The sequence below is a fragment of the Nitrobacter sp. genome (assembly GCF_051535215.1).
Classification (GTDB): Bacteria; Pseudomonadota; Alphaproteobacteria; order Rhizobiales; family Xanthobacteraceae; genus Nitrobacter.
The window spans coordinates 75,691-156,698 of the sequence record NZ_JBPPLY010000007.1 but is presented as its reverse complement, the minus strand read 5'-3'; the positions used below and the strand labels follow the sequence as shown (position 1 = coordinate 156,698).

At 62.0% G+C, this 81,008-nt stretch carries 73 protein-coding genes and 2 tRNA genes (1 of these 75 running past the window's edge); 34 read left to right on the top strand and 41 right to left on the bottom strand.

What is annotated here, in order from left to right:
- Positions 1-225: 225 nt before the first annotated feature.
- On the top strand, positions 226-765 hold the full coding sequence (locus ACS3WB_RS09800; protein WP_412771912.1) for an adenine phosphoribosyltransferase: 540 nt from the start codon (positions 226-228) through the stop codon (positions 763-765).
- Between the two features lie 39 nt (positions 766-804).
- Here the strand turns inward: ACS3WB_RS09800 and ACS3WB_RS09795 are convergent, their stop codons facing one another.
- From ACS3WB_RS09795 to ACS3WB_RS09780, 4 genes are all read right to left on the bottom strand, one after another.
- On the bottom strand, positions 805-1,473 hold the full coding sequence (locus ACS3WB_RS09795) for a hypothetical protein (RefSeq protein ID WP_438275366.1): 669 nt from the start codon (positions 1,471-1,473) through the stop codon (positions 805-807).
- A 162-nt stretch (positions 1,474-1,635) separates the two neighbouring features.
- The gene (locus ACS3WB_RS09790; protein WP_438275365.1) at positions 1,636-2,391 is read right to left on the bottom strand and encodes a hypothetical protein; all 756 of its coding nucleotides are present in this window, start codon (positions 2,389-2,391) and stop codon (positions 1,636-1,638) included.
- A 209-nt stretch (positions 2,392-2,600) separates the two neighbouring features.
- Positions 2,601-3,749, bottom strand: coding sequence for a M48 family metallopeptidase (locus ACS3WB_RS09785; RefSeq protein WP_438275364.1), 1,149 nt, complete (start codon positions 3,747-3,749; stop codon positions 2,601-2,603).
- A gap of 186 nt (positions 3,750-3,935) precedes the next feature.
- Entirely contained in the window at positions 3,936-4,496 is a 561-nt protein-coding gene (locus ACS3WB_RS09780; protein WP_438275363.1) for a LemA family protein, read from the bottom strand.
- A gap of 266 nt (positions 4,497-4,762) precedes the next feature.
- Between ACS3WB_RS09780 and ACS3WB_RS09775 the strand changes: the two genes are divergently transcribed.
- Positions 4,763-5,116 (top strand): YbaN family protein, encoded by a 354-nt coding sequence (locus ACS3WB_RS09775; protein ID WP_438275378.1) that lies wholly within the window; start codon positions 4,763-4,765, stop codon positions 5,114-5,116.
- A gap of 9 nt (positions 5,117-5,125) precedes the next feature.
- On the opposite strand, the gene ACS3WB_RS09770 is transcribed toward ACS3WB_RS09775, so the two are convergent.
- From ACS3WB_RS09770 to ACS3WB_RS09740, 7 genes are all read right to left on the bottom strand, one after another.
- Complete coding sequence (locus ACS3WB_RS09770) at positions 5,126-6,172, bottom strand: small ribosomal subunit Rsm22 family protein (RefSeq protein WP_438275362.1); 1,047 nt, start codon at positions 6,170-6,172, stop codon at positions 5,126-5,128.
- Positions 6,173-6,468: 296 nt separating this feature from the next.
- The gene (locus ACS3WB_RS09765; protein WP_438275361.1) at positions 6,469-8,940 is read right to left on the bottom strand and encodes a TonB-dependent siderophore receptor; all 2,472 of its coding nucleotides are present in this window, start codon (positions 8,938-8,940) and stop codon (positions 6,469-6,471) included.
- Between the two features lie 101 nt (positions 8,941-9,041).
- Complete coding sequence (locus ACS3WB_RS09760) at positions 9,042-9,998, bottom strand: FecR family protein (RefSeq protein WP_438275360.1); 957 nt, start codon at positions 9,996-9,998, stop codon at positions 9,042-9,044.
- A 144-nt stretch (positions 9,999-10,142) separates the two neighbouring features.
- A complete protein-coding gene (locus tag ACS3WB_RS09755; RefSeq protein ID WP_438275359.1) occupies positions 10,143-10,646 on the bottom strand; it encodes an RNA polymerase sigma factor in 504 nt (167 codons plus the stop codon).
- 189 nt (positions 10,647-10,835) lie between these two features.
- Positions 10,836-14,342 (bottom strand): chromosome segregation protein SMC, encoded by a 3,507-nt coding sequence (gene smc / locus ACS3WB_RS09750; protein WP_438275358.1) that lies wholly within the window; start codon positions 14,340-14,342, stop codon positions 10,836-10,838.
- 309 nt (positions 14,343-14,651) lie between these two features.
- Positions 14,652-15,314 carry a DsbA family protein gene (locus ACS3WB_RS09745; protein WP_438275357.1) on the bottom strand — a complete coding sequence of 221 codons (663 nt, stop codon included), beginning with the start codon at positions 15,312-15,314 and terminating at the stop codon, positions 14,652-14,654.
- 108 nt (positions 15,315-15,422) lie between these two features.
- Positions 15,423-15,902: a DUF721 domain-containing protein gene (locus ACS3WB_RS09740; RefSeq protein WP_438275356.1), complete on the bottom strand. Its 480-nt coding sequence runs from the start codon at positions 15,900-15,902 to the stop codon at positions 15,423-15,425.
- 197 nt (positions 15,903-16,099) lie between these two features.
- Here ACS3WB_RS09740 and mutY point away from each other — a divergent pair, with 197 nt between their 5' ends.
- The gene (gene mutY / locus ACS3WB_RS09735; RefSeq protein WP_438275355.1) at positions 16,100-17,197 is read left to right on the top strand and encodes an A/G-specific adenine glycosylase; all 1,098 of its coding nucleotides are present in this window, start codon (positions 16,100-16,102) and stop codon (positions 17,195-17,197) included.
- Between the two features lie 123 nt (positions 17,198-17,320).
- On the opposite strand, the gene ACS3WB_RS09730 is transcribed toward mutY, so the two are convergent.
- Together ACS3WB_RS09730 and ACS3WB_RS09725 are read right to left on the bottom strand one after the other, a co-directional pair.
- On the bottom strand, positions 17,321-18,007 hold the full coding sequence (locus ACS3WB_RS09730) for a glutathione S-transferase family protein (RefSeq protein WP_438275354.1): 687 nt from the start codon (positions 18,005-18,007) through the stop codon (positions 17,321-17,323).
- A 186-nt stretch (positions 18,008-18,193) separates the two neighbouring features.
- Positions 18,194-19,324, bottom strand: a complete 1,131-nt coding sequence (locus ACS3WB_RS09725) for a site-specific DNA-methyltransferase (RefSeq protein WP_438275353.1) — start codon at positions 19,322-19,324, stop codon at positions 18,194-18,196.
- 587 nt (positions 19,325-19,911) lie between these two features.
- Between ACS3WB_RS09725 and ypfJ the strand changes: the two genes are divergently transcribed.
- From ypfJ to ACS3WB_RS09700, 5 genes are all read left to right on the top strand, one after another.
- The gene (gene ypfJ, locus ACS3WB_RS09720; RefSeq protein ID WP_438275352.1) at positions 19,912-20,832 is read left to right on the top strand and encodes a KPN_02809 family neutral zinc metallopeptidase; all 921 of its coding nucleotides are present in this window, start codon (positions 19,912-19,914) and stop codon (positions 20,830-20,832) included.
- A gap of 152 nt (positions 20,833-20,984) precedes the next feature.
- Complete coding sequence (gene moaB, locus ACS3WB_RS09715; RefSeq protein WP_438275351.1) at positions 20,985-21,548, top strand: molybdenum cofactor biosynthesis protein B; 564 nt, start codon at positions 20,985-20,987, stop codon at positions 21,546-21,548.
- A 70-nt stretch (positions 21,549-21,618) separates the two neighbouring features.
- A complete protein-coding gene (locus ACS3WB_RS09710; RefSeq protein ID WP_438275350.1) occupies positions 21,619-22,779 on the top strand; it encodes a PA0069 family radical SAM protein in 1,161 nt (386 codons plus the stop codon).
- Between the two features lie 112 nt (positions 22,780-22,891).
- Positions 22,892-23,623: a ribonuclease HII gene (locus ACS3WB_RS09705; protein ID WP_438275349.1), complete on the top strand. Its 732-nt coding sequence runs from the start codon at positions 22,892-22,894 to the stop codon at positions 23,621-23,623.
- 139 nt (positions 23,624-23,762) lie between these two features.
- The gene (locus tag ACS3WB_RS09700) at positions 23,763-25,271 is read left to right on the top strand and encodes a glycosyltransferase family 39 protein (protein WP_438275377.1); all 1,509 of its coding nucleotides are present in this window, start codon (positions 23,763-23,765) and stop codon (positions 25,269-25,271) included.
- A 112-nt stretch (positions 25,272-25,383) separates the two neighbouring features.
- Here ACS3WB_RS09700 and ACS3WB_RS09695 read toward each other — a convergent pair whose 3' ends face one another.
- The gene (locus ACS3WB_RS09695; protein WP_438275348.1) at positions 25,384-26,205 is read right to left on the bottom strand and encodes a uracil-DNA glycosylase; all 822 of its coding nucleotides are present in this window, start codon (positions 26,203-26,205) and stop codon (positions 25,384-25,386) included.
- Position 26,206: 1 nt separating this feature from the next.
- Here ACS3WB_RS09695 and ACS3WB_RS09690 point away from each other — a divergent pair, with 1 nt between their 5' ends.
- The 4 genes from ACS3WB_RS09690 to ACS3WB_RS09675 all read left to right on the top strand — a co-directional run bounded on the left by ACS3WB_RS09690 (position 26,207) and on the right by ACS3WB_RS09675 (position 30,991).
- Entirely contained in the window at positions 26,207-26,389 is a 183-nt protein-coding gene (locus ACS3WB_RS09690; RefSeq protein ID WP_438275347.1) for a hypothetical protein, read from the top strand.
- A gap of 3 nt (positions 26,390-26,392) precedes the next feature.
- Positions 26,393-28,054: an electron transfer flavoprotein-ubiquinone oxidoreductase gene (locus tag ACS3WB_RS09685; RefSeq protein ID WP_438275346.1), complete on the top strand. Its 1,662-nt coding sequence runs from the start codon at positions 26,393-26,395 to the stop codon at positions 28,052-28,054.
- Positions 28,055-28,240: 186 nt separating this feature from the next.
- The gene (locus ACS3WB_RS09680; protein WP_438275345.1) at positions 28,241-30,022 is read left to right on the top strand and encodes a tetratricopeptide repeat protein; all 1,782 of its coding nucleotides are present in this window, start codon (positions 28,241-28,243) and stop codon (positions 30,020-30,022) included.
- A 51-nt stretch (positions 30,023-30,073) separates the two neighbouring features.
- Complete coding sequence (locus tag ACS3WB_RS09675; protein ID WP_438275344.1) at positions 30,074-30,991, top strand: 4-(cytidine 5'-diphospho)-2-C-methyl-D-erythritol kinase; 918 nt, start codon at positions 30,074-30,076, stop codon at positions 30,989-30,991.
- Between the two features lie 206 nt (positions 30,992-31,197).
- Here ACS3WB_RS09675 and ACS3WB_RS09670 read toward each other — a convergent pair whose 3' ends face one another.
- From ACS3WB_RS09670 to ACS3WB_RS09660, 3 genes are all read right to left on the bottom strand, one after another.
- On the bottom strand, positions 31,198-31,527 hold the full coding sequence (locus tag ACS3WB_RS09670) for a cytochrome c (protein ID WP_438275343.1): 330 nt from the start codon (positions 31,525-31,527) through the stop codon (positions 31,198-31,200).
- Between the two features lie 12 nt (positions 31,528-31,539).
- Complete coding sequence (locus ACS3WB_RS09665) at positions 31,540-32,748, bottom strand: molybdopterin-dependent oxidoreductase (RefSeq protein WP_438275342.1); 1,209 nt, start codon at positions 32,746-32,748, stop codon at positions 31,540-31,542.
- 215 nt (positions 32,749-32,963) lie between these two features.
- Positions 32,964-33,212: a hypothetical protein gene (locus ACS3WB_RS09660; RefSeq protein ID WP_438275341.1), complete on the bottom strand. Its 249-nt coding sequence runs from the start codon at positions 33,210-33,212 to the stop codon at positions 32,964-32,966.
- Positions 33,213-33,582: 370 nt separating this feature from the next.
- On the opposite strand from ACS3WB_RS09660, the gene ACS3WB_RS09655 reads away from it, so the two are divergent.
- Positions 33,583-35,199, top strand: coding sequence for a glycosyltransferase family 39 protein (locus ACS3WB_RS09655; protein ID WP_438275340.1), 1,617 nt, complete (start codon positions 33,583-33,585; stop codon positions 35,197-35,199).
- 1 nt (position 35,200) lies between these two features.
- Here ACS3WB_RS09655 and ACS3WB_RS09650 read toward each other — a convergent pair whose 3' ends face one another.
- The 3 genes from ACS3WB_RS09650 to ACS3WB_RS09640 all read right to left on the bottom strand — a co-directional run bounded on the left by ACS3WB_RS09650 (position 35,201) and on the right by ACS3WB_RS09640 (position 38,940).
- A complete protein-coding gene (locus tag ACS3WB_RS09650; RefSeq protein WP_438275339.1) occupies positions 35,201-36,253 on the bottom strand; it encodes a YcjF family protein in 1,053 nt (350 codons plus the stop codon).
- A complete protein-coding gene (locus ACS3WB_RS09645; RefSeq protein ID WP_438275338.1) occupies positions 36,250-37,719 on the bottom strand; it encodes a YcjX family protein in 1,470 nt (489 codons plus the stop codon). The genes ACS3WB_RS09650 and ACS3WB_RS09645 overlap by 4 nt, the downstream gene beginning before the upstream one ends.
- Before the next feature lie 366 nt (positions 37,720-38,085).
- The gene (locus tag ACS3WB_RS09640) at positions 38,086-38,940 is read right to left on the bottom strand and encodes an FAS1-like dehydratase domain-containing protein (protein WP_438275337.1); all 855 of its coding nucleotides are present in this window, start codon (positions 38,938-38,940) and stop codon (positions 38,086-38,088) included.
- A 189-nt stretch (positions 38,941-39,129) separates the two neighbouring features.
- On the opposite strand from ACS3WB_RS09640, the gene ACS3WB_RS09635 reads away from it, so the two are divergent.
- Positions 39,130-40,611 carry a methyl-accepting chemotaxis protein gene (locus ACS3WB_RS09635; protein ID WP_438275336.1) on the top strand — a complete coding sequence of 494 codons (1,482 nt, stop codon included), beginning with the start codon at positions 39,130-39,132 and terminating at the stop codon, positions 40,609-40,611.
- Positions 40,612-40,724: 113 nt separating this feature from the next.
- Positions 40,725-41,900, top strand: a complete 1,176-nt coding sequence (locus tag ACS3WB_RS09630; RefSeq protein ID WP_438275335.1) for an isovaleryl-CoA dehydrogenase — start codon at positions 40,725-40,727, stop codon at positions 41,898-41,900.
- A 126-nt stretch (positions 41,901-42,026) separates the two neighbouring features.
- Here ACS3WB_RS09630 and ACS3WB_RS09625 read toward each other — a convergent pair whose 3' ends face one another.
- Together ACS3WB_RS09625 and ACS3WB_RS09620 are read right to left on the bottom strand one after the other, a co-directional pair.
- Positions 42,027-42,836, bottom strand: a complete 810-nt coding sequence (locus ACS3WB_RS09625) for a DUF2927 domain-containing protein (RefSeq protein ID WP_438275334.1) — start codon at positions 42,834-42,836, stop codon at positions 42,027-42,029.
- Positions 42,837-43,013: 177 nt separating this feature from the next.
- Complete coding sequence (locus ACS3WB_RS09620) at positions 43,014-43,577, bottom strand: L,D-transpeptidase (protein WP_438275333.1); 564 nt, start codon at positions 43,575-43,577, stop codon at positions 43,014-43,016.
- A 222-nt stretch (positions 43,578-43,799) separates the two neighbouring features.
- Between ACS3WB_RS09620 and ACS3WB_RS09615 the strand changes: the two genes are divergently transcribed.
- The 3 genes from ACS3WB_RS09615 to ACS3WB_RS09605 all read left to right on the top strand — a co-directional run bounded on the left by ACS3WB_RS09615 (position 43,800) and on the right by ACS3WB_RS09605 (position 46,484).
- Positions 43,800-45,347, top strand: coding sequence for an acetolactate synthase large subunit (locus ACS3WB_RS09615; protein WP_438275332.1), 1,548 nt, complete (start codon positions 43,800-43,802; stop codon positions 45,345-45,347).
- Positions 45,348-45,467: 120 nt separating this feature from the next.
- Positions 45,468-46,181, top strand: a complete 714-nt coding sequence (locus tag ACS3WB_RS09610) for a metallophosphoesterase (protein ID WP_438275331.1) — start codon at positions 45,468-45,470, stop codon at positions 46,179-46,181.
- 45 nt (positions 46,182-46,226) lie between these two features.
- Positions 46,227-46,484 carry a hypothetical protein gene (locus tag ACS3WB_RS09605; protein ID WP_292610866.1) on the top strand — a complete coding sequence of 86 codons (258 nt, stop codon included), beginning with the start codon at positions 46,227-46,229 and terminating at the stop codon, positions 46,482-46,484.
- A gap of 70 nt (positions 46,485-46,554) precedes the next feature.
- Here ACS3WB_RS09605 and ACS3WB_RS09600 read toward each other — a convergent pair.
- The 4 genes from ACS3WB_RS09600 to ACS3WB_RS09585 form a co-directional block, all read right to left on the bottom strand.
- Positions 46,555-46,629: transfer RNA gene (locus tag ACS3WB_RS09600), tRNA-Val, on the bottom strand.
- A 204-nt stretch (positions 46,630-46,833) separates the two neighbouring features.
- Positions 46,834-47,352, bottom strand: a complete 519-nt coding sequence (locus ACS3WB_RS09595; RefSeq protein ID WP_438275330.1) for an AAA family ATPase — start codon at positions 47,350-47,352, stop codon at positions 46,834-46,836.
- Positions 47,353-47,421: 69 nt separating this feature from the next.
- The gene (locus tag ACS3WB_RS09590) at positions 47,422-48,687 is read right to left on the bottom strand and encodes a hypothetical protein (protein WP_438275329.1); all 1,266 of its coding nucleotides are present in this window, start codon (positions 48,685-48,687) and stop codon (positions 47,422-47,424) included.
- Positions 48,688-48,832: 145 nt separating this feature from the next.
- Positions 48,833-49,462: a DUF1134 domain-containing protein gene (locus ACS3WB_RS09585; protein ID WP_438275328.1), complete on the bottom strand. Its 630-nt coding sequence runs from the start codon at positions 49,460-49,462 to the stop codon at positions 48,833-48,835.
- Between the two features lie 113 nt (positions 49,463-49,575).
- Between ACS3WB_RS09585 and ACS3WB_RS09580 the strand changes: the two genes are divergently transcribed.
- A complete protein-coding gene (locus ACS3WB_RS09580) occupies positions 49,576-50,082 on the top strand; it encodes a YHS domain-containing (seleno)protein (RefSeq protein ID WP_438275327.1) in 507 nt (168 codons plus the stop codon).
- A 22-nt stretch (positions 50,083-50,104) separates the two neighbouring features.
- On the opposite strand, the gene ACS3WB_RS09575 is transcribed toward ACS3WB_RS09580, so the two are convergent.
- Positions 50,105-50,881 carry a 3'(2'),5'-bisphosphate nucleotidase CysQ family protein gene (locus ACS3WB_RS09575; RefSeq protein WP_438275376.1) on the bottom strand — a complete coding sequence of 259 codons (777 nt, stop codon included), beginning with the start codon at positions 50,879-50,881 and terminating at the stop codon, positions 50,105-50,107.
- Between the two features lie 204 nt (positions 50,882-51,085).
- Between ACS3WB_RS09575 and chpT the strand changes: the two genes are divergently transcribed.
- From chpT to ACS3WB_RS09545, 6 genes are all read left to right on the top strand, one after another.
- On the top strand, positions 51,086-51,733 hold the full coding sequence (gene chpT / locus ACS3WB_RS09570) for a histidine phosphotransferase ChpT (RefSeq protein WP_438275326.1): 648 nt from the start codon (positions 51,086-51,088) through the stop codon (positions 51,731-51,733).
- Between the two features lie 313 nt (positions 51,734-52,046).
- Positions 52,047-54,758: a hybrid sensor histidine kinase/response regulator gene (locus ACS3WB_RS09565; RefSeq protein ID WP_438275325.1), complete on the top strand. Its 2,712-nt coding sequence runs from the start codon at positions 52,047-52,049 to the stop codon at positions 54,756-54,758.
- An 11-nt stretch (positions 54,759-54,769) separates the two neighbouring features.
- Positions 54,770-55,240, top strand: a complete 471-nt coding sequence (locus ACS3WB_RS09560) for a chemotaxis protein CheW (protein WP_438275324.1) — start codon at positions 54,770-54,772, stop codon at positions 55,238-55,240.
- Between the two features lie 68 nt (positions 55,241-55,308).
- Positions 55,309-55,674 carry a response regulator gene (locus ACS3WB_RS09555; protein ID WP_292612902.1) on the top strand — a complete coding sequence of 122 codons (366 nt, stop codon included), beginning with the start codon at positions 55,309-55,311 and terminating at the stop codon, positions 55,672-55,674.
- Between the two features lie 69 nt (positions 55,675-55,743).
- Positions 55,744-56,892 (top strand): protein-glutamate methylesterase/protein-glutamine glutaminase, encoded by a 1,149-nt coding sequence (locus ACS3WB_RS09550; protein ID WP_438275323.1) that lies wholly within the window; start codon positions 55,744-55,746, stop codon positions 56,890-56,892.
- The gene (locus ACS3WB_RS09545; protein WP_438275322.1) at positions 56,889-57,755 is read left to right on the top strand and encodes a CheR family methyltransferase; all 867 of its coding nucleotides are present in this window, start codon (positions 56,889-56,891) and stop codon (positions 57,753-57,755) included. Before ACS3WB_RS09550 ends, ACS3WB_RS09545 begins: the two co-directional genes overlap by 4 nt.
- Positions 57,756-57,889: 134 nt before the next feature.
- Here ACS3WB_RS09545 and ACS3WB_RS09540 read toward each other — a convergent pair whose 3' ends face one another.
- From ACS3WB_RS09540 to ACS3WB_RS09520, 5 genes are all read right to left on the bottom strand, one after another.
- The gene (locus tag ACS3WB_RS09540) at positions 57,890-59,047 is read right to left on the bottom strand and encodes a glutathionylspermidine synthase family protein (RefSeq protein ID WP_438275321.1); all 1,158 of its coding nucleotides are present in this window, start codon (positions 59,045-59,047) and stop codon (positions 57,890-57,892) included.
- A 27-nt stretch (positions 59,048-59,074) separates the two neighbouring features.
- Positions 59,075-59,473 carry a hypothetical protein gene (locus ACS3WB_RS09535; protein ID WP_438275320.1) on the bottom strand — a complete coding sequence of 133 codons (399 nt, stop codon included), beginning with the start codon at positions 59,471-59,473 and terminating at the stop codon, positions 59,075-59,077.
- A gap of 2 nt (positions 59,474-59,475) precedes the next feature.
- Positions 59,476-59,880, bottom strand: a complete 405-nt coding sequence (locus ACS3WB_RS09530; protein ID WP_438275319.1) for a DUF350 domain-containing protein — start codon at positions 59,878-59,880, stop codon at positions 59,476-59,478.
- A gap of 282 nt (positions 59,881-60,162) precedes the next feature.
- Complete coding sequence (ctrA, locus tag ACS3WB_RS09525; RefSeq protein WP_412772022.1) at positions 60,163-60,864, bottom strand: response regulator transcription factor CtrA; 702 nt, start codon at positions 60,862-60,864, stop codon at positions 60,163-60,165.
- The gene (locus tag ACS3WB_RS09520; protein ID WP_438275318.1) at positions 60,849-61,016 is read right to left on the bottom strand and encodes a hypothetical protein; all 168 of its coding nucleotides are present in this window, start codon (positions 61,014-61,016) and stop codon (positions 60,849-60,851) included. The genes ctrA and ACS3WB_RS09520 overlap by 16 nt, the downstream gene beginning before the upstream one ends.
- A gap of 216 nt (positions 61,017-61,232) precedes the next feature.
- Between ACS3WB_RS09520 and fliI the strand changes: the two genes are divergently transcribed.
- Together fliI and fliJ are read left to right on the top strand one after the other, a co-directional pair.
- A complete protein-coding gene (gene fliI / locus ACS3WB_RS09515) occupies positions 61,233-62,558 on the top strand; it encodes a flagellar protein export ATPase FliI (protein WP_438275317.1) in 1,326 nt (441 codons plus the stop codon).
- 105 nt (positions 62,559-62,663) lie between these two features.
- Positions 62,664-63,086, top strand: coding sequence for a flagellar export protein FliJ (fliJ, locus tag ACS3WB_RS09510; RefSeq protein ID WP_438275316.1), 423 nt, complete (start codon positions 62,664-62,666; stop codon positions 63,084-63,086).
- 279 nt (positions 63,087-63,365) lie between these two features.
- On the opposite strand, the gene ACS3WB_RS09505 is transcribed toward fliJ, so the two are convergent.
- A complete protein-coding gene (locus ACS3WB_RS09505; RefSeq protein ID WP_438275315.1) occupies positions 63,366-63,566 on the bottom strand; it encodes a hypothetical protein in 201 nt (66 codons plus the stop codon).
- A 322-nt stretch (positions 63,567-63,888) separates the two neighbouring features.
- Entirely contained in the window at positions 63,889-66,123 is a 2,235-nt protein-coding gene (gene flhA / locus ACS3WB_RS09500; protein ID WP_438275314.1) for a flagellar biosynthesis protein FlhA, read from the bottom strand.
- A gap of 336 nt (positions 66,124-66,459) precedes the next feature.
- Between flhA and ACS3WB_RS09495 the strand changes: the two genes are divergently transcribed.
- The 5 genes from ACS3WB_RS09495 (at position 66,460) to ACS3WB_RS09475 (ending at position 74,125) form a co-directional block, all read left to right on the top strand.
- Positions 66,460-68,553 (top strand): TonB-dependent receptor plug domain-containing protein, encoded by a 2,094-nt coding sequence (locus ACS3WB_RS09495; protein WP_438275313.1) that lies wholly within the window; start codon positions 66,460-66,462, stop codon positions 68,551-68,553.
- Positions 68,554-68,742: 189 nt separating this feature from the next.
- Positions 68,743-68,818: transfer RNA gene (locus ACS3WB_RS09490), tRNA-Ile, on the top strand.
- Positions 68,819-70,220: 1,402 nt separating this feature from the next.
- On the top strand, positions 70,221-71,222 hold the full coding sequence (gene pseB / locus ACS3WB_RS09485; protein ID WP_438275312.1) for a UDP-N-acetylglucosamine 4,6-dehydratase (inverting): 1,002 nt from the start codon (positions 70,221-70,223) through the stop codon (positions 71,220-71,222).
- A complete protein-coding gene (gene pseC, locus ACS3WB_RS09480) occupies positions 71,219-72,376 on the top strand; it encodes a UDP-4-amino-4,6-dideoxy-N-acetyl-beta-L-altrosamine transaminase (protein WP_438275311.1) in 1,158 nt (385 codons plus the stop codon). The genes pseB and pseC overlap by 4 nt, the downstream gene beginning before the upstream one ends.
- Positions 72,377-72,508: 132 nt before the next feature.
- Positions 72,509-74,125 (top strand): hypothetical protein, encoded by a 1,617-nt coding sequence (locus ACS3WB_RS09475; RefSeq protein ID WP_438275310.1) that lies wholly within the window; start codon positions 72,509-72,511, stop codon positions 74,123-74,125.
- Positions 74,126-74,175: 50 nt separating this feature from the next.
- Here the strand turns inward: ACS3WB_RS09475 and pseI are convergent, their stop codons facing one another.
- The 5 genes from pseI to ACS3WB_RS09450 form a co-directional block, all read right to left on the bottom strand.
- The gene (gene pseI, locus ACS3WB_RS09470) at positions 74,176-75,228 is read right to left on the bottom strand and encodes a pseudaminic acid synthase (protein ID WP_438275309.1); all 1,053 of its coding nucleotides are present in this window, start codon (positions 75,226-75,228) and stop codon (positions 74,176-74,178) included.
- A 147-nt stretch (positions 75,229-75,375) separates the two neighbouring features.
- Positions 75,376-76,074, bottom strand: coding sequence for an NUDIX domain-containing protein (locus tag ACS3WB_RS09465; protein WP_438275308.1), 699 nt, complete (start codon positions 76,072-76,074; stop codon positions 75,376-75,378).
- Positions 76,075-76,154: 80 nt separating this feature from the next.
- Positions 76,155-76,817, bottom strand: a complete 663-nt coding sequence (locus tag ACS3WB_RS09460; protein WP_438275307.1) for an HAD family hydrolase — start codon at positions 76,815-76,817, stop codon at positions 76,155-76,157.
- A complete protein-coding gene (locus tag ACS3WB_RS09455) occupies positions 76,817-77,635 on the bottom strand; it encodes a class I SAM-dependent methyltransferase (protein WP_438275306.1) in 819 nt (272 codons plus the stop codon). Before ACS3WB_RS09455 ends, ACS3WB_RS09460 begins: the two co-directional genes overlap by 1 nt.
- A gap of 145 nt (positions 77,636-77,780) precedes the next feature.
- A complete protein-coding gene (locus tag ACS3WB_RS09450; RefSeq protein ID WP_438275375.1) occupies positions 77,781-77,990 on the bottom strand; it encodes a DegT/DnrJ/EryC1/StrS family aminotransferase in 210 nt (69 codons plus the stop codon).
- 114 nt (positions 77,991-78,104) lie between these two features.
- On the opposite strand from ACS3WB_RS09450, the gene ACS3WB_RS09445 reads away from it, so the two are divergent.
- On the top strand, positions 78,105-78,725 hold the full coding sequence (locus ACS3WB_RS09445) for a pseudaminic acid biosynthesis-associated methylase (RefSeq protein ID WP_438275305.1): 621 nt from the start codon (positions 78,105-78,107) through the stop codon (positions 78,723-78,725).
- Positions 78,726-78,731: 6 nt separating this feature from the next.
- Positions 78,732-79,457: a cytidylyltransferase domain-containing protein gene (locus ACS3WB_RS09440; RefSeq protein WP_438275304.1), complete on the top strand. Its 726-nt coding sequence runs from the start codon at positions 78,732-78,734 to the stop codon at positions 79,455-79,457.
- Positions 79,458-79,651: 194 nt separating this feature from the next.
- Here the strand turns inward: ACS3WB_RS09440 and ACS3WB_RS09435 are convergent, their stop codons facing one another.
- Together ACS3WB_RS09435 and ACS3WB_RS09430 are read right to left on the bottom strand one after the other, a co-directional pair.
- Positions 79,652-80,947 (bottom strand): c-type cytochrome, encoded by a 1,296-nt coding sequence (locus ACS3WB_RS09435; RefSeq protein ID WP_438275303.1) that lies wholly within the window; start codon positions 80,945-80,947, stop codon positions 79,652-79,654.
- Positions 80,913-81,008 carry the 3' portion of an SCO family protein gene (locus ACS3WB_RS09430; RefSeq protein ID WP_438275302.1) on the bottom strand. The gene runs 501 nt beyond the window's last position, so 96 of the gene's 597 nt are visible here — the last part of the coding sequence; the start codon falls outside the window, past its right edge — the gene reads right to left on this strand; its stop codon occupies positions 80,913-80,915. The genes ACS3WB_RS09435 and ACS3WB_RS09430 overlap by 35 nt, the downstream gene beginning before the upstream one ends.

The following is an 81,008-nucleotide window of genomic DNA, read 5'->3' as shown; positions in this document are numbered from 1 at the left end:
CCTGCAAGGCGAGCTTGGCACCATCCTCGACTGGATCGACCGCACCGGAAAACCAGGTTACAAACCCACGCCCGACGCCGCATCAACCCGATTGTCGGCATCGGTCAAAGCTCGGGCTTGACCCGCGTATCCCTCTTACTCAAAAGACGATGGATTGCCCGGATCGAGTCCGGCGATGACCACGGCAGATCAATCTCCCTCCCTTGTTTCTCCGAGAGTAATTCCATGACCTTCGAAGACGATCTGCAGGCTTCCGTCCGCACCATTCCGGATTATCCGAAGCCCGGGATCATGTTCCGCGACATCACCACGCTGCTCGGCGACGCACGCGCGTTCCGCCGTGCGGTCGATCTGCTCGTGCATCCCTGGGCTGGCTCGAAGATCGACAAGGTCGCCGGCATCGAGGCGCGCGGTTTCATTCTCGGCGGCGCGGTGGCGCATCAGGTTTCGGCGGGCTTCGTGCCGATCCGCAAGAAGGGCAAGCTGCCGCATCAGACCGTGCGGATGGCCTACGCGCTCGAATACGGCACCGACGAAATGGAAATGCACGTCGATGCCATCGCGAAGGACGAGCGCGTCATTCTGGTCGACGATCTGATCGCCACCGGCGGTACGGCGGAGGGTGCGGTGAAGCTGCTGCGCCAGATCGGCGCCAATGTGGTGGCGGCCTGCTTCATTATCGACCTGCCGGACCTCGGCGGCGCCGCCAAGCTGCGGGCGATGGACGTTCCGGTTCGGACGCTGATGGCGTTCGGCGGGCATTGAGCCAAAAAAACCAGCTCGCCGTTTCGTCTGCCCGGGACGTCACTCCCGCTGCTGCGCCAGCCGCTGCTCGATTTCGCGGAAACTGAAATAATTGCTGCGGACCCACTGATGCAGTTCGGTGGAGGTATCCTTCTCGGTTCGCAGATAGCTGGTGAAGGAAAAAGTGAGCCGTTCGATGTAGCTCTTGAGAAACGCCGGAAGCACCGCGACGCGCATCACCTGACTGTGCATGAAAGTCTCGGGCAGGTCTCCGCGCAGGACGTATTCATTGTCGATAACGACGAGCGCGTCGGGCGCCAGCATTGCCCGCAGAGTGTGATAGCTGCGTGAGGACACACGATCGCTGTCGGCCACGAACAGGACGACCGGCGCCACGTTGCTCCGGACGGATTCCTTGATAAAACCGATTTCCGCGATCATCCCGAAGAATTCGTCGAACGCGTGATAGCCAAGGTCGATCACCTTGGCGAGGCCGTCATCGACGATCAGCCGGTCCATCAGCGCCATCTTGCCGTAAGTGTCGTCGATCTCGGCGGTCTCGGTGAGGCGCGGCAGGTAGTCGACCAGCGACGGCTCCCTCAGGTTGACGTCGAACGCGAGAACGTCGCCACGCTGCAAGCGCAGAAACTCGCTGAGCTGCCGCGCGATCAGCGTCTTGCCGACTTGCGGCCGTGGCGAGCAAATGATGTAGACGGGCGTGCGGGGCATGACCGATATATCGGAGAGAGCATCCCGATCTAGCAGGATGTCGAAAAACTCTCCACCGTCATTCTCGATGCGCGCGCCTGCGCGTCGAGATCTGCGCTATGAGGTCTGCGCTGTCGGCACGACGCGTGGTTTCCGTCGCCCCGCTCGCTTCAAAACGACCGGTTACTTGGCCGAGGCGCGGCTGGCTTTCTCCTTCGAGGTAACGATGTCGGTAAGCTTGATGCGGTCGAATTCGCTCCAGACATTCGCGAGCCAGTGACGGACGTAGCCGCGCAGGACGAATGAATAATTCGCGGACTCGTTCTTTTGTCCCTTGTTGGCCACGAATTTGAGGAACGGCACCGAGGATACTTCGACCTGCTCGTAGGCCATCTCGTTAAGCTTCGGGATGGTGATCTCGGTCGCGTCCTTGATCTTGCGGAAGTAGGCGTTGTAGGTGGCCTGGTCCCACTCGAAGAAGTTCGTGTTGTTGATGAAATTCTTGACCAGGAAATATTTCGCGCCGGACATGAAGTTCGCGGTCTCCGCGATCTCGTCGAGCGAGGCGATCGAGGGACCGAGGATATGGAACACTGCGAAGGTGATCTGCCCGGACTTCGCTGCATCGAGGAACCCGATATCGCGAAGCGAGGCCAGCGCCGGCGACATCAGTCCGGCGCGGACGTCGATCACCGTGACGCTGGCTTTGGCGGTGTTCAGCGTGTCGAAAATCTTCATCTGGTCCGCGGTCGTCGTCATGTCGACGATCTCGGTGATGTCGGGGTGAAAGCGCTTCAGCGTGCCGCGTGGCGATTCGGTGTCGAACGCCCGGGTTGGCACGTTGTTGGCGTTGAAATAATCGAGCACGGTGCGCGAAACCGTGGTCTTGCCGACCCCGCCCTTGTCCGCGCCCACCACAATCACTGCTGGCTTGGCCATGAGACCCCTTTGAGCAAGCTGAAAGCCGAAAACCGCGCAATGGTCGCGCGGACGGCATGTCCCCGATGTTTGCTTGGGGGGCGACCATGGCAGAAACGAGGGAGAATTCAATTCGATATGTTAAATCTGGCGAAATTCATCATGGCGCCCGGAAATAGTGGCCCCTTGGGCAATTTTGCGAGCGTGAATCGGCTTCGGAAACGGCAGGATCAGGAATGATTGCCCCAGGGTCCGGGAGCAGGGGGCGTTGCTGATGCTGGCGGCGCGGGTTCGCCCCACGGCCCCGGCGGCAGTTCCTGCTTGCCGACCGGATCGGTCGCATCGCGCTCCTGAGGATGACGAATCGGGCCGGGATCGCGTCCACCGGCATATGTCACCAGCGCACGCACCCGCGTCTCGATCGATGGATGGGTGGCGAACAGGTCGGCGAAGCCTTCGCGCGGGTTGTCGACACACATTTCCATCACCGCGGAGGTTGCGCCCGGCAGTTCGCCGCGGTTCTCGATCTTGCGCAGCGCCGAAATCATGGCGTCGGGATCCTTGGTCAATTCGACCGAGCCGGCATCGGCCATGAGTTCCCGGGAGCGGGAGAGCGCCAGCCGGACCACCTGCGACAGGAACCAGGCCAGCGCGATCAGGGCCACGGCGACGATCAGGGCGATAATAGCGCCGCCGCCCTTGCTGTCGCTGTTGCCGCCGGATGATGAGGACGAGCGGGACGAGCGCCAGCTTCCGCCGCCGATCCGCGCGCCGCTGTCGAGGAAGATGCGGAAGAACAATTCAGCAAGGAAGCTGACGCCGCCGGCAATGATGACAGCGACCACCATCAACTGCACGTCGCCGTTGCGGATGTGGGTCAGTTCGTGGCCCAACACCGCCTCCATCTCCCGATCGTTGAGTTCCTTCATCAGGCCGGTGGTGACGGTGATGGCGTATTGGCGGCGGTTCAACCCAGTGGCGAAGGCGTTGACTGCGTCGCTGTCCATCACCTTCAGCTTGGGCATCGGGATGCCGCGCGAGATGCACAGATTTTCCAAAAGGTTATAGAGCCGCGGCTGTTCCTTGCGGCTGACGTCACGGCCGCCGGTGACCGCGTCGATCATCGACTGATGGAAGAAATAGGCAATGCCGATCCATAGCGCCGAACCCGTCGTGGCCCATGGAAACGCGACGATCAGGTCATGCCAGGCCCGGGTGAAATAGAACGCCGCGGCGTGGTCCGTGCCGCGGCGGACGACTTCGGCGATCAGCGCGCCGGAGAACACCATCACGTAAATCAGCAAGAACAGACCGGCGAGCAAGAACATCGAACGGATCTTGTTCGATGCGATGTGGGTGTAGAGACCGTAAGCTGCCATGGCATGTTCGCCTAGAAGTCGTCATTCCGGGGCAAGCCCGGCGAAGGATGCCTCACGTTCGCGCCGATGGCATGAACCCGGAATCCAGAGCTTTGCGATCGGGACTGGATTTCGGGTTCGTCGCGGCGCGACGCCCCGGAATGACGCTGATAAACAAGCATCATTCCGGACTCCGCGGAATCGTGATCAGAACTTCACCTGCGGCGTCTGCTCCACCGTGGTGCGGCTGGCGCCGAGGTCGAAGAATTCCTTGCGGGTGAAACCGAATGTGCCGGCGAACAGCGCCGCCGGCATCTGCTGAATGCCGGTGTTGTATTCCTGGACCGCGTTGTTGAAGAAACGACGGCTGGCCGCGATCTTGTTCTCGAGGTCGGACAGCTCGCTGGCGAGCTGCTGGAAGCTGGCGTTGGCCTTGAGGTCGGGATAGGCCTCCGACAGCGCGATCAGACGGCCGAGCGCGCCGCTCAACTGGTTCTCGGCGGCGCCGACCTGTGCAGGACCCTGCGCCGACATCGCCACGTTGCGCGCCTTGATGACATCGTCCAGCGTTCCGCGTTCATGTGCGGCATAACCTTTCACGGTTTCGACAAGGTTTGGCACCAGATCGTGCCGCTGCTTGAGCTGCACGTCGATGTCGGCGAAGGCCTGGCCGACGCGCTGGCTGAGTGCGACCAGCCGGTTATAGGCGACAAGCGCGAACAGGGCGATGGCGACAATGACGCCGAGAATGATCCAGCCGGACGACATGGTTAGACTCCTAAATAAGACGGGCGAAGGCGGCTATCGTAGACGAAATGACCTGCGAACAGCAGGAACCGCCGGGAAGGGCACCTTTTGGTGTGGAAAATCCTTAGAAAAGTTCAAGTTGTCGCGTACTTTGTTCTGTGGAAGCATGAATTTGCAGGAATTTTGATGTGGCGGATCAGAATGGCGAGGGAATGATCGCGAACGAACAGTCTTTCGATACCGATACGGCGAGTGCCGTCGATCGGCACGCGGCCACGCCGCGGATGATGCGCTATGTGTTTCTGGTGCTGGGTATCGGGTTCGTCGCGCTCGGTTTTATCGGCGCGTTCCTGCCGGTGCTGCCGACGACGCCGTTCCTGATCCTGGCCGCCGCCTGTTTCGCGCGTTCCTCGCCCCGGCTGGAAAACTGGCTGTTGCAGCATCGGCAATTTGGTCCGTTGTTGCGCGGCTGGCGCGAGCGCGGTGCGATCCCGGTAAAAGCCAAACTGATGGCGCTGGGCGGCATGGCGATCGGTTTTGCCGGATTCTGGTTCGGCAGCCATCCGGGACCGTGGCTCACGGCGGCGGTGGTGCTCATCATGCTCACCGGGCTGACTTACGTGTTCACGCGGCCATCATAGTCTCGGACGCTACGGCTCGGTGCGATCAACTGTGTCGCCCCAACTGATCCTGCGCACGCGCGCATAGGCGGCCTTGTCGCGGCGGGGAATTGTCACGAATCCGGCGCACGCGTCGGGCTGGCACAGTTTGATCCGCATTCCGGCCTTGGTGACCAGCGGCGGCGTCAGCACCCGCGAGGGACGTTGCCGGGGGGGCGTTCGGGCCAGCGCGACGTAGCTGAATTTCTCATCCTCGAAAGGAAGCTCCGCGCTCTTGATCTGCTTGTGCGCGCGGGATCGCGGCAGCCGCTGCGCGAAGTGACACCAGTCCGGGGTGGGTTTCTGTTTTGAGATATTGTCTTCAGGCGAAACGGTGCCTGCTTCGCCTGAAGACGCCACGAGCGGACATTCTCGGTCGTGCGGGCAGGGCGCGACGACGTGCGCGCCTTGCGCGATCAGCCGGCGGCGCAGATCGATAATGCGTCGATAACCGGCGGGCGTGCCGGGTTCGACGACCAGCAGCGTATCGCTTGTTGCGGCCCATATCAGATCGGCGAATGCGGTTTGCCGCTCGGCATTCATTTCGCCGATGACATAACTCGCGACGACGAGATCGGCGCTTACGGACTTCTCGCGAAGTCCGGTCAACGCATCGCTTTGCACATAGTGGAGACGGCGCAGCCGCGACTCATCGGCGGCGAGATCGAGTGCAAGCGACCGCAGCGCGGGATTGGCGTCGATCGCCGCAAACGCGTCGAGGGATTCGAATGCCTGCGCCGCCGCCCATGTCGCGGTCCCCGGACCAGCGCCGAGGTCGAGCAAACTGGTTGGTGAAAATTCCGGACGGATCTCGCGCAGCGCATTCAGGCTGGCGACGACGGCCGCATAGGTCGCGGGCATCCGCGCCAGCGCATAGGCGAGTGCGTCGGACTCGTTTCGGATCGCATTGGAGCCGCCGCCGCTGCGATAGGTTTGCGAGATCACCGTCGCGCGAACCGCGGCGTCGCTGCGGGAGAGGCCCTGCGCCTTTTGTTCGAGTGCGGCGCGCAGCGCGGCGGGAAGGGAGGGCGAAATCATGTTGAGGCGGACGCCGATGCGACAAAACCCGTCATGGCCGGCAGGTTTCGCCTAAACTGACGCCTGCCGGCGGAGTTCTGATACCCGCTATCGGGCGGCCTCGCCAGAGCGGGCTTGCTTCAGCAGGTTGAAGAATCCTGTCCAGTCATCCCGGACGCTGCGCCAGGGGCGATCCGGAATCCGGCAATTAAATAACACATTCAGTCTGGCTGGATTCCGGGTTCGGATCGCTGCGTCCGCAACGGTTCCGGGTCTGCGAGGCTTCGCTTGGCGCTGCATCGCGTCCGGGACACGGGCTACCAGCGATACGTCACTGTTCCGAGAACAGTTCGAGTCCGGCCGACGGCACACGTGGCTATACTCGAACACGCCGGGATATAATATTGATCGAACAGGTTGGTGGCGTTGACGGAGAAACGCCAGTTGTTGATATCGTAACGGATCATGGCGTCCACCAGCGTATAGGCGGGCACGTAGAAGGTGTTGAGATCGTCGCCGGCGCTTTCGCCGACATAGCGCACTCCCGCGCCAAACCCGAACCCGCTTAGCGCTCCTTCGCGAATGGTGTAGTCGGCCCAGAGAGACGCCATGTTCTGAGGGGCTCGCGGAAGACGTTTTCCGAGAGTCTCGTCGATGCTTGAGCTCTTCGTGATCTTTACGTCGTTGTAGGTATAGGCAGCAGTCAGATCGATGTTGTTTGTCAGGCTGGCGACTGCTTCAAGCTCAAGCCCGCGCGATGTCACCTCGCCGATCTGTATACTCTCAAATGGATGCGCTGGATCCGGATCCGGTGCGAGAACGTTCTGGCGTCGCAAATCAAAGATGGCGGCTGTGAACCGCACGTTGGTACCTTGAGGCTGATACTTGATCCCCGCCTCATACAACCTGCCTGTCTCGGGCTTGAATAGCGTCCCTTCAAATGTCGTGCCACTAACCGGCTCAAAGGATTGCGCGTAACCCACATAGGGCACCAGTCCGAAATCGAACTCATAGCCAAGGCCGGCTCTCTTGGTGAAGGCGCGGTCGTCCTGCTGTTGCGCGGGTACATTCAACAAGTTGTTGTGTGCTTTGGATGTCGCCCAGTCGTGGCGTCCGCCCAGTGTCAGGATCCAGTGGTCGAGCTTGATCTGGTCCTGTAGGTAAAGGCCCGCTTGCTGCAGGGCTATAGTCTGATCCCAATCGAAAACAGTTGGAGGCAGGGGCTGACCATAGACCGGCGCGTAAACATCGATTGGCGGGACTGAACCGAAGTAGTCCTTCTCGCGATAGCTTGTCCGTCGGTAGTTGACCCCGACCAATAGCGTCTGCTTCAGAGGTCCCGTTGTCGCTTTCAGCTCAGCTTGATTATCGAGCTCAAACTGATTCTCGAGGCGCGGAGAGTTGAATTGAATACGATTAGCCGTTCTGAGGTCAGCCTGAAGCCCTCTGGCGCTCACAGTGTTACGACTATTGTCGCCATAATCATATCGAAGGTTTTGCCGAAAGGTCCAACCAACGTCAGTGCGGTGTTCGGCGCTGTATCCGACGGAGGCTAGTTCGTTGGTATTGATAAGATCGGGCGTTGGCTCGCCAAGGAAGCGTGACAGTGGAATCCGCCCGTTCGGATTGGGCAAGATTGTTCCTTGCGCAGGCAAATTGCCATTATATCGATAGCGGTCTTTCTGATAGTTTCCGTAGAACATGATATCCGTCGCGTCAGTGGGACGCCATGTCACGGCTCCTGAGAAAAATACGCGGTCATCTGGCGAGAAATCGATCTGAGAGTTCGCGTCCCGGATCAGGCCAGTGAAACGATAGAGCAACGTCTTGTCGTCGTTCGCCGGCCCGCCGAAATCGAACGCGCCGACCTTGCGATCGAATGACCCGCCTTGAAGCATTATTTCGCGGACAGGCTGTTCGGTCGGACGTTTGGTGGCGAGGTTGACGATGCCGCTTGGCTGTCCCTGCCCATAGAGGACCGAAGCCGCTCCCCGCATTACTTCGATGCGCTCAAGCCCATAAGGTTCATAAGCGCCATTGGGTGTACGAAGACCATTCAGATAAAATGCGCCTTTCCCACTGTTCCTGTCCCACGCGTCGAAGCCTCGAATTTTGATAATGCTATCACTCGGCATGATGCCGCTGACTTCCGCAGTCACTCCCGGCGTATACGTCAAGGCATCGACGAGGACGGACGGTTTCCGGGCTTCGATCTGATCTCGCGTGATAACGGAAATCGATTGCGGCACCTCGATGATCGGCGTGTCGGTCTTCGTTCCGGTCGCGCTGCGGCTGGCGACAAAGCCGTTGACCGGACCCCACGCGGTCTCGCCCTGCACGTCGATGGTATCAAGCGAGATCGCGCCGGCGGGCGCGGCTCCCACACTGCCGTCCGCATTCGGCCGCTGGATCGCAACGGTGGAGGCATTCGTGAAACGATAGCCGAGGCCCGTTCCTTCCAAGAGGCGGGCAAGCGCTTGCCGCGGAGTGAGATGGCCTGAGACGCCGGGCGAGCGGACGCCGCGCGCGATGCCGCCGTCGCCGACGACATCGAGACCGGTGACACGGGAGAACGCCGAGATCGCGCCTGCGAGCGGCTGGGGCGGAATGGCGAAGTCATGACTTGCAGCAGGGGCCACGACGCGCGCGTCCGATCCGGGCGCCTGCGCGCTGGCGACGCCGACTACGCCCGTCGTCACCGCCGTCGATAGCAGCAGCAAAGCCGCGCAGCCCTTCGGCGCGCGAACCCATGCTTGCCCGACCAGTCCTTGTCCTGCCCCGCTTCTCATCCCTTCAAGCCCCCATGAACAGGCTCCGGCAGGGACGCCGGAGCGTGGTTACAGAGTCAGACAATCGAGGCTCCGGAATTTTGGGGGCTGGCGGAAAAAAATCAGTCAGCGGGAAACAACAGCGTCATGTATGGCGTGGCGGCAACAATCCGCATCGGCACCGCCTCTGCGAGCTGCGCCACGATGGTGTCCGTGCGGTCGAGGTTGACGATGAGCGTGATCGGGCGCGCCGCAAGCGACCCACCCACGACGACGATGCGCCCCGAGCGCCAGCGGTTAAGCGCCTGCACGGCCCGGCCGAGTGGCGCTTGCGTGAAGATCAGCCGACCCTCCCGCCACGCGAGTTCGGCGCCGGTTTCCGATGGCCGGGGCTCTCCGATATGGCGGCTGTCGTAGGTGATCAGCGAGCCTGCGGAAACACGGGTGGCCTCGCTATTGAGCGCGACATCGACGGCGCTCTCCGTTACAGTGACGGTCACGCTCTCGTCCCGATAACCGACGCCGAACGCCGTGCCGAGCGCGGTTGTGCGTCCCTCGCCCGCCTCGACGACGAAGGGCCGTCCTGCGTCTTTTGCAACCGCGAAAAATGCCTCGCCTTCGTGCAGCGTAAGGCCGCGTCGCTCGCGCGTGAAGGCCACCGACAGTTTCGTTTCTGCCGCAAGATCCACGGTCGATCCGTCGGCGAGGGTCACGGTGCGGCGCTCGCCGGTCGTGGTGCGATAATCGGCAAACGGGTGGCTCGCCAGATATCGCCATGCCCCGAGGCCGACCGCGCCGGCGATGACGGCCTTGCCGAGCCCGCGGCGCGTCATCGCCTTGCGCGCGGTGCGGTGGCGCTCCTTCATGCCGGGAAGTTCGATCGCGCCCGTCCATAGCCGGTCGATGTCGGCGTAGGCTCTTGCGTGGCGCGGATCGGCCGCGAGCCAAGCCTTCAACGCCTTCTTGTCCCTGGCCGATGGGCTACTGCCGTGCATCGTGGCAAACCAGACCGCCGCCTTCTCGACGATCCGGACATGGTCGGGATCGTCTGACATATCACTGCCGCCGGCGCGTTCCATGCAAACCAATCTCCCGGAGGGCGCAAACAGGGCCCGCCTGTTTGTCCCAGTATATCGACAATCGGGAGAGGCGAACTTTTGAGGCCATAACGTTTATGAGCGAAGCGGACCGCTTCGTGTGAAGAAACCGTGTAGCGAAATTCTCTAACGCCGGGCTTCGTCGATGCGCAGTTTCATCCGGGCGAGGATTCGCACCATGTGGCCGAACGCCGTCCGGGGCTGGATGTCGAGCATCCGGCCGATCTCATCAAAGGTTCGGCCGTCGATGCGCGACAGGATGAAAACCGCGCGATGAGCCGGCGGGAATTCCTTCAGCGTCGCGTAAACGATCATGAGTTCCTGCCGGGACAGCAGAATCTGCTCGGCCGACGGCGTCTCGTCGGCAAGCGTTGCAAGCGCCGGCTCCGGATCATCGACAAAAGACAGGATGCGCTGGCGGCGATTGTAGTTGATCGCCAGATTGGACGCCGTGCGGAACAGATACGCGTGGCCATTGTCGATGGAGGTGCGGGAGCGCGCCGAACAAAGCGCGAGAAATGCTTCCTGGGTCAGATCCGCGGCCACGTCAGCGGACGGCACGCGACGGCGCAAGTAGCGGGTCAGCTCCTTGCTGTGTCGCCGGAAAAGGTCATGGAGATCAAACGTCACGGCGCGAGCCTTGCCCCTCGATCGCGCGATCCTCAAGCGATCATGGAGCCGCCTTTATCGAATGGATAATTCCTTCGCAATATCAGTTGTCTGGATTGGTTCTAAGCTAATCTCGGCCGGCGCCTTTCGCATGGCCCATCGCATTGATATCCGCGAGGTTTTTGCGGAGGTCGGAGCGGGGCGCTCGCCTTACGCCACGTTCTGGTCGAGGATCTTCACCGCGTTTTCAAGATCGACCGACACCAGTTGCGAAACCCCGCGCTCGGCCATGGTCACGCCGAACAGGCGGTTCATCCGCGCCATGGTGATCGGATTGTGCGTGATGATGATGAAGCGCGTCTCCGTGGACGATGTCATCTCGTGCAGGAGATTGCAGAAGCGTTCGACGTTGTGGTCGTCGAGCGGTGCGTCGACTTCGTCCAGCACGCAGATCGGCGACGGGTTGGTGAGGAACACCGCGAAGATCAGCGCTAGCGCCGTCAGCGCCTGTTCGCCGCCCGAGAGCAGCGACAGCGTCTGCGGCTTCTTGCCCGGCGGCTTGGCGATGATTTCGAGGCCGGCTTCCAGCGGATCGTCGCTCTCGATCAGGTGCAGCGCGGCTTCGCCGCCACCGAACAGTTCGGTGAACAGCCGCTTGAAATGGGTGTTGACGGTCTCGAACGAGGTCAGAAGCCGCTCGCGCGCCTCGCGGTTGAGACTCTGGATGCCGGTGCGCAGCTTCTTGATCGCCTCGACCAGATCGTCGCGCTCGGTGGCGAGCGAGGTGTGCTGGGTCTCGATCTCGCGCAGTTCCTCCTCGGCGCGCAGGTTGACGGCGCCGAGGCGGTCGCGGTCGCGGCGCAGCTTTTCCAGTTCCGCCTCGATCTCCGGCAGCGGCGGCAGGTCGACGCCGTCCTGCACCTCAGCCAGCGACGCCACCGTGGAGGGCTCCACCTCGAGCATGTCGCGGATTTCCCGTTCGGTATCCTCCAGACGCCGCCTGCTGCCGTCCATGCGTTCCTCGGCGCGCGCGGTGGCTTCGCGTGCGCTCGACAGTGCCTCCAGCGAGATTTTCGCGGCCCGATCGGTTTCCGCCATCGCGGCTTCGGCGGCGGCGAGCGCATCGGCCGCGTCGCGGCGATCCTTCTCGGCGTGCTCGATCTCGCTGATGACCGCGCTGCGTTTCTCGGCGAACAGTGCCGGCGCGTTGTCGAGATCGGCGCGCTCGGCCTTCACCTCGGTGACGCGCGCCTCGATGGTCGCGATCTGCGAGGCTGAGCTCTGCTTGCGGGTTTGCCATTCGTTACGTTCGGCCGATATCGCCTGCAGGCGGCGATCCGCAAGCTCGGCTTCGCGCGCCAGCGCCTGCGCTTCGGCGCGCACCTGCGCGGCGAGCCGCCGATGGCCATCGATCTCGGTCCGCACTTCGCCAAGCTTCGTTTCGGTGTCGAGGCTCGGCGGCAACTCGCCAAGCGTGGCGGTGGCGGTTTCATGGGCAGCGGCGGCCTCAAGGCGGTCGCTGGTCAGGCGATTGTGCGCTTCGGTCAGCGCGGAGCGGCGCGCCGCATGGCGGTTAATCTCGCGCTCGGCGCTGGCATGACGTTCGCGCGCGGCATCGGCCTCGCGCTGCGCCGTGCGCCAGGCGTTGCGCGCCTCGCTCTCGGCCGAGGCGGCTGCCGTGACGGCCTGACCGGCGGCGGCGACCGCCTGCTGGGCCGCCTCCAGCGCCTGCCGCCGCTCGGCGACTTCAATGCGCGCGCGCTCGATCTCACTCTCGATGTCGGCAAGACGCGCGCGCTCGGCGAGCCGCCGCGCCGCGCCGGTCGGTGCATGGGCCGCGGTCACGAAGCCGTCCCAGCGCCAGACGTCGCCTTCGAGCGACACCAGCCGCTGGCCGGTTTTCAAATGCGAGACCAGCTCAGCGCCGCGCTCCCTGGCGACGACGCCGATCTGGGCCAGACGTCGCGCCAGTTCCGGCGGCGCCTGCACGTGGGCGGCAAGGGATTCCACGCTCTCGGGCAACGTTGGGTCGTCGCCCGTGACGGCGGCGCCGGTCCAGCGCATCGGCGCGGATTTGTCCACCGGTGCGTCGAGGTCGTCGCCGAGTACGGCGCCGATCGCCTTCTCGTAGCCCTTGTCGACGCTGATGCCGTCGATGATCGGCGGCCACAGGTTCTTGCTTTCGCCGTTGAGGATCTTGGCGATGGTCTTGGCTTCGGTTTCGAGCCGCTGGGCGCGCTTGTCGGCTTCCTGCAACGGCCCGCGCGCTGCTTCGACGCCGGAGCGAGCGGCATCGAGCTGCCCTCGCGCAGCGGCGTGTTCGGCCTCGCGTTCTCGGCTCAGGCTTTCCGATTGCGCGAGCGCCTGTTGCGCGCCCTCGATCGCCGCGCTCAGCGCATCGAGATCACCGAAGCCGCTGGTCTGCTGCGTTAGCGCCTCGGTCTCGCGCTGCACGTCCGTGATCTGCTGATCGATACGCGCCAGACGGTCGCGATGGGTCCGCACGTTCGATTCGAGTTGGTTACGCTTCGCGGTGAGGTCGGCCAGCGCGCGGGTCAATTCCGCAAACTTGGCCTCTGTCGCGGCGAGAGTTGCTTCCGCCTGCGCCGCCCGCTCGTCAACGCCGCTGCGGGTCTCGACGCGCGACTTGATCTCCTCCTTCAGCTCGGTGTCCTCGGCCTCCAGCCGCCGCAAGGCGTCATCGGCATCGGAGGATTGCCGCTGCTCGCGCTCGATGTCGGATGCAAGCTGCGTCAGCCGGCGATCGAGTTCGGCGGCGCGCTCCTTCGCACGCTCCTCCTCGCGGTCGAGCGCCTCGCGCGCGCTGGTGAGGCGCTGCAGTCCGGCGGCGGCGCGGGCTTCCGCCTCGCGGAGCGCCGGCAATTCGGTTGCGCGTTCGGCCTGGAGACGGGCGGCTTCCGCCTGCTCGCGGGTGCGTTCCGCCAGTTCGCGGACGTTCACATCGTGAATCCTGGCGGCTTCCGTCACCTCGGCCTGCGCGTCCAGCCAGCGCAGGTGGAACAGCATCGCCTCGGCCTTGCGCACCTTCGCCGCGACGTCGCGATAGCGGATCGCCTGCCGTGCCTGCTTCTTGAGGCCATCCATCTGGCCGGAAAGCTGGCCGATCACGTCCTCGACGCGGGTAAGGTTGGTCTCTGCGGCCTTCAGCCGCAGTTCAGCTTCATGACGGCGCGCATGCAGGCCGGCGACGCCGGCGGCGTCCTCGAGCACACGGCGCCTCTGTTCAGGCTTGGCCTGGATGATCTCGCCGATCTTGCCCTGATGCACCAGCGCCGGCGAACGCGCGCCAGTGGCAGCGTCGGCGAACAGGATCTGCACGTCGCGGGCGCGCACGTCACGGCCGTTGATGCGATAGACCGAGCCTGCCTCGCGCTCGATCCGGCGTGAAATCTCCAGCGTCTCGGAATCGTTGACGGCCGCAGGGGCGGAGCGATCGGTATTGTCGATCGTCATCACCACTTCGGCGTGGTTGCGCGCCGGGCGGTTGCCCGAACCTGCGAAGATCACCGCGTCCATGTCGGCGGCGCGCAGCGACTTGTGCGAAGTCTCGCCCATCGCCCAGCGCAGCGCTTCGACCAGGTTGGACTTGCCGCAGCCGTTCGGCCCGACCACGCCGGTGAGACCCGGCTCGATCACGAAATCGGTGGGCTCGACGAACGACTTGAATCCGTGAAGGCGAAGGCGCGTGAGTTTCATGGGCACTCTGCTTGCTGGCAAGACACGAATCAGCCCGCAGTTACAATACCATATGTAGTATTGCCGGCAGCCCTGAGTCGCGCCTCGCGAGGCTCGACAATGACGAGGGCGCCGCGTCTGGGCAACCGCGGGAGCAGGCTTTTCCAGAGGCTTTTGCGGCAGTTAGAGTGTTTTCGAGCGAAGTGGATCGTTCGCGTGAAGAAAAAGTGTCGAATCAAACTATAGAATCCGCTTCTCGATTCCATCAGACGCAGAGAACCCCAGGTGGAACTCGTGCGTGCTCTGTCGAATGCGCCCTGCGCCGCGCACTCAGCCCTTCAACAGCGGGTCGATCTTCTTCTTGAACTCCTCGAATGAGGTCTCGCCCTTCACCATGTCGCCATTGATGAAGAACGTCGGCGTCGAATTCACCTTCAGAACCTCGTTGGCGTATTTCTGGTCGGCCGCGATCTTGTCGAGCAGGGCCTGATCCTTGAGGCAGGTTTCGACCTCCTGTCCGCTGAGGCCGGCCTGCTTGCCGATCTGCTTGAGCGATTCCGTGGTCTTCGATCCGGTCCATACATCCTGCGACTTGAACAGCGTGTCGATGACGGCGAAGTATTTTCCCGCGTCGTCCTTGGCGATGCAGCGGGCGAGCATCGAGCCGGCCGCCGCCTTGATGTCGAGCGGGAATTCACGGAACACGTAACGGACCTTGTTGGTGTCGATGTATTCCGCCTTGATCTTCGGGAACACGCTTTCAGCAAAGCGCGCGCAGTGCGGACAGGTCATCGACGCATATTCGGTGATGGTGACGGCGGCATCCTTGGGACCGAGCGCCATGTCCGGCAGCGAGACCGGTTTGGCGACGTCGGCGGCGGTGACGCTCTGGGCCATGGCCTCGCCGATCAGGCGCCACGGCGAGAGACCGGCGAAGGCGGCGAGTCCGCTCAGCGAGAGGGCGGCGGTGAAGGCGCGGCGCGTGATGATCAAGGGTTTGCTCCCGAAACGGCGCAAGCGCGCCTGAAAGACGTTTGTTCGCTAGCTTGAAACGACAATTGTGGCAATGGCGCGCTGTCGGAAGCCTATTCCATGGTCGCGTCAATTTCGCTTGATCGAGGCGCCGAGCCGCGCCAGCGCCGCGCGCAGACCGTCGTCTTCGATCGATGACAGCGTCCCGGCGACACTGGCGACATCCGTCTCGTCCGGCGGACGCGGGGCCTTTCGCCGGGTCTTGCGCGACAGCGGCGCCTGCCGCAAGGCCAGCCGGCCGACCGCGTTCCAACCGAAAAAGCGGTTCACCCGTTGCAGGATGATGTCGGAGGCGTGCTGGATTTCCAGCGCCGCCGGGCCCTCGACCCGCAGCACAAGCGTCGCCGGTCGCTCGGGTTGTCCCTCGACGGGGCGCGGCCACTGGATTTTCATCGGCTCGGAATGCGCGGCGATTTCGGGTCCGGCGATCTCCGCCCAGCGCGTTACCAGTTCGCGCGTGGCAAATCCCTGCCGCGCATAGGCGTCGGAGAAGACATCGCCGAGCAGCGCGGACAACGGCTTGGCCGAAATCGGACCGGGCTTGGACATCCGCGCCTTATAGCATCTCCACATCTCGTTTGGGGCACGATTGATGGTCGGACGCAATCCACGTTGTGCTGTCGGGAGGGCCGGATGTATTCCGGCCCTCCACCTCTTTTGCGGCAACTCACGAAAAAAGGCGTGGATGCCGGGCACGAGGCCGGGCATGACGTGGAAAGGTTGATTCCATCGACGAGAGTGGCGCGATGGCACGGGCGGCAAAGGCGATACCAAATACGCACAAGATGCGAGGCGGAGACGGCAACCGCCCGGAGTTGCTGCTTGCCTGGTACGATCGGAACCGCCGCCGCCTGCCATGGCGTGCGCTGCCGGGCGAGGCCGCAGACCCTTATCGGGTCTGGCTGTCGGAGATCATGCTGCAGCAGACCACGGTGAGGGCGGTCGGGCCGTATTTCGAAAAGTTCCTGGCGCGCTGGCCGGACGTCGAAGCGATGGCGAACGCATCGCTCGACGATGTTTTACGGATGTGGGCCGGGCTCGGCTATTATTCGCGCGCGCGCAATCTCCATGCCTGCGCCGTGGCGGTGCGGCGCGATCACGGCGGCGCGTTCCCCGATAGGGAAGAGGACTTGCGCGCGCTGCCGGGAATCGGCCCCTACACGGCGGCGGCGATCGCCGCGATCGCGTTCGGCTGCCGCACCATGCCGGTCGACGGCAACATCGAGCGTGTGGTGTCGCGACTGTTTGCGGTGGAGGAGCCGCTGCCGAAGGCGAAGCCGCGCATCCGGGAGCTTGCGGCGACGCTGCTCGGACCCTCGCGATCCGGCGATTCCGCGCAGGCGCTGATGGATCTCGGCGCCACCATCTGCACGCCGAAGAAGCCGGCCTGCGCGTTGTGCCCGTTCAGCGATGAATGCGCGGCCCGGCTGCGCGGCGACCAGGAGACCTTTCCGCGCAAGACGCCAAAGAAGGCGGGCGAGTTGCGGCGCGGCGCGGCTTTCGTGGTGAGGCGCGGCGGTGAACTGCTGGTTCGCACGCGGCCGACAAAAGGTCTGCTCGGCGGCATGACGGAAGTGCCGACATCAGACTGGCTCGCCGCGCAGGACGATGCGACTGCACTGAAGCAGGCGCCGTCAATCGGCGGCGCGCGCTGGCGTCGCAAGGTCGGCACGGTCACGCATGTCTTCACGCATTTTCCGCTGGAGCTTGCGGTTTACACCGCGACCGCTGCAGCGCGCACCCGCGCGCCCGATGGCATGCGCTGGACACCGATCGCAACGCTGCAGGATGAAGCGTTGCCGAACCTGATGCGCAAGGTCATCGCACACGGGTTAGGAGACTAATCTGGAGCGCGTTCTTGGATGGCAATCCGTCATGCCCAGCTTTTTGTCGGGCATCCATGCCGCCCAAGCAAAAGGCCCTCCGGCGTGAGCCGAAGGGCCTCGTGGACGAAGATGAAAAAACGATCAGGCCACCTTGGTGGTCATATGGCGGTACAGGAAGCTCTTGGCTTCGTCGTCGTTCTCGGTCTTGAAGATGAACTTGTCCTTCAGCGCGATCGCCCTGGTCGCGGCCGGCCGCGCCGAGACCTCGTCGAGCAGCCGCTTGAAGTTCGGATATTTGGCGACGCCGCTCTCGCCGATCACGCGAGGGGCCATGCGCGCCCAACCCCAGAACGCCATGTCGACGATGGTGTAGGTGTCGCCGACCATGTAGCGGCTGTTGGCGAGATGATCGTCGAGAACCTTGTAATGACGATGCGCTTCGAACAGATAGCGGTTGATCGCGTAGTCCATGCCCTTCGGCGCGTAATCCTTGAAGTGTATGGCCTGGCCGGAATAAGGTCCCAGGCCGCTCGCGATGAACATCATCCACGATAGCGTCTGCGCACGATTGGCAGGCGTATTCGCCGGCATGAACTTGCCGGTCTTTTCGCCGAGATAAAGCAGGATGGCATTGCTGTCGAATACGAACACGCCGTCGTCCTCGATAGCCGGCACCTTGCCGTTCGGATTCACCTTCAGGAACTCCGGCTTGAACTGGTCGCCCTTGCGGGTATCGACCGGCACAAGCTCGAAGGGCAATCCGGTTTCTTCCAGAAACAGCGCGACCTTGTTCGGGTTCGGCGCGCCGTTGAAATAGAACTTGATCATCGAAAACTCCACTGTCGGTGTGCTTGGGGATGGCTGGGTTTGAACTGGAACGCGCGGGAGAGGGAGGATGCCCGCGGACGGCCATTTCATGCGTGGATTTTCAGACCAATGCAACCGACGCGTTTCGTGATCCGCTGTGCGTTGGCTGCACAGCTTTCCGTCGACAGGTGGATGCGACGGACCGTTTCAGTCGGTCGCCATCCGGCTGCGGATTTCGGCGCGCAACTCGTCGATCAGTCTGAGGCCCTTGCTGGTTTCGATGTGCCAGAAGGTCCAGCCGTTACAGGCCCCCGCGCCTTGCGCCACCGCCCCGATGCGGTGGATCGAGCCGACCTTGTCGCCGAGCATGATGGCGCCGTCGGCGCGCACCAGTGCGCCGTGCCGCTTTTTCGCATCGACGAGTTTCGCGCCAGGCGAGATCATGCCGCGCTCGATCAGTTCGGAAAACGCCACGCGCGGCGCGGCACGCGCGGTCATGAACGGGGCCAGCGTAGCTTCCGGCAGCGGTTCGACGGCCGCGATGCGTTGCTCGGCCGCGGCGGCATAGGTCCGGTCGCGTTCGAAGCCGATGTAGCTGCGGCCGAGACGCTTGGCGACCGCGCCCGTGGTGCCGGTGCCGTTGAACGGATCGATTACGAGATCCCCCGGCCTGGACGACGACAACAAAACCCGCGCCAGCAATCCTTCCGGCTTCTGGGTCGGGTGCACTTTCTTGCCGTCCTTGCCCTTCAGCCGCTCGTCGCCGGTGCACAGCGGAATCAGCCAGTCCGAGCGCGCCTGCACGTCCTCGTTGGCGGCTTTGAGCGCCTCGTAATTGAAGGTGTAGCCCTTGGCGTTCTCGTCGCGTGCCGCCCAGATCATGGTTTCATGCGCATTGGTGAAGCGGCGACCGCGGAAATTCGGCATCGGATTGGTCTTGCGCCAGACGATGTCGTTGAGGATCCAGAAGCCGAGGTCCTGCATGATCGCGCCGACGCGGAAGATGTTGTGATAGGAGCCGATCACCCAGATCGTCGCGGATGGCTTCATGATGCGGCGGCAGGCGAGCAGCCACGCGCGCGTGAAATCGTCATAGGCCGCGAACGACGAGAACTTGTCCCAGTCGTTATTGACGGCGTTGACGTGGGATTCGTCAGGCCGCTTGAGATCGCCCTTGAGCTGCAGATTGTAGGGCGGATCCGCGAACACCAGATCGACCGATCCGGATGAAAGCTTCGACATCTCGGCGACGCAGTCGCCAACGACGATACGCGAAGCGGGGGGATCAAATTTGGTGCGGGGCGCCTTTGCAGACGCCCCGCGACGCGACACGACCATGACTCACATACTCTGACTCAGGCGACGCTGTCGGCGACGCGGGACCAAACAACCGACTGGCGCTACAGTGACCTGCCAAAGTAAAAATCGACTTAATTGCAGATGCCTTTCGTTGATTGCAGACGCATTTTCGCCACGTCGCGCGCGGAGCTTCGCAACGGTGGTGCGCCCAACCGAGATCGTTTTTCACGATATGCGCGATGCGCGCTGCGGTCGCAGCCATCGTTATCAGCACGGTCTGATCGTTGACGCGCGTGTCACTCAGACTGGAGCCACGAGAAATGGGATCGGCAGAGGCGTCGCCACCGGGTTTTTCCGTAGCCCGCCGCGCGATCATGCATGACCGCCGCGGTTCGGACTCGTTTTCGATGTTCCGATAGATCGGTCGGGCGAACTTCCCGATCCGAACCGCACTAGTGTCCCGATTCCGAAGTTCGCTTGACGGACTCGATTGGGCAATGAAGCGAACTTCTGAACCTCCACACTAGGCAATTATTGCCGGGCAGGCTATTGATTAACGAAGTAGAAATTTTACGTTGGCGTCGCCGGGTCGCGGTGATGTCGCGATCGAAACGAGGACCGACGCCATGCGTGATGACGATTTTCGCCGCAGCGACAACATCGACGATCGTCGCGATGGCGGCGGTGGCGGATTTGGCGGAGGCGGTTTCGGCCGGGGCGGCCTTGGCATCGGCACCGTTCTGATCCTCGGCCTGGTCGGCTACGCATTCGGCATCGATCCGCGCATCCTGATCGGCGGCGCGGAAATCCTGACCGGCGGCGGCTCTGCCCCGAGCTATCAGACCGACAACCGCCCTCCTGCTGGTAAGACCGGCGCGCCGACCGACGAAATGGGCAAAATGATATCCGGCGTGCTCGGCGAGATCGACGACCGCTGGAGCGAGATCTTCAGGGCCAGCGGGCAGAGCTATTCGGGGCCGCGCATCGTGCTGTTCCGCAATGCCACCAATGGCGGCCGCTGCGGCATGGCGCAGTCCGCGATGGGCCCATTCTACTGTCCGCCCGACAAGCAGATATTCCTGGACACCAGCTTCTTCAAACAGGTGGAAACGCGCTTCCATGGTTGTTCGGGCAGCGCCTGCAGATTCACCGCAGCCTACATCATTGCGCACGAGGCGGGCCATCACATCCAGAACCTGTTCGGCCTCCTGCCGAAGGTGACGCGATTGCAGCAGCAGGCCAACAGCAAGGCCGAGGCGAACGCGCTGCAGGTCAAGGTCGAACTGCAGGCGGATTGCCTGTCCGGCGTCTGGGTCAACCGCGAGGAGAAGAAGCGTCCGGGCTTCCTCGAACCCGGCGATATCGACGCCGCATTGACCACGGCGTCGGCGATCGGTGACGATACGCTGCAGCGGCAGGCGACGGGCCATGTGGTGCCGGACTCCTTCACGCATGGTTCTGCGGCGCAGCGCAAGCGTTGGTTCATGACCGGCTATCAGCAGGGCACCGTGCAGTCCTGCAATACCTTCGCTGCGGATAGTTTGTGATGGTTGCGTCACGAGTTCCGGACGCGATGCAATACCGACTATTGCTTCGCAGAGCCGGAGCCGTCATCACGGCAGCATTCGCAATGGTCCCGCTCTGCGGAGCGGCGTGAAGAACGCTGCACCGCCTTTCGGGACATGAGGAATGAATCGCCATGCCGTCCATCGACGAGACAAAAGCCTTCGTCCCGCTCAACATCGCGGTGCTGACCGTATCCGACACGCGCTCGCTCGAAGATGACAAGTCGGGCACGACGCTGGCGGAGCGGTTGACGGCCGCCGGTCACAAGCTCGGCGCGCGCGAGATCGTCACCGACGATGTCGAGGCGATCCGCTCGCTGGTGAAAAAATGGATCGCCGACGCGGGCATCGACGTCGTCATCACCACCGGCGGGACAGGGTTCACCGGGCGCGACGTCACCCCCGAGGCCGTCGAGCCGCTGTTCGAGAAGCGGATGGACGGTTTCTCGATCGCCTTCCACATGCTGAGCCACGCCAAGATCGGCACCTCGACGATCCAGAGCCGCGCCACCGCCGGCACCGCGGGCTCGACCCTCATCTTCTGCTTGCCCGGATCCCCGGGTGCCTGCCGCGATGGCTGGGACGGCATCCTTGCGCCCCAACTCGATTACCGCACGCGTCCCTGCAATTTCGTCGAGATCATGCCAAGGCTCGATGAACACCTGCGCCGGCCAAAGGCCAAGGGCGCTTCGGCCTGACGGCGTGCAGAGGGTGGGGATCGCCGGGATTTGTTCTTGATTTGTTCTAATCCGATGCTATGGTCTCGCCATGAGCAGAGCATCGGCTTCCATCCTCGATCCGCCGGTCTCGTTGCCTCCCGGACCGGCGGACGCCATTTCTCCCTTTGTCGAGCTTGAGGTCGCAATCGATCGCGAGCGGAGGAGGGGGCGCGGCGCGCAGTCCAATGCCAGTGGCCGATACGAGGTCGAGGCGCGCACGGCCTTCGACGACGGATGGCAGAGCCTCGATGAACTGCCGCCGTTCAAGACTACGGTCGCGATCGACACCGCGCGAAAAGTCATCACCCGTAACGACTCGCCCGACATCAGCTTCGACCGCTCGATCAATCCGTACCGTGGCTGCGAGCACGGTTGCGTCTACTGTTTCGCGCGGCCGACCCATGCCTATCTCGGCCTGTCGCCAGGGCTTGATTTCGAATCGAAGCTGTATGCGAAGCCGGACGCTCCGGCCTTGCTGGAGAAGGAACTGGCTGCGGACGGCTACGAGCCGAAGATGATCGCGATCGGGACCAATACCGATCCCTATCAGCCGATCGAACGCGATCGGAAGATCATGCGCGGTATTCTCGAAGTGCTGGAACGCGCCGCGCATCCGGTCGGCATCGTGACGAAATCGGCGCTGGTGACGCGGGACATCGACATCCTGTCGCGCATGGCGAAGCGCAACCTCGCAAAGGTCGCGATTTCGGTGACCTCGCTCGATCCCAGGCTGGCCCGCACCATGGAGCCCCGCGCATCGGCTCCCCATAGGCGGCTCGAGGCGCTGCGAATGCTGTCGGAAGCCGGGATTCCGACCACTGTGATGGTGGCCCCCGTGATTCCGGCGCTGAATGACTGTGAGATCGAGCGGATTCTCGATGCCTCGGCCCATGCCGGCGTCAGGGAAGCGAACTATGTGCTGCTTCGCCTGCCGCTGGAAGTACGCGATTTGTTTCGCGAATGGCTGATGGCGAACTACCCCGATCGCTACCGTCATGTCTTCACGCTGATCCGGGACATGCGCAACGGCCGAGACTACGATTCGCAATGGGGCACGCGGATGAAGGGAGCCGGGCCGATGGCATGGATGATCGGCCGCCGCTTCGAGATCGCTTGCGAAAAACTTGGTCTCAACAAGAGGCGCTCAAAATTGACGACGGACCATTTTGCGAAGCCCGCCCGCAGCGGACAGCAGTTGAGCCTGTTCTGACCCGGGCCCCGTCGTGACGACGGACCGCGGACGGTGGAACCGCGATACGGGACAGCGGGCATAAATGCATTTCGGGATTGTGTTGCGGGCATCCTGTCCGCACCATCCACGTATGATTCGGGATCCGTCCAGGGACAAGCCAGGGAAATCGCCCGCTGTTGCGCAGCCGAGCTTTCGGCGCGAGCGTGCGCTCATCAAGCGCGGCGTGTGGCCAGTCGCGGGTTGCGACGAGGTCGGCCGCGGGCCGCTGGCGGGACCGGTGGTCGCCGCCGCGGTGGTGCTCGATCCGAAGCGAATCCCGAAGGGCATCGACGATTCCAAGCGCCTCACGGCGGCGCGGCGGGAGGAGTTGTTCGAGGAGATCACCGCGACCGCGTCTTTCGCGGTTGTCTCCGCCTCGAGCGCGCGGATCGACCGCGACAATATCCTGCGCGCGTCACTATGGGCACTGGCGCGTGCGGTCCATGCGCTGCCGGACAGGCCGCAGCATGTGTTCGTCGACGGCCGCGACCGGATCGAGATCACTTGCACGTGCGAGCCGGTGATCGGCGGCGACGGCCTTGTGCTGTCGATCGCGGCCGCCTCGATCGTCGCCAAGGTCACGCGCGACCGGCTGATGTGCAAGTTGGCGCAGGACTGCCCGGGCTATGGCTTTGAATCTCACAAAGGCTATGCGGTGCCCGAGCATCTCCATGCGCTCGATCGTCTGGGGCCAAGTCCGCATCATCGCAGCTTTTTTGCGCCGGTCGTGGCGGCGCGCGAACGCCATCGCGGGGTGCTGATCGGGGAAAGCCTCCCCGCGAGTGAAACATCGGCGGGTATACCGATCGAGGCGGCGATCTGAGACGATCCGATTTGCCGGGCCGGTTGCCTGGTCGGCTCGCGCGCTTTATCACTCGCAGGCATCGAGAGCTTGGCTTCTGTTTCAATCAGAGGCGAAGATGCTCCAGAACTTCGCAAGACCCGCCGCCACCAGGCCCTTCATGCGCTTCACCTCGCTGGTTGTCGAACTGATCAGGGCCCGGCCGTTGCTGGTGTTCTGGATCGTGGTGCTGTTGCAGGCAGCGATGTGGCTCACGGTGCCGCTGCTGCTGTATCGAGGTCCACCGGGTGATCTCGCGACGGTTCTGGCGTTCGGCCGCGAATATCAGGTCGGGACGGATCTCGGGCCGCCGCTGGCGTTCTGGCTCGGCGACATCGCCTATCGCGCCGCCGGCAACCACATGCTCGGCGTCTACATGCTGTCGCAACTCTGCTTCGTTGTTGCGTTCCGGGTTCTTTACGAACTGGCCAGGACCATCGTCGGCAGCCAGCACGCGGTTCTTGCCGTCCTGCTGACCATGACGGCCACAGCCTTCGGTGCCCCCGGCCTGACATTCGGCCCGCTGGTTCTCGCCTGCCCGCTGTGGGCGCTGCTGTTGCTGCATTCCTGGCAGATCCTCGGGCAGGGCCGCCGCAACGCGTGGTTCGCGCTGTCGATCGAGGCCGGTCTGCTGTTGCTGACCACGCCGGCGGCGGTCGGGTTGTTGCTGGCGCTCGTCGTGTTCGCCCTGGCGACCGAGCGCGGCCGAAACGCCCTCGGCTCGGCGGAGCCGCTGTTCGCGTTGCTGGTGATCGCGGTGCTTGCGTTGCCTTACCTGATCTGGCTGGTGCGTGCGGACGCGCTCGGTGCGCCACCCTGGCCTGATTTTTTTGAACTGCATCTGCGGTTGTTGCGCTGGGGCGAACTGCTCTTCTCTCTCGTGGTCGCGATGGCAGGCCTTATTCTGCTGGTCGTTCTCAATTCCAAATCCGTCAATTGGAAACCTGAAGACGCGCCGGTGATCGTCCGGCCGCCGGTCGATCCGCTGGCGCAGAATTTCGTCTATGTCTTCGCCCTCGCGCCGGCGCTCGGCGGGAGTCTTGTTGCGGCGTTGTTCGGAGTCAATCACGTGGTCGGAGGCGCGGCGATTGCGCTTTTGATGTCGGGCCTTGCGGTCGTTCTGCTGTCCGGCGAGATGATTTATCTGCACCGGTTGCGCGTGCTGCGCGTGGCTTGGCTCGCCGCTGTGGTAGCTCCGGCGCTTGCGGTGATCGCGACGATCGTCATTCAACCGTGGTTCGCGAGCACCGAGGTTGCGACGTCTATTCCTGCGTCGTCGATCAGTCGTTTCTTCGGCGAGAATTTCCAGCGCCGCACCAGTCGTCCGCTGCAGGCGGTCGCGGGCGATCCGCAACTTGCGGCATTGGTCGCGCTCGGTCCGTCGCGGCCGCATCTCCTGCTCGATGCGACTCCCGAGCGCACGCCGTGGATTACTCTGGAGACGTTCAAAGAACTCGGCGGCGTCGTGGTCTGGCGCGCATCCGACACCGCAGGCACGCCGCCCGATGCCATTGCGCAGCGTTTTCCCGGCATCGTTCCGGAAATTCCGCGGGCGTTCGATCGCCTCGTCAACGGCCGGCTTCCCGCGTTGCGGATCGGCTGGGCTATCGTCCGGCCGAAAGCGCAATGACGATAGAAAGCCAGAGCGTTTTCAAGCGAAGTAGCTACCGGTTCGCGTAAAGAAAACGCGCCAAATCAAAAAATAGGGCTCCGCTTCTGATTCCATCAGAAGCGGAAAGGCTCTATGAAGCCGTTTCTTCCAGCGCTGTGGCGATTGCGCGCAGGTCGAGCCACGCCATCCGCTTGTAGGATGGCGAGCGCAGAAGGTACGCCGGATGGAACGTCGCCATGGCGCGGATCGTTCGCGCACCGGTGTCGTAATCGAACCATTTGCCGCGGGTCTTCATGATCCCCTCGCGGGTCTGCAGCAGCGTCTGTGTCGAGGGATTGCCGAGCGTGACCAGAACGTCGGGATTCACGAGCTCGATCTGGCGCCGTATGAACGGCAGGCAGATCTGGGTTTCCTGCGGCGTCGGGGTCCGGTTGCCTGGCGGCCGCCACGGAATGACGTTTGCGATGTAGACGTCGCTGCGCTTGAGGCCGATCGCCGCGATCATCCGGTTGAGAAGCTGGCCCGAACGGCCGACGAAAGGCAGTCCTTCGATATCCTCGTCGCGCCCCGGCGCCTCGCCGACGAACATCAGCCGTGCCTGCGGATTGCCGTCGGCGAACACCAGCCGCGATGCGGTGAATTTTAGCGCGCAGCCCTCGAAGTTGTCGAGCAATGACCGCAGCGCCTCGAGGGAGGGAGCGGTGCGGGCAGCCTCGCGCGCGGATTCGATGGCGATCTCGGGCGGTGGCGCAATCCCGGCGCGAGGGGCGGCCGCGGCCGCGCGGTCGGGTGGTTGCCGTGCCGGAGCGGGGGTCGTTTCGGCTGGCGGAGCGATCGGCCCATCGCAGGCGGACAGGCGATCGACAGGTTCCTCCTCAAGCGCACAATCCACCCCGGCCTCGAGATAAAAGGCGATGAGGTCTCGAACTGTGGGCGCGGGATCGGAACTCATGATGGCATCCACGATTTTGGCGGAAACAACCTTGGCAGGGTTCAGCGCCGAAAGCCGGAAAGGCTTTCCATGGTTGTTCTCAGGCAAAAAATCGGAAACAACAAGGCTTGAAGGCATTCAAGCCCTGAAGCAAATCAAGCCCTGGATGCACGACAGACGCAGAGAGCGCCGGTTGCGGAAGTAGACCATGAGCAGTAACGAAGTGCCGCCCCGTGAATCCATGGATTTCGACGTCGTTATCGTCGGCGCGGGACCGTCGGGCCTGTCGGCTGCGATCCGGCTCAAGCAGCTCAATGCCGATCTCAGCATCGTCGTGGTCGAAAAAGGGTCTGAGGTTGGCGCCCATATCCTGTCCGGCGCTGTGATCGATCCGGCCGAGCTCGACGCTTTGGTGCCCGACTGGCGCGGCGACGCCGACTGCCCGCTGAAGACGCGGGTCAAGGACGACCGGTTTTTCTGGATGACGCCACGCAGCGCGATTCGGCTGCCCGGTTTCCTGATGCCGCCGCTGATGAACAATCATCACTGCTACGTTGGTTCGCTGGGCAACCTCTGTCGCTGGCTCGCACAGAAGGCGGAGGCGCTCGGCGTCGAAATCTATCCCGGCTTCGCAGCGACGGAAGTGCTTTACGACGAGAGCGGCGCGGTCCGTGGTATCGCGACCGGCGACATGGGCGTCGCGCGCGACGGCTCGCATAAGAGTTCCTACGTGCGCGGCATGGAACTGCGCGGCAAGTATACGCTGTTTGCGGAAGGCGCCCGCGGCAGCCTGTCCCGGCAGTTGATCGCCGGGTTTGGACTCGACAAGGCCTGCCAACCGCCGAAATTCGGCATCGGTCTCAAGGAGGTCTGGCAGGTCGATCCTGCCAGGCACAGGAACGGACTGATCCAGCACTCGTTCGGCTGGCCGCTCGACAATTCCACCGGCGGCGGCTCGTTCCTCTATCATTACGACGACGATCGCGTCGCGGTCGGCTTCGTCGTGCACCTGAATTACGACGATCCGTACCTGTCGCCGTTCGAGGAATTCCAGCGGTTCAAGACGCACCCCGCGATCCGCGGCGTGCTCGAAGGCGGTAAGAGGCTCGCCTACGGTGCGCGCGCCATCACCGAGGGCGGCTACCAGTCGGTGCCGCGGCTGACTTTTCCGGGCGGCGCGCTGATCGGCTGCGCGGCTGGTTTCGTCAACGTTCCGCGCATCAAGGGCGTTCACAATGCGATGGGGAGCGGAATGCTGGCCGCCGAGCATGTCGCGGCGGCGCTCGATGCGGGACGCGCCAACGACGAGATCGCCGGTTACGAGAACGCCTGGCGCGAATCCACGGTCGGCAGGGACCTGTTCAAGGTTCGCAACGTCAAGCCGCTATGGTCGAAGTTCGGCACCATCGCCGGTGTGGCGCTCGGCGGGCTCGACATGTGGACCAACACCCTGTTCGGCTTCTCGCTATTCGGCACCTTGTCGCACGCAAGGCCAGACCGTAAGACGCTTGATCCGGCGAAAGCGCACGCGCCGATCGCTTATCCGAAGGCGGACGGCAAGCTGACTTTCGACAGGTTGTCTTCGGTGTTTCTGTCCAACACCAATCATGAGGAGGACCAGCCGGTTCACCTGAGGGTTGCCGATATGACGTTGCAAAAGACCTCGGAGCACGACGTCTATGCCGGACCTTCGAGCCGTTATTGTCCCGCCGGTGTTTACGAATGGATCGAGGAGGACGATGGTCCGCGCTTCCAGATCAACGCCCAGAATTGCGTTCACTGCAAAACCTGTGACGTGAAGGACCCCAACGGCAACATCACCTGGGTTCCGCCCGAGGGCGGCGGCGGTCCCAACTACGAGGCGATGTGACCACGATTTTGTGAACGTCTGGACGCTGCCCCTTTTTAAGTGTCCCTTGATTTCCAGCGGTCCCAAAGACCCTCGCGCAAAGCCGACGCGAATGTTAGAAGCGTGCGTCGCGATGCAAGCCGGCGGCTTGCCCGCATTCCGAGACCGCAAAGGTCCGTCGTGAAACCTGGAGCTGAGCGAATCCCGATGTTGTCCATTCGTTTCAATCGCTTGGCGATCACCCTTGCCGCCGCGGCCCCGTTCGTGCTGTCGGGCCCGCTGGCGGCGCAGACGCCCGACCATCCGACCGATACCGCGCAGTTTCCCAGTGCGCGAGATTTGCGCAGCATGACCAAGGCGGGCAGCTATCTCGCCGCGCGCCATGCCAGTGTGGAGCGCGACGCCAAGTCCGCGGCGGCGTTCTACCGCACGGCGTTGCGCACCGATCCGAAAAACAACGAGCTTCTTGATCGTGCGTTCATCTCGTCGCTGGCGGAGGGCGACATCGGTGCCGCCGTGAACCTGGCCGACCGCATTCTCACCGTCGACAAATCCAATCGCGTCGCCCGGCTGGTCGTCGGCGTTCATAATCTCAAGTTGAAGAAGTACGCCGCGGCCCGGAAAAACATCAACCAATCGATCCGCGGGCCGATCACCGATCTGGTGGCGACGCTGCTGTCGGGTTGGGCCGACTATGGTGCCGGCGACACCAAGCAGGCCATCGCCAATATCGATTCGCTGACCGGTCCGGAATGGTATCCGATCTTCAAGGATCTGCATTCGGGGATGTTGCTCGATCTTGCCGGCCGGGAAAAGGAAGCCGGCGTTCGCCTCGAGCGCGCCTACAAGCTCGACGATTCCGCGCTCCGCGTGGCCGACGCCTATGCGCGTTGGCTGTCGCGCAACAAGGACGATGCGGCGGCGCTCGCCGTGTATGAGTCGTTCGACAAGAAACTGGCGCGGCATCCGCTGATCCTCGAAGGCATCAAGGAGACCAAGGCGGGCAAGAAGCTGCCGCAACTCGTCAATTCTCCGCAAACCGGCGCGGCCGAAGCCCTTTACGGCATTGGCGCGTCTCTGACCCGGCGCGGTGGCGAGGATCTGGCGCTGGTCTATCTGCAACTCGCGCTTTATCTCGCGCCCAATCATCCGATGGCGCTGTTGTCACTCGCCGATCTCTATGAGTCGGTGAAGAAGCCGCAGATGGCCATCGGCGTCTACGAGCGCGTGCCTGCCGATTCCCCGCTGAAGCGAAATGCACAGATTCAACTCGCGACCGATCTCGATGCCGTTGATCGCAGTGACGAAGCGATCAAGATTCTGAAGGACGTCATCGAACAGGATCCGAAGGATCTGGAAGCCATCATGGCGCTCGGCAATGTCGAGCGCGGCCGCAAGAAGTTCGCCGATTGCGCGAAGACCTATACCAAGGGCATCGACGTGATCGCCGAGGCCAAGGACAAGCCGAACTGGGTCTATTACTATTTTCGCGGAATCTGCGAGGAGCGTTCGAAGAACTGGGACAAGGCCGAGGTCGACATGAAGAAGGCGCTGGAAATTCAGCCGGAGCAGCCGCATGTCCTGAACTATCTCGGCTATTCCTGGATCGACCGCGGCACCAATCTCGACGAAGCCATGAAGATGATCAAACGCGCCGTCGATCAGCGGCCGGATGACGGCTATATCGTTGACAGCCTTGGTTGGGCCTATTACCGCATCGGCAACTACGAGGAGGCGGTCAAGACGCTTGAGCGCGCGATTAATCTCAAGCCCGAAGATCCGACCGTGAATGATCACCTCGGCGACGCTTACTGGCGCGTCGGTCGGACGCTGGAGGCGAAATTCCAGTGGTCGCATGCGCGAGATCTGAAGCCGGAGCCGGACGAACTGCCGAAGATCGAGGCCAAGATCGAAAACGGCTTGCCGCCGGACGACACGCCATCCGCGGCGTCGGCGGACAAAAAGAAGGAAGACGGCAAGGGCGGCTGAGCGCGGCAAAAATCAATTGATTCGCGCGCGGTTTTTGGATTTGACATCCGCATGACCGTCATCGGCGTTACCAGCATGAAATCGACCGAACCGGCGCTGAGCGAGCCCGCGCGCGCCAAAGTCAACCTGACGCTGCGGGTCCGGGGACGGCGCGTCGACGGCTTTCACGATCTCGAAAGCGTGGTCGCATTTGCCGATTGCGCCGACCGCCTCACCCTGACGCCGGGCGCGGAGCTCTCGCTTGTCGCCAGCGGTCCGCGTGCGCAGGAGTGCGGCGAGGTTGCAGACAATCTCGTGCTCAAGGCGGCGCGATTGCTCGGCGAGCGGGTCGCGCACCTGAAGACGGGTATTTTCGCGCTGGATAAGCATTTGCCGGTCGCGGCCGGCATCGGCGGCGGTTCGGCGGATGCGGCTGCGGCGTTGCGGCTGCTCGCGGGCGCCAACGGCATTGCGCTCAGCGATCCGGCATTGATGGAGGCGGCGCGGCTGACCGGCGCCGACGTGCCGGTCTGTGTCCGCTCGGTAGCCTGCGTGATGACGGGCGTCGGCGAAGTCCTGCAGCCGCTGGGTTTGCCGGCGATGCCGGGCGTGCTGGTCAATCCGCGCATTGCCGTCGCTACGAAGGACGTCTTCGCCGCGCTCGGCCTTCGGAATGGCGAACGGCACGCTGGTGTCTCCGATGGGATCGAGGCGATCGCATGGCCGGAGGCTGGCGCGCCGATCGGCGATTGGCTCGCCATGCTATCCGCCGGCTTCAACGATCTCGAAGCGCCCGCGATCCGCATTCAGCCGGTGATCGGGGAGGTGCTCGCGAGATTGCGGGCGACCGGCGCGCGGTTGTCGCGGATGTCCGGCTCGGGCGCGACGTGTTTTGCGATCTTCGGCGACGAGACTGAGGCGCTCCGCGCCGCGCAGACGATCCGGCGCGATCATCCGCAATGGTGGGTCCACGCCGGGACGCTGAGCTAGACCATAGCGTCTTTGAGCAAGACGCTAAGCTAAATAGTGTCTTCGAGCGAAGCATGGATCTCGATCCGGGTGGATACCGGTTCGCATAAGAAATGCGTCAAAATAACAATCTAGAACTTCGCTTCTGAGTCAGTCAAAAGCGAAAATGTTCTAAGACAACAGCGGCCGCGGAAATCCCGGATTTCCGCAGAATACCGCTCCCGGCATCAATAAGTTGCGGTCAGATAATCGACGATCTTGCCGACATCGGCCTCGGCGATCGGCGCGCCATACACCTTGATCATCTTGTTCACCTCCGCCTGCCAGAAATCCTTCTTGAATTTCGGGCCGCGCGGCTGGGTCTGGACGTAATCCGCTGAGTGACAGGACGTGCAGTTGGCCTTCACAACGTCGAGATTGGGGCCGGGCTTGAACTCCGCCACTTTATCCGGAAGCTTGTATGAGATCGGCTTGGCGCCGGCCGCGGTGGGACCGAGAGCGCTGCTCCCGGCCAGTCCGACGGCGGCGGCGAGAGCGAGAAGAACTGGACGCTTCATGACTTTTCTCCCTCAGGCCGCCGTCACGCGAACGGTCTCGATGACGTTGCGCATGTAACCGGCCGGATTCCATGTGGCCTCGGACGGTTGCACCTGGCCGCCGTTGCTGGTTGCGCGAACCTTCAATTCGTGCGGACCGGCGGTGAGCTTGACCGGAATCTTCCATTCGCGGAACGAGTATTTGCCATAGTTGCGGCCGAGCCGCGCGGCCTTCCAGGTCTTGCCGCCGTCGATCGACACGGCGACCTCCTTGATTCCGGTGCCGCCGTCGAATGCGATCCCCTTCAGAAGCTTGCCGCCGATTCCGACTTTCGCACCGTCGGCGACATTGGTGATGAAGGAGCGGACGTTGAACTTGTTGATGGGGACAGTTGCCTTCGGCGCGGTGCCCGGTTCGACGCAGGCGCAGGCGTCGTCGGGAATGCGGTAGGCCGTCTTCATCCAGAAATTGTCATAGACGCTGTCGATGACGGTGATCTCGTTGAGATGCTTGACCCAGTAGGTGCCGTAATATCCGGGAACGACAAGCCGGAGAGGAAAGCCGTTCAAAAATGGCAAATCCCGTTCGTTCATGAGATAAGCCAGCATCACCTCGCCATCGCGTGCGTGGTCGATGTCGAGCGCCTTGGCGAAATCCGGCGTCTTGTCGCTGACGGGGCCATCCATGCCGCCGAACACCACCTGTTTCGCGCCCTGCTGCACACCGGCCTGATCGAGCACGGTCTTGAGCGGCACGCCGCGCCAGCGCGCATTCCCCATCGCGCCGTTACCGAGTTGGCCGCCGGCGACGCGCGGATTGAAGAACCCGCGGCTGTTGCCCGAGCATTGATTGACGGCGACGATCTCCGTCGCCTTCATCTTTTTGATGTCCTTGAGCGACAGCTTGAGCGGGCGATCGACCTTGCCCTTGATCTCGAGCGTGAAGGTGTCGGGATCGATGTTGAGCGGGATGTCGGCAAGGTGATAGCGGACAAAGAAAGCGTCGTTCGGCGTGATCGGGCCTTCGTTGAAAACCGAGAATGGCGTTTCGAGTTGCGGCGGCCGGCTGGTGAGGCCGATCATCACCCGCTTTTGTGGATACTTCACCAGCGGACGTTCGCCGTTATCGAATGGCAGGGTCACGCTGTCGAGCGCGAAAGCCTTGAAAGGGGTCAGGCTGGCGGTTGCGCCAAGCGCCAGTCCGGCACCGACGCGTTTCAGCATCTCTCGTCTGTCGAGCATGGCTTCCTCCGAAGCTTTACGGTCGAGCCCGTCATCACGGGTTATCGATCTGCAAAGTCTCGCACCGCCAGACCGCAAGTCAATTGATGCTTTCGAGTGAGGGCTCGCCAAATCGATGAGTTTTCCTGCCTTCCGCGCGGGCGGATGATACCGCTACCGACGCGCAAAACCCCGGCTGTCGGGCAGCCGGGGTTTTGACCGAGTTGGATAGCGGATCAGTCGCAGACATTGATGGTGCGCAGACGGAAGCCGAAGGGGGTCGGCACGCGCCGCACCACATAGCAGCCTTCGTCATAGCCGCCGATATAGGCGACGCCGAAGCCGTGGCCGTAATGATGACCGAAATGGCCGAAGTGATGGTGATGATGCCCGCCCCAACCGTGCGCGGAAGCGGCTGAGGGCGATAGCGCCATCGCACCGAGGGAAGCAGCGGCAACGAGTCCAAGAGCAAGTTTACGAGACATGATCGTTCTCCTTAAATAAAGCGCGTGATGCGCGGGTTTCGGTTTCAATTCGCGTTCTGGTTTCCGGTTGCGGGCTCGTGCGTGCCCGTCGCAAGTTCGTCGCGTGCTTTCAAAATGCGGTTCGAAGAATCCGGCGAAGTAAAACCGACAATTTTCTGAATGGACGTTCAGACAAGCGGGGGTTCGGCCAGATGGGTGTGCGAAATCTCACACAGCGCAAATGCATCCGGAAATATGCCGCGAACCAAGCAGTGGGGCTGCCCTGGTTGGGCTGTCAGATTGACACCGGAAGCCGAGTGGTCAAAAACCTGAATAGCCGCCCCGGAGAACCATGCGGGGATGTGCGCTGAGCGTTGTCCCCGGCATCCAGATGACAATCGCAGACCTCGAAAAATCCGCGTTACAGCCGGAACGTCCGGCGCGTTCGTCGCTGCTGTGGATCGCGGCGTTGATCGCTGTGATGACCGCGATGCGATGCATCTTCGCGGGCACGCTGGATCTGAGGACCGACGAGGCGTACTACTGGACCTGGTCGAAGGAAAGCGCGCTATCCTTCCTCGATCACCCTCCGATGATCGCGTGGTTCATTCGGTTCGGCACCGCAATCTTCGGCGACACCGATTTCGGCGTCAGGTTTGCCGGACTGCTGGCGATGCCGGTCTCGCAATTGCTGCTCGCCGACATCGTCCGCCGCGTCACCCGCGACATCCGTGCCGCCGTGCTGGCGGTTCTGATGATGGAAGCGGCGTTGTATTACGGCCTGCTGATGGCGAAGGTCGCGCCCGATGTCGCGCTGATCCCGTTCGAACTGGCGCTGGTGTGGTCACTGGTGCGGCTCACCGAGAGCGGCGATCCGCGCTGGTGGCTTGCCGCCGGCCTCTTCGGTGGCCTGGGGCTGCTGTCGAAACTGACCGCATTGATGCTGATCCCCGCCGTTGTTCTTTTCATTGTCGTGCCGGACTGGCGCTTACGCTGGCTGCGCAGTCCGTACCTGTGGGTCGCGCCATTGATTGCCGTCGCAGTGTTCTCGCCGGTTCTGATCTGGAATTGGATGCACGACTGGGCCTCGTTCAGGTTTCAGTTCGTTCGCGCGACCGCGGCGCATGACATCATGCTGCGCACTGTCGGCGACTATATCGGCCTTCAATTCGGGCAGGTCGGACCAATCCTGCTGCCCGTGGTGCTGTTCAGCGTAGCGGTCACGGCATGGCGCGGATTTCGGCATCGCGATCCGGTTTCCGTGCTGTTATCGACAGCCGTATTGGTGCCGTTCGGTTACTTCCTCTGGAAATCGCTGACGCTTCGCGTCGGCGACACCTGGCCGATGTTCATCTGGCCGCTGGGATTCGCCGCAACCGCGATCGACATCGCGAAACGATCGCGCGAAAAATGGCCGGCATGGATCGCAAGATCGTCCGCGTTCTGGATCAACGCCGCGATCGCGTCGGGCGTCGTTATTGTCGTTGCGGTGTTTCTCTATTACGTCGTCAGCCCGTGGAATTTCATCGGCAAGACCGATCCGATCGGCGGCGAAGCCGGCTTCGCGCAAGTTGCGAGCCGCGCCGAAGATGAATTGCAGATCTCCGGGGCGACCTGGATCGCGACCGACGATTACCGGATCTATGCGATGCTGCGCTGGCATCTGAAGGATCGCGTCCCGGTGATCCAGATCAACGAACGCAGCCGCTTCCTGGGTTTCCGCGACCCCGGTCTCCAGCGGATCGCCGGGCATGCCGGGGTTTATATCGCCCGCGAACAGGACGGCGTCTCCCTTCTGGCCTCGACCGGCGCGGTGCTGACGCCTTTGGGCCGGGTTCAGCGGACCTGGCGCGGCCGGATCATGGACACCTATGTTCTGGAAAAGCTGACGGGCTGGACGCCCGATCTCTCGCCGCCGCCGGATTCTCGGTTCTACAAATGGCGGCAACTGGCGGAGAGCGAGACAGGTCGTCGTTATCCGACGCTCGCCGCCATCGTGATACGATAGTTCAGTCGTTGCTCCCGCGCTTGCGCAACAGGTCTTTCACAAGATCGCCAAGCGCCGGCCGCGGCAGTGCTGTGAACGGCATCGGGCGGGTGACGTCGATCGCCGCAAGGCCGAGGCGCGCGGTCAACAGGCCGTTGAGGACGCCTTCGCCCAGACGCGTCGACAGCTTCGCGGCGATACCCTGACCGAGCATCTGCTGGATCAAGGTGTCGCTGGCCGCCATGCCGCCGGTGATCGCGAGATGCGCGATGACGTGGTGCATCAGGCGGATCATCCCGAGCGTGCCGGGCCGTCCGCCATACAGCCGCGCGAGCTGCCGCACCAGCCGTATCGCCGCCGCGAAGACGAACAGCACGTCCACCACCGCGCGGGGGCTGATCGCGGTCACGATCGATACGCGCTGCGCCGCCACCGACACCAGCCGGCGCGCTTCCTGATCCAGCGGCGCCATCAGCTCGCGCTCGGCGAGCCGTACCAGGTCCGCGCCGTCAATGATGTCGGTGCCATGGCTTCGCAGCGCAGCCCGCGCCCGCGCAAGGTGCGGATTGTCGTGGGCGAGTTTCACCAGATCGCGCACGACCGTTTTCGCTCCGGTGCGATCGTCGGCGGCGATGGCGGCCAGCGCGCGCCGATGCAGGTTCTCGATGGTGGCGAGACGGGCCAGGGCCGCGATCTCGCGCGCGGCGATGACGATAGACGCAACCACGAACAGCGCCGCCAGCATCAGCCCGAGGAAACCCAGCCCCTCGCTGCGTGCGAACAGGTCGTGGATCAGGTTGATGACGCCGAGCACGGTGCCGAGCGCGATGAAGCCGGCCAGCGACGACCAGAACAGCACGCCCCAGCGAAATCCTTTCCTCGCCGGAACCGGAAGATTCTCCGGCGCCTCATCCTCCGGCAGCAAGACGGGCTCCGGCTCCGGTTCGGCTTCCGGCGTGATGTTGATGCTGCCGCGCGCAGGCCGGCTCGCCGCCTCCTCGGGATCCAGGACCACAACGAGCGGATCGTCTAGCTTGAATGTGACGGGGCGGCGCAGGCCGGAACGCTCACTCATTGCAGTCGGTCTCCGATCAGGAACTGAAGCGCCCGGTCGAGGCGGATGTGGGGCAGGGCCGGATCGCCCGTTCCGTTACCCTGGAGGCGTGGCGGACGAAAGCGCAGAAAGCGGAAATCAGTCTGGTCCATCGCCGACGTGGACAGTCCGCGGAACGCGCCGTTCCCGCTGAACAGGTCCTTGAGATCGGTGGGCAGGTCGCCCGGAAATGTTGCCACCTCGGTGTTGCCGTCGAGGGTCTCACCGTTGGCGAATTCGCCGGCCAAAGGGGTGCCGAGGATGGACGGCAGCTTCTCGCGACCGCACTGCACCTGCGCCTCGCGAGTGGAGCGGACGGCCGCGAGCGCGACAACGTCGATGGCGGCGCCTGCGACTTCGGCGCGTGCGACGGCGCGCTCGACGACGCGGCGCAGGATCGCCTCGAGCCGGTCATGGCTGGTGTGGTGCAGATGATCGGCCTTGGTGGCGGCGAACAGGATGCGGTCGATCCGCGGCCGGAACAGCGTGCTCAGCAGCGTCGAGCGGCCGACGCGGTAGCAGTCCAGAATTCCGGCGAGCGCGGCTTCGAGGTCGTACAATGCTTCCGGCCCGGCATTGAAGGCGGAAAGCGTATCGACCAGCACGACCTGGCGGTCGAGCCGCGAAAAATGATCGCGGAAAAACGGCCGGACCACGAGATCTTTGTAGGCCTCATATCGCCGCCGCATCATCGTCCATAACGATCCATCGGGCGCGATGCCGCCGGCGGGCAGATCGAGCGGCGCGAAGGTGAGCGCGGGCGAGCCTGCGAGGTTGCCCGGCATCAGGAAACGGCCGGGCGGTAGCAGGCTCATGGCGAAACGCTCGTCCCGGCAGCCCCGGAGATAATCGGTGAACAGCCGCGCGGCGACGAGCGTCGCCTGCTCGTCCTCGCGGGCCGAGGGCCGGAGCGTTGCGAGATGCGCGTGCCATGCTTCTGCGAGCCGCGCGCGCGGTTGTTTCCGCGACAGCGCCAGGCTTTCCGCAGACCATTGTTCGTAGCTCTTGTCGAGCAGCGGCAGATCGAGCAGCCATTCGCCGGGATAGTCGACGATATCCAGCGTCAGCGTCTGGTCCGAGCCGTTCTGCCGCTGATAGCCGATCACGAGCCGCAACTCGCTGATATCGACCGTCGAGTTCGGCCAGCGCCGTTCCGTGATCAGCGTGTGGACGTGTTGCTCATAGTTGAAGCGCGGCACCGCATCGTCCGGCTGCGGAGCAAGCTGCGCGCGCGCGATGCGACCGCTGGCGAGCGATTCAAAGACCGGAAACCGGCCGCCGCGCGACAGGCCATGCACCAGCGCGGTGATGAACACCGTTTTGCCGGCGCGCGACAGCCCCGTTACGCCGAGCCTGATCGTCGGGTTGAAGAAATTTTCGCCGTAATCCAGCAGCGCGCGGGCCGACAGACGCGCTTCTTCAACGATATCGGAAAAGCTGGAAACCATGTCGATGCAATGTCGATCCCGGACTATGGATTGGCGTGCAAATTGCGCCTGCGCAACCGGAAGGTGGCGATTTTCGGTCGAAAATCAAGTTTCGGCACGGAGACGAGCGGTACATCATTTGTGTTCAGATTTCGTTGACGGGTGGATCGGCGGCATTGTAGCGCCTTTCCGCTGGCGCAAGACACCGAAAATGTAGCCTGGGACAGAATTGGCGACGCCGCCGACTAGATCAAAAGACTTAACTCAGGAGGCTGAAACAGGCCTCGTTTATGTGAAGATTTGCTCGCGCCTCATGGCTGACGATCCTCTTCACCACTTCCGTGCAAAAAAAGCGCGTTGCGTCAAGCGAGTGCGGAACGAGCATTCTCACCATGTTGCAGTGCCCTTTATGGTGGGCATGCCGGCTGCATTTGCAGTCCAAAGCTCCATGCTGTCGCCGACCGCGCCGGCGTTGACGCTGAACTCGCCGCCGTCGACCAGCGGCTGCAGACCGCGATAGGTGAAGATCTTCGGCGTCTTGCCGCCGTGCAGCTTCGCGCCGAATTCGATCAGCAGCGAGGCCTGCAGCGGACCGTGCACGATCAGGCCAGAATAACCTTCGATCCGGGTCGCGTAGTCGCGATCGTAGTGGATACGATGGCTGTTGAAGGTCAGCGCCGAGTAACGAAACAGCAGCACCGGATCGGCGACATGGGTTTCGCGGTTTACCGGCGTCGATGCCGGCGTGGGCATTGCCGGCGCGGCGTTCTCGCCTTCTTTCGGCATTTCCCGATAGACGATGTCCTGGCGTTCGCGGAGCGCGAGACCGCGCTGCGTCGCAAATGCGTGATTGATCGCCACGAAGCACAACGTTCCGGTGCCGCCGGTCTTGACCGTTACATCCTTGATCGTCGAGGTCCGCGTAACGGTATCCCCGACACGCATTGGTTCGATGAAATTGATTTCACCGCCTGCCCACATCCTGCGTGGCAGCGGGACCGGCGGCAGGAAGCCGCCGCGCTTCGGATGGCCGTCAGGCCCCACATCGGACATCGGCACCACCGGCGGCGACAGACACCAGTGCGTCGCGAACGGCGCAGCGTCGCCTTCCCTGGGCGCACCGATGTCGAGGAATAACACCGAGCGCAATCCAGTCACCAGACGCGCCGTAACCACGTCGGTCTTTTCCTCGGAGCGTCCGATCCACTGTCGCAAATGATCGAGATCGAGCTCTTGGGTCATTTTACCGTCTTCGCTGATGCGGCCGCCTCTGGCCGCTGCGGCGGTACGACCCGTCGCGGCAGGGGCATAAATTTACCACACCCGACGCGCCACGGCGCATCGCGGAAAAAACTTTACAACTTAAGATTTCAGTAAATGATGTTTAACTACTAATTGTATATATCATCGCCGACATTGGGGGGCGATCATATGAGGTTTTCGAGGGCATCCCGCGACGCAAAGGCTCAACTTGACGCGCTGAACAGGTCTCAGGCTGTGATCGAGTTCCATCTCGATGGGACGATCATCACCGCGAACGCGAACTTTCTCAACGCCATGGGATACGCGCTCGAGGAAATCCGCGGCAAGCATCACAGCATGTTTGTCGAGCCGGAACGCCGCGACAGCCACGAATATCGTGAATTCTGGGCTGCGCTGCGTCGCGGTGAATATCAGTCCCGGGAGTTCAAGCGCGTCGCCAAGGGCGGGCGGCCGATCTGGATCCAGGCGTCCTATAACCCGCTGCTGGATCGTAGCGGCAAACCATTCAAGGTCGTCAAGTTCGCCACCGATATCACCCAGCGCAAACTGCGAACCGCCGATTGTGAAGGCCAGCTCAAGGCGATTCACAAGGCGCAGGCGGTGATCGAATTCAATCTCGACGGCACGATCATCACCGCGAACGAGAACTTCCTGACCACCCTTGGTTATCGGCTCGACGAGATCCAGAGGCAGCATCACCGGATTTTCGTCGAACCGGCCGAGCGCGACGGCGCGGCCTACAAGTCATTCTGGGATTCGCTCCGGCGCGGCGAATATCAGGCTGCCGAGTACAAGCGGATCGGCAAAGGCGGCCGGACGGTCTGGATTCAGGCGTCGTATAATCCCATCCATGATGCGGAGGGCGCGCTGATGAAGGTGGTCAAATTCGCCACGGACGTGACGGCGCAGGTCGAAGACCGCATGCGCCGCCTTGATTTGCAGAAATCCATCGACACCGATCTCGGCCAGATCACCGAGTCCGTTGCCGCGACCTCGCAGCGCGTGACCTCGGCGGCCGACGCGTCCACCCAGGCCTCCTCCAACATGCAGGCCGTCGCGGCCGGCGCGGAAGAGCTCGCGGCATCGGTCGGCGAGATCAGCCGCCAGGCTGCGGACGCGCTGGCGATTTCCCAGCAGGCCGTTACGCAGGCCAACGAGACCAGTTCCATCGTTTCCGGTCTTTCCACCGCGGCGCAGAAAATCGGCGACGTTGTCCAACTCATCAACAGCATTGCGGAACAGACCAATCTGCTGGCGCTCAACGCCACCATCGAAGCGGCGCGCGCGGGCGAAGCCGGTCGAGGGTTTGCGGTGGTTGCCTCGGAAGTGAAGAGCCTGGCCTCGCAAACCGCCAAGGCCACCGATGAGATCAGCGGCCAGGTCGCCGAAGTTCAGAATACCACCGGCGGCGCGGTCGCCGTCATCGAGGCCATCACCCAGACGATTTCGCGCATCAATGAAATATCTGCGGCCATCGCTGCGTCGGTGGAGGAACAGGCCTCCGTAACGCAAAGTATTTCTGCCAACATGCAGATCGCCGCGAAGGGCGTTGCGGACATCACCTCGAACATGAGCGAGATCGCCCATGTCACGCAGTCCGTGGATGTGGCGACCCGCAAGGTCAAGGACGCCTCGCGCGCGCTGGCGTAGCGGCGACATCGAGCGAAGAGTGCCGTCGCACCCTTCTCTCGATGCAATCGCCATGGCATGTTGCTCCCGGAAAAAGCGCGATCGGTCTTTGGTCGCGCGTGAGGGAGACCTCCGTGACTGGTTCCAATATCCCCGGCGACTTCAACTTCGACCTCGGCGAAACTGCGGTCGCGATCCGCGAGACGGTTCGCGACTTTGCTGTCAATGAGATCGCGCCGCGCGCTGCCGAGATCGACAGGACCAACCAGTTCCCGCGTGACCTCTGGCCCAAACTGGGTGCGCTCGGGCTGCATGGCATCACGGTTGAAGAGGACTATGGCGGCGCCGGCCTCGGCTATCTCGAGCATTGTGTCGTCATGGAGGAAATCTCGCGCGGCTCGGCTTCGGTCGGGTTGTCCTATGGGGCGCATTCCAATCTCTGCATCAATCAATTGCGCCGCAACGGCAGCGAAACGCAAAAGCGCAAATACCTGCCGAAGCTGATTTCCGGCGAGAATGTCGGCGCGCTGGCGATGTCCGAGGCCGGCGCCGGTTCGGACGTGGTGTCGATGAAGACCCGCGCGGACAGGAAAGGCGACCGCTACATTCTCAACGGCAGCAAGATGTGGATCACCAACGGACCCGTCGCTGAAACGCTAATGGTCTACGCCAAGACCGACGCCGCCGCGGGCGCACGTGGCATCACCGCTTTCATCATCGAAAAGGGATTCAAGGGATTTTCAACTGCGCAGAAGCTCGACAAGCTCGGCATGCGTGGCTCCGACACCTGCGAACTGGTGTTCGAGGATTGCGAGGTACCCGAGGAGAACGTGCTCGGCAAGACCGACGGCGGCATCGGCGTGCTGATGTCCGGCCTCGATTACGAGCGCGCCGTGCTCGCCGCCGGTCCGCTCGGCATCATGCAGGCCTGCATGGATGTGGTCATGCCTTACGTGCACGAGCGCAAGCAGTTCGGTCAGCCGATCGGCAGTTTCCAGTTCGTGCAGGGCAAGGTCGCCGACATGTACGTCACCATGAATGCGTGCCGCGCCTACGTGTATGCAGTGGCGAAGGCCTGCGATCGCGGCGAGACCACGCGCGAGGACGCGGCAGGGGCGATCCTCTATGCGGCGGAGAAGGCGACACAGTGCGCGCTGGACGCGATCCAGTTGCTCGGCGGTAATGGTTATATCAACGACTATCCGACCGGACGCCTGTTGCGCGATGCCAAGCTCTATGAAATCGGCGCCGGTACCAGCGAAATCCGCCGCATGCTGATCGGCCGCGAACTGTTCGAGAAGAGCGCGTAGCGATCCGTCACTCCGGGTGCGACGTCGTCGCAAACCCGGCATCCAGCACCGAAGCAGGTGTTGTGTTGCTGGATCCTGGATCGCCGCTGGTTTCCGGAATGACGGGGGATTCGCGATAAAAAGCTTTCACTCCAGCGGCAGGTCGTTGACCTTCGCAACCCATGCCCGCACGTCGATCATGACCTGCGGCAGCACCGCCTTGGTCTCCTGCACGGTCATGCCGGCCTTGATGCGCGGATCGTAGAGGATATTGAGGATGTACTGGTCGTAGATGTCGAAGAAGCCCATCTGGACGTCATCGTTGAACATGGTCCATGGCACGGAACTGGTGTCGTTGATGGGGCCGAGCGACTGCAGCAGTTCCTCGTAGGCGCAGTCGAGAAAAACGAAGTCTCCGTTGTCGACGGTCAGGATCACGTCGGAATGCTCGATCTCGAATGCCTCGTTCTTGCGGAAACCGGACAGGCATTGGGGATCGAGCGAGGTATGGATTTCGCGAGCGCGCCTGGCGCCGTAGAGCGCCGCGATGGTGCGATTGAGGTCGCGATCGCGGACGAGCCGGACGGTGACGTTGGCGGCATCGGCGTTGTCCGCCATGGCAATGTCCAGATGCCGAACGCGCCTTGCGATGTCGGCGACGACTTTCGCCAGTTGCGCCTTCCGGTCGGCACGATTGACGCCCTCCGCGGACACGCGCACCGGCCCGTCATATTTGCGGATGCGGTCGACCCGGCCGGCGAGGTGGTATTCAGCGCCGAAGGCGATTTTGAAGAATCCGTCGAGGATCTCGTGATCGGTGAAAATGCGTCTCTCGGCGTGCTGACGAGCGGCGGCTCCTGCAAACTCGGCGAAAGCGGGTCGCAAGGGGGCATGCGCGACGCAGGCGGCCGCTCCGATCAAGGTGGCGGCAACAAGCCTGAGCGAAGCGATATGCATCGCGGCCGGCCTCCTCAATCAACCCGCGCGGGACGCGCAAAGGTCATTCTCGCGTGGACGTCGCCCGCCGTTCCGCACGGCCCGTCGGAATTACGACGATTCCGGATCGAATCGATTCAGAATCATGAACGCGGTCGATTCATCCATCAGGACGTAATGCGGGGCAAATCCACGCCGCTAGTTATTGACCACGACCGTCGTGCCGACCGATACGCGGTCATAAAGATCCTTCACGTCCTCGTTCGTCATCCGGAAGCAGCCGGACGACACGGCCTGACCGATCGTTTCCGGTTCATTGGAGCCGTGGATGCGATAGAGCGTCGAGCCGAGATACATCGCGCGCGCACCGAGCGGGTTATCGATGCCGCCTTTCATGAAACGCGGCAGATCGGGCCGCCTGCGCAGCATCTGCACGGGGGGCGTCCAGCTCGGCCATTCCTTCTTGGCGCTGATGCGGTGAACGCCGCCCCAGCGGAAACCGTCGCGGCCGACGCCGATGCCATATCTCAGCGCCTGGCCGTTGGGGAGAACGAGATAGAGCCGCCGCTCGCTGGTGCTGATGACGATGGTGCCGGGCGCATATCGGCTGTGGAAATAGACAACCTCGCGAGGGATCGGATTTGCGGAGGTAAAATTGGGACTGAAATCCATGAAGTCGCGCGTATCGACGTATTGCGCGAAAGCGGACCTCGCATTGAAGGCAAGAAAAACGGCAATCAAAAGAGCCAAAACGCGCGTCATTGTATCCTCGCATCGATCGATCTCGTTGCGAGACAGGGCACAATTCGTCCGGTTTCGCAAGGCGCAGTCGCGTGAGAAGGATTCTTCCCGCGTAAACGTTGCGAAAAGGTATCAACATCCTCATGGAGCGGATTTGACACGCGGCACCTCGCGAGCCTTTGACGCACGGCTGGAACGATGTTGATCTCGGCTTCGTTCGAAGGACAGGAGCGGAGCGCAAGGATGAACGGTGCTGAAAGCCTGGTGCGGACGCTGGTCAAAGGCGGCGTAGACGTCTGCTTCGCCAATCCGGGCACGTCCGAGATGCATTTTGTCGCGGCGCTGGACCGGGTGGATGGCATGCGCTGCGTGCTCGGGCTGTTCGAAGGCGTGGTCACCGGCGCTGCCGACGGCTATTTCCGCATGAGGGGTGCACCGGCCTGCACCCTGCTTCATCTCGGTCCGGGTCTCGCCAATGGCCTCGCCAATCTTCACAACGCCGGGAAGGCCGGTTCCGGTATCGTCAACATCGTCGGCCAGCACGCGGTTGACCACGTCAGACACAATGCGCCGCTGACATCGGATATCGAGGGGCTGGCGCGGCCGATGTCGGATTGGGTCCGCACCTCGCCGGATTCGAAATCGGTCGCCTGCGACGGCGCGGCGGCGATCGCGGCTGCGAAAAGCACACCGCCGCAGATCGCGACGCTGATCCTGCCTGCCGATGCCGCGTGGAACGAAGCAGACGGTATCGCCATGGTGCCCGAGAATTCGCAGCGTCCGGGCTATTCGCAGCCCGCGGTCGATGCCGCGGCGAGGATCCTGCAAAGCAACGGCCGTGAGACACTGATGCTGCTCACAGGCAGCGCGCTGGGCGAGCAGGGACTGGCGCTGGCCGGCATGATCGCGTGCAGGACCGGCTGCAAGGTGATGGCGCAGACCTATAACGCGCGCATGGCGCGGGGGCGCGATCGCTTTTCCGTCGACCGCATTCCCTATGTGGTCGAGCAGGCGTTGCGCGTTCTGAAGCCCTTCAGGACCATCATACTGGTCGAAGCCGACGATCCCGTCGCGTTCTTCGCCTATCCGGACAAGCCGAGCCTTTTGAAGCCCGAGGGCTGCTCGGTGCATCGGATGACGGCGCGAGGCGACAATTCGGTGGCCGCGCTGGAAGCGCTGGCGGACGCCGCAGGCGCGAGGCGAGTGGATGCGAAGCCGCAAAAGCCGGTTGAACTCGTAGCGCCCACCGGAAAACTCGATCACGCCTCCATCGCGCAGGCGATCGCGCTGGCGATTCCGGACAACGCCATCGTGGTCGACGAGTCGATTACCACGGGCCGCGGGTTCTTTCCGCCGACGGCTGCCGCTGCGCCCCATGACTGGCTGCAGAACATGGGTGGTTCGATCGGTTTTTCGACGCCGGTGGCGACCGGCGCGGCGGTGGCCTGTCCCGATCGCAAGGTGATCTGCCTGGTCGGCGACGGCAGCGCGATGTACACGCTGCAATCGTTGTGGACGCAGGCGCGCGAGGGTCTCGACGTCGTCACCGTCATTTTCTCCAATCGCATGTATCAGATCCTGCGCGGCGAGTTCGACGGCGTTGGCGCCGGCGAGCCGGGTGAGCGGGCGATGGATATGCTGAGCCTCGATCGCCCAGGCCTCGACTGGATATTGCTCGCCAGGGGCATGGGCGTGCCGGGCCGGATCGTGACGACAACGGACGACTTCAACAAGGCGCTGGCGGAAGCGGTGGCGGAGAAGGGGCCGCGCCTGATCGAGGTGCGGATGTGACGCGGCCGGAGGGGCCGTTCACTTCTGATGGAATCAGAAGTGGCGCTCTACGGTTCTGGTAAAGATCGACTGATGCATCTCTGAGCGCGGAAGGGATGCGCGTTACGTGCGAGAGCTTTGATGAGTCTGACCTACGTCATCCCCGATATCCATGGCCGCTTCGACCTGCTGGGCGAGGCGTTGCATCGGGTTCACGCGCACGCCGCCGGCAACGGCGGTACGCTGGTGATGCTCGGCGATTACGTCGACAAGGGACCGGACAGCAGCAAGGTCATCGCAAGGCTGCGGCGCGGAATGCCGGACGGCTGGACCTTCGTTCCGCTCAAGGGCAATCACGATGCGATGATGATCGCCGCGTGGCGCGATCCGGCACAAATGACGCGGTGGCTGGAGCACGGCGGCGATGCGGTTCTGGAATCCTACGGCGGCGATCCCTTTGTGATTCCGGAGGCTGACATCGCCTGGCTGGAGGCTCTGCCGCTCCTGCATGTCGATGCGCATCGCGTCTATGTTCACGCCGGGCTCGATCCCGGCGTTGCACGCGAGGCGCAGCCGGAGTCCACGCTGCTCTGGAAACGCTATCCCAAAGGCGATGGAGCGGGCTTTGAGGGCCGCCACGTCGTGCACGGACACAATTCGTTTGCTCAGGGGCCGGAATTGTATGAAGGCCGCACCAATCTGGATACCAGGGCATGGCGGACCGGTCGTCTGGTGACCGGCGTGTTCGACGACGCGTTGCCCGGCGGTCCCGTCGATTTCATCGTGGTTCAGCTTCCGGCACAGGAACTCCAGGGACCAGAAAGCGCGGCCGGCTTCTTTCGTGGGATACCCTGATCGTTTATCTTGACGGCGGTGCGCAACGCAGGTCTTTCGTGTGACATGGACAAGGTCTCGGACTCGGTCACGAAACTGCAGGCGACGTTCCGCATCAAGGTGAACGGCGAGTCCGTCGCCATCGCCACTGTGGGGCAGGCCTATGATTTCATCACCCGCCTCAGCACGGCCGAATGGGGCGAGTTTCGCGCCCTGCACGAGGAGGCGCGCGCCGCGCTGGAGGCCGCCGCGGGCGACGCGATGCTCAGCCGCAAGGCCACCGACGCGTTGCGGGCTCTGTTCGCGCGCACTCATCTGCTGTGAGAAATCGGGTCGGGCTATAACGGTCGGATCGTAATGGCCTGCGGCGCGACGCATGCGTCGCAGGACCCGATGGTGGGCGCACAAGGGATCGAACCTTGGACCTCTCCCGTGTGAAGGGAACGCTCTCCCGCTGAGCTATGCGCCCTAAGTGCTGTAACAGCCGGGATTTCTTACAGAATCCATAGTGGATGTCTAGTCCGAAACCTGCACGGACCTGCCTCCCCCGCGTAGAATTGCTGGAGTTTTTTCGCTTCTGATGGAAATCAGAAGCGAGGCTGATTTCGTTTTGACGCGTTTTCTTCACGCGAGCCGGTATCCACTTCCCTCGAAAACGCTATGGATACCGATGTTAGCCTTCCGACGCTTTGGCCAGGCTTTCAATGATCGCTATGACGCAATCCTTCTCTGACAGCTTGCTGGTATCCAGTACCAGGCGATGAATGGCCCACCTTTCGTAGTTGCGGCTTTGAACACCTTTCCAGTCCGGCAGATCAAGACCAACCATATCGCTTCGACGTTCTTCTATCCGCCGTTTGTGCTCGGCCGCGTCTGAGCACACAATTTCCACGTTCAACAATCGTGCATCGCAGGCCTCTGCCACATCAGACCACCACTTCCTTGTAAGCTCGACAGGATTTACGGTATCGGCAACAACGTCGAGGCCGATCGTCAGATTGTCTTTCGCAACTGCAATGGCTGCAAGGTATCCGGCATCCTCTGCCGAATGGATTTGCAAGCTACTGTTTTTCAGCGCGGTCTCGATAGAATCCACGCGTATATACGCGGCTCGGATTTTCTGCGCCAAAGCACGGGCAACAGTCGTTTTGCCGACCCCCGGCAACCCGGAAAACGAGATCAAAGCAGGCACAAAAGCATCTCATACCGAACGACAAGCTGCAGGATCGGCAACGTGACCAGGCAAGCTGGTCCCTTCAAGCTAACCCCCGCCGCGGGAAGCCTGGGATTGCAAGGCCCGGATGCGGTCGGCCAGCGAGACGGTTGAGGGAATTGCGCCGCTGCCGCCTGCGCCGTTCACCGCTTTCGCCGTCCTGGCCGGCGTTGCGTCAGCCGCCAGTATGGCCTTGATCGGTGAATCCGGTCCCTCGATGGTGATGGCCAGCCTGGAGACCTCGGCGGCGATATCATTGATACGCTCGCGCAGCAGCGCGTTTTCCATCTGCTCGGCCGTGCCTGAAGAGGCCGCTTGCCGTTGGATCACGGTGATGTCGCGCTGAAGTTTGGCCCGTTCGTCGTGGGCGGCGCGCAGCGCCCGTTCGGCTGCGATCATTTCGTTGCGCAGTCCGTCGATGAGCGGAGACTTGCCGCCGTTCAACGACGCGATCTCCTCGCGCAACTCGCTGATGGTGAGTTGCGCGGCTGCATTGGCTTTGCGCAATGGACCGACCTCCTTGTCCCGCTCGGCCAAGGTCCTGGTCTGAGCGGCAAGCTGGCTTTCGAGTTCTCTGACACGGCCGCCGAGCCGCTCCGCTTCCTTGGTCTTGTCGATGAGCTGGCTGTCGATGGTGACGATGCGCTGGCTCAGATTTTCCACGTGTCTGCGTGCATCGTCGCGCTCCCGGACGGTGGAAGCCGTTACGCCGCGCTGCTGTTCGAGGAGCGCTTGCGTGTCGGCGAGTTCTTTTTCGACTTCGCTGACCCGGCCCTGCAATCGCTCGACCTGCGTGCGCACCACGAACAGTTCGGCTTGCCGGCTTTCCGCCGTCAGTGAGCGATCCGACAGTTCCTGGCGAAGCCGGGCGAGCTCGGCCTGGCTTTGTGCGAGGGTCTGCTCGGCGCTCTGCAGAGTTTCGGCCTTTGTGGCGAGCTCCTGTTCGGTGGACTGCAGATGCTGTCCCACCTTCTTCTCGTGCCCCTCGAGGCTGAATATAGCGGCGTTCTTTTCGCCAAGCTCGACCTTCAGCCGGTTGATTGCGTCGGCTTTTTTGCCGAGTTCGGCGGACTGGCTGGCGGTTTTCCTCTTCAGCTGTTCGACGCTCATTTCCAGCCGCCTTGCCGACATCGCGAATTCGGCGCGCAACTGATCCTTGTCGGCCTGGATTTCGGCCATCGACAGCGGCGTCGCCGCTTCAAGGCGTTTGGTGGTGAGGCGGACGGCGCGGTTGTGCACGAGCGGCATAATCATCAGTCCGCACAGCATCGAAACCAGAAAACCGATCGCCAGATACATGATCGGCTCGACCATGGGGAGCGCTCCACAAGCCGGATAAGGATTCGGCTACCATGCCATGAGCGGCCGGCAAAACACCAGCGGCACGCCTCGCAAGGCATTTCCGCTCAGGTGGAATCCGGCTAGGCCGCGAGGAAACGTGGGCGCTGCCATCAGAAAGTTAGAACGGGTTCCAGGTCGCCTGCGGCGTAAACTTGAGATAGCCGATATTGGCACCAAGCCTAAGCCCGAGGCCGGAGCGGATCGGCACCAGCACGATGTTGTTCGCGGTCAGCGCCGTCATGCCGAAGCCGCCGACGATGTAGGCGGAGCCTTCGATGCCGGCGAAGCGCTGATAGATCGCATTGGTGGCCGGCAGATTGTAAACCAGCGTCATGGTTCGGGCGCCATCGCCGCCCCAGTCGAAACCGACCGACGGACCCTGCCAATAGACCTTCAGGTCACCGGCATTCTTGGTGTAGAGGGTGCCCTCGCCGTAGCGCAGACCGGCGACGAAGGCGCCCGAGCCTTCCTCGCCCAGGATGTAACCGTTCGGCAGGCCCCACTGGCTCACGGCGCGTTCGATGACCGAGGCGAGGCCCCGAGAGACGTTGCCGAAGAACCGGGTCCCGGATCTGAGCAGCTCGTCCGACGAATAGTTGCCTGGGCCGGCGTGCCGTTGCGGCGGCGGTAATTGCTGGCCCGGAGAGGCTTCGTATGGCGGCGCTGACTGCTGGGCGGGCGCCGGCACGATCCAGAACGTCGTCACGGCAGCGAGCGCGACCGCTGCAAGGCGTGAAATCAAAGTCATGGAAGTCCCCCCAAGGTAGCGAAACTTGTTGCGGCGCCTTTAACCCGATGCTGACAGACGGTCGGTATGACGCGGCGATCGTCCCCTCGACTCACACGTTATCCGTACCAACTATGACGGCACGGCGGCAGGAAGGAAACGGCTTGCGCTTCGCGGTTGTGGCGATCGCCTTGCTGGGGTGTGGGCTGGCCGGCACCGGGCTGGACCTCGCAGCCAGGGCGGCGACCTCGGAGCGGGTCGTGGCCGACCGTTATACGGGTCTGGCGATCGGCGGGTTCGATCCCGTGGCTTTCTTTACCGACGGCCGTGCAGTGCAGGGCGACCCCGCTTTCGAGGTGTCGCAGGGCGGCGCCATCTGGCGCTTCAGCAACCCCGACAATCGGGCGTTTTTTATCGCGAATCCGGATGTGTATAGCCCGCGTTTCGGCGGCTATGATCCGGTGGACATTGCGCGGGGGGTGACTTTCGCCGGAACCGCCCGGCTCTGGCTGATTGTCGGCCAGCGGCTTTACCTGTTTGGTCATGAGGACACCCGCGCGGCTTTCGCGACCGATCCGGCGCGCTATCTGCACGACGCCATGCGGCGCTGGGCCGTGCTGAAGGAAACGTTGGCGCAATAGATGCAGGAGCGGGCAAGCCGCGTCAGGGAGCGGCCGACGGGTCGCCCCAGGCGATAAACTCCGGCACCACAAATCCTGCGCGCGATTCGCCGAAACGCAGTGGTGCGCCGCTCCCGTCCGTGACCTTGCCGCCGGCGGCGACGACCAGCGCATGACCCGCTGCAACGTCCCATTCGCAGGTGGGGGCGAGACGGGGATAGATATCGGCTCCGCCCTCCGCGATCCGGCAGAACTTGACGGCGGAGCCGAGCGGCCGGCGTACCGCGCCGGGCCGGCTGTCGATGAAGGCTTCCGAACGGCTGTCGCCGTGGGATCGGCTGACGGCGGCGATCCATGCCCCGTGGAGGGGATACGGCCGAGTTGTGATCGGCGTGGCTGCGCCGACGTCGCCGTTGGTCGCGACCGCGATGCGCTGCGCGCCATGGCCGATGAGACCTCGCCAGATCGAACCAAGCGCGGGCGCGCCGATGATGCCCAACAGCGGCACTCCATTCGTGACGATCGCGAGATTGACGGTGAATTCGTCGCGGCTGGCGATGAATTCCTTGGTGCCGTCGAGCGGATCGATCACGAAGAGGCTGCCGGCATAAGGAGGCGGGGCAATATGCACGCGTTCTTCCGACAGCAGCGGAATATCGGGGTAGAGTCGTGCGAGCCCTTCGGCAATAATCCGGTCGGAGGCGAGGTCCGCCTCGGTTACGGGAGAGCCGTCGGCCTTGCCGCTGACCGTCATGCGATCGCGATTGACCGAGAGGACGGCGGCGCCCGCTTTCGCCACCAGCGTGGTGAGGGGATTCATCAGCGCCGCGGCCGTTTGAGCGTCGATCACCGGCACGTTCGAATCGTCCTTGCGCGGCACGGTGGAACGGCGGCGACCGCCTTTCGGTGGCAGCCCAGGCTCCGGCAGTGTATCAAGCCACCAAGGTCGTTTGATTCGTCAGGTCCGCACGCTGCAAGTCCGGTTGCTGCGGATTTGCCGAAACGGATCCCAGGAGCAGGTATCATGTCTGGCACGTCGTCTCCCGGTCCCGTTCCCGATATGCTCGAACTCGCAGCACTGCTGTGTTCGCGCGTCTGTCATGACCTCATTAGTCCGGTTGGCGCAATCGTCAACGGGCTCGAGGTGCTGGACGACAATCCGAAGCCGGACGATCGCGAATTCGCCCTCGATCTGATTCGCAAGAGCGCCAAGACAGCCTCGGCACGGCTCCAGTTCTGCCGTCTCGCATTCGGCGCCGCGGGCTCGGCCGGTGCGCAGATCGATCTCGGCGATGCGCAGGCCATGGCGAAAGGCCATTTCGAGGATGGCAAGATCACGATCGCCTGGAATTTGCCTCGTCTTCTTTTGCCAAAGAACAGGGTGAAACTGCTGCTCAACCTGTTGGTGATCGCGCAGCAGATGATTCCGCGTGGCGGCGTGCTGAGCGTCGATCCGCTGGGCGAAGGCGAAGCGATGGGCTTTCAGATCACTGCCGCCGGAACGAACGCTCGCGTATCGCAGAACGTCGTCGATCTTCTCGCGTCCGGCGCCACTGGCGCCGTCGATGCGCATGCGATTCAGCCCTACTACACCCGCCTGCTTGCTGATGCCTGTGGTATCAGCGTCTCGATTGCTCCTGACAGTGAGAAAGTGATTGTCAGCGCCCGTTGAACTCGGCGTCGCCTGATAAGGTGAACAAATGGTTTCCGGGTTCGCGGAGGTCAGCGGCAGGGTTTTGATCCGGTTGCCAAGCGTGTTTCTTTTCGTTGCTAAATCAAGGTCAAACGCCTTGTATCCGGGTCGGTCAAAATCCCGAGGGATGCGGTGACCTTGCTCGAAGGCTTGTCGCGACGAGTCCGCCGCACCGATCCTTGATGCATTCTTTTCCGCTTGCTCAACCAATATTAAATGCTTTGGGTTGAAACTTGTCCGGCCGCGAAAAGGCGCGACGACGTCGCCCCGGCAGTTCGAGGGCCAGAAGGCAATGGACGATCTCCTCCGCGAATTCCTGACCGAGACGAACGAGAGTCTGGACACCGTCGACAATCAGCTCGTCAGCTTCGAGCAGGATCCGAACAACGCGAAGATATTGGATAATATCTTCCGGCTGGTCCACACCATCAAGGGGACGTGCGGTTTTCTGGGCCTTCCGAGGCTGGAGGCGCTCGCCCATGCGGCGGAAACGCTGATGGGCAAGTTTCGCGACGGCATGCCGGTGACCGGCGAGGCCGTGACGCTCATTCTTTCCACCATCGATCGCATCAGGGATATCCTCAGCCAGCTCGAGGCGACTGAAGCCGAGCCGGAAGGATCGGATACCGATCTGATCGAGCTGCTGCATCACATGGCAGAGCATGGCGCTTCTGAAGCTGCCGCTCCCGTTCCCGAGCCTGCCGCCGAAGCGCCGGCCGCCGAGACGGCGGGGACGCTCACTTATCAGGTTCTCGAACGTCAGCTTCGCCCGGGCGAGGTATCGCTCGATGATCTCGAGCGCGCGTTCCGGGAGACGGAGGTCGAATCGGCCGCGTCTGCCGCTCCGCAGCCCGCGCCCGCTCCGCAGCCGGCATCCGCAACGCCCGCGCCGGCCGCTGCTCCGAAAACTGCCGTCAAGGCGGCGTCGAAGAAAGCTGAAGACACTCCGGAAAGCGATCGGGTTTCTCACCAGTCGATCCGTGTCAACGTCGATACGCTCGAACATCTGATGACGATGGTGTCCGAGCTCGTGTTGACGCGCAACCAGTTGCTTGAGATCAGCCGCCGCCACGAGGACAACGAATTCAAGGTGCCGTTGCAACGGCTGTCCAACGTCACCGCCGAGCTGCAGGAAGGCGTCATGAAGACGCGCATGCAGCCGATCGGAAACGCCTGGCAGAAGCTGCCGCGTATCGTGCGCGATCTGTCGAGCGAACTCGGCAAGCAGATCGAACTCGAGATGCATGGTGCTGACACCGAGCTCGACCGCCAGGTCCTCGATCTGATCAAGGATCCGCTGACGCACATGGTGCGTAATTCCGCCGATCACGGCCTTGAAACGCCGGCGGAACGGCTCAAGGCGGGCAAGCCGGAACAGGGCACCATCCGCCTTCTGGCCTATCATGAGGGTGGCCACATCATCATCTGCATCGCCGACAATGGCCGCGGTCTCAACACCGAGCGCATCAAGGCCAAGGCGATTCAGAACGGCCTCGCGACCGAGGCCGAACTCGAGAAGATGACCGAGGCGCAGATCCACAAGTTCATCTTCGCGCCGGGATTCTCGACCGCGGCGGCCGTGACCGCCGTTTCCGGACGCGGCGTCGGCATGGACGTCGTGCGTTCCAACATCGACCAGATCGGCGGCACCATCGACGTCAAGTCGGTGGCCGGCGAGGGTTCGAGCATCACCGTCAAGATTCCGCTGACGCTGGCGATCGTGTCGGCGTTGATCGTGGAGGCTGCGGGCGAGCGTTATGCGATACCGCAGCTCTCGGTGGTCGAACTGGTGCGCGTGCGGGCGGATTCGGAGCACCGTATCGAACGTATCAAGGACACACCGGTCCTGCGGCTGCGCAACAAGCTGCTGCCGCTGATGCACCTGAAGAAGCTTCTGAAGATCGATGATGGCGCGTCCAGCGATCCGGAGAACGGTTTCATCGTGGTCACGCAGGTCGGAAACCAGACCTTCGGCATTGTCGTGGACGGCGTATTCCATACCGAGGAAATCGTGGTCAAGCCGATGTCGACCATGCTGCGGCACATCGGCATGTTCTCGGGCAACACCATTCTCGGCGACGGCGCCGTAATCATGATCATCGATCCGAACGGCATCGCGCACGCGCTCGGCGCATCGGTCGCGACGCAGCAGGAAATCGCCGACGAACGCGGAGCAGGCGCCAGCGACGCCGAGCAGATGACCTCGCTGCTGGTATTCCGCGCCGGATCGGACCAGCCCAAGGCCGTGCCACTCGCACTCGTCACGCGACTGGAGGAGATCGGTGTCGACAAGATCGAGATCTCCGACGGTCGCTATATGGTGCAGTACCGCGATCAACTCATGCCGCTGGTGCAGATGGAGGGCGTTTCGGTCGGAACCGAGGGGTCGCAAGCCGTCCTGGTGTTCGCTGACGAAGGCCGGGCGGCGGGCTTGGTGGTCGATGAGATCATCGACATCGTCGAGGAGCGGCTGAATATCGAGGTGGCGAGCAATCAGCAGGGCATTCTCGGCTCCGCCGTCATCAAGGGCCGGGCGACGGACGTGATCGATATCGGTCATTTCCTGCCGATGGCTTTTTCCGACTGGTTCAAGCGCAAGGAGATGCGCGCCGACGCTGCCACGCGGTCGGTGCTGCTGGTGGATGACAGCGCCTTTTTCCGCAACATGCTGGCGCCGGTTCTCAAGGCCGCAGGATATCAGGTTCGCCTCGCGACCAACGCGCAGGAAGGGCTCGTCGTTCTGCGGTCAGGCCAGGAGTTCGACGCGATCCTCACCGATATCGAAATGCCTGACATGAACGGTTTCGAGTTCGCCGAGACGGTGCGCTCCGATCGCCGCCTGAGCGGAACTCCGATCATCGCGCTGTCGTCGATGATTTCTCCGGCCGCGATCGAGCGGGGTCGTCAGGCCGGCTTCCACGATTACGTCGCCAAGTTCGACCGGCCCGGCCTCATTGCGGCGCTGAAGGAACAGACCGCCGAAACGAACCGGGTGGCGGCATGAAGGATCAGAGCATGACCATGGTAAATCAAGGCGGCGAAAGCGCGTTTACCGAATACGTGACCGCGACGATCGGCGGACAGTTGTTCGGCCTTCCGATCTCGCGGGTACAGGACGTGTTCAAACCCGAACGCCTGACCCGGGTGCCGCTGGCATCGAACGACGTGGCGGGCGTTTTGAACCTGCGCGGCCGTATCGTCACTGCGATCGAAATGCGCGCGCGACTGGGCCTTCCGAAGCAGGAGGCCGATCGCCCGCCGATGGCCGTCGGCGTCGAACTGCGGGGCGAGTCCTACGGACTCCTGATCGATTCCATCGGCGAGGTCATGGCGCTTCCGGATGACAGCCGCGAGGTCAATCCAGCCAACCTCGATGCGCGGATGACGGAGATGTCGGCGGGTGTGCATCGGCTTGATGGACAATTGATGGTCGTTCTCGATGTCGATCGGATCTTGGAGATTGCGCCTGACAAGCTTGCGGCTTGAGACCGGCGGCAAGCAGAGTTATCGGGAAAACGTCCCGTCATGAAGGTTGGAAAGAAGCGGAGGCCGAAATGAAAACGTGTCTGGTCGTGGATGATTCGAGCGTTATCCGTAAGGTCGCGCGGCGTATCCTGGAAGGCTTCAATTTCCATATCGTCGAGGCGGAGGACGGCGAGAAGGCGCTTGACGCCTGCAAGCGCGAACTGCCGGATGCCGTGCTGCTGGATTGGAACATGCCGGTCATGGACGGTTACGAATTCCTTCGCAACCTGCGTCGGATGCCCGGCGGCGATCAGCCGAAGGTGGTGTTCTGCACCACGGAGAACGATGTCGCGCACATCGCCCGCGCGCTTCATGCCGGCGCCAACGAATACATCATGAAGCCCTTCGACAAGGACATCGTGACGGCGAAGTTTCACGAAATCGGTCTGATCTGAAATTAGCCGCGCCGTACCGGATCGCCCGGCGCATAAATCGTCTTTGTTCGTGGTTGCGTCTGGTGGGTCATGAGTACTGCTTTGGCAAGTCCGGCGGCTTTGGATTCGGGACGGCATGAGCCGCTGCGCGTCATGGTGGTCGACGACTCGGTCGTCATTCGCGGGCTGATTTCCCGTTGGATCGAGGCTGAGCCTGACATGATGGTCGCGGCTTCGCTGCGCACCGGGCTCGATGCGGTCAGCCAGGTCGAGCGCGCCAATCCCGATGTTGTCGTCCTCGACATTGAAATGCCAGGTCTCGACGGCATCTCCGCGTTGCCGCAACTGCTGGCCAAGAAACCCGATCTCATCATCATCATGGCCTCGACGCTTACCCGTCGCAACGCGGAGATCAGTTTCAAGGCCATGTCGCTCGGCGCGGCGGATTACATTCCAAAGCCGGAGAGCACCCGCGAGATTGCGGCGGCCGATATCTTCAAGCACGACCTGATCCAGAAGATTCGGAACCTCACGGCAAAGCGCCGTCGTCCGGCGGTCGCCGCGCCACCGCTGGCGCCGCACGAACCGACTCTCGCTCAGGCCACTCCTGCGCCGGCGCAACCCGCACCGCTCCTGCGGCCCTTCGGTCCGCTGCACCCGCGCGTGCTGCTGATTGGTTCGTCCACGGGCGGGCCGCAGGCGCTGATGACGCTGGTAGCCGGAATAGCGCCTGTGATCGACACCGTTCCGGTGCTGATCACGCAGCACATGCCACCGACCTTCACGACCATTCTCGCAGAACATCTGGCGCGGGTTGCCGGACGTCCGGTGCAGGAGGGCGTGCACGAGGAGGCCGTGAAGCCCGGACGAATCTATATTGCGCCGGGTGGTCGCCACATGCGGGTGGTGCGAAAGGGCATAGGCGGGGCCATCGCGCTCGACGACGGTCCGCCGGTGAACTTCTGCAAACCGGCCGTCGATCCGCTGTTCACGTCTGCGATCGACATCTGGCAGGGGGGAATTCTGGCCGTCATCCTGACGGGGATGGGATCGGACGGCATGCGCGGAGGCAAGCAGATCGTCGCCGCGGGAGGAAGTGTCATCGCGCAGGACGAAGCGACCAGCGTGGTGTGGGGAATGCCGGGCGCCGCCGCCCAGGCAGGAATTTGCGCGGCCGTTTTGCCGCTTCAACAAATTGCACCGAAACTCGTTCGGTTGTTTGCGGGAGGCCATTCGTGACACCGCTTGATTATGAGTATCTGCGCAAGTTCCTGAAGGACCAGTCGGGACTCGATCTCGCCCCCGACAAGCAATATCTGGTCGAGAGCCGCCTGACGCCGCTTGCGCGAAAGGCCGGCCTTTCAGGCATCAGCGACCTTGTGCAGAAGATGAAGAACGGCGCGGGAGCGCTGATCGTTGAGGTCGTCGAGGCGATGACCACCAACGAAACCTTCTTCTTTCGCGACAAGACCCCGTTCGAACATCTGCGGGATACTGTGCTCCCGGCGCTGGCACAGGCCCGTGCGGCTCGCCGCAGTCTGCGGATCTGGTGCGCCGCCGGTTCGACCGGACAGGAGCCTTATTCCATCGCGATGTGCCTCAAGGAATACGGTCCGGCGTTGGCCGGATGGCGCACCGAGATCGTCGCCACCGATCTGTCGAACGAGGTGCTCGAAAAGTCGCGAGCCGGCCTCTACAGTCAGTTCGAGGTGCAGCGCGGGCTGCCCATTCAGTTGCTCATCAAGTATTTCAAGCAGGTCGGCGAACTCTGGCAGATCAACGCCGACATTCGCGCGATGGTCCAGCACCGTCAGCTCAACCTGCTGCAGGATTTTTCCCACCTCGGCACGTTCGATGTGATCTTCTGCCGCAACGTGCTGATCTATTTCGATCAGGAAACCAAGGTCAGCATTTTCCAGCGGCTTGCGAAGCGGATGGAGAGCGACGGTTTTCTCGCGCTCGGCGCCGCGGAAACCGTGGTCGGGTTGACCGACGCGTTCAAGCCTCATCCGGACAAACGCGGTCTCTATCGGCCCAATCACGTCAGCGCGCCGTCGCTGGTTCCGGGCATGCTGTCGGCCAGGTCCGCAGCCCGCGCATAGGGCCTGCCAACATTCCCGCCTCCGGGCGCTCGCCTGCGAGCGGGCGGGACGGATTGCATGTCGGGATTTCCGGATCGCTTGGAACGCAAGGCCTTCGCCGCCTTTGCGTCAGGAGTGACGGCGCGCCGCGCGCCTCACAGGATCGCGTGCGGCAGAAAGCGCGACGTGTTGCCTGTGATAGGGTTCGCGTCCTCGCGGATCGATAGCCCGCATGCCTGATCGCCGACGATCCAGCTTCCGATGACCGGATACATGCCTTCGAAGCTTGGGAGCAGCGCGCAGGCTTGCCGCACGACCCCCTCGCTGCCATAGGGCCCGCCTTGCCGGTCCAGCGCCGTTCCATCGCAGACCAGTTCGACGTTGGCGCCTTCACGTGAATAGATCGGCTTGCGCACATAAGAACTGCCGAGCCTGCTCGCCGCGGCGTCGTCTTCGAAATAGGCGGGCAGCAGGTTGGGGTGATTGGGAAACATCTCCCACAATAGCGGCAGAATTCCCTTGTTGGAGAGCACGACCTTCCAGGGCGGCTCGATCCAGCGCGTCGATGCGGTCCGAATCCGCGAGCCGAAGCTGTCGCGCAGCATCCATTCCCAGGGGTAGAGTTTGAACGCAAGCTCAATGCGGCGATCGTCGAGATCGACGAATTGGCTGGTACCGTCGACGCCGATACTTTCGATCTCCAGCGACGTCGTCTGCAGGCCGGCCTGCCGGGCGGTGTCCTCGAGATAGTTCAGCGTCACCGCATCCTCAGGGTTCTCGTACAGCCCGGTCAGGTGCAGATGGCCGTTCGGTGCGATCCCCCGCCATCGCGCGATCAGTCTGTCATGGATGGAGTTGAACTGATCGGCTCCGTTCGGGATGATCTGGCGCTCCATCGCCTGTTCGAGCCAGGTCCATTGAAACACCGCGGTTTCGAACAGCGAGGTAGGCGTGTCGGCATTGTATTCGAGCAGTTTCGCCGGGCCCTGACCGCTGAAGCAGAAGTCGAAGCGGCCGTAGAGGGTGGCGTCGCCGCGCCGCCAGCTATCGGTGAGGATCGGCCAGCAGGCCTGCGGAATCCTGAGGCGGCGCAGCACGCTCTCGTCATTCATCGCCCGCCTGACCAGTTCGAGGCACATGGAATGGATTTCGCCGGTCGGCGCCTCGATCCTTTGTTCGATTTCCTCGAGCGTGAACGCGTAATAGGCGCGCTCGTCCCAGTAACGCTCGCCATCGAGCGTATGAAACGCGAAGCCCGCGTTCTCGGCCGTGGTCTGCCAGTCGTCGCGTTCGGGGCAGGCGATGCGTTGCATATCGAAGCTCGCAATCCGGAAGGTGGATCAGCCGCCGGAGAAATGAGACGAAATCGCATGGGCGAAGCCGCCGAAGCCTCCGCGTGTGATCGGTCCGCTGCCGGTTTCGGATGACGATGAGGAATGGCTGGAGGAGGAATCGCCGCCGTAATAGCCTGATCGCGACGACCAGCCGCTACCGTGTCCGCTGCTCGATGAACCTGAATTGCAGGCGGTGGCGGCCTGACCAGGCGTTGCGGACGCCGCGACGCCGGGGCGGTTGGATTCGCAATTGTCGTGCGGCATCAGCGCATAGGCGCCTCCGCCGACAGCGAGCGTGCCCATCACCAGCAGCGCGACGCGCCCGGAGCGTTTTGGCGGAGGCGATGAGGGTTCAAGCGGCGGCAGACGCCGTTTCCCGAACGGTTCGGCGGGAGGCCTTGCCATGGTCAATAGACCATCGATGCCGCGTTGACCGCGCCTGCGGCGATCGACGACAGGCCCAGCCAGATCGACGGCGCGAGTTCGCCGGCGGCGATTCGGCCCGACAGGTTGGGCACCGGAATTTTCACGATGTAGTAGACGGCGATCTGCACGATCAGCGCGATCATACTCCAGATCAGGCAGTCGATCACGTTGACGGTGTGCATGATGGCGCTGACCACCGGAATGACGAAGCCGATCAGGCTGAGCCCGAGCGCGATCGCGGCGGCAGGATTGTTGTCGCAGATCAGCTTGAATTCGTCATGCGGCGTGACGCGCGTATAGACGAACAGATACAGCAGGACCGCGATCAGCCCCGTGCAGAAATAGAGCAGGAATGCCGGCAGCCCGGCCAGCGATTGCAGGATCATGTCAGCCCCCGTGGATACCCTCAGCCCGGATCATCAGTCCTGCGGTGTCAGTCGAGGTAACCCGGCGACGGGTTCATGCAGCCAGACGCCCGGCAGGGTACGGACTTAATATTGAACATCCCTCACCAATCGTCTGTGCTTCGTCGGTTTTCTCCCCCGGCGTGGAGAGGTGAGAAACGCGACATTCCAATGTGATCTCACGACAACAGGCCGGTACCGATCCACAAACAAAAACCCCGCCAAACGCGGCGGGGTCCAGTCTGGGAGGAACGGTGAAATAGGTCAGGCCGGGATGCGGACGTCGTCCTCATGCGGTTCGCGCAAGACGTAGCCGCGGCCCCAAACGGTCTCGATGAAGTTGCGTCCTTCCGAAGCGTTGGCGAGCTTCTTGCGCAGCTTGCAGATGAAGACGTCGATGATCTTCAACTCCGGCTCGTCCATGCCGCCATAGAGGTGGTTGAGGAACATTTCCTTGGTCAGCGTGGTGCCCTTGCGCAAGCTGAGCAGCTCGAGCATCTGGTATTCCTTGCCCGTGAGGTGGACGCGCTGACCGCCGACTTCCACCGTCTTGGTGTCGAGATTGACCACGAGATCGCCGGTCTGGATCACCGACTGGGCATGCCCTTTGGAACGGCGCACGATCGCATGAATGCGGGCGACCAGTTCATCCTTGTGGAAGGGCTTCGTCATGTAGTCGTCAGCGCCGACGCCGAGACCCTTGACCTTGTCCTCGATGCCGGCGAGGCCGGAGAGGATCAGAATGGGTGTCTTGATCTTGGAGACGCGAAGCTGCTTGAGCACGTCATAACCGGACATGTCGGGCAGGTTCAGGTCGAGAAGGATAATGTCGTAGTCGTATAGTTTGCCGAGATCGACGCCTTCTTCGCCGAGATCCGTCGTATAGACGTTGAAACTCTCGGATTTGAGCATCAGCTCAATCGACTGCGCGACGGCGCTATCATCCTCAATCAGCAAAACGCGCATGCCAGTCCCCTAATCGTCGCCGCGCCGGGCGTCAGGCCGGCCGCAATACTTGCGGCACTGGAAACGCCTTTAAGCAACTGATTCGGATCCTGACCGCGTATGGTTAACAAAAACTGATTCTGTTGTGCAAGATCAAACGGTGCAATTTTCATCGAATCGCCCTAAGATGTTGCATAGAAGCAGCTTTTCCTATCCGCTTGCGCTCAGGTTCCACATTAAAAGCCAGACTTAACCGACTCCCGCGACTCACCTTCATCCTGAAGGCAGGCGCGCTCAGTCACCAAAGACAGTGACGCAATGATTAACGATGCGGGTAAACACGAGGTTAAAGGGGGTCTGCTACGGCGCGGAAACTTAAGGTTTTCGCGATGAAGGGCCTCGCCGAGCAACTCGGCGATATCGAGCGCGTCAATACTTATGGCCGCGTGGTCGGCGTGCGCGGGCTCATGGTGGAGATTGCAGGCCCCATCCACGCGATGTCGGTCGGGGCGCGCATTGTGATTGAGACGGGCGGCGACCGCGTCATCCCGGCGGAGGTGGTCGGCTTCAGCGGCGACAATGCCGTGGTGATGCCTTTCGCCGGCCTCGACGGGGTGCGGCGCGGCTGTCGCGCCGTGATCGCGAATGCCTCCAGTCAGGTGCGTCCTTCGGCCGCGTGGCTCGGCCGTGTTCTCAACGCCATGGGCGAGCCGATCGACGGCAAGGGAGCGTTGTCACAGGGGCCGGTGCCGGTGCCGTTCCGCAATTCGCCGCCGCCGGCGCATTCGCGCATGCGAGTGGGCAAGCCGCTCGATCTCGGGGTGCGCGCGCTGAACACGTTCTTGACCTGCTGCCGCGGCCAGCGGCTCGGCATCTTCGCCGGCTCCGGCGTGGGCAAATCGGTGCTGCTGTCGATGCTGGCGCGCAACGCGGACGCCGACGTCTCGGTGATCGGACTGGTCGGCGAACGCGGCCGCGAGGTGCAGGAATTCCTGCAGGACGACCTGGGCGAGGAAGGACTTGCGCGATCCGTGGTCGTGGTCGCGACTTCCGACGAGCCCGCTTTGATGCGGCGGCAGGCCGCCTATCTGACGCTCGCCATCGCGGAATATTTCCGCGACGAGGGCAAGGACGTCATGTGCATGATGGATTCGGTGACGCGTTTTGCAATGGCGCAGCGCGAAATCGGATTGTCGACCGGCGAGCCGCCGACCACGAAAGGCTACACGCCGACTGTATTCACCGAACTACCCAAACTCCTGGAACGCGCCGGCCCCGGCGCCGACAAGGGGACCATCACCGGCATTTTCACGGTGCTGGTGGATGGCGACGACCACAACGAACCGGTGGCCGACGCCGTGCGCGGCATTCTGGACGGCCATATCGTGATGGAGCGCTCGATCGCCGAGCGCGGTCGCTATCCCGCGATCAACGTTCTGAAGTCGGTGTCGCGCACCATGCCGAAATCCGCCGATCCGGCCTTCCTGCCGGTGATCACGCGCGGGCGGCAGGTGATGGCCACCTATTCCGACATGGAGGAACTGATCCGCCTCGGCGCCTACCGGGCGGGCTCCAACGCGGAGGTCGACGAGGCGATCCGGCTCAATCCTGTCCTGGAAGATTTCCTGCGCCAGGCCAAGGACGAGGTGACCAGCATCGAGGACGGCTACCGGCGGTTGCAGCAAATCCTTAAGACCTTGGAAACGGAAAGCTAACTTTGTCGGGTCATCATCTGCTTGTTATCAGAGGGGTGCCGGCGAGGCCGCAAGCGGTGCCAGTGTGTCCTGCTCGGATGGGGACTTCTGGAGGAGTACGAGTCGATGAAGTCGCGTGAAACGCTGATCCGCCTGAGGAAATTCCAGGTCGAGGAGAAGCGACGGAGGGTGGCCCAGATCGAGAGCATGATCGCTGACTTCCAGCGCATGTCGGTCGATCTGGAGCGTGAGATCGAAATCGAGCAGGAGCGCGCCGGGATCAACGATCCAGCGCACTTTGCCTATCCGACCTATGCCAAGGCGGCGATCCAGCGCCGCGAAAACCTGACCCGCTCGGCGGACGAACTGCGCGTCCAGCTTGAAGAGGCCAGGATAAATCTTGCGGAAGCCTTCGAGGAGCTAAAGAAGGTCGAGCTGCTGGACGAGCGGGACCAGGCACGCGAACGCGCGGAAGAGAGCGCGCGCGAGCAGGCCGATCTCGACAGCATCGGTTTGATGCGGGCGCGCATGAACGCCGCCATCGCCTGAACCGCAGATCGAAAATTCAGATACGTCAAAACCCGGGTCGCGCACCCGGGTTTTGTTTAGTACGAGGCCTGGGCTCCATTACGGGGCTGGCCGACGATGCTGGGACGGTCTGAACTGGACTGGCGACCGCTGCGCCGACGTTTCATTGGTGCAAAAGAAAACGCCCGTGGGGGGCGGGCGTTTTCCATCGTAGTCCACTTGGGGTGAGTGGGGTCCTCTACGACTCACGCGGCGACTTCGGGGGGCAATGTAAAGAAGCCTCGTGATTCCTTAAATTCATCAGCGAACCACCATTGCGTCAGAGCTTGTGATCGCCATCGGCTTTCCAACCTTGATGACGCGGGCAGTTTGCGTAAAGCCGTCGTCGACATTCATGCGCGCCGAAATGGCGAAACCGGCTACCGCGATTCCTGCGACGAGCGCGACAACCACGACCTTCAAGTGGGTCATCCGATCCGCGCTGTAAATCGAGTGGTTCATTGGAAGCCTCCCGGCGTTAAACTTCCTTTGGAGATGTGTCTCGGTCGTCCGTCTACAGGTTCATGGTTTCGCGCCCTGAAAACGTAGGAAGCGCCCACGACGTTCCGAAGAGCCCATCACAAGGCCGTGAAAAGGTGTGAAGCCGCGCGATCAAATCGCTCTGAAACTTGCCGATCAGCTGATGATTTTGCAATTGTTTCAGCGTTTTAACGTTAAACCTCCCTTGGATCGCGCGTAGAGCGAGCGTTTCTGGCCGGTCAGATTTAAATCACTTGTCTGATGCCAAAATGCCGCATCCCCGGCGGCTGCGATTCGAAGGCCGTCAGATGCTGCCGACGGTTTTGAGCCGGGCGCGCGGATGGATTTCGGCCTGCGACAGCACGGGGGTCTGGGCGCGGAACCGCTCGACCAGCGAACGGACGAACGGCCGGATCGCAGCCGAGGTTACCAGCACCGGCGCTTCGCCTTCGCGGGCGGCCTGTTCGAAGCGGTCGCGCACCGCGGTCATGAATTCAGACAGCTTCGAGGGCTGCATCGCAAGGCTGCGCTCTTCGCCCTGGCCGATGATGGATTCGGCAAAGGCCTGCTCCCATTTCGCCGACAGCGCGACCAGCGGCAGATAGCCGTTGACCGAGGTGTTCTGGGCGCAGATCTGACGCGCAAGGCGGGCACGCACATGCTCGACCAGCGTCGTCGGGTTTCGCGAGAAGGCCAGCGCATCGGCGATGCCTTCCAGGATGGTGGAGAGATCGCGCACCGAGATGCGCTCCGCGAGCAGAAGCTGGAGCACGCGCTGGATGCCGGAGATCGTGATCTGGGCGGGGACGATGTCCTTGACCAGTTCGCCTTGTTCCTTGGGCAGATCCTTCAGAAGTTTCTGCACCTCGCCGTAGGAGAGCAGGTCCGACATGTTGGTCTTGAGCAGTTCGGTGAGGTGGGTCGAAACCACGGTCGCGGAATCGACGACTGTATATCCTTTCAGCGAAGCCTCTTCCTTCAGTGAGGCATCGACCCACGTCGCCGGCAGCCCGAAGGTCGGCTCGGTCGTGTGGATGCCGGGGACGTCGACCTGATCGCCGGAAGGATCCATCACCATGTACTGGTTCGGCCAGATCCGGCCGGAGCCGGCGTCGACCTCCTTGATTTTAATGATGTACGTGTTGGCCTCGAGCTGCACGTTGTCGAGAATCCGCACCGCCGGCATCACGAATCCCATCTCGATCGCCAGCGACCGGCGCAGCGCCTTGATCTGCTCGGTGAGCCGATCCTGGCCGTCCGGGCCGTTGACCAGCGGCAACAGCGCATAACCCAGCTCGATCTTCAGGTCGTCGATCTTCAACGCCGTCGAGATCGGCTCCTCGGCGGCGGCCTGCGCCGCTGCGGCCTTGGCTTCTGAGGATGCCGCCGCTTGCGCTTCCGCGGCAGCGATGCCGTGACGCTTTCGCGAGGTCCAGGCCAGCGCCGCAGCGCCGCCGCCGAGCGCGAGGAACGGCAGCATCGGAATGCCCGGCAGCAGTCCCAGCACCAGCATCACGCCGGCCGACATGCCGAGCGCCTGCGGATAGCCGGATAGCTGCTTCATGAGCGCCTTGTCGGCCGCGCCGGTGACGGCGGCCTTGGAGACCAGAAGGCCGGCGGCGGTCGAGACGATCAGGGCGGGAATTTGCGTCACGAGACCGTCGCCGACGGTCAGCAGGGTGTAGCTGTGCGCCGCATCACCGAAGCTCAAGCCCTGCTGCGCGATGCCGATGATCATGCCGCCGATGATGTTGATGAAAACGACGAGCAGGCCGGCGACGGCGTCTCCGCGCACGAACTTCGAAGCGCCGTCCATGGCGCCGAAGAAGCCGCTTTCGTCCTCCAGCGCCTTGCGCCGTTCCTTGGCGGTCTTCTCGTCGATCAGGCCGGCGGAAAGGTCGGCGTCGATCGCCATCTGCTTGCCGGGCATGGAGTCGAGCTGGAAGCGCGCCGCCACCTCGGCAATACGGCCGGAGCCCTTGGTGATGACGACGAAGTTCACGATCACCAGGATCGCGAATACGATGATGCCGATAACGAAGTTGCCGCCCATCACGAAGTTGCCGAACGCCTCGATGACGTGACCGGCGGCGGCCGAGCCTTCGTGCCCATGCGACAGGATTAGCCGCGTCGAGGCAAGGTTGAGCGACAGCCGAAGCATGGTCGCAATCAGCAGCACGGTCGGGAAGGAGGAGAATTCCAGCGGCGCCTGGATGAACAGCGCGGTCATCAGGATCAGAATCGACAGCGTGATCGAGATCGCCAGAAACAGGTCGAGGATGACAGACGGCAGCGGCAGGATCAGGACCACAAGAATGGTCAGAATCCCGAAGGCGAGCGCGAGATCGCCGCGCCGCAGCATCGTTCCGATCTCGCTGAAGCTCGGAAAACCCGAGACCGGAGCGTTCGCGCCCTGACCCGCCGTGATGCCCGCCATCGTCGCCGTTTCCCCTCGCGAATGCCGTTCGCGCGCCCCGAGCGTCTGCGCGGCGGCCGAAGGGCCGCCGTTCCGAAAGTGAGGCACCGCACTGGCGTCCACGGGATCCTCCCGTTCTACGCGGCTGACGACACTCGACTTAACCCGGATTCCACCCGGCAAAATTTGCCCAGCGTATGGTTAGCGAAGGGTTAACTTTTCCGGTGGGGAGACCGGCTTTTTGTCGCTGCGGACATGGGGAGCGAGGGGGGCGGACAGTAGCGCGACCAGGTCGACCCGTTTATCGCCCGACCGTTGTGGGATTTCGCTATATATGCGTCAATATGCCGCCGTGCCGGGCTCAGCCTTCCTCGATATCAATATATTCAATTATATATAGCGAATCGTGAGGGCGAGGGGGCGGGCGTGAGACTATCAACGAGGTTTATGGGCAGGAGCGTGCTCCTGTCATCGGTAGCCGTTGTTGCGATGTCGGTCGGCGCCGAAGCGCAGGATCGGGGCGGAGTTTATCAGCTCGGCGAGATTTACGTCTCCGGCGCAGGGCAGGGCGGAACTGGCGTCGGCGGCTCGACGGTAACGCGCGAGCAGACCTGGACGTTCGACAAGCAGACCCTCGAACAGGCTGTGAACCTCGTGCCGGGCGTTGTCAGCACCCAGTCCACCGCCGGTCAGCGCAACGAGACCGATATCTTCGTGCGCGGCTTCGGACGCTGGCAGGTGCCGTTGATGATCGATGGCGTGCGCGTCTATCTGCCCGCCGACAACCGGCTCGATTTCAGCCGCTTCCTCACCGGCGACATCGCCGAAATCCAGATTCAGAAGGGCTATGCGTCAGTGCTCGACGGTCCGGGCGGTATGGGCGGCGCCATCAACCTGGTGTCGCGCAAGCCGGTGAAGCCGTTCGAGGGCGAATTCAGCGGCGGCACCGCGTTCGACAATCGCGGGGCGTTCGAGGGCTGGAACAGCTACGCGATGCTCGGCTCGCGCCAGGAGAAATTCTACGTTCAGGGCAGCGCCAACTATCTCAATCAGGACTTCTGGTCGCTGTCGCAAGGCTATTCGCCGTATCCGGCGCAAGGTCCTTATGCAGGCTCGCTTGAGGATGGCGGCAGGCGCAACGGGTCAGATACCCGCGATTGGCGCGTCAACCTCAAGGCCGGTTTCACGCCGAACGCCACCGACGAATACAGCATCAACTTCATCAAGCAGTCCGGCGAAAAGGGCGCTCCTCTCAACGTCTACAACAATCCGCCGTCGAGCCAGAACAGCTTCTGGCGCTGGCCGGCGTGGGACGTTCAGAACCTCGCATTCATGTCGAACACCCAGCTTGGCGACGCTTCCTACGTCAAGACCAAACTTTACTATAATACATTCTACAATCTGCTCTCGGCATACGACAACATCTCCTATACGACGCAATCGAGTAACGGCCGCTTCAACAGTTATTATGACGACAACGCGCGCGGCGGCTCGGTCGAGGCCGGCACCGAGTTGATCCCGATGAACACGCTGAAGGCGGCGTTTCATTATCGGGAAGATTTCCATACCGAGTGGAATCACAACCAGCCGACCCTTCCGTCCGGAGGGTTTGTCGAGCCGAAGCAGAATCAGGCGCAGACAACGTGGTCGGCCGCGCTGGAAAATACTTTCCACGTCAGGCCGAACTTCGATCTGGTGGGTGGCATCAGCTACGACAAATACTGGATCGACAAGGCGGAGGAATTCAACAGCACCGGCGGGTTCATCTACGAATACCCCAAGGGTGGATCTGACGCCTTCAACTGGCAGACCGCGGCGATCTGGCGTTACAGCGACACCGGGGAGCTTCATTTCAGCGTGTCCGATCGCACGCGCTTCCCGACCATCTTCGAGCTTTACAGCCAGCGCTTCGGCACCGCGATTCCCAATCCCAACCTGGGCCCGGAGCGCGCCACCAACTACGAACTGGGCTGGAAAGGCCGCGTCACTTCGGATCTGCGGGCAACGGCTGCGATTTTCTACAGCGACGTGCGTGACCTGATCCAGGCGGTTCGCGTCAGCCCGACGCAATCGCAGACGCAGAACATCAACCAGGGCAATTTCTACGGCTTCGAGATGTCGTTCGAGAAGCAGTTCTCGCCGCAGTTCGCGCTCGGCGGCAACTATACTTTCATCGAGCGCGACGTCAGCGACGTGTCCGTTCCCGGGTTCAGGCCGAGCGGCGTGCCGACCCACAAGGCCTTCCTCTATACCACATGGCGGCCGATCGATCGGTTCACCGTCACCCCGAGCGTTGAGATCGCCAGCGACCGCTGGAGCGACGTCATGGTCGGTACTCAGGCTCAAAACGCGCCGATCCGCGCTGCCTTTCCCGATCTCTATATCCGCACCGGGGCCTATACGCTCGCCAACGTCAATGTCAGCTACAAGCTGATGGAAAATGTCGAACTGGCGGGCGGCGTCAAGAACCTGCTCGATCAGAACTACGAACTGGCATGGGGCCTGCCGCAGCCGGGGCGCACGTTCTATGTGAAAGCCCGGGCAACCTTCTAGCTGAGGCGGCGGTCGTGGCCATGAGATGCGCGCCGGGCCCTCGGCGCGCATCCCCCTTTTTGTATTTCAGATCCTTTCAAGCCTCGACCATCTGCGGGGGTGCTTCCGGGCTGAACGCCGATTGCCGCGCGGCGTCCGACCTTGTAAAGGATGCCTGCGCCGAGGTCGGTTGCACGCGATCTCCGGCCCGGGCCTGTAGCTCAATGGTTAGAGCCGGCCGCTCATAACGGTCTGGTTGCAGGTTCGAGTCCTGCCGGGCCCACCAGCAAAATCAGATAGTTGCCACTACCTCCGGGCGGCGCGCGTGTTTGCCGCCCCAGTTATCGCACCAGAAACGATTCCGTTTTCGGTTGGCTTTCGTCCGATCTTGGTTTCGTGTTTGGCGATCTTCTCCACCGCGTCGGACAGATAAAACAGATAAATGAGTGTGGTGATGACCATAGCTGTTGGGCAGCACATCGAGCGACATGCCCAGATCGCCCGCGGCCTGCCATGGATCCGCGTTGCATCAGCCACGCCGCCGCGGTGTGCCGAAGCGTGTGCGGCAAGATTTCTGCCCCAAGCTCGGCAAGCTGAACGGCGTTCTCGAATGCCGCTTCACCGATGCGATGGCTCGTCCGTCGTATGTACGAAATGCTTAGCTGTGGGTGCGGTCCTGTGCCAACGGTTAAGATGCGCCAGCAATCGGTGCGGAAGGGGATTTCCGCGGCCGCAACTTCATTTGCAGCGCAACCCCCGTCCGTTGTCGCGCGATGTTTGTCGTAAAGATTGGAATACGAGAAGAGAGCGTCGTCGAAAAAATACTTGCGCAATCGAAGATCGTTTCAGCCGATAACAGTGGCCGACGGCGCTTCACTTTGCCCTTTGTAGTTTGCGGAATTTTCAAAGATTTTTGTGACGTTCGCAATTCGTTGCTCGCGTGTCGCGGCGAGTTCAGCGTCACCGCCTGCCAGACCCTTGCTTGACCATGCCAAGCGCGCGCCGGCCGACCTTTGCAGGACGTCGATCAGTAATGGCGTCTCTGGAAGCGACTTGACCTCAACAGCGACTTGCCCGTGAAGAACATCGTCAAATCGATGCTCTTGGTCCCGCGAGCCAAGCGCGCGCGATCGACCAAACGGGACCGTCCGCTTGCGAGCGAACCAATTGGCAAGCGCCGCGCCGTGATGATTAGGATCGACCGCCTCGATGAACGTTTTTATTCCCCTTGAAGCGGCCTCGCCAGCGGCGGTGTCATCGAGATTGCCGCCCGGTACAGGCGTGTATCTCCGACGCAGGCCGAGTGGCCGAGGGTCGCCGACCTTGCGGTCTTAATAGATCGCCCAACTGGGAGACAGTCGCGGCATCGTGGTCGGAGATGATATGCGGATTGCCGATCCCACCATTTCACGATAGGCGGATGCGTGAAGCATCGCGGCAAATCTTCGGTCTGGTGGCTCCGAACTGGGAACAAGCCGAGGGCTGCGTCGCGCGTAGAGTTCGGTGGCGAGAGCGCGGCATTCGTGTCACGCGGCGTCTCCGCTAGCCTCAAGACTACCGGCGTGGACGTATTCACGGCGGGGTGCTAACCACCGCCACTCTCCCCTTCGTTGATTTAGTCTGACCGTCCCGTCATTGACATCGCGTGGACTTCGGTTACGCCATTCCCAGGTTAAAGAGAGGTCCAAGTGTTCAACGGCAAATCCGTGTTTGTTTCCGGCGGTACAGGCTCTTTCGGGCGCAAATTTGCGAATGTATTACTCGAACGCTACGACTTGGCGCGGCTCGTTTTCTACTCACGCGATGAGCTCAAGCAATTCGAGATGCAGCAGGAGGTGAATGCGCCCTGTATTCGCTGGCTAATTGGCGATGTGCGTGATCGTGAGCGGTTGATCGAAGCGACGCGTGGGATCGACTATATCGTCCATGCTGCCGCTATGAAGCAGGTGACAGCATCTGAATATAATCCAATGGAGTGCATCCGCACCAACATTCATGGCGCCGAGAACATTGTGGCAGCCGCGCTTGCCAACGACGTTGAGCAGGTGGTCGCGCTCTCGAGCGATAAGGCGGCTAATCCGATCAACCTGTATGGCGCTACCAAGCTTGCATCTGATAAACTGTTCATTGCTGCCAACAATATGGCAGGCAAACGGCGTACCGCCTTCTCGGTCGTGCGCTACGGCAACGTCGCCGGCTCGCGCGGATCGGTGGTCCCATTTTTCGAAAAACTGATAGCGCAAGGTACGACGTCATTGCCGATTACCGACACCGCGATGACTCGTTTCTGGATATCGTTGCAGGAGAGCGTCGACTTCGTTCTGAAGTGCTTCCAACGCATGCAAGGCGGCGAAATCTTTGTACCGAAGTTGCCGTCGATCCGGATAGTCGACCTTGCAACGGCGATGGCGCCGCACTTGCCACAGAACCTGATTGGTATCCGGCCCGGCGAAAAGCTGCACGAGATATTGTGCCCTGCGGATAATAGCCATTTGACACTGGAGTTCAGCGAACATTATGTCATGCGGCCGTCGATCAGGTTCCACGATCGCGGTTATGATTATTTGAAGAACCGTCTCGGTGAGACAGGTGCTCCTGTGGCGCGAGGTTTCGAGTACAACTCCGGTACAAACCCCGTCCGTTACTCTGTGGAACAAATCCGGAAATTTTATGAACGGGCCAAGACATGATTCCCTATGGCCGTCAGGACATCTCCAGCGCCGATGTCGAGGCGGTGGTCGAAGTTCTTCGGTCTGACTTCCTAACCCAAGGGCCGATGGTCCCCAGGTTTGAGGAGACGTTGGCGCGAGCGGTCGACGCGCCTGAAGCGGTAGCCTTTTCCTCAGCGACTGCGGCGCTGCACGTCGCTTGTCTCGCGCTCGGGCTCGGCCCATCGGATCGACTCTGGACGGTGCCGAACACCTTTGTAGCCTCCGCCAACTGCGGTCTCTACTGCGGAGCGATCGTCGATTTCGTCGATATCAATGCCAAGACCCGCAACATGGATGTCGAGGCACTAGCCACCAAGCTCGAAGCGGCTGAGCGCGACGGCACCCTGCCAAAGGTCGTCGTTCCAGTGGACTTCGCCGGCACTTCCGCAGATCTTGCCTCTATCCGCCACCTCGCGGATCGATACGGCTTCCGCATTCTTGAAGACGCGAGCCATGCTGTTGGCGGATACTACCAGAATCGGCCCGTCGGTTCGAGCGAGCTCGCTGACGTTACCGTTTTTTCCTTCCATCCCGTCAAGATTGTGACAACAGGAGAAGGCGGAGCGGCGACGACGCGGTCTGCTGAGATCGCCCATCGCATGCGCCTGCTGCGTAACCATGGCATTTCGCGCGATCCCGCTGATATGACCGCCGTTCCCGAAGGCCCCTGGTACTACGAGCAGGTGATGCTCGGCTTCAACTACCGTATGACCGACATCCAGGCGGCGCTCGGCGTAAGGCAATTTGATCGCCTCGTCGAATTCGTTGGCCGAAGGCAGACGATCGCGGCGCGTTATCACGAAGGGCTTTCTGATCTTCCTGTGATTCGCCAGTTCGTGCCGGAGGGCACTCTCTCGGCGTTGCATCTCTATGTCATTGAACTGGATGAAACCGTACGGCGTACTCGCGCCGAGGTTTTTGCGGCGATGCGCTCTTCAGGTATTGGCGTCAACGTCCATTACATCCCGGTCCATCTGCAACCATGGTACCGGGCCCTGGGATTTTCCCGTGGCGACTTTCCGGCTGCCGAAAAATATTACGACTTCGCATTGACGTTGCCTATTCATCCAAACCTGAGCGTCGAACAGCAGGATTACGTCATGGAACAGTTATCCCATGCGCTCGAAACGTGAGGATCTAAATTGTTGTTTTGAGATTCCGGGCCGACTGGACCTCGGATGGAGATCTACCTATAGAACGTGATCTTTCGGGCTGGTTTGCGATCATAAATTTGAAGAACAGATCGCAGAAATCTTCGTGACACCATGAATATTGGCGAGTTTCTGCACGAAAATCGGCGGTTCTGGACATCCTATACCGCGCCTAAGTCCGGCGGTATCCTAATACTTGATCTTTATCACAATGACGATGCGCACTTCCACCTGTTTGCGAATTGCGTCATTGCGAAGTGCATACAGCACATATGGGGAGGTGAAATCGTCGGAATTTTCGCCGATGGCTTTGGTGATGTTAGTAAGGCAAACATTGAAGCGAACCAGGCGCTCGCTCGCTCGTTTGGCGTCAGTCGCTTTTACAATATTTCCGAATTTCGCAATCGTTTCCTGTCTGATTCTGTCTGGTCAGCCAACGTAGAGAGTGATCTCCGCAAGCGACTGCAGGGAAAGTCGGGATCCTCGCTCAGGCAAGCAATTCGGTCACTGTCAGAGCCGAAATCCCCGCGACGCGGTCTTCTGATTTACAATGAATTTCTGAGACGATTTGGTGTCGGCACCATCGATAACCTGAGCGACGAACTCATCGCAGTCGCAAAGCTCGTGTTGGCCGACTACGAAGCCATTCCCATGATGTTCGGAGAGTCCTGGATTCGAGCGAGTGTATTGGGGCACATTTGCTATTCGGGATCGGGACAGCTGGCTGATTTTTCAGCCATGCACGGGGCGCCAACATTCCTGGTAGAACAGTATATCCCAGTTGCTGTTACGCGATATCGGGATCTAACCGACCTGTCGTCCGGTCTTCCCAGAGACTGCAAAGAGATGCTGGAAAGGTACGCTTTCGATCAAGCTCTGCTGGATGACCCCAGGCTTGACCGATTCGACGGCACTGTTGAAGGCACGCTGGCGCGGACTATCGAGCCGCTATTGAACCGTGATGTTGTCGAGCAGCTGCCAGCCTCTCGCGAGGCCTTCCTTGAGAGCTGCGGTGTAAATCCAACGAATCGGACGGTCTGCGTATTTGCGCATGCGTTTCAGGACGCCCCGCTGACGCGACCAAAGCAACTCTCGGACGATTACTGGCAAGCTGTTGTCGACGTCGTTGATCTTGTGCGGCAACTGACACATCTCAACTTGATTATAAAGCCGCACCCGCTGAACAACAGCTACGACCGGAAGCGTTCATGGGATACGCTGCGTGAATACTGCGCCGACATCAGAAATGTCGGGTTTGCAAACGGCGCCCTCAGCGCCGGCGAGGTCATGAAGCATTGCGATGCCGGCCTCACGGTTCGTGGAACGGTTCTCTACGAAATGGCCGCGGCTGGACATAGAATGATCGCGACGGGAGAAGACAAGTTTTCTGGCCTCGGTATTGTCGAGGAGGCGTCCAGCATGGAAGCTCTGAGGAACATTCTGTTGAATGTGTCGCGAGAAGCCTGGTCGATGCCGGTGGAGCAGCGTCGGCGCGCATTGGCTTATTCCTACTGTTTGCTCCAGGGATTTCGCAGTAAATCGATCTTGATTCCCGATAAGCGTTGGGCTCCTGCAGAATATTTTCGCAGTGCGACGCTGGCGTTGTCTAATTTCAGATTGGAAGAAGATCCTCTCTTCATAAATATAAAGTCGTTTCTCCGAAATGACCTGCCAATGCTGGTTTCGAGAGAGGCATTTCCCGCGTTCGATGCGGTTTGCGACCGGGATTAATCTCTTCCGGACTCTGTTCAACCAACGTTAGCTGCGCGAGAGCGGGGTTGTCACGCTATCGCTGACCACTTTAGCGCTTCGCCATAAGCGATGTCGCGCGCGGCGGTGCGGCCGATGACGTCGGGCAGATGTTTTGGCGGCAGGCCAAAGCCGGGCCGGATGACGCGGATATTCTTACTTGTCAGAAGCTCCCCCGCCTTGATCGGTTTGACTGCGTAGATCGAACGGCGAAACCGCGTGTTGGCCTTTTCGCTCTGGACGAGGCCATAGTCGACAGATCCGAGCGCGGACCATGCGGACTTGCAGTCGTTGACCAACCGCGTGAACTCGTGCGGTTCGAGCGAAAACGCTGCGTCCGGACCACCGTCGGCGCGCGAGATCGTAAAATGCTTCTCGATTATGGAGCCGCCCAGCGCGATCGAAGCGACGCAGGCGGCGGAGCCCGGCGCATGATCGGAAAGGCCGGACACGACGTTGAAGGCCTGGCCTAGGTGCGCCACCGTGCGCACATTCGCTTCCTCGATCGGAGCGGGGTAGGCACTGGTGCAGTGCAAGAGCGCGATGCCGCCGGCGCCGTTGCTGCGCGCTGTTTCGACCGCCTCCTCAATTTCGCCGAGACTGGCCATGCCGGTCGAAATGATCATCGGCTTGCCCTGTTTGGCGACATATTTGATCAGCGGCAGGTCAATCACCTCGAACGATGCGATCTTGTAGGCGGGCGCATCGAGCCCTGCGAGCAGGTCGACAGCAGTCTCGTCAAAGGGACTGGAGAAGATCGTGATCCCAAGCTCACGCGCCTTCGCGAACAGTTGCCCATGCCATTCATACGGGGTGTAGGCCTGCTGGTAGAGCTGATAGAGCTTGTAGCCGTCCCACAGGCCGCCCTTGATCAAAAACTCCTCGCCATCGTGAGGAATGGTCATGGTGTCGGCCGTATAGGTCTGGATCTTGATCGCGTCAGCGCCGCTGGCGGCGGCGGCTTCGATCAGTTCCAGCGCCTTCAGAAGCTTGCCGTTATGGTTCGCCGACAATTCGGCGATGATGTAAGGAGGATAGTCCGGGCCGATCTTGCGCCCCGCGATGATGAGTTCCGGGCTCTGCATTACAATTTACGCTCCTGATGCGCATTGGAAGGCACGGTTCGCAGCAACGCTGCCACTTGGCGGAAATGACCACCCCGGCAGCCGGTTTGCGAGGCGAAGATCAAAGCTGCATCGGGGCTGCCACGGATTTTTGAAGATTTTAATAAGCTATTTCAAATTCTTGTAGTTTGCATCTTGCGAGACTTCAAAGCCGCTGCTCAGGAAGCCGGCGCTCAAGCCGGATTGCATCAGGATATCCAAAAGGGCAGCGGAAACAGCGCCCAGCGAGTCGGCTCGGTCCTGCCGAAATGCCTGCACTTCGGCGGGTGCAACGATTTCAAGCTCGGAATATTCACGATTCTCCAGCGTCGCAAAGCGGTGCTGGATCTGCGCAGCCGAGCAGGCGGTCGAGAGCATAATTCCGACGTCGGTGACATGGCTTTGCGGATCCTCGACGAGCGCAACGGCTCTGCAATGCGCCGACATCTCGGATGCTCCGATGCCGATTTCTTCTTCAAGTTCGATCAGAAGGCATCGTTCGAGGCTCACCTGGCCGGCCGGACCGACTGCCGCGTCGTCAACGCTGCCTGACGGCACCAGCTCCCAGCACCCGGCGTCCATCTCGGAGCGAGCGCTACGCCGGCCGAATAAAACACCATCCGGACAAGACAGGACACCCGTGACGGCGAGCGGTTTGATCTTGAGCGCGGCAAGAAGGCTCGGCTCGCGCCGTTGCGCGAGGAAGTAGCGGTACTCCGAAATCCAGCCGACGATCGTTTTGGCATCACAATGATCGACGCTGAACAATCGCCCGTTGTAGAGCTCGTGGGAGCGGCGCTCTTTTTCGCGCTGCCAGATTTCGTCCACGCGCGCCTCGATGTCCGGGCCGATGGTTGGCGCTGCCGCTCCCAGTGTTACTCTCGGCGCCGACTGAAGCACGCGAGCATTCAGCATGCCGGCATCCTTCCAAGGAGATCGGTGAGACGCTCGATGAACACGACCTGGCCGGGCCACCCGGCGCGATTGTTCGGCGCCGCCAATGCCCACGTTTTGAGCCCCGCGGCAACCGCCGACATCGCCCCGATGCGGGAATCCTCGACGGCATGCGACAGGGCGGCCGAGCAATTCAGCCGGCTCAGTGCCCTGATGTAGGGTTCGGCGGTGGGCTTGCCTGCGCTCACCTCATCGCCGCCGACGACATCGTCGATCTTGTCGGCGAGCCCGCTGAATGCGAGCCATTTTTGCGCGGACAATTTAGGTGACGACGTAACTACGGCGATCTTCAATCCGCACGCGCGGGCGTGCGCCAGCAATTCATGTGCGCCGGCAGCGGGACGGGCGCTTTGGTGCGCCTGCGACACCATGGCCGAGTATTTTTGCAGGAGATCGGCCGGTGTTCCAGGCAGCTTGTGAGTCATCTTCAGCCGTTCGATAATCTCGCCAAGTGGCGGCCCGTTGAGCCCCTGAAACTCGACCTCGTCGCCGCTCGCGCCGAAGGCGGCGAGGAAGGAATAGTAGACGTTTTTCAGCGCCGTCAGGCTGTCAGCAAGCGTGCCGTCGAGATCCAGAAACAGGCCACTGTGGAGTCGGCTGGCGTCAGCTTCCGGCATCAAGGTTTCCGACAGACAAACATCCGGCCTTGCCCAAAGGCGCCGAAGGCGCTCAAAATCTCCGCTGATACCGCCATGTTGAGCCGGGTTGCCGCGTGGACCAGCGGATGGTCGTAATCTACGGTGCCCCCATTGATGGCCGGGACCAGCACATAGAGCATCAGGTCGTGAAGCGAAATGAAATCCTCGATCTCGACCTCAAGGCCGAGCGTTTTGAGTTGCGGCAGGATGCGTGTTTCGTCGAAGAACAGGTTGAATGCGGCGGGCGTGCGCGCAGGCAGGTCCAGCAAGGTGCGGCAATGATTTTGCCGATCGTAGGTCGCCGTCGAATTCTCAATCATGATCAGATGTCCGCCCTTCCGCACCCTTGCGGCTAGGCCGGTTATGGCGCGCATCTGCAGTTCGACCGATTCGATGTTGATCAGGCAGCGATCGGTAAAAACGACGTCGTATTGCGCCAGCAAGCCCGGTGTCGCCGAAAGTTCGAGTGCATTGCCGATTCGGAATGTGGACCTGTCCTGGAAGCCGTTGGCAACGGCTGCTTCACGCGCGGCCTCGATCATTTCTGCGGTATAGTCGATGCCATCGAGTTGCATCTGCGGGAATCGTGCGGCAAGGCCAAAGCAATTCAAGCCATTGCCGCAACCGACTTCGAGAACGTGTGCCGGCGCATCGCCGAGCCCGATCGCGGACATTCGGCGCGCCAATGCGTCGATCTCGAGCATTTTCGCGGTTCCGGTTCTGGTGGTGGCGCCGAGCGCGGTGCCGAATTTCGATGCCCAGTCCCGCCAATGAGCCTTGATCTCCTCACGATCCATAACACCCGTCCATTGGCCCCTTCCGCGGCTTGCCTGACATTGCGGAGGGTTTAATAGCGCGCTTGCACGCCAGATCAAATGGAAGGAACGTTGGTCCTCAGCAGGTTCGCGACGAGCACGTACAATACACAGTCTCCAGACCTCATCAAAGGCGCTTCGGTGCAGCCACGGTCCTGACGATGTCCTCTTGGTCAGTTTCAGCCAGCGTCGGGAACATCGGCAGAGTCAGAATTTTTCTGATAGACCACCCGGCGCGAGGGCAGACGCTGGGCTGGTGACCAAACCGTGCGCGACAGAAGCTGTGGTGGCAGACCGGAGCGTAATGCACGCTCGCGCAGAGACCGACGGTCTTGATGATGATCGAAGGCGCTGCCTATGGCAGGGCAAAGTCATCAATCCAGGAGACTATCAGAGCCGTCGTTCGTTGTTGCTGCAGGAATTATGTGAAACTTCAGGGGGACGAGCACGTATGATCGAGATCACAGCACAAGAGGAATTCTGGGCCGGGGAGTTTGGCGACAACTACATCGAACGGAATCAAAGTCAGGAAGTGCTGGCCGCCAAGGTGGCGATGTTTGCCCGAATTATCCAGCGATGCGGCAACATCCGGTCGGTTCGAGAGCTTGGCGCCAACATCGGCCTCAATATCCTGGCCCTCAAGAGCCTGCTTCCAGACGCAGCGTTCCAAGCCATCGAAATAAACAGCCTGGCCTTCGAAAGGCTGGCGACGATACCCGGAATAGCTGCTTCCAATACGACGTTGTTCGAACCAGTCGGGTGGTCGAGCGTCGATCTGGCGTTTACCGCCGGTGTTCTGATCCACCTCAATCCTGACATGCTGCCGGTGGCCTATGAAAGGCTCCATGAGGCTAGTAATCGTTATGTCCTCGTGGCGGAGTACTACAATCCTTCCGTGGTCGAGATCAGCTATCGCGGTCACAACGGGCGCTTGTGGAAGCGGGATTTTGCCGGCGAGATGATGGACAAATACCCTGATTTAAAACTTGTCGATTACGGCTTCATCTATCACCGGGACCCGGCGTTCCCTGCCGACGACCTGACGTGGTTCCTGATGGAAAGGCGGCCCTGAGTAACGATGCCAAATGAAGTCGTAATCATCACTCAGGCGCGCATGACGAGCACCCGCCTTCCGGGCAAGATCTTGATGCGCGCCGGGGAACGCACGCTTCTTGAAACGCATCTTGATCGTCTCGCCGATGTCGGCGTGCCCGTGATTGTCGCGACGACAACGAATCTGTCCGACGATCCCGTTGTCGAACTCTGCGCCGCACTCGACGTTCCGGTCTTTCGTGGCAGTGAGAATGACGTACTGGAACGTTACCAAAGAGCGGCGCGGGCACACGAGGCTCGCCATATCATCCGCGTGACGTCGGACTGCCCACTCATCTGCCCGAACGTGATACGCGCCGGCCTTGACATCTATTCGGGCTTGAAGAGTGAGTCCATTTATCTCTCGAACGGTGAAAAGCGGACCTACCCTCGTGGCATGGATTTCGAAATTTTTTCCCGGCGCTCACTCGACTTTGCCGCGGCGAATGCCGGGCTTCCGTCCGAGCGCGAGCATGTGACAGGATATATTCGCACGTCGATGCCGGATATTCGTCACGAGTACTGCACGGATGAAGAAAATCTCAGCGACTGGCGCATCACTGTCGACACTGACGACGACTTCAAACTCGTCCAACTCTTGATTGAAGATCATCATGCGGCCGAGATGGATTACCCGGGTTTAAAGGCTTTGCTGAAAGCGCATCCGGAGCTCATGAACATCAACTCTCACATTCAACAGAAACTGATCTAAGGAGCTGACAGGGGTTCGCCAAGGCGACGTCCAAACAGCCGATAGCGATTGCGCGCCACGAAACGATAGATGACGCCGAGTACGGTACGCGGACCAGCCGGAGGATCGCAGTCACATAGTTACGATTCCCTGCTAGCGTTGTTTGTGCGAACGCTTCGATTTGATTGCGCTCTGGAGCGCACGACGGATCGAAGCTATCGTGGTGTAACGCGCACAAATTCCACAAGCTCGGTTCCGTTCTTCGGAAACCGTCTGTAATCGAGTTCAGGCCAATGGGGGCTTTGGACCTGCACACCCTTAACTGCTTCTAGAAATCGCGTGCGTGTCAGTTGACGGCCCGCAGTGACAAGGCTTGCTTCCAGCACCGCGGTGAGCGCCGAAGCATAAGCCGTGATGTCGGAAAAATCGCCCGCCGGCCTTGCGGCCAGCACGTCGGTGCCCTGGTTCAGTAACTGCTCGATGAGGTCTGGGTATCCGGCCAGCTCATCGAAAGGGAGGACAACAGTTCGGCCTTTCAGAGCGGCCTGATTGGTCTTGATGAACGCGCGCGCCTGCGGGGCGTCGACCATCAGCACGATGCGCCTGGAATCGGCCGGCATCGCGTCCTCGGGGCCGATCGCTTGGGGCGGCGGCGCGCGTTTGGCTCGGAGCGCGGCATCGATCACGATTGTCGTTGTGGGGTTGTCCAGACGGAACAGCGCATCCGTGACCTGGTCCCGGTTGGCACGAACGGAAATGATTTCCTCGGATGTCTTGTCCGAAAGAGCGCCTCTCGGGCCGAGCATCGGCAGGCCGGAACGTTGCAGCTTGTCGAGCATGCTTCCGTCGATATCGATATTTGCTCCGAGCGCGAGAAAAAACTCAGATGGATTCGCGTTTTTGTCGGATACAGGTGCATCGATGGCCACGACTTTGAAGACAATGCTACGGCCATGGATCGAGTTCGCTCCGCGCGCAGCCCATTGCCGCTCAAGCTCGTCACGCAAATGCCGGGCATCAACGAGATTCGCGGTGATGGCCGGAACAGCGATTTGGATCTGATCCGCCGAAACGCCGCTCCGGTCTTCATCAGTAATTCCGCCTAGATACTTCCACAGCGCGTCGGATTGAGTTTGTGAGAGATCGAAGCGCGGCATCGCCAACGACAACATTCGTCCATCGCCGGTGCGGCCTTGTGACACTGCGGCGCGGAAAGCGGCTGCGTCGTAAGCGGGACGCTTCGGCGACGGCGAGGCGAGTGTCGCGCCGTCGATCGGCGGAACGAGCGAGCGGCCCTCGCCGCCGCCGGCGGCGTTGCGTCCGTGGCATCCGGCGCAGGTGAGGCCGAACCGCTCCACGCCGGCGATCCTCGCGGGCGGCGCATCTGCCGCATGGCCGTGATAGAGCGCCCGGCCGGTATCGTCGGCCCATGCGGCTGACGCACACGACCACAGGGCGATCGCCAGCGCGACGTGACTACCGAACGGTCGAAAGCGCGGTAATGAGATCATCGGGCTCCGGCAGGCCGGCGATCGTCCTGACATCGCGTCCACCTGTTCCGATCAGCAAGAA

Excerpts from the sequence above, each read along its gene's own strand:
- chpT (WP_438275326.1), top strand. The coding sequence starts at position 51,086 with ATGTCTGGCACGTCGTCTCCCGGTCCCGTTCCCGATATGCTCGAACTC.
- ACS3WB_RS09665 (WP_438275342.1), bottom strand. The coding sequence starts at position 32,748 with ATGCTCGACAGACGAGAGATGCTGAAACGCGTCGGTGCCGGACTGGCG.
- ACS3WB_RS09505 (WP_438275315.1), bottom strand. The coding sequence starts at position 63,566 with ATGAACCACTCGATTTACAGCGCGGATCGGATGACCCACTTGAAGGTC.
- smc (WP_438275358.1), bottom strand. The coding sequence starts at position 14,342 with ATGAAACTCACGCGCCTTCGCCTTCACGGATTCAAGTCGTTCGTCGAG.
- ACS3WB_RS09650 (WP_438275339.1), bottom strand. The coding sequence starts at position 36,253 with ATGAGTGAGCGTTCCGGCCTGCGCCGCCCCGTCACATTCAAGCTAGAC.
- ACS3WB_RS09685 (WP_438275346.1), top strand. The coding sequence starts at position 26,393 with ATGAGCAGTAACGAAGTGCCGCCCCGTGAATCCATGGATTTCGACGTC.
- ACS3WB_RS09695 (WP_438275348.1), bottom strand. The coding sequence starts at position 26,205 with ATGAGTTCCGATCCCGCGCCCACAGTTCGAGACCTCATCGCCTTTTAT.
- ACS3WB_RS09770 (WP_438275362.1), bottom strand. The coding sequence starts at position 6,172 with ATGATTTCGCCCTCCCTTCCCGCCGCGCTGCGCGCCGCACTCGAACAA.
- ACS3WB_RS09635 (WP_438275336.1), top strand. The coding sequence starts at position 39,130 with ATGAGGTTTTCGAGGGCATCCCGCGACGCAAAGGCTCAACTTGACGCG.
- ACS3WB_RS09560 (WP_438275324.1), top strand. The coding sequence starts at position 54,770 with ATGACCATGGTAAATCAAGGCGGCGAAAGCGCGTTTACCGAATACGTG.
- ACS3WB_RS09730 (WP_438275354.1), bottom strand. The coding sequence starts at position 18,007 with ATGATCAAGTTCTATTTCAACGGCGCGCCGAACCCGAACAAGGTCGCG.
- moaB (WP_438275351.1), top strand. The coding sequence starts at position 20,985 with ATGCCGTCCATCGACGAGACAAAAGCCTTCGTCCCGCTCAACATCGCG.
- ACS3WB_RS09555 (WP_292612902.1), top strand. The coding sequence starts at position 55,309 with ATGAAAACGTGTCTGGTCGTGGATGATTCGAGCGTTATCCGTAAGGTC.
- ACS3WB_RS09565 (WP_438275325.1), top strand. The coding sequence starts at position 52,047 with ATGGACGATCTCCTCCGCGAATTCCTGACCGAGACGAACGAGAGTCTG.
- ACS3WB_RS09460 (WP_438275307.1), bottom strand. The coding sequence starts at position 76,817 with ATGCCGGAAGCTGACGCCAGCCGACTCCACAGTGGCCTGTTTCTGGAT.
- ACS3WB_RS09445 (WP_438275305.1), top strand. The coding sequence starts at position 78,105 with ATGATCGAGATCACAGCACAAGAGGAATTCTGGGCCGGGGAGTTTGGC.
- ACS3WB_RS09640 (WP_438275337.1), bottom strand. The coding sequence starts at position 38,940 with ATGACCCAAGAGCTCGATCTCGATCATTTGCGACAGTGGATCGGACGC.
- ACS3WB_RS09775 (WP_438275378.1), top strand. The coding sequence starts at position 4,763 with ATGCGCTATGTGTTTCTGGTGCTGGGTATCGGGTTCGTCGCGCTCGGT.
- ACS3WB_RS09765 (WP_438275361.1), bottom strand. The coding sequence starts at position 8,940 with ATGAGAAGCGGGGCAGGACAAGGACTGGTCGGGCAAGCATGGGTTCGC.
- ACS3WB_RS09455 (WP_438275306.1), bottom strand. The coding sequence starts at position 77,635 with ATGGATCGTGAGGAGATCAAGGCTCATTGGCGGGACTGGGCATCGAAA.
- ACS3WB_RS09585 (WP_438275328.1), bottom strand. The coding sequence starts at position 49,462 with ATGACTTTGATTTCACGCCTTGCAGCGGTCGCGCTCGCTGCCGTGACG.
- ACS3WB_RS09520 (WP_438275318.1), bottom strand. The coding sequence starts at position 61,016 with ATGAAAATTGCACCGTTTGATCTTGCACAACAGAATCAGTTTTTGTTA.
- ACS3WB_RS09710 (WP_438275350.1), top strand. The coding sequence starts at position 21,619 with ATGAGCAGAGCATCGGCTTCCATCCTCGATCCGCCGGTCTCGTTGCCT.
- ACS3WB_RS09580 (WP_438275327.1), top strand. The coding sequence starts at position 49,576 with ATGACGGCACGGCGGCAGGAAGGAAACGGCTTGCGCTTCGCGGTTGTG.
- ACS3WB_RS09690 (WP_438275347.1), top strand. The coding sequence starts at position 26,207 with ATGGCATCCACGATTTTGGCGGAAACAACCTTGGCAGGGTTCAGCGCC.
- ACS3WB_RS09700 (WP_438275377.1), top strand. The coding sequence starts at position 23,763 with ATGCGCTTCACCTCGCTGGTTGTCGAACTGATCAGGGCCCGGCCGTTG.
- ACS3WB_RS09540 (WP_438275321.1), bottom strand. The coding sequence starts at position 59,047 with ATGCAACGCATCGCCTGCCCCGAACGCGACGACTGGCAGACCACGGCC.
- ACS3WB_RS09680 (WP_438275345.1), top strand. The coding sequence starts at position 28,241 with ATGTTGTCCATTCGTTTCAATCGCTTGGCGATCACCCTTGCCGCCGCG.
- ACS3WB_RS09785 (WP_438275364.1), bottom strand. The coding sequence starts at position 3,749 with ATGGCAGCTTACGGTCTCTACACCCACATCGCATCGAACAAGATCCGT.
- ypfJ (WP_438275352.1), top strand. The coding sequence starts at position 19,912 with ATGCGTGATGACGATTTTCGCCGCAGCGACAACATCGACGATCGTCGC.
- ACS3WB_RS09790 (WP_438275365.1), bottom strand. The coding sequence starts at position 2,391 with ATGGCCAAGCCAGCAGTGATTGTGGTGGGCGCGGACAAGGGCGGGGTC.
- ACS3WB_RS09670 (WP_438275343.1), bottom strand. The coding sequence starts at position 31,527 with ATGAAGCGTCCAGTTCTTCTCGCTCTCGCCGCCGCCGTCGGACTGGCC.
- ACS3WB_RS09675 (WP_438275344.1), top strand. The coding sequence starts at position 30,074 with ATGACCGTCATCGGCGTTACCAGCATGAAATCGACCGAACCGGCGCTG.
- mutY (WP_438275355.1), top strand. The coding sequence starts at position 16,100 with ATGGCACGGGCGGCAAAGGCGATACCAAATACGCACAAGATGCGAGGC.
- ACS3WB_RS09625 (WP_438275334.1), bottom strand. The coding sequence starts at position 42,836 with ATGCATATCGCTTCGCTCAGGCTTGTTGCCGCCACCTTGATCGGAGCG.
- ACS3WB_RS09535 (WP_438275320.1), bottom strand. The coding sequence starts at position 59,473 with ATGGCAAGGCCTCCCGCCGAACCGTTCGGGAAACGGCGTCTGCCGCCG.
- ACS3WB_RS09660 (WP_438275341.1), bottom strand. The coding sequence starts at position 33,212 with ATGTCTCGTAAACTTGCTCTTGGACTCGTTGCCGCTGCTTCCCTCGGT.
- ACS3WB_RS09530 (WP_438275319.1), bottom strand. The coding sequence starts at position 59,880 with ATGATCCTGCAATCGCTGGCCGGGCTGCCGGCATTCCTGCTCTATTTC.
- ACS3WB_RS09550 (WP_438275323.1), top strand. The coding sequence starts at position 55,744 with ATGAGTACTGCTTTGGCAAGTCCGGCGGCTTTGGATTCGGGACGGCAT.
- ACS3WB_RS09435 (WP_438275303.1), bottom strand. The coding sequence starts at position 80,947 with ATGATCTCATTACCGCGCTTTCGACCGTTCGGTAGTCACGTCGCGCTG.
- ACS3WB_RS09590 (WP_438275329.1), bottom strand. The coding sequence starts at position 48,687 with ATGGTCGAGCCGATCATGTATCTGGCGATCGGTTTTCTGGTTTCGATG.
- ACS3WB_RS09605 (WP_292610866.1), top strand. The coding sequence starts at position 46,227 with ATGGACAAGGTCTCGGACTCGGTCACGAAACTGCAGGCGACGTTCCGC.
- pseC (WP_438275311.1), top strand. The coding sequence starts at position 71,219 with ATGATTCCCTATGGCCGTCAGGACATCTCCAGCGCCGATGTCGAGGCG.
- ACS3WB_RS09800 (WP_412771912.1), top strand. The coding sequence starts at position 226 with ATGACCTTCGAAGACGATCTGCAGGCTTCCGTCCGCACCATTCCGGAT.
- ACS3WB_RS09705 (WP_438275349.1), top strand. The coding sequence starts at position 22,892 with ATGATTCGGGATCCGTCCAGGGACAAGCCAGGGAAATCGCCCGCTGTT.
- ACS3WB_RS09575 (WP_438275376.1), bottom strand. The coding sequence starts at position 50,881 with ATGAATCCCCTCACCACGCTGGTGGCGAAAGCGGGCGCCGCCGTCCTC.
- ACS3WB_RS09610 (WP_438275331.1), top strand. The coding sequence starts at position 45,468 with ATGAGTCTGACCTACGTCATCCCCGATATCCATGGCCGCTTCGACCTG.
- ctrA (WP_412772022.1), bottom strand. The coding sequence starts at position 60,864 with ATGCGCGTTTTGCTGATTGAGGATGATAGCGCCGTCGCGCAGTCGATT.
- ACS3WB_RS09620 (WP_438275333.1), bottom strand. The coding sequence starts at position 43,577 with ATGACGCGCGTTTTGGCTCTTTTGATTGCCGTTTTTCTTGCCTTCAAT.
- ACS3WB_RS09760 (WP_438275360.1), bottom strand. The coding sequence starts at position 9,998 with ATGGAACGCGCCGGCGGCAGTGATATGTCAGACGATCCCGACCATGTC.
- pseI (WP_438275309.1), bottom strand. The coding sequence starts at position 75,228 with ATGCAGAGCCCGGAACTCATCATCGCGGGGCGCAAGATCGGCCCGGAC.
- ACS3WB_RS09780 (WP_438275363.1), bottom strand. The coding sequence starts at position 4,496 with ATGTCGTCCGGCTGGATCATTCTCGGCGTCATTGTCGCCATCGCCCTG.
- ACS3WB_RS09725 (WP_438275353.1), bottom strand. The coding sequence starts at position 19,324 with ATGGTCGTGTCGCGTCGCGGGGCGTCTGCAAAGGCGCCCCGCACCAAA.
- ACS3WB_RS09440 (WP_438275304.1), top strand. The coding sequence starts at position 78,732 with ATGCCAAATGAAGTCGTAATCATCACTCAGGCGCGCATGACGAGCACC.
- ACS3WB_RS09645 (WP_438275338.1), bottom strand. The coding sequence starts at position 37,719 with ATGGTTTCCAGCTTTTCCGATATCGTTGAAGAAGCGCGTCTGTCGGCC.
- fliJ (WP_438275316.1), top strand. The coding sequence starts at position 62,664 with ATGAAGTCGCGTGAAACGCTGATCCGCCTGAGGAAATTCCAGGTCGAG.
- ACS3WB_RS09475 (WP_438275310.1), top strand. The coding sequence starts at position 72,509 with ATGAATATTGGCGAGTTTCTGCACGAAAATCGGCGGTTCTGGACATCC.
- fliI (WP_438275317.1), top strand. The coding sequence starts at position 61,233 with ATGAAGGGCCTCGCCGAGCAACTCGGCGATATCGAGCGCGTCAATACT.
- ACS3WB_RS09795 (WP_438275366.1), bottom strand. The coding sequence starts at position 1,473 with ATGCCCCGCACGCCCGTCTACATCATTTGCTCGCCACGGCCGCAAGTC.
- ACS3WB_RS09655 (WP_438275340.1), top strand. The coding sequence starts at position 33,583 with ATGACAATCGCAGACCTCGAAAAATCCGCGTTACAGCCGGAACGTCCG.
- ACS3WB_RS09615 (WP_438275332.1), top strand. The coding sequence starts at position 43,800 with ATGAACGGTGCTGAAAGCCTGGTGCGGACGCTGGTCAAAGGCGGCGTA.
- ACS3WB_RS09740 (WP_438275356.1), bottom strand. The coding sequence starts at position 15,902 with ATGTCCAAGCCCGGTCCGATTTCGGCCAAGCCGTTGTCCGCGCTGCTC.